Origin of the sequence: Pedobacter sp. (assembly GCF_046462515.1) — a bacterium.
Classification (GTDB): Bacteria; Bacteroidota; Bacteroidia; order Sphingobacteriales; family Sphingobacteriaceae; genus Pedobacter.
The window spans coordinates 1-109,503 of the sequence record NZ_JBKGVD010000010.1 but is presented as its reverse complement, the minus strand read 5'-3'; the positions used below and the strand labels follow the sequence as shown (position 1 = coordinate 109,503).

The 109,503-nt window shown below is 36.9% G+C and carries 98 protein-coding genes, 2 tRNA genes and 1 pseudogene; 56 read left to right on the top strand and 45 right to left on the bottom strand.

Features of this window, described 5'->3' with window-relative positions:
* A pseudogene (locus ACLHG9_RS15375) lies at positions 1–250 on the top strand (RHS repeat-associated core domain-containing protein); the annotation flags it as partial.
* 675 nt (positions 251–925) lie between these two features.
* Here the strand turns inward: ACLHG9_RS15375 and ACLHG9_RS15370 are convergent.
* Complete coding sequence (locus ACLHG9_RS15370) at positions 926–1,675, bottom strand: hypothetical protein (protein ID WP_410222387.1); 750 nt, start codon at positions 1,673–1,675, stop codon at positions 926–928.
* Positions 1,676–1,935: 260 nt separating this feature from the next.
* Between ACLHG9_RS15370 and ACLHG9_RS15365 the strand changes: the two genes are divergently transcribed.
* Positions 1,936–3,219 (top strand): S41 family peptidase, encoded by a 1,284-nt coding sequence (locus ACLHG9_RS15365; RefSeq protein ID WP_410222386.1) that lies wholly within the window; start codon positions 1,936–1,938, stop codon positions 3,217–3,219.
* A 167-nt stretch (positions 3,220–3,386) separates the two neighbouring features.
* Here the strand turns inward: ACLHG9_RS15365 and ACLHG9_RS15360 are convergent, their stop codons facing one another.
* From ACLHG9_RS15360 to ACLHG9_RS15345, 4 genes are all read right to left on the bottom strand, one after another.
* Positions 3,387–4,607: a hypothetical protein gene (locus ACLHG9_RS15360; RefSeq protein WP_410222385.1), complete on the bottom strand. Its 1,221-nt coding sequence runs from the start codon at positions 4,605–4,607 to the stop codon at positions 3,387–3,389.
* A 326-nt stretch (positions 4,608–4,933) separates the two neighbouring features.
* Positions 4,934–5,018, bottom strand: a tRNA-Leu gene (locus tag ACLHG9_RS15355).
* Between the two features lie 52 nt (positions 5,019–5,070).
* Positions 5,071–5,143 (bottom strand) — tRNA-Gly (locus ACLHG9_RS15350).
* Positions 5,144–5,267: 124 nt separating this feature from the next.
* Complete coding sequence (locus ACLHG9_RS15345) at positions 5,268–5,756, bottom strand: regulatory protein RecX (protein WP_410222384.1); 489 nt, start codon at positions 5,754–5,756, stop codon at positions 5,268–5,270.
* Between the two features lie 49 nt (positions 5,757–5,805).
* On the opposite strand from ACLHG9_RS15345, the gene ACLHG9_RS15340 reads away from it, so the two are divergent.
* Both ACLHG9_RS15340 and ACLHG9_RS15335 read left to right on the top strand, forming a co-directional pair.
* Positions 5,806–8,268 carry a bifunctional UDP-N-acetylmuramoyl-tripeptide:D-alanyl-D-alanine ligase/alanine racemase gene (locus tag ACLHG9_RS15340; RefSeq protein WP_410222383.1) on the top strand — a complete coding sequence of 821 codons (2,463 nt, stop codon included), beginning with the start codon at positions 5,806–5,808 and terminating at the stop codon, positions 8,266–8,268.
* Between the two features lie 57 nt (positions 8,269–8,325).
* A complete protein-coding gene (locus ACLHG9_RS15335) occupies positions 8,326–8,916 on the top strand; it encodes a DUF502 domain-containing protein (RefSeq protein ID WP_410222382.1) in 591 nt (196 codons plus the stop codon).
* Here ACLHG9_RS15335 and ACLHG9_RS15330 read toward each other — a convergent pair.
* The 3 genes from ACLHG9_RS15330 to ACLHG9_RS15320 form a co-directional block, all read right to left on the bottom strand.
* The gene (locus tag ACLHG9_RS15330) at positions 8,913–9,404 is read right to left on the bottom strand and encodes a hypothetical protein (RefSeq protein ID WP_410222381.1); all 492 of its coding nucleotides are present in this window, start codon (positions 9,402–9,404) and stop codon (positions 8,913–8,915) included. The two genes, ACLHG9_RS15335 and ACLHG9_RS15330, sit on opposite strands and share 4 nt — an antisense overlap.
* A 61-nt stretch (positions 9,405–9,465) precedes the next feature.
* Positions 9,466–10,173, bottom strand: a complete 708-nt coding sequence (locus tag ACLHG9_RS15325) for a TIGR00730 family Rossman fold protein (RefSeq protein WP_410222380.1) — start codon at positions 10,171–10,173, stop codon at positions 9,466–9,468.
* Between the two features lie 9 nt (positions 10,174–10,182).
* A complete protein-coding gene (locus ACLHG9_RS15320; protein WP_410222379.1) occupies positions 10,183–11,688 on the bottom strand; it encodes a sodium:solute symporter in 1,506 nt (501 codons plus the stop codon).
* An 86-nt stretch (positions 11,689–11,774) separates the two neighbouring features.
* Between ACLHG9_RS15320 and recR the strand changes: the two genes are divergently transcribed.
* From recR to trpA, 7 genes are all read left to right on the top strand, one after another.
* Positions 11,775–12,395, top strand: a complete 621-nt coding sequence (gene recR, locus ACLHG9_RS15315; RefSeq protein WP_410222378.1) for a recombination mediator RecR — start codon at positions 11,775–11,777, stop codon at positions 12,393–12,395.
* 28 nt (positions 12,396–12,423) lie between these two features.
* A complete protein-coding gene (locus tag ACLHG9_RS15310) occupies positions 12,424–13,239 on the top strand; it encodes an SDR family oxidoreductase (RefSeq protein ID WP_410222377.1) in 816 nt (271 codons plus the stop codon).
* Positions 13,240–13,270: 31 nt separating this feature from the next.
* On the top strand, positions 13,271–15,250 hold the full coding sequence (locus ACLHG9_RS15305; RefSeq protein WP_410222376.1) for a tetratricopeptide repeat protein: 1,980 nt from the start codon (positions 13,271–13,273) through the stop codon (positions 15,248–15,250).
* Between the two features lie 215 nt (positions 15,251–15,465).
* Positions 15,466–16,452 carry an anthranilate phosphoribosyltransferase gene (trpD, locus tag ACLHG9_RS15300; protein ID WP_410222375.1) on the top strand — a complete coding sequence of 329 codons (987 nt, stop codon included), beginning with the start codon at positions 15,466–15,468 and terminating at the stop codon, positions 16,450–16,452.
* 8 nt (positions 16,453–16,460) lie between these two features.
* Complete coding sequence (locus ACLHG9_RS15295; RefSeq protein ID WP_410222374.1) at positions 16,461–17,105, top strand: phosphoribosylanthranilate isomerase; 645 nt, start codon at positions 16,461–16,463, stop codon at positions 17,103–17,105.
* 37 nt (positions 17,106–17,142) lie between these two features.
* Positions 17,143–18,330, top strand: coding sequence for a tryptophan synthase subunit beta (gene trpB, locus ACLHG9_RS15290; protein WP_410222373.1), 1,188 nt, complete (start codon positions 17,143–17,145; stop codon positions 18,328–18,330).
* A gap of 30 nt (positions 18,331–18,360) precedes the next feature.
* Positions 18,361–19,128 (top strand): tryptophan synthase subunit alpha, encoded by a 768-nt coding sequence (gene trpA, locus ACLHG9_RS15285; RefSeq protein WP_410222372.1) that lies wholly within the window; start codon positions 18,361–18,363, stop codon positions 19,126–19,128.
* Here trpA and ACLHG9_RS15280 read toward each other — a convergent pair.
* The 3 genes from ACLHG9_RS15280 to ACLHG9_RS15270 form a co-directional block, all read right to left on the bottom strand.
* A complete protein-coding gene (locus ACLHG9_RS15280) occupies positions 19,121–19,834 on the bottom strand; it encodes a DUF1003 domain-containing protein (protein ID WP_410222371.1) in 714 nt (237 codons plus the stop codon). The genes trpA and ACLHG9_RS15280 overlap by 8 nt on opposite strands.
* A gap of 16 nt (positions 19,835–19,850) precedes the next feature.
* Positions 19,851–20,267: a VOC family protein gene (locus ACLHG9_RS15275; protein ID WP_410222370.1), complete on the bottom strand. Its 417-nt coding sequence runs from the start codon at positions 20,265–20,267 to the stop codon at positions 19,851–19,853.
* A gap of 235 nt (positions 20,268–20,502) precedes the next feature.
* Positions 20,503–21,078 carry a thymidine kinase gene (locus ACLHG9_RS15270; protein ID WP_410222369.1) on the bottom strand — a complete coding sequence of 192 codons (576 nt, stop codon included), beginning with the start codon at positions 21,076–21,078 and terminating at the stop codon, positions 20,503–20,505.
* Positions 21,079–21,172: 94 nt separating this feature from the next.
* On the opposite strand from ACLHG9_RS15270, the gene ACLHG9_RS15265 reads away from it, so the two are divergent.
* Together ACLHG9_RS15265 and ACLHG9_RS15260 are read left to right on the top strand one after the other, a co-directional pair.
* Complete coding sequence (locus ACLHG9_RS15265; RefSeq protein ID WP_410222368.1) at positions 21,173–22,195, top strand: hypothetical protein; 1,023 nt, start codon at positions 21,173–21,175, stop codon at positions 22,193–22,195.
* Between the two features lie 20 nt (positions 22,196–22,215).
* Entirely contained in the window at positions 22,216–22,689 is a 474-nt protein-coding gene (locus ACLHG9_RS15260) for a DUF1572 domain-containing protein (RefSeq protein ID WP_410222367.1), read from the top strand.
* Here the strand turns inward: ACLHG9_RS15260 and rodA are convergent.
* From rodA to purN, 7 genes are all read right to left on the bottom strand, one after another.
* Positions 22,682–23,947 carry a rod shape-determining protein RodA gene (gene rodA / locus ACLHG9_RS15255; RefSeq protein ID WP_410222366.1) on the bottom strand — a complete coding sequence of 422 codons (1,266 nt, stop codon included), beginning with the start codon at positions 23,945–23,947 and terminating at the stop codon, positions 22,682–22,684. The genes ACLHG9_RS15260 and rodA overlap by 8 nt on opposite strands.
* A complete protein-coding gene (mrdA, locus tag ACLHG9_RS15250; RefSeq protein ID WP_410222365.1) occupies positions 23,928–25,913 on the bottom strand; it encodes a penicillin-binding protein 2 in 1,986 nt (661 codons plus the stop codon). The genes rodA and mrdA overlap by 20 nt, the downstream gene beginning before the upstream one ends.
* Positions 25,913–26,428 carry a rod shape-determining protein MreD gene (gene mreD / locus ACLHG9_RS15245; protein WP_410222364.1) on the bottom strand — a complete coding sequence of 172 codons (516 nt, stop codon included), beginning with the start codon at positions 26,426–26,428 and terminating at the stop codon, positions 25,913–25,915. Before mreD ends, mrdA begins: the two co-directional genes overlap by 1 nt.
* Positions 26,418–27,257 carry a rod shape-determining protein MreC gene (gene mreC, locus ACLHG9_RS15240; protein ID WP_410222363.1) on the bottom strand — a complete coding sequence of 280 codons (840 nt, stop codon included), beginning with the start codon at positions 27,255–27,257 and terminating at the stop codon, positions 26,418–26,420. Before mreC ends, mreD begins: the two co-directional genes overlap by 11 nt.
* Before the next feature lie 294 nt (positions 27,258–27,551).
* A complete protein-coding gene (locus ACLHG9_RS15235) occupies positions 27,552–28,574 on the bottom strand; it encodes a rod shape-determining protein (protein WP_410222362.1) in 1,023 nt (340 codons plus the stop codon).
* A gap of 147 nt (positions 28,575–28,721) precedes the next feature.
* Positions 28,722–30,248 (bottom strand): bifunctional phosphoribosylaminoimidazolecarboxamide formyltransferase/IMP cyclohydrolase, encoded by a 1,527-nt coding sequence (gene purH / locus ACLHG9_RS15230; RefSeq protein ID WP_410222361.1) that lies wholly within the window; start codon positions 30,246–30,248, stop codon positions 28,722–28,724.
* Positions 30,249–30,344: 96 nt separating this feature from the next.
* Positions 30,345–30,923 carry a phosphoribosylglycinamide formyltransferase gene (purN, locus tag ACLHG9_RS15225; RefSeq protein ID WP_410222360.1) on the bottom strand — a complete coding sequence of 193 codons (579 nt, stop codon included), beginning with the start codon at positions 30,921–30,923 and terminating at the stop codon, positions 30,345–30,347.
* A gap of 254 nt (positions 30,924–31,177) precedes the next feature.
* Here purN and rpsT point away from each other — a divergent pair, with 254 nt between their 5' ends.
* The 10 genes from rpsT (at position 31,178) to ACLHG9_RS15175 (ending at position 43,048) form a co-directional block, all read left to right on the top strand.
* The gene (gene rpsT, locus ACLHG9_RS15220; RefSeq protein ID WP_243361486.1) at positions 31,178–31,432 is read left to right on the top strand and encodes a 30S ribosomal protein S20; all 255 of its coding nucleotides are present in this window, start codon (positions 31,178–31,180) and stop codon (positions 31,430–31,432) included.
* Positions 31,433–31,489: 57 nt separating this feature from the next.
* Complete coding sequence (gene radC, locus ACLHG9_RS15215) at positions 31,490–32,188, top strand: RadC family protein (RefSeq protein ID WP_410222359.1); 699 nt, start codon at positions 31,490–31,492, stop codon at positions 32,186–32,188.
* 41 nt (positions 32,189–32,229) lie between these two features.
* Positions 32,230–33,066: an endonuclease/exonuclease/phosphatase family protein gene (locus ACLHG9_RS15210; protein ID WP_410222358.1), complete on the top strand. Its 837-nt coding sequence runs from the start codon at positions 32,230–32,232 to the stop codon at positions 33,064–33,066.
* A gap of 110 nt (positions 33,067–33,176) precedes the next feature.
* A complete protein-coding gene (gene pheT / locus ACLHG9_RS15205) occupies positions 33,177–35,573 on the top strand; it encodes a phenylalanine--tRNA ligase subunit beta (RefSeq protein ID WP_410222357.1) in 2,397 nt (798 codons plus the stop codon).
* 37 nt (positions 35,574–35,610) lie between these two features.
* Positions 35,611–35,901, top strand: a complete 291-nt coding sequence (locus ACLHG9_RS15200) for a hypothetical protein (RefSeq protein WP_410222356.1) — start codon at positions 35,611–35,613, stop codon at positions 35,899–35,901.
* A 31-nt stretch (positions 35,902–35,932) separates the two neighbouring features.
* Positions 35,933–36,223: a cell division protein ZapA gene (locus ACLHG9_RS15195; protein ID WP_243361496.1), complete on the top strand. Its 291-nt coding sequence runs from the start codon at positions 35,933–35,935 to the stop codon at positions 36,221–36,223.
* A gap of 169 nt (positions 36,224–36,392) precedes the next feature.
* Positions 36,393–37,955 carry a ribonuclease Y gene (rny, locus tag ACLHG9_RS15190; RefSeq protein ID WP_410222355.1) on the top strand — a complete coding sequence of 521 codons (1,563 nt, stop codon included), beginning with the start codon at positions 36,393–36,395 and terminating at the stop codon, positions 37,953–37,955.
* A gap of 91 nt (positions 37,956–38,046) precedes the next feature.
* On the top strand, positions 38,047–38,559 hold the full coding sequence (locus ACLHG9_RS15185; protein WP_410222354.1) for a DUF962 domain-containing protein: 513 nt from the start codon (positions 38,047–38,049) through the stop codon (positions 38,557–38,559).
* Positions 38,560–38,672: 113 nt separating this feature from the next.
* Positions 38,673–41,477, top strand: a complete 2,805-nt coding sequence (locus ACLHG9_RS15180; protein WP_410222353.1) for a TonB-dependent receptor domain-containing protein — start codon at positions 38,673–38,675, stop codon at positions 41,475–41,477.
* A 146-nt stretch (positions 41,478–41,623) separates the two neighbouring features.
* On the top strand, positions 41,624–43,048 hold the full coding sequence (locus ACLHG9_RS15175) for a hypothetical protein (RefSeq protein WP_410222352.1): 1,425 nt from the start codon (positions 41,624–41,626) through the stop codon (positions 43,046–43,048).
* Positions 43,049–43,117: 69 nt separating this feature from the next.
* On the opposite strand, the gene ACLHG9_RS15170 is transcribed toward ACLHG9_RS15175, so the two are convergent.
* Positions 43,118–44,323, bottom strand: coding sequence for a hypothetical protein (locus ACLHG9_RS15170; RefSeq protein WP_410222351.1), 1,206 nt, complete (start codon positions 44,321–44,323; stop codon positions 43,118–43,120).
* A gap of 355 nt (positions 44,324–44,678) precedes the next feature.
* Complete coding sequence (locus ACLHG9_RS15165; RefSeq protein ID WP_410222350.1) at positions 44,679–46,430, bottom strand: lysophospholipid acyltransferase family protein; 1,752 nt, start codon at positions 46,428–46,430, stop codon at positions 44,679–44,681.
* Positions 46,431–46,503: 73 nt separating this feature from the next.
* Between ACLHG9_RS15165 and ACLHG9_RS15160 the strand changes: the two genes are divergently transcribed.
* From ACLHG9_RS15160 to ACLHG9_RS15150, 3 genes are all read left to right on the top strand, one after another.
* Positions 46,504–47,397, top strand: coding sequence for a ComEA family DNA-binding protein (locus ACLHG9_RS15160; RefSeq protein WP_410222349.1), 894 nt, complete (start codon positions 46,504–46,506; stop codon positions 47,395–47,397).
* A 1-nt stretch (position 47,398) separates the two neighbouring features.
* Positions 47,399–47,929, top strand: a complete 531-nt coding sequence (locus ACLHG9_RS15155) for an adenine phosphoribosyltransferase (protein WP_410222348.1) — start codon at positions 47,399–47,401, stop codon at positions 47,927–47,929.
* 126 nt (positions 47,930–48,055) lie between these two features.
* Entirely contained in the window at positions 48,056–49,966 is a 1,911-nt protein-coding gene (locus tag ACLHG9_RS15150) for a redoxin domain-containing protein (RefSeq protein WP_410222347.1), read from the top strand.
* Positions 49,967–50,027: 61 nt separating this feature from the next.
* Here ACLHG9_RS15150 and ACLHG9_RS15145 read toward each other — a convergent pair whose 3' ends face one another.
* On the bottom strand, positions 50,028–50,627 hold the full coding sequence (locus ACLHG9_RS15145; protein WP_410222346.1) for an OmpH family outer membrane protein: 600 nt from the start codon (positions 50,625–50,627) through the stop codon (positions 50,028–50,030).
* Between the two features lie 164 nt (positions 50,628–50,791).
* Between ACLHG9_RS15145 and gyrB the strand changes: the two genes are divergently transcribed.
* Positions 50,792–52,750, top strand: coding sequence for a DNA topoisomerase (ATP-hydrolyzing) subunit B (gene gyrB, locus ACLHG9_RS15140; RefSeq protein ID WP_410222345.1), 1,959 nt, complete (start codon positions 50,792–50,794; stop codon positions 52,748–52,750).
* Positions 52,751–52,813: 63 nt separating this feature from the next.
* Here the strand turns inward: gyrB and ACLHG9_RS15135 are convergent, their stop codons facing one another.
* Genes ACLHG9_RS15135 through ACLHG9_RS15120 form a run of 4 tightly spaced genes read right to left on the bottom strand, consistent with a single transcriptional unit; the run spans position 52,814 to position 54,802 of the window.
* Positions 52,814–53,173, bottom strand: coding sequence for a DUF4180 domain-containing protein (locus ACLHG9_RS15135; RefSeq protein ID WP_410222344.1), 360 nt, complete (start codon positions 53,171–53,173; stop codon positions 52,814–52,816).
* A 4-nt stretch (positions 53,174–53,177) separates the two neighbouring features.
* The gene (locus ACLHG9_RS15130) at positions 53,178–53,906 is read right to left on the bottom strand and encodes an SDR family NAD(P)-dependent oxidoreductase (RefSeq protein ID WP_410222343.1); all 729 of its coding nucleotides are present in this window, start codon (positions 53,904–53,906) and stop codon (positions 53,178–53,180) included.
* A 23-nt stretch (positions 53,907–53,929) separates the two neighbouring features.
* Positions 53,930–54,394 carry a GyrI-like domain-containing protein gene (locus ACLHG9_RS15125; protein ID WP_410222342.1) on the bottom strand — a complete coding sequence of 155 codons (465 nt, stop codon included), beginning with the start codon at positions 54,392–54,394 and terminating at the stop codon, positions 53,930–53,932.
* A 51-nt stretch (positions 54,395–54,445) separates the two neighbouring features.
* Positions 54,446–54,802, bottom strand: a complete 357-nt coding sequence (locus ACLHG9_RS15120; RefSeq protein WP_410222341.1) for a hypothetical protein — start codon at positions 54,800–54,802, stop codon at positions 54,446–54,448.
* A 186-nt stretch (positions 54,803–54,988) separates the two neighbouring features.
* Here ACLHG9_RS15120 and ACLHG9_RS15115 point away from each other — a divergent pair, with 186 nt between their 5' ends.
* Entirely contained in the window at positions 54,989–55,321 is a 333-nt protein-coding gene (locus ACLHG9_RS15115) for a single-stranded DNA-binding protein (protein WP_410222340.1), read from the top strand.
* A gap of 54 nt (positions 55,322–55,375) precedes the next feature.
* On the opposite strand, the gene ACLHG9_RS15110 is transcribed toward ACLHG9_RS15115, so the two are convergent.
* The 3 genes from ACLHG9_RS15110 to ACLHG9_RS15100 are packed head-to-tail and all read right to left on the bottom strand — an operon-like array spanning position 55,376 to position 57,751.
* Positions 55,376–56,260 carry a class I SAM-dependent methyltransferase gene (locus ACLHG9_RS15110; RefSeq protein ID WP_410222339.1) on the bottom strand — a complete coding sequence of 295 codons (885 nt, stop codon included), beginning with the start codon at positions 56,258–56,260 and terminating at the stop codon, positions 55,376–55,378.
* Positions 56,261–56,267: 7 nt separating this feature from the next.
* Positions 56,268–57,020: an ABC transporter ATP-binding protein gene (locus tag ACLHG9_RS15105; protein WP_410222338.1), complete on the bottom strand. Its 753-nt coding sequence runs from the start codon at positions 57,018–57,020 to the stop codon at positions 56,268–56,270.
* Positions 57,017–57,751 carry an MlaE family ABC transporter permease gene (locus ACLHG9_RS15100; RefSeq protein ID WP_410222337.1) on the bottom strand — a complete coding sequence of 245 codons (735 nt, stop codon included), beginning with the start codon at positions 57,749–57,751 and terminating at the stop codon, positions 57,017–57,019. Before ACLHG9_RS15100 ends, ACLHG9_RS15105 begins: the two co-directional genes overlap by 4 nt.
* A gap of 135 nt (positions 57,752–57,886) precedes the next feature.
* Between ACLHG9_RS15100 and ACLHG9_RS15095 the strand changes: the two genes are divergently transcribed.
* From ACLHG9_RS15095 to ispG, 5 genes are all read left to right on the top strand, one after another.
* Positions 57,887–58,576, top strand: a complete 690-nt coding sequence (locus tag ACLHG9_RS15095; RefSeq protein WP_410222336.1) for an SDR family oxidoreductase — start codon at positions 57,887–57,889, stop codon at positions 58,574–58,576.
* 11 nt (positions 58,577–58,587) lie between these two features.
* The gene (locus ACLHG9_RS15090) at positions 58,588–59,262 is read left to right on the top strand and encodes a PspC domain-containing protein (RefSeq protein ID WP_410222335.1); all 675 of its coding nucleotides are present in this window, start codon (positions 58,588–58,590) and stop codon (positions 59,260–59,262) included.
* Between the two features lie 39 nt (positions 59,263–59,301).
* Positions 59,302–60,270, top strand: coding sequence for a LiaF transmembrane domain-containing protein (locus ACLHG9_RS15085; RefSeq protein ID WP_410222334.1), 969 nt, complete (start codon positions 59,302–59,304; stop codon positions 60,268–60,270).
* 35 nt (positions 60,271–60,305) lie between these two features.
* Entirely contained in the window at positions 60,306–60,905 is a 600-nt protein-coding gene (locus ACLHG9_RS15080; RefSeq protein ID WP_410222333.1) for an RDD family protein, read from the top strand.
* A 142-nt stretch (positions 60,906–61,047) separates the two neighbouring features.
* A complete protein-coding gene (ispG, locus tag ACLHG9_RS15075; RefSeq protein ID WP_410222332.1) occupies positions 61,048–63,015 on the top strand; it encodes a (E)-4-hydroxy-3-methylbut-2-enyl-diphosphate synthase in 1,968 nt (655 codons plus the stop codon).
* A gap of 99 nt (positions 63,016–63,114) precedes the next feature.
* On the opposite strand, the gene ACLHG9_RS15070 is transcribed toward ispG, so the two are convergent.
* On the bottom strand, positions 63,115–63,420 hold the full coding sequence (locus ACLHG9_RS15070) for a hypothetical protein (protein WP_410222331.1): 306 nt from the start codon (positions 63,418–63,420) through the stop codon (positions 63,115–63,117).
* A 371-nt stretch (positions 63,421–63,791) separates the two neighbouring features.
* On the opposite strand from ACLHG9_RS15070, the gene ACLHG9_RS15065 reads away from it, so the two are divergent.
* Together ACLHG9_RS15065 and ACLHG9_RS15060 are read left to right on the top strand one after the other, a co-directional pair.
* Entirely contained in the window at positions 63,792–64,760 is a 969-nt protein-coding gene (locus tag ACLHG9_RS15065) for a sensor histidine kinase (protein WP_410222330.1), read from the top strand.
* An 8-nt stretch (positions 64,761–64,768) separates the two neighbouring features.
* Entirely contained in the window at positions 64,769–65,488 is a 720-nt protein-coding gene (locus tag ACLHG9_RS15060) for a LytR/AlgR family response regulator transcription factor (RefSeq protein ID WP_410222329.1), read from the top strand.
* Here the strand turns inward: ACLHG9_RS15060 and ACLHG9_RS15055 are convergent, their stop codons facing one another.
* Entirely contained in the window at positions 65,489–65,911 is a 423-nt protein-coding gene (locus ACLHG9_RS15055) for a secondary thiamine-phosphate synthase enzyme YjbQ (protein WP_410222328.1), read from the bottom strand. It abuts the gene before it with no gap.
* Positions 65,912–66,090: 179 nt separating this feature from the next.
* Entirely contained in the window at positions 66,091–66,924 is an 834-nt protein-coding gene (locus tag ACLHG9_RS15050) for an alpha/beta hydrolase family protein (protein WP_410222327.1), read from the bottom strand.
* A gap of 160 nt (positions 66,925–67,084) precedes the next feature.
* Between ACLHG9_RS15050 and hemA the strand changes: the two genes are divergently transcribed.
* The 13 genes from hemA (at position 67,085) to ACLHG9_RS14985 (ending at position 79,836) form a co-directional block, all read left to right on the top strand.
* Complete coding sequence (hemA, locus tag ACLHG9_RS15045; RefSeq protein ID WP_410222326.1) at positions 67,085–68,311, top strand: glutamyl-tRNA reductase; 1,227 nt, start codon at positions 67,085–67,087, stop codon at positions 68,309–68,311.
* Positions 68,312–68,394: 83 nt separating this feature from the next.
* Positions 68,395–69,975 (top strand): hydroxymethylbilane synthase, encoded by a 1,581-nt coding sequence (hemC, locus tag ACLHG9_RS15040; RefSeq protein WP_410222325.1) that lies wholly within the window; start codon positions 68,395–68,397, stop codon positions 69,973–69,975.
* Between the two features lie 147 nt (positions 69,976–70,122).
* On the top strand, positions 70,123–71,091 hold the full coding sequence (gene hemB / locus ACLHG9_RS15035) for a porphobilinogen synthase (RefSeq protein WP_410222324.1): 969 nt from the start codon (positions 70,123–70,125) through the stop codon (positions 71,089–71,091).
* Positions 71,092–71,129: 38 nt separating this feature from the next.
* Positions 71,130–72,500 (top strand): glutamate-1-semialdehyde 2,1-aminomutase, encoded by a 1,371-nt coding sequence (gene hemL, locus ACLHG9_RS15030; protein WP_410222323.1) that lies wholly within the window; start codon positions 71,130–71,132, stop codon positions 72,498–72,500.
* A 24-nt stretch (positions 72,501–72,524) separates the two neighbouring features.
* Positions 72,525–73,391 carry a sensor histidine kinase gene (locus ACLHG9_RS15025; RefSeq protein WP_410222322.1) on the top strand — a complete coding sequence of 289 codons (867 nt, stop codon included), beginning with the start codon at positions 72,525–72,527 and terminating at the stop codon, positions 73,389–73,391.
* 3 nt (positions 73,392–73,394) lie between these two features.
* Positions 73,395–74,099 carry a response regulator transcription factor gene (locus tag ACLHG9_RS15020; protein WP_243361564.1) on the top strand — a complete coding sequence of 235 codons (705 nt, stop codon included), beginning with the start codon at positions 73,395–73,397 and terminating at the stop codon, positions 74,097–74,099.
* Positions 74,099–74,620, top strand: a complete 522-nt coding sequence (locus ACLHG9_RS15015) for a tetratricopeptide repeat protein (RefSeq protein WP_410222321.1) — start codon at positions 74,099–74,101, stop codon at positions 74,618–74,620. Before ACLHG9_RS15020 ends, ACLHG9_RS15015 begins: the two co-directional genes overlap by 1 nt.
* Before the next feature lie 3 nt (positions 74,621–74,623).
* Positions 74,624–75,649, top strand: a complete 1,026-nt coding sequence (hemE, locus tag ACLHG9_RS15010; protein WP_410222320.1) for a uroporphyrinogen decarboxylase — start codon at positions 74,624–74,626, stop codon at positions 75,647–75,649.
* Positions 75,650–75,782: 133 nt separating this feature from the next.
* A complete protein-coding gene (gene hemJ, locus ACLHG9_RS15005; RefSeq protein WP_410222319.1) occupies positions 75,783–76,331 on the top strand; it encodes a protoporphyrinogen oxidase HemJ in 549 nt (182 codons plus the stop codon).
* A gap of 50 nt (positions 76,332–76,381) precedes the next feature.
* On the top strand, positions 76,382–77,521 hold the full coding sequence (locus tag ACLHG9_RS15000; RefSeq protein ID WP_410222318.1) for a hypothetical protein: 1,140 nt from the start codon (positions 76,382–76,384) through the stop codon (positions 77,519–77,521).
* A gap of 169 nt (positions 77,522–77,690) precedes the next feature.
* On the top strand, positions 77,691–78,260 hold the full coding sequence (locus tag ACLHG9_RS14995) for an RNA polymerase sigma factor (RefSeq protein ID WP_410222317.1): 570 nt from the start codon (positions 77,691–77,693) through the stop codon (positions 78,258–78,260).
* The gene (locus ACLHG9_RS14990; RefSeq protein ID WP_410222316.1) at positions 78,250–79,014 is read left to right on the top strand and encodes a hypothetical protein; all 765 of its coding nucleotides are present in this window, start codon (positions 78,250–78,252) and stop codon (positions 79,012–79,014) included. The genes ACLHG9_RS14995 and ACLHG9_RS14990 overlap by 11 nt, the downstream gene beginning before the upstream one ends.
* Before the next feature lie 21 nt (positions 79,015–79,035).
* On the top strand, positions 79,036–79,836 hold the full coding sequence (locus ACLHG9_RS14985; RefSeq protein WP_410222315.1) for an outer membrane beta-barrel protein: 801 nt from the start codon (positions 79,036–79,038) through the stop codon (positions 79,834–79,836).
* A 350-nt stretch (positions 79,837–80,186) separates the two neighbouring features.
* On the opposite strand, the gene ACLHG9_RS14980 is transcribed toward ACLHG9_RS14985, so the two are convergent.
* Complete coding sequence (locus ACLHG9_RS14980; protein WP_410222314.1) at positions 80,187–80,912, bottom strand: DUF3667 domain-containing protein; 726 nt, start codon at positions 80,910–80,912, stop codon at positions 80,187–80,189.
* Positions 80,909–81,160 (bottom strand): hypothetical protein, encoded by a 252-nt coding sequence (locus ACLHG9_RS14975; RefSeq protein WP_410222313.1) that lies wholly within the window; start codon positions 81,158–81,160, stop codon positions 80,909–80,911. Before ACLHG9_RS14975 ends, ACLHG9_RS14980 begins: the two co-directional genes overlap by 4 nt.
* 217 nt (positions 81,161–81,377) lie before the next feature.
* Here ACLHG9_RS14975 and ACLHG9_RS14970 point away from each other — a divergent pair, with 217 nt between their 5' ends.
* The 3 genes from ACLHG9_RS14970 (at position 81,378) to ACLHG9_RS14960 (ending at position 84,465) form a co-directional block, all read left to right on the top strand.
* A complete protein-coding gene (locus ACLHG9_RS14970; protein WP_410222312.1) occupies positions 81,378–82,631 on the top strand; it encodes a putative DNA modification/repair radical SAM protein in 1,254 nt (417 codons plus the stop codon).
* A gap of 2 nt (positions 82,632–82,633) precedes the next feature.
* Positions 82,634–83,407, top strand: a complete 774-nt coding sequence (locus ACLHG9_RS14965; RefSeq protein WP_410222311.1) for a TIGR03915 family putative DNA repair protein — start codon at positions 82,634–82,636, stop codon at positions 83,405–83,407.
* A 62-nt stretch (positions 83,408–83,469) separates the two neighbouring features.
* Positions 83,470–84,465: an ABC transporter ATP-binding protein gene (locus tag ACLHG9_RS14960; protein ID WP_410222310.1), complete on the top strand. Its 996-nt coding sequence runs from the start codon at positions 83,470–83,472 to the stop codon at positions 84,463–84,465.
* A gap of 6 nt (positions 84,466–84,471) precedes the next feature.
* On the opposite strand, the gene ACLHG9_RS14955 is transcribed toward ACLHG9_RS14960, so the two are convergent.
* The 12 genes from ACLHG9_RS14955 to ACLHG9_RS14900 form a co-directional block, all read right to left on the bottom strand.
* Positions 84,472–84,876: a hypothetical protein gene (locus ACLHG9_RS14955; RefSeq protein ID WP_410222309.1), complete on the bottom strand. Its 405-nt coding sequence runs from the start codon at positions 84,874–84,876 to the stop codon at positions 84,472–84,474.
* A 405-nt stretch (positions 84,877–85,281) separates the two neighbouring features.
* A complete protein-coding gene (gene ilvA, locus ACLHG9_RS14950; RefSeq protein ID WP_410222308.1) occupies positions 85,282–86,526 on the bottom strand; it encodes a threonine ammonia-lyase IlvA in 1,245 nt (414 codons plus the stop codon).
* A gap of 248 nt (positions 86,527–86,774) precedes the next feature.
* A complete protein-coding gene (locus tag ACLHG9_RS14945) occupies positions 86,775–87,941 on the bottom strand; it encodes a 2-isopropylmalate synthase (protein ID WP_410222307.1) in 1,167 nt (388 codons plus the stop codon).
* An 18-nt stretch (positions 87,942–87,959) separates the two neighbouring features.
* Positions 87,960–89,036 carry a 3-isopropylmalate dehydrogenase gene (leuB, locus tag ACLHG9_RS14940; protein WP_410222306.1) on the bottom strand — a complete coding sequence of 359 codons (1,077 nt, stop codon included), beginning with the start codon at positions 89,034–89,036 and terminating at the stop codon, positions 87,960–87,962.
* Positions 89,033–90,493: an ATP-binding cassette domain-containing protein gene (locus tag ACLHG9_RS14935; RefSeq protein ID WP_410222305.1), complete on the bottom strand. Its 1,461-nt coding sequence runs from the start codon at positions 90,491–90,493 to the stop codon at positions 89,033–89,035. The genes leuB and ACLHG9_RS14935 overlap by 4 nt, the downstream gene beginning before the upstream one ends.
* A gap of 3 nt (positions 90,494–90,496) precedes the next feature.
* Complete coding sequence (leuD, locus tag ACLHG9_RS14930; RefSeq protein WP_410222304.1) at positions 90,497–91,093, bottom strand: 3-isopropylmalate dehydratase small subunit; 597 nt, start codon at positions 91,091–91,093, stop codon at positions 90,497–90,499.
* Positions 91,094–91,106: 13 nt separating this feature from the next.
* Entirely contained in the window at positions 91,107–92,504 is a 1,398-nt protein-coding gene (gene leuC, locus ACLHG9_RS14925) for a 3-isopropylmalate dehydratase large subunit (protein WP_410222303.1), read from the bottom strand.
* Between the two features lie 31 nt (positions 92,505–92,535).
* Positions 92,536–94,017, bottom strand: coding sequence for a ketol-acid reductoisomerase (gene ilvC, locus ACLHG9_RS14920; RefSeq protein WP_410222302.1), 1,482 nt, complete (start codon positions 94,015–94,017; stop codon positions 92,536–92,538).
* A gap of 104 nt (positions 94,018–94,121) precedes the next feature.
* Positions 94,122–94,754: an acetolactate synthase small subunit gene (ilvN, locus tag ACLHG9_RS14915; RefSeq protein ID WP_410222301.1), complete on the bottom strand. Its 633-nt coding sequence runs from the start codon at positions 94,752–94,754 to the stop codon at positions 94,122–94,124.
* A 24-nt stretch (positions 94,755–94,778) separates the two neighbouring features.
* Entirely contained in the window at positions 94,779–96,527 is a 1,749-nt protein-coding gene (gene ilvB / locus ACLHG9_RS14910) for a biosynthetic-type acetolactate synthase large subunit (protein WP_410222300.1), read from the bottom strand.
* Between the two features lie 19 nt (positions 96,528–96,546).
* A complete protein-coding gene (gene ilvD / locus ACLHG9_RS14905; protein WP_410222299.1) occupies positions 96,547–98,229 on the bottom strand; it encodes a dihydroxy-acid dehydratase in 1,683 nt (560 codons plus the stop codon).
* 217 nt (positions 98,230–98,446) lie between these two features.
* The gene (locus ACLHG9_RS14900; protein WP_410222298.1) at positions 98,447–99,337 is read right to left on the bottom strand and encodes a branched-chain amino acid transaminase; all 891 of its coding nucleotides are present in this window, start codon (positions 99,335–99,337) and stop codon (positions 98,447–98,449) included.
* A 1,209-nt stretch (positions 99,338–100,546) separates the two neighbouring features.
* Between ACLHG9_RS14900 and ACLHG9_RS14895 the strand changes: the two genes are divergently transcribed.
* The 5 genes from ACLHG9_RS14895 to ACLHG9_RS14875 all read left to right on the top strand — a co-directional run.
* Positions 100,547–103,465 (top strand): FAD-binding and (Fe-S)-binding domain-containing protein, encoded by a 2,919-nt coding sequence (locus ACLHG9_RS14895; RefSeq protein ID WP_410222297.1) that lies wholly within the window; start codon positions 100,547–100,549, stop codon positions 103,463–103,465.
* Positions 103,466–103,695: 230 nt separating this feature from the next.
* Positions 103,696–104,574, top strand: a complete 879-nt coding sequence (locus ACLHG9_RS14890; RefSeq protein WP_410222296.1) for a hypothetical protein — start codon at positions 103,696–103,698, stop codon at positions 104,572–104,574.
* The gene (locus tag ACLHG9_RS14885) at positions 104,571–105,539 is read left to right on the top strand and encodes a hypothetical protein (RefSeq protein WP_410222295.1); all 969 of its coding nucleotides are present in this window, start codon (positions 104,571–104,573) and stop codon (positions 105,537–105,539) included. Before ACLHG9_RS14890 ends, ACLHG9_RS14885 begins: the two co-directional genes overlap by 4 nt.
* Positions 105,540–105,629: 90 nt before the next feature.
* Positions 105,630–109,226: a hypothetical protein gene (locus ACLHG9_RS14880; protein WP_410222294.1), complete on the top strand. Its 3,597-nt coding sequence runs from the start codon at positions 105,630–105,632 to the stop codon at positions 109,224–109,226.
* 37 nt (positions 109,227–109,263) lie between these two features.
* Positions 109,264–109,503: 3-coathanger stack domain-containing protein (locus ACLHG9_RS14875; protein WP_410222293.1), on the top strand; the 240-nt coding region annotated here is incomplete at its 3' end.

Below are 109,503 nucleotides of genomic sequence, written 5' to 3'. Positions count from 1 at the left end.
GATGCTGCAGCGGGATGACTACTATGCGTTTGGGTTGAGGAAGAGTGTGAACGGCGGGAACAACAAATATCTATACAATGGCAAAGAACTACAGGATGAACTGGGACAGTACGATTACGGAGCCAGGTTCTATGATCCGGTGATCGGTAGGTGGAATGTGGTGGATCCGTTGGCGGAGAGTTATCATTCTTTTTCCCTCTTTAATTATGTAGAGAATAATCCCATTTCGAATATAGATCCGGATGGTAGGTCAACTCAGGGTTTATATACAAGATATGTCGCTACGAGAGGTAGGCCTATACCGGCACGTCCGATTTTAGGTTTGGACTTGATTTCTCAAAGTTTAGTTATGTAATCATCATAAAATCTTTGGAGCTTAATTATACAAGTATAGGTGTAGATTTATTTGCGTTATGTTTGCTAATTTTCTATTTATATCAATATAATAGCTGAAATTAAGTAATAAACGAGCCTAGCAGGTCGAGATTTGTAATTCTCACTGGTCAGAATTTGTAATCTCGGCTTTGTTAGACAGTAAAAACGATACTGGAAAACATCAAATCAGTGGTTCGTAGCCCAGCAGTAGCCTAAAATGCAAATGGGCTACATAAAGCACAGAAAACCAGTAAGAAAGAAGCCGTAGCCCAAGAAAAGTAAAAAACGTACAGTAAGCGAAAAAGCTGAAAGCTAAAAGAGTAGATTGGCTCTCAATGAGATTGGCCTATGTAACGTTAATTGATAGTTCTTCTTTTTGTAAAGAATGAATAAAGATAATGATAGATTTCAATAAAAGTTCGAATAACTTTTCCGCAGGAAGATGAAATTCTATCCCATCTCAAGAAACTGGAAAAAATGATTTATTAAAGCTTTTTGTCAAGCTAAATACTTAACCCTAAAAGTAAATAGATATATATCTAATGATAAACTATAAAATCGTAAAGTAAAGTGCCTGACTGATCATATACATCATATCATCATAAAGAACCCAGGCCATATTACGGCTGTCGCCCCAGGTTTTGTAATTGTTTTTAACTAAAAACCTGCCAAAATATTTTGATTCAGGATCGTCATCATATCCTATAACGCAGATATCATGATACCCTGAGGCTTTTTTGCCACGATATAAAGAAGGTAAAGTTGTATTGCAATCGTCTTTAAGTTTATTTGAGAAATCTTTGGTAAGATTAACCACAATTAAAACAGGGACCTGATGAGCGAGCACAATTTTTATTTTTTCAATAGCCTGTACTGAGGTATCGTTTTGGGTTTGGATATATTCGTATTTATCCAATCGTGTTTGGCTGGCCAGTGCAAAAATATTATCGGGTATTGTAGCGGTACAATCCGGTGGGAAATCGATCAGTTTTGGACAGCCATCTTTACCAAAAATAGCCAGATCAATGTCGTAATTACCCTGACGACCGCACCAATAATTAAAATTTGTGTTCTGCCTGTGGCGACTTGCAATAAAACCCGGAGAAAAAGCATTTTCTTCTACCTCTTTTCTCTCGGTGATATTATGCTTTACACAATAGTTAATACTTAAAGCAGTATAAGCAAAAGCATAGGCGTAACAGGTTGAACGGTATTGACCTTTTGCATTTGGGCAATAGACAGATAAATCAATTTTAGAAGGTAACCGTTCTGCAGGTAGTTGCAGGTTTACTGTTTTCATTTGCCGGGCGTTTTATAAATTATGTTAGTGCTAAATTAGTGCAATGCAACAGAACTTAAAAAGGTATTTTCCCGATAAGGAATTGGGTATTTTTACGGTATAGGTTATGCAAATTATTTTAAATTCAATTATCAAACCTTCGGTTTTTTCTTTAGATAATCTACTAAAAATTGCCGTCTGTCGACGAAGTTGTTAATAAATTGTGATGTAATTAGTTTTGGATAAACACAAATGATTTTAGCACTAGAATGAAAATTAAAATGATTCTGATAGTTGCGCTTATTAGTTTATCGCAGCCAATTATCTACGCCCAATTCAATAGAGATAGTACAGGTCTTACTGTCAATCAGGTGTCTGAGAGCCTCATTCAGAGATATATAGATCCGGATGTTGGGCATCGCATGGCAGAAATTTTGAATGCCAATTTAAAGTTGGGTAAATATGACAGGATTGCATCTGGTCAGGAACTAGCCAATCAGTTAACCTTAGATGTAAGAAGTATTTTCGATGATCGGCACTTAGTTATTTATTATTCTGCAAAAGAACTTGAGAAACTGAATGGATTTGCGACCCAGTTAACAGAACAACAGCAATTGGAAAGATTTGAGACTATGAAAAAAGAACAGTTCGGACTTAAAAAGGTGGCCATTCTTGAGGGAAATATTGGATATCTCGATTTTAAGTATTTTGGTCCGCTAGATTATTCAGGCGAACTCATTGTTAAGGCAATGGATACGTTGTCAAGCACCAATGCATTGATCATTGATTTAAGATCTTGCACCGGAAGCATGTCAGAAGATTTCAATCTTTTATTTCCAGGTTACTTTTTATCAAGATCAGTCTTACTCAGCACCACAAGTTATCGTTTACCTAAACAGGCCAAACAAAACTGGAGTTATGGTTATGTTCCGGGCAAAAAGTATCTTAACAAACCTGTGTATATTTTAACAAGTGGTGGTACCTTTTCAGGAGCTGAAGCCTTAGCATACTGTCTCCAAGCTTTAAAAAGAATTACAATTGTTGGAGACGTTACTGGAGGGGCGGCCAATCCTGTTGGATCTATTACATTGAACAACCACTTTGGTATTAATATGCCAGAGGCCAGTGTAACTAATGCGATAACAAAAACCAATTGGGAAACTGTAGGAGTTATACCCGAGTTGAAAGTGCCAGCAAGGGATGCATTACGCATTGCACATCTTGTTGCATTAGACACCATAATGAAAACAAAACCAGAAAAATGGAAGCCAGAATATAGTTTGATCGTAGAAAAACTAAAAGCAGATAAGCCCTTGACCAAGCTCGTTCAGTTCTCACTTGAGGGTTACCAAGATGCCAAATCTGTTTCTGTTGCAGGAGATTTTAACTACTGGGGAAGACACACAAATCAGCTTGAGCGTAACAATAAAGGTGGATGGAGTATCAGAATTGAAGTGCCTAAGGGCAAAATACGTTACCGGTTTATGGTAGATAATCAGAAGGTTCTAGATCCGTTAAATCCGGAAAAGGAAGATAATGTTAACGTAAAAATCGTTAAAGAATAAGAGAACTGGCGTCAAAGATTAATTTAACAGGTAAGCCAAAACAATAAATTTCTGTCAGAATACGCATAAAATAATACTATGATAGCGCTTAAAAATGAAAATAAGTAAGGTGGAAAAAGAAAAGCGAATCTGTGTAGATTCCTTCTCTTTAATTGTATCTGTAATAATTATTTCTTTGCCTGAACTACGTCGCTATAGGTAAGCGAGCCATCTAAATTTACCTGTACAAGGCGCACATATACAGACTGCGCTGTTGTTAAGCCCTTATGTAATTGTGGAGATGTATCATCAACTTTGGCACAAGCGGCAATACTTGTTATTACTAGCAATAACATCGCAAGCTTTAAGAACTTATTTTTGGTGGCAGGTAAAAGTAAGAATGCCAATAAGCCAAAACCGGCCAAAGCCAACTGATCCAATGAATGGTTAAACGTGTAGCTTAACGCTGCTGATGAATTGCCGTTTACCGCTTTAGAATTTACTTTGCCTAAGTTGGTCCAGATACTACCATTAACCGATGCTTGTATTAAGAAATGACTATTGTTGTTTTCGCTAGCGGTTTTCCATTTTACATACAGCTCATTACCTTTTCTTTCTGCGCTAAACGATTGTAGCGTTATAGGCAATACGGCCGATGTTGTAAATGTTAGCGGACTAGCCGTCCAGTTTCCATATGCGTTGCCGTTGTAAGTGCGCATCCACACATAATAAGTAGTTGAAGGCTGTAAACCTGTTAAGTTAAGAGCTGTGCCTGTAGCCAGTCCACTTGCGGTTTCGTTGTTAGCTGGAGCCGTATTAACTGTAGAAAGATAATAAGGGTAAACATTTTCTAAGGGAGAATATTCGAGGTCATCTATGCATACAACTTCACCAGGGCCTCCAGTAGTTGGAAAAGAAATGTTAATTGCTTTAATGTTGCTCCAATTAAGTGTTAAATATTCAAAGCCTATACTAGAACTCACATTTACGGTCTTACTATATAATTCAGTATTGTTAATACTATAGCCCTTAATAGTATAAGAGGTTAAATATTGCGGATAAATCCATAACCCTTTTAAAGTAACAGGTACATTAAAAGTTAGCCTGTTATCGGTACGGGCAATAAACAAACTACCATTACCAGAATGGATTGTGCCATTATAGGTTCTGATATCGGTATTGTTCGAAACCCAATTGTAGCCTTCACTACTCCAAGAGGTAGTGCCAAACGCTTGTTCGAAACCTTCAATCTTTGTAGAGGTTGTAGGAGCTGTGGTAGAAGCCTGCCAGTTTACAGTAGTGGTCTTGTCTGAAATATTGGTAGCACTTAAGTTGGTTGGCGCATTTTGGGCATTTGCAGTACACACAAGTAGTATGACAACAAATATCAGAGAGAATAAGTGTTTCATGCATGTATTTAACTTGGTAAGTTATAAATATATAAAAATACCTTTAATTATGTGGGCTCCTGTTTTATTTGTTCAGATAAACTTAATGAAATATGTTAGGGACACCCCAATTGTGAACTAGGTGTGTCTGCAATTTTATCCCTGATTGCCGTTACATAACCGTTGTTGTGACAATATAGCCGCTTAACCATATCCTCGGTGACCTATGTAAAAACGTCCGCGTTTTTCAGATTGTAAGATATAAACGACAAACATAGATTTCTAGGAATTGCTTTAAAAGCAAAAAGCCTCTCATTTCTGAAAGGCTTTCGTTTCGATTTTATTTGTACTGAAGGCGGGAATCGAACCCGCACGCCTGTTGAGGGCACAGGATTTTAAGTCCTGCGTGTCTACCAGTTCCACCACTTCAGCAAGCAATAAATGCTTTTTAAAATTAAATGCCTCCTGGTAGGAAGGCATTTAGAGCGAAAGACGAGATTCGAACTCGCGACCCCAACCTTGGCAAGGTTGTGCTCTACCAACTGAGCTACTTTCGCTTAAATTACATCTCCGATGTAAGACCCAAATGTTTTGGTTTAATATACCGTTCTTCCGTTTGGGTTTGCAAATATACACAGATTTATATTGCTGCCAAGAAATATTTTACATTTTTTTTAATGTTTAATCTAACTCATTGTTTTTCAGTAAAAGAAAAATTAAATCTTTTTCATAACCCTTGCTTAAAAGATAATTTAAGAGCTTATAACTGCGTTTAACAGCATTTTTTTCGGTAATGCTACCTGCTTTCTTTTCAAAAAGTTGTGTTAAATTTTTCAAGTAAGTTTCTTCGTTCAGGCTGCTAAGGGCTTTTTGTATAATTTTATCTGGAACTCGCTTTAATTTTAAACCCTGTTTAATCTTAAGTTTACCCCATTTCTTGATATGATGCTTACCCGATGCATAACTTAAGGCAAACCGTTCTTCATTTAAAAAATTGTTGGCAATCAGTTCGGCAATAATTTCTTCTATTTCGGTAGTTTTAAGTTCCCATTCATAAAGCTTATTTCTCATTTCATGTTGCGATCTTTCTTGATAAGCACACCACTGCTCTGCTTTTAACAAAGCCGACTTCTGATCTAAAGCTATTTTGTTTTCTTTAACACTTTTCATAATTAAATGCTGAAATTCGTAAAAAAATAAGAGTAAAACACATTTTTCTATGATGGATAACGAAAATTACTCCATAGCACAGGTTGCGAAGATCATGGATGCCAAAGCTGTATTGGTTAATCCTGAGCTTAAAATCAAGAAACTGCTTACAGACAGCCGTACGGTTACTGCACCCGATGAGGGATTATTCTTCGCGGTAAAAGCACAACGCAACGGACACGACTTTATTGACGGTGCTTACCAAAATGGAGTAAGGAATTTTGTAGTATCAGAAAAAGGTTTTACAGAAAAGTATGCCGATGTAAACGTTCTGTTCGTACCCCATGTATTGGCAGCTTTACAGCATTTGGCACAATACCACCGCTCAAGATTTAACTTAAAAACCATTGGCATAACGGGCAGTACAGGAAAATCGATGGTAAAAGAATGGTTGTACCAGCTTTTGGCTACAGATTACAATATTGTTCGCAGTCCAAAGAGCTACAACTCGCAAATAGGCGTGCCCTTATCGGTATGGCAGATCACGGCAAACCATAATCTGGGAATTTTTGAAGCAGGGATTTCAACAGCCAACGAAATGCAGGCTCTGCATGATATGATTAAACCTGATATTGGCATATTAACAAATATAGGCTTGCAACATGATGAAGGCTTTGATAACTGTACTGAAAAAATTAAGGAAAAGCTCAAATTATTTGAAAGTGCAAAATTGCTGATCTACAATCCCGGATATGTAAAAGGGATAGATATGGAAAATTTATCCATTGAACAAAGCTTTACCTGGGGTACCGAAAGTACAGCAGATTTGCAGGTATTTGAACGTTTAAATAAAAACGAAACCACGCATTTAAAAGCTCATTATAAAGGCGAAGAAATTGAGATGACCATTCCTTTTACCGATCCCGCATCGGTAGAAAATGCTATAATTTGCTGGGCGGTGCTTTTAGCTTTAGGTTATGAAAATACGTTGATAAGTGAACGCTTTATGCGATTGAGCCCTGTGGTGCTGCAATTGCAATTACTTAACGGAATTAACCAATGCTCAATTATTCATGATCATTACAGTACCGATATTTCATCTTTAGCCATAGCGCTCGATTTTCTGAACCAGCAGAACCAACATAACCGTAAAACTTTAATCCTTTCAGATCTTAACCCCGAAGGCAAAGAAACAGCACAGGTTTACCAGGAAGTAGCAACATTGCTTAAACACAAGCATGCCGGCCGATTGATAGGCGTAGGCCCAGAAATTTCAGCTTTTGCAAACTTGTTTGATAAAAGCAGTTTATACTTTGAAACAATAGAAGAGCTCATTGCTAAACTACCCGAAATCAATTTTAACAACGAGACCATTCTTTTGAAAGGACAGGACCGGTTTGGATTTGCGGCCTTAGGTAAATTACTTATGCAAAAAGTACACGATACGGTTTTAGAGATTAACCTCAATGCATTGCTTAAAAACCTGCAATATTACCGGGCGCAATTAAAACCGGGAGTTAAGACAATGGCCATGGTAAAAGCTTTCTCTTACGGTAGCGGAAGTTTTGAAATTGCCAATCTGTTGCAATACCATAAGGTAGATTACCTGGCGGTTGCTTATGCCGATGAAGGAATTGCTTTGCGTAAAGCAGGTATTACGCTGCCTATAATGGTAATGAGCCCTGAGGTTTCTGCTTTTGAAGCCATGGTTAAATACAATTTAGAACCCGAAATTTACAGCACAGAGGTTTTAACTGATTTTATTAAAGCATTGCCGGTCAATGTTCAGCATTTTCCTATCCACATAAAGGTAGATACAGGTATGCACAGATTGGGTTTTGAGCAGCATGATCTCAAAGCTCTGCTACAGATTTTGGCCCATAACCGTAAAATAAAAGTGGTATCTGTTTTTACCCATTTAGCCGGAGCAGATGAAACCCTGCACGATGATTTTACGCAAATGCAGGTGCAAAAATACCTTGCTTTTTATCATGAATTGCTCACTGTTCTTCCAGATCAGCCTATACGGCATGTGTTAAATACATCTGGAATCAGCCGTCATGCAAATGCGCAATTTGATATGGTGCGTATTGGTATAGGTATGTACGGTTTTGATGCCGCGTTGCCAAAAAGCAAAGGACTGGAAACGGTGGCCTGTCTTAAAACAACCATTTCGCAGATCAAAGTATTAAAGGCCGGAGAAACCGTAGGCTACAGTCGCAGAGGCGTACTGCTACATGACGGCAAAATTGCTACAGTTAAAATTGGCTATGCCGATGGTTACAACCGCAATTTTGGCAATGGCAGGGGTAAGATGCTGGTAAACGGACGTTTGGCACCTACTGTGGGTTCAATTTGCATGGATATGTGTATGCTGGATATTAGTGGCATTGAAGCCAAAGTTGGAGATGAAGTAATTGTATTTAATCATGAGCATACCATTGCAGACTTGGCGAACGCAATTGAAACCATTCCCTATGAAATACTGACCAATGTTTCGCAAAGAGTTAAACGAGTATATTTATATGGCTAAAAAAGCAGTGTGAGATGTGTTAAAATTTAAGTAAAAACATTTTACTAATTTTGCGCCATGAATAAGCTGGGAAAAGCCATACTAAATTATTTAATCAGAGGATTGCTTGTAGTTGTACCTATTGCATTAAGTATTTTTATTGTGGTTTGGGCAGTTACCACTGTAGATAGCTGGTTAAACATCAATAACATTTTAGGCGTTGATCCTAAAACAGGTATGAGCAGAAATATTCCCGGCTTAGGGCTGGCTCTGGTTATTGCACTTATCTTAATTGCAGGGGTTTTTGTAACCAACTTTGTAACCGCGCCCATGTATAACTGGTTTCAAAGAATGTTGAACCGTTTACCCTTGATCAACTTCATTTATTCTTCTATAAAAGATTTAACAGAAGCATTTGTGGGCGATGAGAAAAAGTTTAATCATCCGGTTCTGGTAGAGGTAGAAGAGGGCTTAAAACGTATTGGTTTTTTAACCCAACAGGATCTCAATAAACTTGCATTGCCCGGCGATGTGATTGTTTACTTTCCTTTTTCTTATTCTTTCGCAGGAGTGGTTTACGTGGTGTCAAAAGAACGTGTAAAACCTTTAAATATGTCGGCTGCCGAGGCGATGAAATTAGTGGTTAGCGGCGGTGTAAGCGGGTTTTAGAATTTATATAAGCAAAACCATATAAAGATCAGCATAATGATAAAAAAGAACATTTTTGCAAATGTTTCTTTAATAAATAGGCCGGCCAGCAATACAAAACTTTGATCAATGTTTTGCTCGGTAATGAAACCTGAACCTGAAGCGCCATTACATTTAACCAGTTTATCCTGACTTGCGCCCAGTTGCCAGCTATTTAGAAACATGCTGTTGGCATGCCATAAATATTTCTCTCCGTTGGCTAATTCTACGGTTGCATTTAAAGCAAAGCCATGTACTTGTATTTTGCCTAAAGGTTGATGATTAATGTCGAAAATCTGCGTATCTAAACCTAAAAAGCCTGAAGATTTAAAAAAGAAGGTCTGGTTTTCAAATAATCCTGTAGCACTATGCTGCCACATATTGAAAACAAGATTACCTATAATCTGATTATCTGAAAAAAGCTGATAGTTACTATCAAACACATTTTTTGTCCAAGTTAAAACCCGCATATCCCTAATTTTACTTTTAGACAAAAAATATGTAAGACAGTTACAAAATATAAGTTTTTTATCAGAAGTTCGGTTTTAAAACATATTTGTCATAGAACCTAAAAATATGTTCTGCGGCTTCTTCAGCCGTATCAACCAGCCTGAAAAGGTTAAGATCTTCGGCATTGATGTTACGCTCTTTTTCAAGCATGGTGTTTTTAATCCAGTCAACCAGGCCTCCCCAATAATCTGTACCCACTAAAACAATAGGAAAACGGGCAATCTTACCGGTTTGTATAAGTGTTAGTGCTTCAAAAAGCTCATCCATGGTGCCCATTCCACCCGGTAACACGATAAAACCCTGAGAGTATTTCATGAACATTACTTTCCTTACAAAGAAATAATCGAATTGAAGTAAACGGCTTGGTTCAATGTATTTATTATGAAACTGTTCAAAAGGTAATTCAATATTTAAACCCACAGATTTACCGCCGTTCATGTGCGCGCCACGGTTACCGGCTTCCATGATACCCGGGCCACCTCCGGTTATTACACCATAACCACGTTCAGTTAATAAACGGCCGCACTCAACGGCAATCTGGTAATAAGGATTGGTTTCTGCAGTACGTGCCGAACCAAAAATACTTACGCAGGGACCTATTTTTGCCAGCTTCTCAAATCCATCTACAAATTCAGCCATGATCTTAAAGATCTGCCAGCTATCCGTAGTTTTAATTTCCTGCCAGTCTTTATTGGCAAAAGCACTTCTTATTTTTTCTTCACTGTTCATAATTAGATATTAAAATTTTGTCTGCTGGTCAGTTTTTTTACTGATCAGCATTAAACCTAAAAAGGTAATTAAGCCGTTAATTAAAATCAGCTCTACGCTAAATACATAACCTCCTAACCAGTCTTTGGCATGAGTGTTTAATAAATAGCAAACCGCTGGCGATATTAAACAGATAAAAGGTACCAGCTTATCGTGTAAACCTCTGTTCTTAACAAATAGCCCAAAACTGTAAAGACCTAACAATGGCCCGTAAGTATAAGAAGCTACCTGAAATATTTTAGATACCACAGATTGGTCGTTCAGAGCGTTAAAAATGATGATTACCAAAAACATCAGCAATGAAAACACTACGTGTACAGTATGACGTGTTTTGATATCTTTCTTAGGATCTGCGCTTTGTTTTTTGTCCATGCCTAAAAAATCCACACAAAAAGAAGTGGTTAATGCAGTTAAAGCAGAATCGGTAGTGGCAAAAGTTGCTGCCGTTAAACCTAACATAAATACAATGGCAGGTACAACACCTAAATAATTCAAGGCAATTTCAGGAAATAAAAAGTCAGTTCTTGAAGCGCCTGTAGCATCGGTAGGAATGGCAACACCATTTTTTGCAGCATAAATATAAAGCAGGGCACCCACGCTTAAAAAGAATAAGTTAATTACCAGGAAAACACTGGTAAAAGAGAACATGTTCTTTTGCGCTTCACCAATATTTTTACAGCTCAAATTCTTCTGCATCAGATCCTGGTCTAAACCCGTCATGGCAATAGTTACAAACATTCCGCCTAATACCTGTTTTATCCAGTGAAACTTACTGCCAATAAAATCTTCATAGAAGAATATTTTAGAATAATTACTTTCTTTAATGGTTTCAAAAGCATGTAAGATATTTAAATCTAAACTTTTGGTAATAAAGTAAATGGTTAAAAATACCGATAAGACAAGAAAGAACGTTTGCAGCGTATCTGTAATAATAATGGTTTTTAAACCACCTTTAAAAGTGTATGACCATATGAGCAAGAGCGATAAAAGAACAGTTGCCCAAAAAGGGATTCCATAATTATCAAATATAAAGTGTTGTAATACAATAACAACAAGGTATAACCTAAAAGCAGAACCAATGGTGCGGCTGATCAGGAAAATAGTTGCAGCGGTTTTATAGCTGTAAAACCCTAAGCGTTTCTCGATGTAGCTATATATAGATGTAAGCTGCATGCGGTAATACAGCGGTAAAAGTACGGTAGCTATAATAATAAAACCAATTACGTTACCCAGTACAAACTGAAAATATTGGAACTGGTTTCCGGCAGGAGCACCAACCTCTCCCGGTACAGATATAAAGGTTACACCTGATAAGGCTGTACCGATCATACCAAATGCAACCAGATACCATTTCGAGTTCCGGTTAGCAATAAAAAAAGTAGAATTATCAGATGTTTTTTTTGAGGTAGCGAATGAAATAATAATCAGCATAAGGAAGTAGCCGATTAAAAAGCAAAGTAAAATAGTAGGTGACATTCTTTGATCTTATGTTTAAAGAGATAAATGTAGTAAAAAGCCTATTTAAAAATCAAATATCAACTAAGAAATAATAAATTTGTATTATGAATTTTTCGTCCAGATTATTGGAAGAGGCAGTAAATGAGTTTAGTAAGCTTCCGGGGGTAGGTCAGAAAACGGCGTTGCGACTGGTACTCCATTTACTGAACAGAGATGAGGCTGAAATTGGCAGGTTTACAGGGGCAATGGTTACCTTAAAAAAAGATATTAAATATTGCACTGTTTGCCATAATATATCTGATGATGAAACCTGCTCTATTTGCACTTCTCCAAAAAGAGATCACGAAACCATCTGTGTGGTTGAAGATACAAGAGATGTAATGGCTATCGAAAATACAAATCAGTATTTTGGTTCATACCATGTTTTAGGCGGACTCATTTCGCCTATGGATGGGATAGGACCTTCAGATTTGCAGATAGAAAGCCTGGTAAAGCGTGCGGCAACACATCCGGTAAAAGAAATTATACTTGCCTTAAGTGCCAATATGGAGGGCGATACCACCTTATTCTACCTGCATAAAAAATTAAAAGATTTTAACATCCCTATTACCACAATTGCCAGAGGTATTGCCTTTGGCGGCGAGCTTGAATATGCCGATGAAGTTACATTAGGCAGATCTATCATTACCCGTGTACCCTATGAAAATACATTAATTAAAGGTTAGGCTGTAAAAAATACTGTAATAAAGTAAAATGAATTTAAAAGATAAAGTAGTTATTGTTACCGGAGCCTCATCTGGCATTGGTAAAGCGCTTGCTTTTGAACTGGCAAAAAGGGGGGCAAACCTGGTGCTTGGCGCAAGGCAATTTGTAAGCTTATGTGAGATTACCGCCACCCTCGAAAAAGATTTTGGTATAAGGGCACTGGCTGTACAAACCGATGTAAGTAAAGAAGAAGACTGCAAAATGCTTATAGAACAGGCAAAAACTACTTTTGACCGTATAGATATACTCATTAATAATGCAGGTTTATCTATGCGGGCTTTATTTAATGATTTAGATCTTTCGGTAATCAAAAATCTGATGGATGTGAATTTTTGGGGTACCGTATATTGCACCAAATATGCTTTGCCTGAGATTTTAAAAAATCAGGGAAGTGTGGTAGGCGTATCATCCATTGCTGGTTACAGAGGTTTGCCGGGTCGTACAGGTTATTCTTCTTCAAAATTTGCCATGAATGGTTTTATGGAGGCCCTCCGTACAGAACTGCTTAAAACAGGCGTGCATGTAATGGTAGCCTGCCCAGGTTTCACAGCCTCAAACATTAGGGTTACCGCGCTGGCAAAAGATGGTTTGGCACATGGCGAAACCAGCATGGAAGAAGAGAAAATGATGAGCGCCGAAGAAGTTGCGCAAAGGATTTGCAACGGAATTGAAAAAAGAAAACGCACGCTTGTTATGACCAGACAGGGTAAATTAGCCGTATGGGTAAATAAACTTTTTCCGACATTTGCCGATAAAAAAGTGTTTGAGCTTTTTGCCAAAGAAAAAAATCCTTTGATAAGCTAATAAACAGATGTAGGCAAATGCGCTTCGGCAGATGAAAATTATAGCGAGAACACTTACCTTATTGGGGTTAATGCTTTGCATGGGTTTACAAAATCTGTATGCAAGTGATATACCCGTAAACCCTAAAAAACTTAAAACAGGTGAAGATTACCTGAAAATAGTAAAATACTACAGGTATCTTAAACCAGATTCTGCGCTGTATTTTGTTAAAGAAGGAATAGCATTTGCAAAAAAGCATAATGATAAAAAAACGCTTGCTGCTCTGTTTAACCAGAACGGCATGATCGATGATAACGCCACGCGTTTTAAGGAAGCCAAAGAACAATACGAAAAAGCTGAAACCCTGTATCGTGAACTGGGAGACGAAAAAGGAGAAGCTGCCATTTTGGTAAGATTAGGGGTTGTAGAAAAAAGAAAAGGGAATTACGATAAGTCGTTAGCCTATTTTTATGACGCGCTAAGATTAAGCGAAAAAAATAATGACAAATTAGGTTTGCTTGAAGCCCGTGTTGTATTATCAGAAGCTTATTACAGCGTAGGCGATTATAGCAGCGCTTTAAAGAATTTAGATATTGCCCAAAAGATAGATAGTGAAATCCCACTCTCTAATTTCACCTTCAACATGTATATCAGCTATGGTTACACCTATGTAAAGCTGAAAGAATATGATAGTGCCATACATTATTTAGAAATGGGATTAAAAAAGTGCAATAAAACCGAATACAATGGATTGCGCATTAGTTTGTTAAAGGTGCTGGCAATTGCTTATTTCCAAAAAGGCAATCAGGCGAAAGCAGAAAAGTATTTTTTGGAAGCCTTATCATTTGCCCGTCAGATTAAAAATGTATTAAGAGAACAATCTACTTTAACAGAGTTTGCAGAAGTTTATATGGGGGTTGATGCTGATAAGGCATTGTATTATTTTAAACAGGCCTTGCGTATTGTTGAAGAAAATAAATTGTACATACAGCAGATAACTATTTTAAACAAAATGTCTGAATTGTATGAAAAGAAAAAAGATTTGAAAAAAGCACTTGAATGTAAAGCCAAAAGCTACAGTCTGGCTGAGCAGTTTTATTATAGAGATATGATGAAGCAGGTAACCAGTCTTGAAACTGCTTATAATCTCGAAAAATCAAATGCACAGGTAAAAGAGCTTAAATTAAAAAGCAGTAAGGCCACTATGGTAAGAAATGTAACCATTTCTATAGCACTGGCAGCCCTTATAATTTTAGCGATCATTTTAGCCAATTATTATAAAACCAGACATTTAAATAAACTCTTACAGCAAGCCAATTCCAGATTAGAAGAAAACAACAGACAGAAAGATAAATTCTTTTCAATTGTAGCACATGACATCAGATCACCTCTGGTTTCTACGATCGGTTTTTTGAATCTCATCAATGATGGAGACATAGATGCGGCTACCCGCGAAGAGATTATTAGTAAGCTGAGCGAACATTGTGAAAACAGCCTTGAAATATTGGATAAACTGCTCAAATGGGGACAAATGCAAATTAAGGGTATACGTTTAAATGTAACCACTTTTAACGCGATAGAAAATATCCAGAAAAATGTAGCATTGATCAAAGAAGCCGCAATGCAAAAAAATATCAGCATTCATTTAGATGTATCTCATAGCATTATGCTACAAACAGATTCAAACCATTTTGATTTTGTTATCAGAAACCTTTTATCCAATGCAGTTAAATTTACGCAGGCCGGAGGCACGGTAAGGCTTAAAGCCGAAACAATAGCCGATAATAAAATACAATTTAAAGTGATTGATACCGGAGTAGGCATAGCGGCCAATCGTATCAATAATATATTTAACTTATCTTCTATAAGTACAAAAGGAACTTCACAGGAAGAAGGTACCAGCTTAGGGCTCATCATCTGCAAAGAATTTATTCAGGCCAATAAAGGTGAGCTGAGCGTAGAGAGTGAAGTAGGTAAAGGAACTGTTTTCACTTTTATACTGGAAGGGTTTGACCAAAATAAAAAAGTATAAATTTTTCAAAAATCTTGCAATTGATAAAAAACTGTTTCATATTTGCCTAAGCGATGAGAAAATTAATGTTAAATACAAACTGGTGGTGGCATAACAATTTTTGTTAGGCCATTCTATGTTGTATTTAATTTAAAAATATTGATAAACAAAAAGGATTGCCTGAAACGCAATCCTTTTTTTATTGCCTTCAGGTTGTCCCGATAAAATAAAAAAGAATGAAAAAAATTCTTAACCATTTATTCGAGAACAAAACATTTAATCGTGCAGAAGCACAAAAAATACTTACCTCTATAGCTTTAGGAGAGTTCAACGCAGCGCAGATGGCCGCATTTCTTACAGCTTATGCTATGCGAAACATTACTGTAGAAGAACTTCAGGGATTTAGAGATGCTATGCTTGAATTATGCATAAAATTAAACTTGAATGATTTTGAACTGGTAGATCTGTGCGGAACAGGTGGAGACGGAAAAGATACTTTCAATATTTCTACGCTGGCATCTTTTGTGGTAGCAGGAGCGGGCTATAAAGTAGCTAAACATGGTAATTATGGCGTATCATCAGGCTGTGGTTCCAGCAACGTAATTGAATATTTAGGTTATAACTTTACCAATAATGAGGACGTACTGAAACAGAGCTTAGATAAAGCAGGAATTTGTTTTATCCATGCACCACTTTTTAATCCTGCCATGAAAACCATTGCACCCATACGTAAAGAATTAGGTGTAAAAACTTTTTTCAATATGTTGGGGCCAATGGTAAACCCCGCGCAACCCCAAAACCAGATTATAGGTGTATTTAGTTTAGAACTAGCCCGGATTTACGCTTATTTATATCAGGAAACCGATAAGAATTACACTATTTTGCATGCAGTAAATGGTTTTGATGAAGTATCATTAACCTGCGATTTTAAGACCTTTACCAGACAGGGCGAAGTGCTGCATACCATAGAAAGCTTAGGTTTTGAAACCCTTGACGAAAAAGAGATCAAAGGAGGTAGTACGGTACAATCTTCGGCTAAAATATTTATAAATGTACTGGAAGGAAAAGGTACAGATAGCCAGACCAATGTAGTGCTCTGCAACGCGGCATTGGCTATACAAACTATTGAAAAAGAGCTTTCTTTTGCTGACTGCTATTACAAAGCAGAAGAATCATTAATGAGCGGGAGAGCCTATCACAGTTTTAAAAATCTTATGGCTTAATAAAAAAGATGTTATCAGAAACAATAAAAATTAAGGTTTGCGGCATGAGCAGGGCTGCTAATATTGCAGAACTGGCAAGTCTTCAACCGCATTACATGGGGTTTATATTTTATCCTCAATCGCCAAGAATGATTACAGAGGTATCTGCCGAGCTGATCCGTTACATTCCAGAGTCCATCAGAACAACGGGCGTGTTTGTTAATGAGGATACGCATAAAGTAGAAACAATAGTTAGGCAGCATGGGCTAAAAGCCATACAATTGCACGGTAATGAAAGTCCGGGGTATTGCAAAAACCTGCAAGCATTAAATATAGAAGTTATTAAAGCTTTTGGTATAGATGAAAATTTTGACTTCGCGGTTTTAGAAGCCTATATAGATGCAGTTGATTTCTTTCTTTTTGATACCCAGACCAAAAATTACGGCGGCTCCGGAAAAACGTTTAACTGGAAGTTGCTGGCTCAATATACTTTGCAGAAACCTTATTTCTTAAGCGGAGGAATTGATCTGCAACATGCAGACGAGATCAAGAAAATCAATGATAAACGTTTGTATGCCATAGACCTGAACAGCAGATTTGAGATAGAACCAGGGTTGAAAGACATCAATAAACTGCAAAGATTTTTAAAAGAATTAACTGAAGAACAGCATTAAGAAAATAGAGGTTCGCCTCTTGTAAATAAAAAAGAACATGAATTATTTTGTTGATGAACGGGGATATTACGGAGACTTTGGCGGAGCTTATATCCCCGAAATGTTATATCCCAATGTAGAAGAATTACGTAGAAATTATCTTCATATAATCAATGAAACCGGTTTTCAGAATGAGTTTAAACAACTGTTAAAAGATTATGTTGGTAGACCTTCGCCGTTGTATTTGGCTAAGCGCTTATCTAAAAAATATGGTGCAAATATCTTTCTGAAAAGAGAAGATCTGAACCATACCGGAGCGCATAAAATTAATAATACCATTGGGCAGATCTTACTGGCAGAAAAACTGGGCAAAAAACGCATTATTGCCGAAACCGGAGCCGGACAACATGGCGTAGCAACAGCAACAGTTTGCGCTTTAAGAGGTCTGGAATGTGTAGTATATATGGGCGAAGTAGATATCAAACGTCAGGCGCCAAATGTAGCCCGGATGAAAATGTTAGGCGCTAAAGTGGTAGCAGCTACTTCAGGCAGTAAAACATTAAAAGACGCTACAAACGAAGCTATGAGAGATTGGATCAATAATCCGGTAGATACGCATTACATTATCGGTTCGGTAGTTGGGCCGCATCCATATCCTGATATGGTGGCGCAATTTCAGTCTGTGATCTCTTTTGAAACAAAAAAACAGTTAAAAGCGCATACAGGAAACGAATTGCCCGATTATGTGCTGGCCTGTGTAGGAGGTGGCAGTAATGCCATGGGTATGTTCTATCATTTTATTGATAATGAAAGCGTAAAGTTAATTGCCGTAGAAGCTGCGGGTAAAGGCGTAGACAGTGGTTTTTCGGCGGCAACCACAACATTGGGTAAGGAAGGTGTTTTGCATGGCAGCAAAAGTATTTTAATGCAAACTGCCGACGGACAGGTTGTAGAACCCCATTCTATTTCGGCAGGATTGGATTACCCAGGAATAGGCCCTCAACATGCGCATTTATTTAAAAGTGGTCGTGGACAATATGCTGCGATTACAGATGATGAAGCAATGAACGCAGGTTTACTGCTTACACAATACGAAGGTATTATACCAGCTATAGAAAGCGCACACGCACTGGCTTATCTTGAAAAAATGCAGCTTAATCCCTCAGATACCGTAGTAGTGTGCTTGTCAGGAAGAGGAGATAAAGACATGGATACGTATATGAATTATTTTGATTTACAGCATTAAAAGAACACCATTAAAATTACGATTTGCAAAATGAACAGACTTCAGCAATTATTCCAGCATAAAAAGAAAGATCTGCTTTCTATATATTTTACAGCAGGTTACCCAAATTTAAACGATACCTTAAAAATAGCGCAGGCTTTAGAACAAAATGGAGCAGATTTTTTGGAGATAGGATTTCCGTATTCAGATCCTGTAGCCGATGGACCTGTTATACAACAAAGCAGCAAAACCGCTTTAGATAATGGAATGACCTTAACCCTTTTATTTGAGCAGTTAGCAGAATTAAGAAAACGGGTATCTGTTCCGGTTTTATTAATGGGGTACGTAAATGTAGTGCTTCAATATGGTGTAGAAAACTTCTGTAAAAAATGCCTTGAAGTTGGGGTTGATGGTTGTATTATACCAGATTTGCCGATATATGAGTATGAAGAATTGTATCAACCTGTATTTAAGCAGTACGGCATTAGCAATATTTTTTTAGTTACACCGCAAACTACAGAAGAACGTATCAGAAGAATAGATGAGTTGAGTGATGCCTTTATCTATCTGGTTTCATCATCTTCAACTACAGGAAATAGCTTAGATCTTTCAAGCCGGACTACCCGTTACTTTCAATATATTTCGGCTTTAAAGTTAAAAAATCCGCTGATCATCGGTTTTGGCATCTCAGATAAAAAAACTTACAGTACCGCTAATATCTATGCCAGCGGAGCCATTATAGGTAGTGCATTTGTAAAAAATATTGACGCTGAACACATTGAAGAAAGTGTGAAAAGCTTTATGAAAAAGATCAAGTAGTTTTTTTAAGCTGTTTTAAAATATCAGTCATCATTTCTATCTGTACTTTTTGGATCTCAAGAAGTTCCTGTTGCTGGTTCATGATCAGATGATCTACTTTTTCATGTAAAGTTCTGATCTCGAGCTCAGATTTAAGGTTGATAATGTAATCGCTCTTGGCTCTTTCACGATCTTTTTCTTCCTGTCGGTTTTGGCTCATCATAATTACCGGAGCTTGTATGGCAGCTAAGCAAGATAAGATCAGATTCAGCAGGATAAAGGGATAAGGATCAAAACCTTTATTGGCGAGAAAATATACATTTGCACCAATCCAAAGAAATAAAAACAGGGCAAAAGAAATAATGAAAGTCCAGCTTCCGCCAAAAGAGGCCACTTTATCAGCAATGATTTGCCCACGTGTTAATCCCTGCTTTTCATTGGCATCATTTAACTTGTCGGTAACTGTATCCGCATCAACCAAAGCATTAATAACTTGTTTTTCCAGCTCACCTACCTCGCCAATTTCTTTAACCAGATATTCTGAAATATATTTCTGGCGGTAATAATTGAGCTCGCTAATAGATAAGGCGCTTGTTCTGTCAAACTCAGGACAATCTTTTTGGATGAAATTAAAAATGGAACTTCTTATAGAACTTCCTAAAACTTTTTCGGCTACAGGAAACTCTTTATTTGAAACAGCGCTGTTAAACGATTGTACTTGGGTCATAGATAAATTAAAGTGATTACTTTTGAGGCATTTTACTAAAGTCCATATATAAGATATTCCATTTGTGCCCGTCGAGGTCGGTAAAACCGCCGCCATACATCCATCCTTGCTGTTCGGCACCTTTTGCAAATACTTTTCCTCCCGCTTCTTCGGCTTTTTGTAAAAGTTCGTTTACTTCTTCGGCACTTTCGGCATCAATAGAAATCAGCATTTCGAGACTGTTACTTACATCGGCAATAGCATAGGGGGTAAAGCTTTGAAATATATCTTTTCTGAAAAGGTTTATAATAAAATTCTTACTGCCAATCTTAAAAGAAACCATTACTTCGCTATTTGGCGCATGGTTGTTAATTTCAAAACCAATTGCTTCAAAAAAAGCAGTAGATTTCGGTATATCGCTTACAGGTAGGTTAAGCCAGATTTCTTTGGTCATAATATATAAAGGCTGATACGTGAAGTTACAAAACTAATCGGGTATAAAATAGCTTAAATAGAAAGTAAATATAAATACATCCTAAATTTAAAAAAGAAGTCAATGAGTAAACTTATATTGCCTGGTAGAAAATAATGTGCTATTTTATAGCAGGGCTTTTTCAAAAATATATTAGCAATATATTAGCGAGTTTTATACAAGAAGAAAATCTTACTTTCTGAGTGTAGCAGGAATTTTAAGAGAGGTTATGGTAGCAGGCTCTGCAACGAGGCTCATAACTATCTTTTTCGCCCAATAATACCTTCGCTTCACTGGCAACCGTTCTGTATGAATAAACCGCCGGACTGCCACATTGCATACATACCGCGTTTACTTTGGTAACGTGCTCCGCTATAGCCATTAAATCAGGCATTGGGCCAAAGGGTTTGCCCTGAAAATCCATATCTAACCCGGCAACAATAACTCTTATACCTTTTAAAGCAAGTTTATTGCAAACCTCGGGTAATTCATCGTCAAAGAACTGCGCTTCATCAATGCCTACCACCTGGGTATTGGTACCTAATAATAATATAGCTGCTGAACTTTCTACCGGTGTAGATTGTATTGAATTTAAATCGTGAGATACTACAGCTGTTTCATCATAACGGGTATCTGTTTTAGGCTTAAAAATTTCTACATTTAATTTGGCAATCTGAGCTCTTTTTAATCTTCTGATCAGTTCTTCGGTTTTACCTGAGAACATAGACCCACAAATAACCTCTATACTTCCACTAAACTCGCCTCTTCTGAAATTTCTCTCGCTAAATAACATTTGTAACCGTATTTTAGCCAAATATAAGGGAATTTTATAGTATTTTTGGTTAACATTTACCAACATAAAGCGTCAATTTTTTCGTTACTTAGTTATGATGAAACAGGAATCTCTTTTCAAAAAATTAGGGACCATAGTTACCGAGTTAAATGAACATTACCAGTACCTAGCCCAAAATCCACAGCAGATTAATGAATTAGAGCTTGAGTTATTACAAGCTAATGCTAATTTTCTGGTTGATCATATCCAGATCGTTAAAAAAATGATCGTTAAGGAAAATCCAGTTAACGCAGAACATAGAGATAAAGAAGAGCAAAAGGAAGAAGTACTACCTGTTCAGCCTGCCTTAACGGAAAATGAAGCCGTAGAAAAAGCAGATACAGTAAAATATACGAGTGCAGAAGAACAAGACGATATTCATATTGTAGATGAAGAAGCCGTATTTGAAAAAGAGATTTTCAGTTTAGAAACCGAACCGGTAAAAACATTTGAGTTCGTATTAAATACAGAGTACAGTGCAGACGATAAATTTGATTTTGAAGAAAAAAATGCAGATGAATTGTTTGACAGGGCCCTGAGTGAAGAGGAACAAAAAATATTAGAGCAGAAGAAAAAGGTTAAAGAAAACTTGATCAGGAATACAGAAGAGTTGGAAGAAGATGAAATTGGGCCAGAACCATTCCTTATTAAAGAAGAAGAACCGATTGTTATGCCTGTGGAAGAGGAACAGCAGCAACCGCTAATGGAATTGGATGTACAGGAAGAAAAAACAGAAGTAGAAATCTTGGTACAGCAGGAAGATTACAGGCCTACTTTAAATGACATCCTGGCCAGTAAAGGCAGTGCAAGCCTTAACAATAGTCAACAAAATTTAAATGTAATTGCAGATCTCAAACAAGGCATAAGCTTAAATGATAAGTTGTTATTTATTAAAGACTTGTTTAACGGTTACAATCTGGCCTATGCCGAAGCCATTGAATTGGCTAACAAACTACCTAATTTTGAAGCTGCAGACCAGTTTTTTAAAGTAAATTACGCCGCAAAGAATAACTGGGCAGACAAGCAGGCCACAGTAGACAAATTTTATCATGTGCTAAACCAGAGGTTTAAGCAATAAATTAATTCAGATTTTTACAAATGTTGGTTAAACAGATAGCAAAACATTTTAATGATGTTCATTTTGGGGGTAACTGGACTACTGTTAACCTCAAAGATCTGCTGGCCGATGTAACCTGGCAAGAAGCAACCACGCAGCTTTATCAGCTCAATACGATAGCTGTATTGGTTTTTCACATAAATTATTATGTAAGTGCCGTGTTAAAGGTTTTACAAGGAAAGACTTTAAATGCAAGTGATAAATATAGTTTCGATTTAGAACCCATAGTTAATGAAGAACAGTGGCAGGCTTTGGTAAATAAAGCTTTAAAAGAAGCAGCTTTATTTAGTTATGAATTAGAGAAATTAGCTGAAGAGCAATTACTGACAGATTTTACGGATGCAAAATATGGTAATTATTACCGTAACATTTCTGGCATCATTGAACACACCCATTACCACTTAGGACAAATTGCACTGATCAAGAAAATAATTCGCGAACAGCAAATTAAATAAAGCCCATTCTGTTCGAGTCTAGTTTAAGGAAGATAAACAACAGGACGGTGAAACTCCATAAAGACGACCCCCCATAACTGATAAAAGGGAGAGGAATACCAATTACCGGCATGATTCCTGTGGCCATACCTATGTTTATGAAGACGTGGAAAAAAATAATGCATGCCAAAGAATAACCATAAACCCTAGAGAATGTAGAACGCTGTCTTTCGGCCATGTTTATAATACGCAGGAGCAAGAAAGCATACAAAACAATAACAGTTGTACAGCCTACAAAGCCCCATTCTTCACCTATTGTAGAAAAAATAAAGTCGGTACTTTGCTCAGGCACATAACCATATTTGGTTTGTGTGCCTTGTAAATAACCACGACCGGTTACCTGTCCGGCCCCGATGGCAATTTTAGATTGTCTTACATTATATCCGGCCCCTTTGTTATCCGTTTTTAACCCTAGATTAACTTCTATACGTGTACGTTGATGGGGCTTTAATACGTTTTCAAATGCGAATTTAGCCACAAAGAGATAGCCTATAGAAGCCACAGTGATGATTGCTATAAGAATGACCTTCTGTATTTTCTTACGGTATAAGAAAATAAAGGTTATGCCAATAACCAATATGCTGATGATCAACGTAAGTTGGCTCATGTATAAGTTAAGGATAAAGAGCAATACCATTACCCAAAAAATGACCAATAGATATCCCGGTAAGCCTTCTCTGTACAAAGGAAACATAAAAGATAAAAATACCAAAGTAGAACCTGCATCGGGCTGGAGCATAATGAGTGCCATAGGTAAGGCTATTATAGCAAAACAGGCTAATATAGATTTGAAAGAAGTTAACTTAGGATTAAAAGTATTGATATACCTTGCTAATAATAGGGCCGTACCAAATTTTGCAAATTCAGAAGGTTGTAATCTGAAAGAGCCTATGGGTATCCAAGCCTGATTACCACCTACATTGCGGCCTACAATAAGTACAGCGATTAAAAGCAGAATGGTAACACCATAAACTATGGGGGCAAATATGCTGAAAAACTTAGATTCGAGCAGTAAAATAACAAAGCCTAAAATAAGACCAGAAATGATGAAGATGAGTTGTTTACCATCAACGGCAGTAAAACTAAAAGTAAAGGCTTTATCCGGGTTATAAACGGCAGAGTGAATATTGGTCCAGCCTATAGTGCACAAAGCCATATATATCAATATGGTAATCCAATCTACTTTAAAGAAGAATCTGTTACTTTGCTGCTGTTGCATTTGCTTTAGGTTCTACTGCTGTTTTATTAAAGGTATGCTGATTTAATTTTGTTTTAATAGGTGATTCACGTTTTGTGGTATCGGTAACCTGATTTAAGCTATCAGTTTTTAATTTAGGCTTAACAATTTTCTCTTTTAACTGAGGTAAGAGGTTTGCAGCCTTATATTGTTCTATTGTAGCTCCATTAATGCGACGACCGGTTAAAGTATCTGTTAAGTACTTTTCGGTAATAAAACTGGCAATAGGGGCAGCATAAGCACCTCCGTAGCCACCATTCTCTATAATTACAGCAATTGCAATCTTAGGGTTTTCGCGTGGAGCAAAACCAATAAATACCGAGTGATTTTTACCTTGGTTATTTTGTACTGTTCCGGTCTTGCCACACATTAATATATTGGGTATTTGAGATTCTTTAGCTGTACCTATAGAACTATTAACAGCATCCTGCATCCCGTCTATTACAGGTTCAAAATGACGGGCATCTATACCTGCGTAATGTTTTTCCTTGTATTTCTGATCTATGTGTTTATCGTTACCAATCCCTTTTACCACATGTGGTTTAATATAATAACCTCTGTTGGCAATAATGGCCATAATGTTGGCCATTTGTAAAGGTGTTGTACTGATTTCGCCCTGTCCAATGGCTACCGAAAGAATAGTGGTATAACCCCAGTACTTTCCATGACGTTTGGTATTATCTTCTGCGGTAAAAAGTTTATAAGAGCTTTCACCTGGGAAATCAATGCCTAAAGTATCACCAATGCCAAACTTCCTTACTTTATTTTGCCATTCATCATAAGTAGCATGTTGTTTCTTTAAACCATTTTTAGTCATCATTTTAGCAAAAATGGAATAGAAATAAGTATTACATGAACGGGCTATGCCTCTTCTTAGAGATATATTGCCATCAACGTGCTCACATTTAAATTTGCGGTTACCTGCCCAATAATATCCTGGGCAATTAAAAGTAGTATTAGGGTCTATAGCACCTTCTTGTAAGGCAATAAGCGCATCTAAAGGTTTAAATGCAGAACCTGGCGAATAGCGTCCACGCAAAGGCCGATTAAAGAAAGGTTTATAGGGGTTGGCAAACAGATTTTTATAACTGTTGTTGGTTTCTTTACCTACCATCTTATTAGGGTCGTACCCGGGACTACTTACAAAAGCAAGGACTTCGCCGGTAGAAGGTTCAATAGCTACCACACTTCCAACCTTATTGGCTAAAAGCTCTTCGCCTAATTTTTGAATTCTGCTGTCTATCGTGGTAATAATCTGACTTCCGGCAACGGCAAGCGAATCAAATTTGCCATCGGCATAACTTCCTTGCGGAACATTATGTACGTTATAAAGCATGTTAATAATCCCTTTCTTACCTCTCAGATCCGCTTCATATTGCTTTTCAAGTCCGGTTTTACCAATATAGTCGCCTAATTTATAGTAACCTTGATATTTTTCAATTTCGTTGTTGTTTACCTCTCTAATATAGCCTAAAAACTGTCCTGCGATACTGTCTGGATAGTATCTTATGGTTCTTTTTTGAACATAAAAGCCCTTATAGTTAAACATTTTTTCCTGCAGTGTGGCATAAGTTTCTACAGATAATAATTTCTGAAAAATAAATGCTTGGTTGCGAGAGTGGACCTCAGCTTTATGGAATTTTTCTCTGAACTCCTCCATAGTAATACCGATGATGTTGCAAAGAGAAAGGGTATCAAAAGGCTTTACCTGATTAGGGGTAACCATCAGATCATATGTAGGTTGATTTTGTGCTAAAACTTTGTTATTCCTGTCGTAAATAACGCCACGGGCTGGGTAAATGGATATTTTTCTCAAGGCATTGCTGTTTGCGCTCAGAAAATATTTATCGCTAAGAACCTGCATATAAAAAAGCTTGCCTATTAAAATAAGCGAAAGCAGGATAAACAGGCCCTGAATAATATATTTCCGATTAAACAGTTGATCCATTATGCTGATTTTCTATTATGGAAAATGAACTCGGTTAACAATACGGTAAACAAAGTAAAAACCATGCTTAATAAGGCCCTTGTTAAGGTATATATAAACTCATTTAACTTAAAGGCTTCTAAAAAGAACAAAACTATATGGTGGGCAAATATGCATAGGGTTGCATATAAAGTAAACCATTTGAAACCCATATTACCTAAAGAGGGTTCGGGTTCATCTATAGAGTCACGGTTTAAACTAATATTTATAAATGCTATACGTACATACATTAATGCCACACATGCGCTACTATGCACGCCCAAAGTATCATAAAATGCATCAAGTGTTAAACCTGTGCCAAATGCAATGAGGTAAAGTAAAAAATTTGGAATACCAAAAGGCAATACCAATAAAAACAGTACATAAAGAAACGGAGTAGACAAATTGTAAAATATCATGTTGCGCAGTAAGAAAATCTGCACAAATAAGAGCAAAAACCACCGGATGATATTGTAGAATATAAGTTTACTGTTCATTTTTTGAAGTTTCCTGGAGGTTTTTTATTTCGTTACTGTATCGGTCTTTAATGATATATACATATTGCAATGTACTGAAATCATTAAACAACTGTACTTCAAGGGTCATAAAACTATCGCCGGTACTGATCTGAGTCTTACTGATACGACCAACTTCTATTCCTTTAGGAAAACCACCTGCACCCGAAGTAACTATGGTATCACCTACATTTACTTTAAAATGATTAGGTATTTCTTTAACATACGCTTTTCTAAAATCGAAATTCTTATCGCCCCATACCAAACTGCCATAAGCATTGTTCTTTTTTAACACTACGCTAATGTAAGTATCTTTATTTAACAGGGTTCTTATCGTAGCAAAATGAGGAGACACTTCTAATACAAAGCCAATTATGCCTTTTTGTGGCGAAATTACCGCCATATCTTTTGCAATGCCATCATTGGTGCCTTTGTTAACAGTAATGATGTTATTTGCAAGGTTTATGGAGTTCTTGATTACCATAGCGCTTAATATGGTGTACTGCTGATGGTTAACGGTATCTTTAATAACAGAAGTCTTAGTGCTATCTACACTGTTAAGCGCTAAAATTCTGGTTTTGAGCTGAGCATTTTCAAGCGCTAAACTGTCATTAACCTGTCTTAGGTTCAGATATCTTTTAATTACATTAAGCTTGGCATAAGCATTGCCAACAACCGAGTTGGTCGAATTAATAATAACGTTACGTTGATAGGCATTGTTTTTAAGTGTAAGTACAATACCAATGGTAAAGAATATGATGAAAAGAAAAAATGCGCTATATCTATTTATGAAAATCCAAAGGTTACGCATTTTTTATTTACGATTTTAGAATTACAGATTTACGATTTTGTTCATTCTTGCGAATAGTAACAGTAGATGCAACAACCATAGGTAGAAGCTTATTCGCTTCGCTACAATTTGCTCTATAATCCATACCCACAGAGTTTGAGCATCTAACCAACTGATTCGAATAATTTTTATTTAATACATAATGGGAAAAGTCGATTATTAATTTGCCAATCGATATTGAATATGCTTTTGTTCTTGCTTTTAAGATATTGCTATTCATCAATCGTAAAATTAAATCTACATTCGCAAATCCAATTATTGCATTAAAAATTTAAAGTTTCCAATATTCTTAAGCGCTATACCCGTTCCTCTTACTACTGCACGAAGGGGATCTTCGGCTACGTGAACAGGTAATTTTGTTTTTGCGGCAATACGTTTATCCAATCCTCTTAATAATGCACCGCCACCAGTTAAATAAATACCTGTCTGATAAATATCAGCAGAAAGCTCTGGTGGAGTAATTTCAAGCGCTTTTAAAATAGCCTCCTCAATTTTAGAAATAGATTTATCTAAGCAATGGGCAATTTCTGTATATGAAACAGTAATCTGTTTTGGAACCCCTGTCATTAAATCTCTTCCCTGTACGGCAAAGTCTGCAGGCGGATCGCTTAACTCAGGTAAAGCAGCACCAACTTCAATTTTAATTTTCTCTGCGGTACGGTCACCAATCATAATGTTATGCTGACGGCGGATATAATTTACGATGTCGGAGTCAAAATTATCTCCGGCAACACGTATAGATTGATCGCATACGATACCAGACAATGCAATAACCGCAATTTCTGTTGTACCACCACCTATATCAATAATCATATTACCCATTGGTTCTTCCACATCTATTCCAATACCAACAGCAGCTGCCATAGGTTCATGTATCAGGTAAACTTCTTTAGCACCAGCAATTTCGGCACTATCTCTAACCGCACGTTTCTCTACCTCAGTAATACCTGAAGGAATACAGATTACCATTCGTAAAGAAGGGAACATCCAGCCTTTACCGCCGTTAAGCATTCTGATCATTCCTTTGATCATGGCTTCAGCAGCATTAAAATCAGCAATCACTCCGTCTTTTAAAGGTCTTACAGTCCTGATATTATCGTGGGTTTTACCCTCCATTTGCATGGCCTGTCTGCCAATAGCGATAATCTTGTTAGTTTGTCTGTCAAAAGCAACAATAGATGGTTCGTCAACCACTACTTTGTCGTTATGTATGATAAGGGTATTCGCAGTTCCTAAATCAATGGCAACTTCCTGCGTAAACCAGTTAAATAATCCCATGTAAGGTTTTGTTATTGTATTTTTAATTAAACAAATTTCATTATACCTAAAATGTAAAATTAGGTATTTTATTGTATTATCGGTATTATTTTTCAGGTAAAAATTGGTTGGTAAACCCAGCTTTCCTAAATAATACTTTGATTTATCTTAATGCTTAAAGTGTCTTACTCCGGTTGTTACCATTGCAATCCCTTTTTCATTTGCTTTGTCAACAGAGTCTGCATCTTTAATAGAGCCACCCGGTTGTAAAACAGCAGTTACACCTGCATCAGCCGCTATTTCTACACAATCAGGGAAAGGGAAAAATGCGTCTGAAGCCATTACTGCACCTTTAACGCTAAATCCAAAGGCGCCTGCTTTTTCAATGGCCTGCCTCAAAGCGTCGACTCTTGAAGTTTGTCCAACTCCACTGGCAATTAAAACATCATCTTTTACCAGAACAATAGTATTGGATTTGGTATGTTTTACAATCTTATTGGCAAAGTGTAAGTCTTTTAATTCTGCTGCGGTAGGCGCTTTTTGGGTAACTGTGTTCATTTGTTCAGGACCTTCAATAATCAGGTCTTTGTCCTGTTCAATTACACCATTTAATAAGGTTTTAAATTGCTTGCTGCTTAGTTTAACTTCATTACGTTTTAAAATAACTCTGTTTTTCTTTGTTTTAAATAGTTCAACAGCAGATTCTTCGTAGTCAGGTGCAATTAAAACCTCAAAAAATAATTTGTTGATTTCTTCTGCGGTAGCCAAGTCTATTTTTCTGTTGGCAATCAGCACACCACCAAAAGCAGATACCGGATCGCAGGCTAAAGCATCTGTCCAGGCTTGTTTTATGCTGCTTCTGGAAGCTACACCACAAGCATTGGTGTGTTTTAAAATTGCAAAAGTAGGTTCTGTAAATTCATCAATTAGACTTACAGCAGCATCTATATCTACAAGGTTGTTATAGCTTAATTCTTTACCGTTCAGTTTAGAGAACATTTCATCCAGATTGCCATAAAATGAGCCTTTCTGATGGGGGTTTTCTCCATAACGCAGGGTTTGTGCCTGAGCAATACTTTGCTTAAATACATTTAAGGGTTCTTCCTGATTAAAGTAATTGAAGATTGCTGTGTCGTAATGAGAAGAAGTATGGAAAGCTTTTTGAGCGTATGTTTTACGCTGAGCAAGAGTAGTAGTTCCGCCTTGTTCCTGTAATTGATTTAACAAAGTTGTATAATCATTTTTAGAGGCAATAATTACAACGTCATTAAAGTTTTTTGCCGCGGCTCTAATCAATGATATGCCACCAATATCTATTTTTTCAATAATTTCTTGCTCAGTTCCACCATTTTTTACGGTTTCTTCAAATGGGTAAAGATCTACAATTACCAGATCAATTTCAGGGATTTCATATTGCGTTATCTGCTGCTGATCGTCACTCAGGCTTCTGCGATTTAAGATGCCGCCAAAAATTTTTGGATGCAAAGTTTTAACACGGCCACCTAAAATAGAAGGGTACCCGGTTAAGTCTTCAACCGCTGTTACGGGGCAACCTAAATCTTTGATGAATTGTTCGGTTCCGCCTGTACTGAAAAGGGTTACGCCCTGCTTGGCTAAATACTCCACTAATGGGGCTAAACCATCTTTATAATAAACTGAAATTAAAGCGTTTTTGATCTTTACTGATTGGCTCATGAAAGGGTATTTTTATAAGCCGCAAAGGTAAGAAAAATAGGTATTTAATTTGTGTGTTTTGTTTAAATAAAATATTAAAATCAATACCCGCTTATCTTATTTTTTAATCTTTTTAATAAGACTTTCTATAATACGTGGATAATGCAGATGTTCTAACTGCTGACCTTTGAATTTGATCATCTCTAGGTTGTCGTTTTCTTCTATACGGTATTTAGCCTGATAGATGAATTCTCCTTCGTCATAATTTTCATTTACATAGTGAATGGTGATGCCGCCTTCAGGGTCTTTTGCAGCAATTACAGCCTGGTGTACATAATCGCCATACATGCCTTTGCCCCCGTATTTAGGAAGCAGGGCAGGATGTATATTAATAATACGACCGGGATAAGCCTTAAGTAAATTTTTTGGGATAAGCCATAAAAAACCTGCCAGTACAATCAGATCGATGTCTAAATTTTTAAGTAATTCTAAAATTGTATCGGTATGATAAAATTCGTTCCTGTCAAAAACATGAGAAGGAATTTCAAAACTGTCGGCACGTTGCAGCACGTAAGCATCGGGGTTGTTGGTTAGGATTAATGCAACTTCGGTATCGGCGCTGCGTTTAAAATGCTCCATTATTTTCTGGGCATTAGAACCCGAGCCTGAAGCAAATATGGCAATACGTTTCTTCACTTGTTAAAAAAAAAGTTTTTGTCAAAAATAGTGTTTTCAAGCGGGGTTTAATGAATTTTAACCCTAAATTTGCCGAAAGATAAGAGATAAGTACTTAGCTTCCAAATCAAAAATAGGTTTGTAATCAGTAAATCTGTTTTTTATCTGTAAATAATTATTTGATTTTTTTTAAATACCATTTTGCAAATTAAAAATAATACTTCTATATTTGCAGTCCGAAAATATTAAACAAAGGAAATAAAGGCTAAATAATAATGGCAAATCATAAATCAGCAATTAAAAGAATTAGAGCAAACGCAACAAAACGTTTACGCAACAGATATCAAGCAAAAACTACACGTACCTTTATTAAAAGATTACGTGCTGCTGAAGATAAAAAAGCTGGATTAGAATTATTACCAAAAGTAATTTCTATGCTTGATCGTTTAGCTAAAAAGAATGTGATCCACAAAAATAAAGCATCTAACAACAAATCTAAGTTAACAAAGTTTGTTAACGGTTTGAAATAGTAGCTTTTAATTACGATATTAGAAACGGTATCATCTAAAAGATGATGCCGTTTTTTTATGTCTAACTACCAAAACAAACTAGGAATTAAAGCTTGGGCAGAGGCAGATAAACCTCGCGAAAAATTACTTTTGCAAGGGCGCAGGCAACTTACCGATGCCGAACTGGTTGCAATTTTAATCGGATCGGGCAATAAAAATGAGACAGCCGTTGATTTAAGTAAAAGGATACTGAATTCATATGACAATAATCTCGACTCGCTCGCACGTCTAAGTATAAAAGAGCTCTCAAAATTTAAAGGGATAGGTGCGGCTAAAGCCATAGCGATTGTTGCTGCATTAGAATTAGGTCGCCGTAGAAAGGAGCTGGAAACCGCAAAGTCCAATAAGGTTATCACCTCTATTGATGCTTATCATATCTTAAAACCCTTACTTAGCGATCTGCCTCATGAAGAATTCTGGATATTACTACTGAATAGGGCTAATGTAGTGATGGGTAAACACTTTCTGAGTAAAGGAGGTGTGTCAGGAACGGTGGTTGATCCAAAAATTGTTTTTAAAACTGCATTAGAATATAATGCTGCCTCTGTAATCTTGGCACATAACCATCCTTCGGGGAGTTTAAAACCCAGTACCGCAGATATGCAGATTACCAAAAAACTTATTGAGGCAGGGCAATTACTTGAAATATCGGTCATAGATCATCTTATTTTAGGGAATAAAGAATATCTCAGCTTCAGAGATGAAAGACTAATGTAATCTTATCAATGAATTTATAATTTTGAGACTAAAATTATAATATGAGGAAGATCTGTTATTTATTAATCACACTTTGTTTTTTATCTGTTTGTACACTTGCCCAAAAACAGCCGATCAATATTTTAACCTATAATATCAGGCTAAATACACCTAACGATGGTGAAAATGCATGGCCAAACCGGCAGGAAAATGTTAAAGCCCTGATCAAGTTTCATAATATTGATATTTTAGGTGTGCAAGAAGCATTGCCTGAGCAATTTGATTTTTTATCGGCTATGCCAAACTTTGAAGCATTTGGTGTAGGCAGAGATGATGGAAAAAGACAGGGAGAATTTTCAGCTTTGTTTTTTAATAGGCAAAGATTTGTAAAACGTGATGGAGGTACGTTTTGGCTTTCGGAAACACCGGAGACACCAAGTAAAGGCTGGGATGCGGCTTTAAATCGTATTTGTACCTGGTTGCGTTTATACGATAAGCAGAATAAAAAAGAGTTTTTGGTATTCAACACCCATTATGATCACAAAGGTGTACAGGCCAGAATTCAATCTGCTCTGCTAATCAAGCAAAAAATCCAACAAATAGCACCTAAATTACCGGTTATCTTTATGGGGGATTTGAATGTTACGCCTGAAACCGAAGCCATTACAACCATTAAATCTTTTTTACAGGATAGCAAAGACATTACGGAGGAACCACCTTACGGGCCTAATGGTACATTTAATGATTTTAATTATAATAGCCCGTTGAAAAAGCGGATAGATTATATTTTTGTAAATCATACTTTTAAAGTTATTAAATATGCCGTTCTAACCGATAGCAAAGACCAGCGTTTCTTTTCAGATCATTTGCCGGTTTTTGTAAAAATCAGTTTTAAATAAAAATGTGCTAAAACTTACTTTATTAAATAATATCTTTGCATTTTATTTATTTTTCTGAGTTAAAAGCCACAGAAATTTGATTTTTAACTTAAGGCACAACCATAAATTTCATGAAAATATCATATAGCTGGTTAAAACAATTTATTCAAACCGATAAGACCCCACAAGAACTCTCTTTGATCTTAACGGATATAGGTTTAGAGGTAGAAAGTTTAGAGAAAGTGCAAGCCGTTGCAGGAGGTTTAGAAGGATTGGTGATTGGTTATGTTACAGATTGTGTGCAACACCCCAATGCCGACCGTTTACGTGTTACTAAGGTAGATGTTGGCGGTACAGAACTTTTGCAGATCGTATGTGGGGCTCCCAATGTTGCCACAGGTCAGAAAGTTGTGGTAGCTACAGTGGGTACAATTGTATATCCTGTAGAGGGAGAACCTTTTAAAATCAATAAATCGAAGATCAGGGGTGAAGTTTCTGAAGGTATGATCTGTGCCGAGGATGAAATTGGCTTAGGTGTTTCGCATGCAGGTATTATGGTTTTGCCTGAAGATGTTGAGATAGGTTTACTAGCAAAAAAATATTTCAATCTTGAAGATGATTATATGTTTGAGATTGGGTTAACGCCTAATCGTGCAGATGCGGCTTCTCATTTAGGGGTTGCCCGTGATATTGCAGCATATCTGCGTGCAGGTTATCAAATGCCTGATGTTTCAGCGTTTAAAACCGAAAATGAAAATCTGACCATTGATGTTGCCGTTGAAGATCAGGAAGCCTGCCCTCGTTACAGTAGTGTAACTATTAGCGGTGTTACCGTAAAGCCTTCGCCAGACTGGTTAAAAAACAAGCTGGCTGTAATTGGTATAAGACCTATAAATAATATTGTTGATGTTACCAATTATGTATTGCATGAATTAGGACAACCTTTGCATGCTTTTGATGCAGATCAGATTGCCGGTAAAAAAGTTCTTGTAAAAAAATATCCTGAAAATACACCTTTTGTTACTTTAGATGAGGTAGAGCGTAAACTGGGTTCAGAAGATCTGATGATTGCCGATGCTGAAAAACCTTTGTGTATAGCAGGTGTATTTGGTGGTAAGCAATCGGGTGTGAGTGAGAGTACGATCAATATCTTTTTAGAGAGCGCTTATTTTAACGCCGTTTCGGTTAGAAAAACTTCAAAGCGGCATGCGTTAAAGACCGATGCTTCTTTCAGATTTGAAAGAGGTACAGATCCTGATATGACTGTTCTGGCTTTAAAACGCGCCGCTTTATTAATTAAAGAAGTTGCGGGTGGGCAAATCTCATCTCAAGTATCTGATATTTATCCCGTTAAGGTAATGCCTTTTCATGTTGAGGTTACTTATGCTAATATTATCAAGTTAATTGGTCAGGATATTCCTAAAGAGGAGATCAGATCTATTATTAAAGCATTAGGTATTGAGGTTGCTCAGGAAAGCGTTGAGGGATTAAGCTTACAAGTACCACCTTATAAAGTAGATGTTACCCGTGAGTGTGATATTACAGAAGAAGTTTTAAGGATTTATGGCTATAACAATATCCATATCCCTACAAAAGTTAATGCTTCTTTGGCTTATACACAGAAACCTAATAAAGAGAATCTGCAAAACTTAGTGGCCGATATGTTAACGGCTAATAATTATATAGAGATATGGTGTAACTCGTTAACCAAACTGGCTTACTCTAAAAACCCTGATGAAGCGGTACAGATTTTAAACCCGCTGAGCTCAGATTTAAATGCAATGCGCCAAAGCTTATTACAACCAGCTTTAGAAAGTGTAGCTTATAATCAGAACCGTAAAAATGCCGATATTAAGTTCTATGAGTTTGGAAAGACTTATCATTTAATTGATGGAGAATATGTAGAACGTCCACGTTTATTGTTAATTAACAGTGGTGCTCAACAAGCTGAGCAATGGAACCAAAGTGCAAAACCAACTAATTTTTATCATATCAAAGCAGCTGTCGATGCAATTTTAAGTCGTTTAGGCATTGCGAATTTTCAGTTTGAAGAAATAGCCAACCAGGATTTTACCTACGGATTGAAATATTTTAGAGGAGAGAAAGTACTGGTAACTTTTGGTTCTGCTACCAAAAACGACAGAAAACAGGCCGGAGTTGATAAAGAAGTTTTTTATGCAGATTTTGACTGGGCTTTACTGATTGATACTGTACGTAAAAATAAGATTGTAAATAAAGAAGTACCTAAATTCCCGGCGGTGCGTAGAGACTTGTCGCTTTTGGTTGATCAAAATATCACATTTGACCAATTGAAAGGCATTGCTTTAAAAGCAGAAAAAAAACTGGTAAAAGCAGTACAGATATTTGATGTTTATCAGGGAGATAAATTACCTGAAGGTAAAAAATCTTATGCGCTTAACTTCACTTTGCAGGATGAAGAACAGACTTTAACCGATAAACAGATAGATGCAATTATGCAAAAGATAATTACTAACTTAGCTCAGGCGGTACAGGCAGAAATAAGGTAAATAGAAAATAAAGTAATCACGGAAATAAAAAATTAAGATGTCTTCAGTTTCAGAACAACTCGATGGTGTTTTCCTTAAAACGGCTCAACTTATTGAGCTTTGCAAAGCATTGCAGGAGGAAAATAGTTTGTTAAGGCGTGAAAATCAGGAGACTAAAACAGCTTTAGCCGATTTAAGAGTACAGCAAACTGATCTTGATGAAAAGCTCAGAGTTCTTAAGCTGGCGAAAAGTATTGAGGGTACAAATGAAAAGACTCTTGATATAAAGCAAAAAATTAACGAATTTGTGCGAGAAATTGATAAGTGTGTAGCCTTGCTGAAGAAATAGTGAAGGCAAAAAATTGAAACAAAGCTAAAAAATGGGAGAAATCTCGATTAAAATAACTATTTCTGATCGCATTTATCCGCTAAAGGTAAATGTTGAAGAAGAAGAAATTGTAAGACGTGCAGCTAAGATTATTAATGAGCGTATAAAAGAATATCAAGAAAATTATGCGGTCAGAGATAAACAAGATTTATTATCGATGGCTGTATTGCACTATGCCACGGCAGTTTTAAGAGCCGAGCAAAAAGTGCAACAGCAGGATACGTCTGTAGCTGATAAAGTTGAAGAATTAGATAGTTTGCTTAACGGGTTTTTAATAAAATAAATCGTTCTTTATGTTTTTGGAAGTGAATAAGGCTTCTTTAAACTTAGTATAGCTAAAATATAATTTGACCGTAGTTAGATTATAATGTTTCAATTTTGGGTTTATTGCCCCGCAATTACCAGCGCACGAAGCATTTTAATTTAGTTACGGTTTTTTTATATAAAAACACATGGGTATCATTGAAATTTTAGGATATGTTTTAGCCGGCCTTGTAGTTGGCATAGCAATAGGAAGGTTCTTATTGCGTAATCTGTTAAAGCAACAGGAGGTAGCGGCACAGAGTAAGATTAAAAAAATGTTAAAAGATGCTGAGAGCAGTGCAGAAATGCTTAAAAAAGATAAAATGCTCGAAGCCAAAGAAAAATTCTTGCAGTTGAAAGCTGAGCATGAGCAACAGGTTCAGTCACGTAACAATGAAATCAGTCAACGTGAGAATACCATCAAACAAAAAGAACAATCTTTAAATCAACGTTTAGAAAATGCCAGTCGTAAAGAACAGGAATTAGATAAACAACGTGAAAATTTAGAGCGTCAAACCAATCTGGCTATAAAAAAGCAGGAAGAAGTAGATGTTTTAAAGCAACAACATGTTAAACAACTTGAAACCATTGCCGGTTTAACTGCTGACGAGGCTAAAAATCAATTGGTGGAAAATATGAAAGGTGAAGCCCGTTCGCAGGCTTTGATGCAAATCAAAGATATTGTTGACGAAGCTAAACTTACAGCCAGCAAAGAAGCTAAAAAGGTAGTGATACAAACTATACAACGTACCGCTTCTGAAGCAGCTATTGAAAACTCGGTTTCAATTTTTCATCTTGAAAATGATGAAATTAAAGGCCGTGTAATTGGTCGTGAAGGTAGAAATATTAGAGCACTTGAAGCGGCAACAGGTATCGAAATTATAGTGGATGACACACCCGAAGCAATCATTTTATCAGGATTTGATCCGGTAAGAAGAGAAATCGCCCGCTTAGCTTTACATCGCTTGGTAACAGATGGTCGTATTCACCCAGCACGTATTGAAGAGATTGTAGCAAAAACCAAAAAGCAGATTGAAGAAGAAATCATCGAGATTGGTGAGCGTACAGTAATTGATCTTGGAATTCATGGTATGCATCCTGAACTGATCAGAATGGTAGGGCGTATGCGTTACCGTTCATCTTATGGGCAAAATCTTTTGCATCACTCACGTGAGGTTGCCAATTTCTGTGCCACCATGGCCGCAGAGCTAGGTTTAAATGCAAAACTGGCTAAACGCGCAGGCTTGTTACATGATATTGGAAAAGTGCCTGATGATAATCCTGAATTACCACACGCTATCTTGGGCATGCAGCTCGCAGAAAAATATAAGGAACACCCTGAGGTATGTAATGCAATTGGCGCACACCACGACGAGATAGAAATGACTTCGTTGATATCGCCAATTGTACAGGCTTGTGACTCAATTTCGGGTGCAAGACCAGGTGCCAGAAGAGAGGTAGTTGAGAGCTATATTAAACGTTTAAAAGAATTGGAAGAACTGGCATTGTCATATCCTGGTGTAGAAAAAACTTTCGCTATACAAGCTGGTAGAGAACTGCGCGTGGTGGTAGAGAGCGAAAGAGTAAGTGATCAGCAAGCAGAATTATTAGCCGCCGATATTTCAAACCGTATTCAAACAGAAATGACTTATCCTGGACAAATTAAAGTAACAGTAATCAGAGAAACCCGTTCGGTTGCATTTGCTAAATAATACAGAAAGTAAATTCTAAAACATAATTTTAAAAGCGATGGAAATCTCCGTCGCTTTTTCTATTTTTATGGGACGATTAAAATTGTAGATTATGAGTAAGACCGCTGCCACAAATCCTAAAAGACCTGTTGATATTCTGTTTGATAAATATGCTGAAAGTCACCAGAATAAAACAAATAAGCTAATTCACTGGATTTGTGTGCCCTTAATCGTATTCAGTCTGTTAGGTTTAATCTGGCTTATCCCTTTTCCTCAATTGAGCTTTTTGGGCCAATACCAAACTTTTTTTAACTGGGCATCTTTTTTAATCGCCTTTGCCATGTACTATTATTTCAGGCTTTCGCCTGTATTGTTTTTTTTGATGGTATGGGTGATTTTTGCCATGAGCTTTGGTATTGTGCAGTTGGAGATGTGGGAAAAAGAAGGAGGACCGCAAGCTTGGATCATTTTTGCTGTTATTTTTGTTTTGGCTTGGATAGGTCAATTTATAGGGCATAAAATAGAAGGGAAAAAGCCTTCATTCCTAGATGATGTTAAATTTCTGTTAATAGGGCCAATCTGGTTGCTACATTTTATATGTAAAAAAATAGGGCTAAAATATTAACTGTTAGGTCATTTAACATTGTCTTAATTTTACGGTAATTAAATCGTAATATCTTGTTAATGGAGAGCTAACATTGTGATAATAGTTTTGCTGAAACACAAAAAACAGTAAAATTGAAATCACAATTAACTCTAAAAAAAGCATTTCTGATTACCATTATGGTACTGAGCAGTGCGTTTGTTTTCGCCCAGGGAACAGGAAAAATCTCAGGAACTGTATCGGATAAAAAAACAGGAGAGACCCTGATAGGTGTTTCTGTTAAAATTGCCGGAACAACAAGAGGTGTAGCTACGGATATAGATGGTAAATACACTTTATCAGGATTAACTCCCGGAAAATATGCGATAGAAATATCTTATGTAAGTTATGCTACCAAAAAAATTACAGATGTTGAAGTAAAAGAGGGGACTGTTACCAATTTAAATGTGGTAATGGAAGAAGCTAACTCTCAAACGCTGAAACAAGTAGTTATTACCGGAAGTTATAAGCAGGAAAGCGTAAATGCCTTATACGCCCAACAGAAAAACAGTGCATCAATAAGTGACGGCATATCTTCAGAATCTATTAAAAGATCCCCGGATAGAAATACATCAGATGTATTAAAACGGGTTAGCGGTGCTAATATTCAGGATAATAAATTTGTGGTAATACGCGGGCTTGGAGATCGCTATAATACTGCGTTATTAGATCATGCTGAGCTTCCAAGTACTGAACCTAACAGAAAAGCATTTTCTTTTGATATTGTTCCTTCTTCTTTAGTGGATAATCTGATTATTAATAAAACAGCCACTCCAGATCTTCCGGGTAACTTTACAGGCGGAGCGATACAGGTAATTACAAAAGACGTACCTGATAATGATTTTGTTTCAATAGGAATTGGAGCAGGATATAATACAGCTTCTACTTTTAAAGACTTTATCAGTGGTCCACGTGCTGGTATCAATTATTTAGGCTTTGATGGGGGGAACAGAGAGTTAGCCGCTAATTTTCCAGGTACCAATGCCATTTCAGCGGGCTTAGATCCAGCTAAAAATATAGCGGCCATTAAAACATTGCCTAACGATTGGAATAAATATTCTATGAGTGCCTTACCTACTCAAAACTACCAGTTGAGCTTGGGCAAAACGAAAAGCTTTGAGAACAACAAAAAACTGGGAGCTATTTTTGCATTGACTTACAGGAATTCGCAAAGTATTACCCCTGATTTAACTAGAAGCTTTCACGTTTACAACCTTGTTGATAATCAGTATAAATTTTCTACTAGTTTAGGCGCTTTAGCCAATTTTGCCTATAGCTACGGCAATAGCAAAATCACCTTTAAAAATATTTATAATAAAGTATTTGATGATACTTACCTGTACAGAGAAGGTAATGATGTATCCAGAGGTGATATTAGATTTTATGCTTTTGACCTGTTGCAAAAAACTTTGTTTAAATCTACTATAGAAGGTAATCATAAAGTAAGTAACAAGAACGATAAGATTAACTGGTCATTATCTTTTGATGATGTTTTAAATGATCAGCCAGATCAGCGTAAGGTTGAGTATTTTAGAAATGTTGCAGATAGGGATGATCCAAATGGTTTTAGAGCTAGTATAACTGGTTTAGGTAAAGCTAACACCCGTTTATTCTCTAAAATGCACGAAAATGGTTATGCAGGAACAGTAAATTATTCGCTGCCGTTAACCATGTTTTCTAAAAATGCAACATTTAAAGCAGGTTTAAACTCTCAATACAGAGACCGCGATTTTGATGTTCGTTTTATAGGTTTGGTACTTAATACAAATGACCCTACCGAGGCCAATGATATTAGAATACGTCCATTGAACACCTTGTTTGGAAATGATCTAATAAATGCAGGGAAATATCGTTTAGATGAAATTGCCAACGCAGGTGATAAATATACTGCAAATACATTTAATAATGCAGCTTATTTAATGCTTGATAATAAGATTGGTGAGAAAATGAGAGTAGTTTGGGGGGTAAGAGCTGAACAGTTTAGGGTTAATCTGAATACCTTCAGCACTTTAATAGATCCTATAGAACAAAATTATTTTGATATTCTGCCATCGGCAAACTTTACTTACAGTATTACCCCTAAAGCTAATTTCAGAGTATCATACGCACGTACTTTGGCCAGACCAGAACTTAGAGAATTAGCTCCGTTTCAGTATTATGATTATGAACTGTTAGCTATCCAGGCTGGAAATACGCATTTAAAACGTGCATTGATTGATAATATAGATTTACGCTATGAATTTTATCCTTCGGCCGGACAAATTTTATCAGTATCGGCATTCTATAAAAACTTTAACAATGCTATAGAATCATATATAGATGATGTGAATTCAACTCCTATTGTTTCTTATTTCAACTCTAAAAAAGCAAGTACTTATGGGATTGAATTTGAAGGAAGAAAAACACTTGACTTTATGGGCACTGCAGATTTCTTAAAAAATACAACGCTTTATGCAAATGTTGCGATCATTAAGTCAAAAGTAGAAAATCCAAACAATCCGCAATTGTTGGAAAAAGAAAGACCAATGGTTGGGCAGGCTCCTTATGTAATTAATGCAGGTATACAGCATAACTTGCTGCAAAATAAGATGGGGGTTAATGTGCTGTATAACAGGGTAGGTCGTAAAATTTATAAAGCAGGAGGGCAGCAGTTCCCTAGTGTGTGGGAAAATCCACGCGATGTTATAGACTTTCAGTTAAGCTATAAGGTTTCTAAAAAGGCAGAATTTAAATTCAATGCAGGAGATATATTAAACCAGAGAAATGTATTGTATTTTGATAAAGACAATTCAAAAACATATAATCCTGTTGCCAATGCAACATCAAGTACAAATGATCAGACTATAAGCAGTTACAAAGCGGGCAGTAATTACTCTTTGTCATTCTCTTATGTGTTTTAATTTAACATTGGCCAGTTAATCTTAACATGAATTTAAATTAACATTAACAGGCAGGTTAAACATCATATAGATATTTGTATAACCAAAATAAAAATAGGAAACGGGCATTAAATCCGGTAAAAAGAATTTAAAACAAATAAAATCTGATGAAAAAACAATTATTATTTGCAGCTTTTGCATTACTATTAATCGTAACAAGTTGTTCAAAAAAAGTAGTAGATGATCCTATTGACCAAGGTAATGGTATGGTAGAGGTAAAAGGAGATATTTCTACAAATGTTAAATGGACTGCTGATAAGATCTACTTCTTAAAAGGTACGGTTTATGTAACTTCTGGTGCTACTTTAACTATTGAGCCAGGTACTATTATTAAAGGTGATAAAGTTACAAAAGGCGCTTTAGTAATTTCTCGTGGCGGAAAAATTATGGCAGAAGGTACAGTTGACAAACCAATTGTATTTACTTCGGCTCAACCAGCTGGCGCGAGGAGAGAAGGTGACTGGGGTGGTTTGATTTTATTAGGTAAAGCACCTGTTAACCAAGGAACAGACGTATCTATTGAAGGTATAGCAGATGACGGTTCTGGTAAAGGTAAATACGGAGGTAACGACCCGCATGATAACTCAGGTGTATTAAAATATGTACGTGTAGAGTTTGCTGGTATTCCTCTAAGTCCAGATAATGAAATCAACGGTGTTACTTTTGGTGGTGTTGGTGATGGTACTACAGTTGATTATGTACAGGTTTACCGTTCAGGAGATGATTCTTTTGAGTGGTTTGGTGGAACTGTAAATGCTAAACACTTAGTTGCTATTGATGGATGGGATGATGATTTTGATACTGACTTTGGTTACTCTGGTAAAATTCAGTTTGCAGTAGGCCAGCGTTTAATAGTTACAGCCGACCAGTCAGGTTCAAATGGTTTTGAATCAGATAATGATGGATCGGGTTCTAACTTAACTCCAAAAACAAGCGCTATTTTCTCTAATATTACTATTATCGGCCCAATTTCAGCGGCTGGTGATAAAGGTAAACAGAACGCTAACTTCCAGCATGCGGCACAAATTCGCCGTAACTCTGCATTAAGCACATTTAACAGTGTTTTTGCAGGTTTCCCTGAAGGAATATATATAGATGATAGCAAAGTTGCTACTGCAGGTGCTACTTCTACAAATTATACTTCTGGGGCTTTAAAATTCATGAACAATATTGTTGTTTCTTGTAACTCTAAAGGAAATGAAGTAAAAGGCGAAAACAAAGCATTATTTGAAACCAGCTTAAGAGCTAATAACGTTTTTAACGATGCATTATATGCAGCAGATTTATTCAATGCTCCAAACTTGTTCTCTAAAGATTTAAGTACTAAAGTTGGTCGCCCAGATTTTACTTTAAAAGCAGGTTCTATTGCAGCAACGGGAGCTTTGTTTACCGATGCTAAGTTTACAGGTGATACTTTCTTTGATAAAACTGTAGCTTATAAAGGCGCTTTCGGAGCAACTGACTGGACAGCAGGATGGGCACACTTTGATCCGCAATCATTGGCTTATACTACTCCAGGAGCAGTAAAATAATACGTGTAACTTAAATATAAAGGCATCAAAACATTATGTTTTGATGCCTTTTTTTATGAGAGAATATACTTATAAAGAAGGCTCATAAGCATATACAATTTCATATTTCTGTTTTTTTAAATGGTCAGCAACTTCACCTATTTTAAGATTTCTTTTTTGGGGAGTAGGCTCGCAAACAGAATAAAGCTTGCCATTGTAACTTATACTTTGGCCAACAGGCTTATCAAATGCTACAGCCATGGTAATATGGGTAGGATAGAGTAGAGCAATCATCGGTAAGTTATAGATTTCTTTAACCAGCAAAAAAAACAGCCCTACACGATCGTCGCAATCACTGTAAGCAGAAAGAAGAGTTTGTTCAGGAGATAGACGCTTTTCTTTACCAAAATTTTCCTGGTCGTTTTCATATAAGAACGCATATCTTGTAAACTGCATTAGATAATCGACCCCTTTTTTAACAGGCATTCCTCTTACATTTTCTTTTATTAATGGAATAAAGGACTGATAAGTTGCTCTGCTTAGAGGAATATTAAAATAAGTTTCAAAATCAACACCCGGATAATTGGCAAAAATCTGGGCAATCTCAGTATTTACCTTCACATTAAAATGATATGTTTTATGTTTGTAATTGAAGGTAATCTGTTTTTCACTATAATCTTCGGGCTTAAACTCAGGCATTCTAGTTACTTTATAACTAAAAGCTTTTTCTGCTCCTTTAACCTCTATGTCAACAGGAATATAAGTGTCAGCCTGTTTAAACATTTTTTGATAATCGTGATAATTAAGGCACATGTATTTCTTGTCATTGATTATAAAAAAAGGAATGTCAGAAATATCCTCATCACAACGGATATAAAAGATAATCTGGTTGTTACCTATCGCAACCCGGGCATCATAACCAGATTTTATCATGAGAAACCACTTGTATAAAGTATAACTGGAATAATTTTTTGCCTTAGGGCTTAGTTGTTCCGCTGTTTTTCTAATGAGCTGATAATACAGCCAATCATTGAGCTGGTATTTCTCTTTATAGTTCTTTAAAGAAGAGATTAGGTCTTTAGTATTGGCATTATTGAGCTGATGATAAAACTGGCGAACATTGTTTGAATTAAGATTTGCAGAAAAATTTTTTTGGAATGTGCTGTCTATACTGAAATTAAAAGTTCCGTCATAAAATTCAAAGCTGTATTGTTGTCCTTTTACAGGCGTAAAAGCAGATAACATTATCGTCAGCGCTAATAACCAGAACAGCTTATATTTTATAACAGAATTCATTTGTTAATATTGAGTTAACAATGAATTTAAATAAAATTAACATAATAAACCTAAGGAATCTGGTAGAAAAACAATGGTTTTAACTGAAAATGATTTTTGGAGTTAAGTTAATGTAAAGTATATAACGTTTTGAACTAAGTTAACATAGAAAAATGAGTCTTCAATAAAAAAACAGCACTGATCTTGTTCAAAATGTTGAGTTGTTAAGACTATTATAAAATAACCTGTTCTTTACAGAAGCTTAATACTACGATCTTACCTTTGAGGCGTAAAATATTTGGTAGTATTTTATTCATACAGTTTAGGTTAGTTGATGGTAAAAAGCCCTGATGGATGTCAGGGCTTTTACTATTTATTACATGTTTTTTCCAATTTTTTCCAGCATTTCAGCAGGTATTTTCTGGGTGTCGACTACTAAAAATCCATCCAGACAATCTGAAAACTTAGGGTCTATATTGAAGCAGATGATCTTGGCATTTAAATTCATGTACTGTCGCAGGAGAACAGGGATTTTAATATGATTGCTTTCAATATCGGCAATTAAACCATCAAGGTCTTTAAGCGATTCGCTGTTCTCTATCAAGAGGTCTTTGTCAATAGAAGTAAGGTCTGCTTTGAATTTATTACGTGGCTTAACATAATGGGCCATTTCGTAATCAAAGTGATTTTTAGTGATAAAATCCACAATGAGTGCTTTACTGAACTTAGAGAAGCTGTTGCTGATACTTACCGGACCAAACATATATCTGTACTGTGGGTTTAGCAGTAAGTACTTTAAGATACCTTTCCATAATAAGAAAAGAGGCAGAGGTTTTTGCTGATATTCTTTTCTGATCCAGGAACGTCCTAATTCAATTCCCTGACGTAAAACCGGATAAAAAGGCTCTTTAATCTTGAAAAGCTCAGAAATATAGAAACCTCTTTTGCCCATTGTGTTCAGGATTTCGTCGCCTTTGCCAATACGATAAGCTCCTACAATCATTTGTGCCTCTTTATCCCAGATAAATAGGTGATTGTAATAGATGTCGTAATTGTCAAGATCTATTTTTTTGTTAGTGCCTTCGCCCACTTGCCTGAAAGTAATTTCTCTTAAGCGGCCTATTTCTCTTAGTATATAAGGTATGGAGGTAGTAGGTACGATATACACCTCGTAATTTTTTTCTTCCCAGACTTTATAATCTTCAAGCTGAGAAACTTCATTTACAATCAGGTCCTTATCTGTTTCTTCAACAATTTCTGCAGGTTTTTTCTTGATCTTGAACAGACTGATAGGATTGAATAATTTCTTTTCCTCTTCAATACTTGTACCTAAAGCATAAGTGCGTGCACGTAAGAAATCCAGTAATTTATTGGTGTCCCTGTTATATGAAATGTCTTCTATTTTGATAGGTTTACCAATTCTTACCTTTATTTTGAGCCCCTGTTTATTTAAAAATTCTGAAGGCAGTTTGGCCGTACGCAGTGTAGGGTGGATGAAGCTTAAGATATTAAACAAAACACCATTATTTCCATGAAAATAAATAGGTACAACAGGTACTTTGGCTCTTGCTACCAGTTTACCTACTACTGGATGCCATAAACGGTCTGTTACTTCCTGTTGTTCTACATTAAAGGTAGAAACCTCTCCCGCAGGAAAAATACCAATTGGCGTACCACTTTGTAACAAGTCAAAGGTAGTTTTTAAACCACTTATACTTGATGAATGCTGTATATTCTCAAACGGATTTACCGCTACGAAGAACTGACTTAAATTAGGTATCTTTTTTAAGATGAAGTTAACCATTACTTTAGCCTCAGGGCGTACAGCACAAAGTAATTTTACTAGGGCCAAACCTTCAACCCCTCCATAAGGATGGTTGGCAATGGCTATAAAACCTCCTGTTTTCGGAATGTTTTTAAGATCCTCTTCATCAAAATCTATGGAAACTCCAATAGTCTCTAATATCTTGTCAACAAATTCTAAGCCTTCAAAATGTTGGTTCTGAGAAAAGACTTTATTAATATCGTTGAGTTTCATTACTTCCATTAATAAAGCAGCAAGACCGGGAACACCTAACTTATCTATTTTTGTTGCCTGAGCAAATTCTTTAGTAGTAATAATTTTCATGTATGAGGCAGGCTTATTTTTTAATAAGCAGTTTCAAAAATAAGATTTATATTTATACTAAACGTTTTGCGCAATGAAAAATTGGTTGAATAAGTACATTGTGTTTACAAAAGCAGAATTTAATGGTTTAATATTATTATTGAGCTTAATATTGCTGTCCTGTTTATTCCCACTCATCTATCGGTATTATTATCATAAAGAGAATGTATTGAGTAATAGTGATATAGCCGCAATACAGAAATTGGAGATAGAGAATAATAATGCCCTTAGTCCTCACAATTATATCTCAAAAGATTACCCGCAAAGAGAGATTAAATCCGAGATAGCTTACTTTTATTTTGACCCTAATATTATAGACGCCAACAAATGGCAACTATTAGGCTTATCTTTAAAACAAGCCCAATCTATTGTAAATTATGTAGCAAAAGGCGGTAGGTTCTATAAACCTGAAGATCTGAAAAAAATGTACACAATTTCTCCCCAGAAGTATGAGGAATTATTGCCTTATGTACAGATAACAGCTCAAAAACAGGAAAATAATTTTAAAAGTTCGTTCATAAAGAAAGAACCCGTTATGGTTGAAATCAATAACGCAGATACCACCGAACTTACTTTGATCAGGGGTATAGGTCCGGCATTTGCCCGGCGTATTGTAAAATACCGTGAAAGATTAGGTGGTTTTTATAAAAAAGAGCAATTGATGGAAGTATTTGGCATAGATAGCACAAAGTATAACCAGATTAAAGATGAAATAACCGTCAACAAAGAAAATTTAAAGAAACTTAATATCAATACCGTTCAATATGAAGAACTTAAAAACCATCCTTATTTGACGGGAAAACAGGCAAACGCAATTATACAGTACAGAAAGCAGCATGGTAATTATAAAAGTTCGGAAGATTTAAATAAAGTACTTATCTTGAGCCCCGAAATCGTCCAAAGGATTTCGCTTTACCTTGAATTTTAAAATGCTGGAGAAAAAAGTTAAAGACACCATTCGCGATGTTGCTGATTTTCCTAAACCGGGAATAATTTTTAAAGATATAACCCCCATTTTAAAAGACCCTGTTTTATGCAAAGAGATTACACAGGCTTTGGCAGATCAGGTTGCTTCCTTGGATATAGATGTAATAGCAGGTATTGAAAGCCGGGGTTTTTTATTTGGAATGTCTTTGGCTCAGGCTTTAAATGTACCCTTTGTACCCATCAGAAAGGCAGGTAAATTACCTTACCGTACAATTCAGCAGTCTTATGCTTTAGAATATGGAACAGCTACTTTAGAAGTGCATGAAGATGCTTTTATAAACGGCCAGAAAGTATTGATACATGATGACCTATTGGCTACAGGAGGTACAGTGGTTGCAGCTTCGCAATTGATTGAGAAATTGGGAGCAAATGTAGCTGGGTATTCTTTTATCATTAACCTTGATTTTTTGAACGGAAAACAGCGGTTGCAAACTTTTAACCCTAACGTATTTTCGTTGGTGTCTTACCTATAATTACCGTAATTCATAATTTGTGTTTTTTTAAGTACATATCATGTTGATTGATACTTAAATAGATTGGATGATATATTGTTTTATCCAAAATAAAACTATATATTTAGTTAACCTAAAAACCTTATTATGAAAAAAATTATATTAATAATTTGTGCACTCATTTCAGGTATAACAGCCTTTGCACAAAACGTAAAGTTTCTGCCCGATAAACCTGAGGCTGGAAAAACATTAAATTTTGAGTACAATTCTAAAGGAACCAAGCTGGAAGGTTTGGCCAATGTAAGTTGTATTGCCCAAACATTTATCAACACCCGTTATAAAAAGGTTGATATAAAACTGGAAAAGGAAGGTAATATCTATAAGGGAAGTTTTGTTCCGGCAGATAGCACTGCCATTGCGGTATTGGTGTTTTCGGCAGACGGTACCAAAGATGAAAATCCGGCAGGTTATTATACTTTGTTTTATCAAAATGGTAAGCCAACGGCAATGTCTTATTACTGGCAGGCGCAGTTCTACAGTGGACTGGGTAAATCGCTTTCAGGAGCAGAGACCGATAAGGAAAAAGCAATAAAGGCTTATGAAAGTGCTTTTGCAGAAGATACCAAACTTAAAGAAACCTATTATACTAACTATTTTCAACTAGTTTATGGAGGTGATAAAACTAAGGGTTCGTCAATAGGTTATGCCTATATCAAAGAGCTCAACCAAAAACAGAATAAGGATGAAAGTGACCTCGTTAAAATAGCATTAATATATAACGTATTGAGATTAAAGCCCTCAGCAGATTCGGTATATAATATTATTAAAACCAAATATCCGAATGGTAACTATATGTTTGGGCAAGCCGCAAATGCTATATATCGTGAACCATCAGCTATAAAAAAAGAAGAAAAACTCAATGAACTGGTTAAAAACTTTAAACTGAATGCCAATAATGAAGCCGATTACAAAAAGTTAGAGGGGTTATATATGGAGCTTGCAAGTGCTTTTGGTCAAGAAAAGAATAACCAGAAATTTGAAGACTATGCCAATAAAATAAAGAATAAAACAAGTTTAGCCAGTATTTGTAACAGTTTTGCATGGGCCTGCGCAGAAAAGAACGAAAACGTTGTTTTTGCTACACAGATTTCAAAAAAATCACTGGATTTGTTAGACGCCGCTAAGCAAGATCCCGTTCCTGCTTTTTATAGCTCAAAAGAAGATTATCTGAAGAACATAGAAAGTAACTGGGCTTCATATGCAGATACTTATGCGTTATTGCTAAATCATTCCGGTAATAAAGCAGAAGCCTTAAAATACCAGGAGCAAGCTGTTAAAATGAATAATTTTAGCAGTGCCGATATGAACAGCCGTTTTGTTGTTTTTTTGGCAGACAATAACCGATTTAAAGATGCCAGAGAATATGGAGAAAGGTTTATTAAGGAAGGAAAAGGAGGTGCTGAAATTAAAGGGGCATTGAAGAAAGCTTATCAGGGTAATGAGGGTTTTGATGTTTACTATGCCAAACTGGAGCGTGAGGCTTTGGAGAAAGAGCGTGAAAAATTCGTAAAAGAAATGATCAACAGGCCGGCTCCCAAATTTACTTTGGTTAATCTGAAAGGAGAAACCGTAAGCCTTGAAAAGCTAAAAGGTAAGGTGGTAATTGTAGATTACTGGGCTACTTGGTGTGGTCCGTGTATCGCTTCTTTCCCAGGTATGCAAATGGCTGTTGAGAAATATAAAAACGACCCTAAGGTTGAATTTCTGTTTGTAAATACATGGCAAACTGAAGAAAACAGAGAAAAGGTGGTAAAAGATTTTATGGCTGCGAATTCAAAATACACCTTTAACGTACTGCTGGATACAAAGAATAAGCAGGATCCAAGCAAGTTTGATGTGATTGATAGTTACAATTTAAATGGAGATGGTATTCCTCAAAAGTATATTATTGATCCAAAAGGAAATATCAGGTTTAAAAAAGTAGGTTTTGGTGGATCGGCTGATGCTACAGTTAGAGAGCTTGATATAATGATTGATTTGGCGAAAGAGACAAAATAAAAGGAAATGTATCATAAAAAAGGCGCCCGAAAAGGCGCCTTTTTATTGAACTTATAAGTACTTATTTCTTATCTTTTGTGTAAGCATCGTTTAAGCCTTTTAAAACTTCTGCGGTTACATCTAAACCCGGTTCAGCATATAAAATAGCACTGTTACCTTTAGCATAGGTTAACACCATTTTATAACCTTTATCTTTGGCGTAGCTTTTTAAGAATTCAGTTACTTTATTGTATAAAGCTTCCTGCTCTTTTGCGTGCTCATTTTGCAAAGCAGCACCGGCATTCTGCTGATAAGCCTGTAGCTCCTGTTGCTTGCGTGCCAGTCTTTGTTCGGTAGCAGCTCTTTGATCAGCAGGTAAAGAGTTGGCCTGCGATTGATATTGTTGTACCTCACGTTGGAAAGCCTGGCCTTTTGCAGCTAAATCATTATCGGCCGCTTTACCTTTGGTTTCCATTTTTTTCTGTATATCTTTCGAATATTCATATTTAGCTAAAAGCGTATCTGAATTAACATATACAATACTTTCTTTTTGAACATCGGTTGAGGTTGTTTTTGCAGCACCACTTTCAGTTTTAGGGGCGTTGTTGCTACAAGCGGTAATTACAGAAGCCAATGCTACAGCTGTTGCAATCCCACCTAATTTTAATGCGTTTATTTTCATTCTCCTAATTAAATTTTAACAAATATAAAAATCAAAACGGAAATCCTGAAAGCAAGTTTTTTTTCATGAATTTATTACAATTTTTATAGGTAAATAGTTATCCACACCTGCCGTTTTTACAGTAAAAATCGCTATTTTTGAATCTTTAAGTATTAATTAAATTTATGAGCGAAGAAACAGTTCAAAACTCAAATTATTCTGCAGATAATATTCAGGTACTGGAAGGCTTGGAAGCTGTACGTAAGCGTCCATCGATGTACATTGGAGATACCGGAGTTAAAGGTTTACACCATTTGGTTTATGAGGTTGTAGATAACTCCATAGATGAAGCTTTAGCAGGATATTGTACCGATATTTTTGTTACTATACATAAAGGAAATTCCATCACTGTAGAAGATAATGGTCGTGGTATTCCTACAGGCATCAATAAGAAAGAAGGTAAATCGGCCTTAGAAATTGTAATGACTGTATTGCATGCCGGTGGTAAATTTGATAAAGATACCTACAAAGTATCAGGAGGTTTACACGGCGTTGGGGTAAGTTGCGTTAATGCCTTATCTATACACATGAAAACGGTTGTTCACCGTGAGGGTAAAATCTTTACACAGGAATATGAAAGAGGTAAACCGCTTTTTGACGTAAAAGAAATTGGTGTATCAGATAAAACAGGAACTATACAGACATTCCAGCCTGATGCTGAGATTTTTACACAGACTGTTGAATATCGTTATGATACATTGGCGTCACGTTTACGTGAGTTATCCTTTTTAAATAAAGGCATAAGTTTAACTTTAACCGATGAGCGTGAAGTAAATGAGGATGGTTCATTCCTCTCGGAAACTTTTAAATCAGAAGGCGGGTTAAAAGAATTTGTACAATTCTTAGACGGCACCCGCCCATCTTTAATTCCTGAGCCTATTTACGTAGAAGGTATAAAAAGTGGTATTCCGGTTGAGTTAGCTATGCAGTACAATGATAGCTACTCTGAAAACGTGCATTCATATGTGAACAATATTAACACCCATGAGGGAGGAACGCACATCGCGGGTTTCAGACGTGGATTAACCCGTACCTTAAAAGCTTACGCTGAGAAATCGGGTTTGCTTAAAAACGTTAAGTTCGAGATTACAGGGGATGACTTTAGAGAGGGTTTAACAGCTGTAGTTTCGGTTAAAGTGGCCGAACCTCAGTTTGAAGGACAGACCAAGACCAAATTAGGTAACTCTGAGGTGATGGGAGCGGTTGATGTTGCAGTAGGTGAAGCTTTAGGAATATATTTAGAAGAAAACCCTAAGGAAGCTAAAATGATTGTTAATAAGGTTATTTTGGCAGCTACCGCAAGAGCAGCGGCACGTAAAGCACGTGAAATGGTGCAGCGTAAGAGTGTAATGGGAGGTTCAGGTTTACCTGGTAAACTGGCAGACTGTTCTGATAGTGATCCTGAAAAATGTGAATTGTTCCTGGTAGAGGGTGACTCTGCGGGTGGAACTGCTAAACAGGGCCGCGATCGTAATTATCAGGCTATTTTACCTTTAAAAGGTAAAATCCTGAACGTAGAAAAAGCTATGGAGCATAAAATCTACGAAAACGATGAGATCAAGAATATGTTTACCGCATTAGGGGTGAGTATAGGAACTGAAGATGATGACAAAGCTTTGAATCTAACCAAGCTTCGTTACCATAAAATCATTATTATGACCGATGCTGATATTGATGGTTCGCACATTACTACACTGATTTTAACTTTCTTTTTCCGTTACATGAAAGCTTTGATAGAGGCTGGTTATGTTTACATTGCAGCACCACCGCTATATCAAGTTAGAAAAGGTAAAGATTTTGAATATTGCTGGAACGATGTACAGCGTGACGCCGCTATACAACGTTTAAAAGGTGCAGGTAAAGAGGACAGTGTACACGTACAGCGTTACAAAGGTTTGGGAGAGATGAACGCTGAGCAGCTTTGGGAAACTACACTTAATCCAGCTACCCGTACTTTAATGAAGGCTACGATTGAAAATGCAGCAGAATGCGATTATACTTTCTCTATGCTAATGGGCGATGAAGTAGCACCACGCAGAGAATTTATTGAGCGTAATGCCAAGTATGCAAAAATTGATGCATAGATAAAAAGCAGAATAAAATATAAAAAGGCGTTTGAGAAATATTTTCAAACGCCTTTTTTAATATTAACATTTAAATTTTTCAATAGCCTGATCTGTATGCGATAAGAAATTAACAGCTTTTCCTTTATTGCTTTCGTAAATAAAGTCATTGAGACTTTTGCTGTTGTATTTTGCAAAATTTCCAACAATGATCAACCTTATTTTATAATTTACAAATTTCTGCAAAATTTCTCCCGCCATTTTAGTTTTTAGGTCAAAGAATTGAGGGTGTATGTTTTCTTCGTGAAGGATAACTTTATCATAGCCCTGATAGTATAGGTTACCTAACAAATCTGTTCCATCATCAATATTTTTAACAATCAATTGTTTGGCTATAACTTCTGCAATAGAGCCCTTAGCTACATTATGGGAGATGATTTGCATATTGTTATTGTACTCTTAATATACTGCCTGAGGTAAGCTGGTCATCTTTATCCATTTGCAAAATAGAATGGCCAACATAACTTGGTTCTAATAATTGATTATTTTCTTTAAGCTGTATAAACCTATCTATAGTTTTGAAGTTGTCTTTGCTGCTGCTTCTGATTTGTGCCTGCATACCGGTATCAACTACGCCCGGAGCTATACTTAATGCTCTTACAGGGTGTTTTTCTTCTTCCTGTTCAATTGCAATGTTTTTGCTAAGCATATCAATGGCAGATTTGGTGGCACAGTACACAGACCAGCCAAAATAAGGTTTTTGAGCAGCTCCTGATGAAATATTGATGATACTTTTCTTGCATGCCCATGATTGACAGCTTTTAATAAATACAGCACAGCTTACTAGTACAGAAGTGAGATTAAGTGCAACTGTTTGCTGGATATCTAAGGGTTTTAATCTGGTAAGGGGAGCTATTTCTCCTAATGTGCCAGCATTGTTAATGAGTGTTATCTGCCCTGTTTCTTTTGGATCGATTTCTTTGAAAATATCTTCAAATAACTTTTCTATATTTTCAGTTAAGGTTAAATCAACAGTATATTGCTTTATTGCAACTGATACATCTTTATTAAATGTACGTGCAATAGAATATATTTGAAAACCATCAGTCAGGTATGCATTTACAATTCCTGCTCCAATGCCTTTGCTGCCCCCTGTTATGATTAATACTTTTTTCATGGTTGTAAATAGGATGAAGTGCGTTAACCGTTAACAGATAAAAAGACATCTACTTCTGCATTTTGCCAATCGGTGCTCTTTTCTCCATATACTTCAAAATCATACAGATAAGCTCTGTCGGTATCACTTTGCCAGATTTCTTGCCAGGTGTTGGCCACACAATCGGGCATTTTACCTTTTGCTGCTATTTTTGTATAAATAGCTTCAGGTATGCTTAATACTTCCAGCTCTGCAGGTGTGATTGTATCAGGTTCAACTCTGCAGCCTATAAAGTAAGCATAAGGCATAAGATGATCCCCTTCGTAATCAAAATAAACCGCATAGATTTCATTGCTTAGTTTGCCTGGTATACGTTCAATATAATTTCCGGTTTCAAATTTTTGCCAGAAATTGCCACAATCTATACCAGATTGTCCATTCAGGTTAGTGGTTTTATAAGGAAGTTTAATGCCAATAAGTTTAAAGCCTTGTAGTGTTATGGTTTTCATTGAAGATTGGGTTATAAATGATAAGAGGTAACATACGTACTGTTCAACCTTTTAAATTTCTTCCTTTTTTACAATAAGAAGCTGGTCTTCATTGAGGTGTAAGAAGCCAAACTCATAACAGAAAGTATAAAGATTTCCAGTTTGTGTTTTGTAAATATGGGTATAATAATTAAAATTAAATCCCTTTTTCAGCAACTTATCTTTATTGATTTTGGCTTTACCTTCAGGATTTTCATCTTTTAATATCTTTCTGTTTTTAATTAATATCTGATTGATTTTTTTGACAAAATCATTGTCAGACGCCCTAATTTTATTGTTGTAATTGCTACGGCATTGATCGTCGCAAAACTTTTTATCAGAGCGTCCTTTAATTTCGGTATTACAATCTAAACAAAGTCGTTGCTCCATAAATTAAAATACTTCTTAAAGATAGCATTTATCCTCAGAATATTAACAGGGGTTATCCGTTTATAATCGGTTATATACGGATATAAATGTATAAACTCCGGATAAAGTTTGAACATGAAAACAACTTTGTATCGTCGGTAAGCAAAAAGCTACTGGTCGTTAATCACTAATTTAAAATGTATTTTTATGAAAAATGTAATCAACAAAGTAACTCTTACAGGTAATGCAGGAACAGAAGTTCAGATCAAAAATTTTACTGAAAAACAAAAGTTAGCCCGTGTTAGTCTGGCCGTGAACGAGTACTATAAAAACATCAAAGGAGAGCCTGTAAAAAGAACACACTGGTTTCAACTGGTTTTCTGGAACGAACATGCAGATAGAGCCTTAGATACCATTAAGAAAGGAACTCGTTTAACCATTGAAGGACGTTTACAGTCTTTAAACTATGAGACCAAAAAAGGTTTGAAAAGACAGGTTACGGAAATCGTAGTACAAACGATGCAGGCAATCAATAACTAATAAAATGAAAAAGGTTGCTACTAATAGATAGCAACCTTTTTACTTGATTATATCTTATTTAAAAGTATTGAACTTGCCAAAAACTCCTAAAGGTAATTTTACACCCGAAGTTGCCTGTAAAAATAATTCTCCGGTTTCCAGATTTCGTACCTGTGGGAAAGAAGTTCTAATTAAGTTTTCTACAATCACTGATGAAAATCCGAGAGAATAAGTATTCAGAATTAAAAAATGTTCTTCAGGATCTAATAGCTGAACTACATCCTGCATCATTTCTTGTATATGATCTTCCAATTTCCATTTTTCGCCATTAGGACCATGACCAAATGCGGGAGGATCAAGAATAATACCGTTATATTTCTTTCCCCGTTTTAATTCTCTTTTTACAAATTTTAAAGCATCTTCAACTACCCATCTGATGTCATTCAGCCCTGATAATTCCCGGTTCTCGTTAGCCCAGGTTACCACCTGCTTTATAGAATCTACGTGGGTGGTATCGGATCCTGCTGCACGGGCAACCAAAGAAGCAGCTCCTGTGTAAGCAAACAGATTTAAAACTTTAGGCTGCTCACATTTAAATTTTTTAACGCAAGAAGAAATGTAATCCCAGTTAACCGCCTGCTCAGGAAAAACGCCCACATGTTTGAAAGAAGTTAACCCTAAACGAAGATTAATGCTAATGTCATCATTTTTATAATTGATGTTCCAGCGATCAGGTGCATTTTTAGAAAATTTTATCCAATCTCCTGTAGTTGCAGAGCGACCCTTAAAATGTATATGTGCTCTTTTTTTCCATTCCTGTTCGGTTAGAACCTTTTTCCATACAGCTTGTGGTTCGGGTCTTGATAATATTAAGTTGCCAAAGCGTTCCAGTTTTTCAAAATCTCCGCAATCTATCAGCTCGTAATCTTTCCAATGCGTTGGCGTAAGTAGTTGTATCATTTTAAAATTATAATTTATCTTTTGCAGCTTTCATAAAACGGCTGGCAAACACAAAATCATTCAGTTCGGGCACATCTGTTTTGGCAATTTCTTTGTTTGAACCTTCCCAGAACTTTTTGCCTTCATGTAAGAACAGGATATGATCTCCAATACCCATTACCGAGTTCATATCGTGCGTTACCACAATGGTTGTGGTATTGTATTCTTCGGTAATTTCTTTGATCAGTTCGTCAATTACGATAGAGGTCTTAGGATCAAGACCTGAGTTGGGCTCATCGCAGAACAAATACTTAGGGTTCATGGCAATGGCACGTGCAATACCTACACGTTTTTTCATCCCACCTGATAGTTCGGCAGGAAATAATTTATTTCTGCCTTCAAGATTTACCCTTTCCAAACAAAAGTTTACACGGTCCAATTTCTCATTCCTGGTCTGGTCTGTAAACATGTTTAAGGGAAACATGATATTTTCTTCAACAGTCATTGAATCAAAAAGAGCAGAACCCTGAAAAAGCATTCCTATTTCTTTCCTGATTTCTATTCGTTCTTCGGTATTGAGTTGAGTAAATTCGCGTCCGTCGTACATTACACTTCCCTGTTCAGGATGATGTAGCCCGATCATACATTTTAAAAGTGTGGTTTTTCCAGAACCTGAGCCCCCAATAATCAGGTTGGTTACACCAGGTTCAAATTTGCCTGAAATACCTTTTAAAACCTCATTATCGCCAAATGATTTATGGATATCTTTGATCTCGATCATAATAATAATTGGGTTACAATGTAATCGCAGGCTAAAATACTTATACAACTAATTACAACTGCTCTTGTGCTGGCCTGAGCCACTTCAAGCGCTCCGCCTTTAACGTAAAATCCTTCATAAGCAGGTACAGATGTAATGATAAAACCAAATACAAAAGCTTTAACCAATGCTACGGTAATGGTATAAGGATTAAAATCAGTAGTAATACCCTGTATATATTCGGCTGCGGTTACAGCACCTGATAAAGTACCGCCAATATAACCGCCGGTAATGCTTAATACCATTGAAAAAATAACGAGAACCGGAACCATGGTTATTCCGGCAAGTATTTTAGGTAAAATAAGATATCCCGGGGCATTAATACCCATGATCTCTAAAGCATCAATCTGTTCGGTAACCCGCATTGTTCCAATTTCAGAAGAAATTGCAGAACCAATCTTACCTGCCAGCACAATAGCGCTTATGGTAGGGCTTAATTCAAGAATTGTTGAATCGCGGTTAACTGAACCAATAATGGATTTGGGAATAAAATCACTTACCAGCTGGAAAGCAATCTGTAATGTCATTACGGCCCCGATAAATGTAGAGATAATACTGATTAAACCTAATGAGCCCAAACCTATAAAATTCATCTGTTGAAAAATAGCTCTCAAATAAATACTCCATTTTTCAGGCTTTCTAAAGGCTGCCTTTAGCAATAAAATGTAACGTCCAAAATTGGTAAAATTCATTTAGGGGAATTTGCTTAGTTTAAACTATTAATATACAAAGTAACAACAAAAATGTTCTGGCAGGTTGTTTTTATTTAAAAAATATTACGATTTAGTTTATAATTGTTTGTATTTTATTAGTATAAGCAATAAAAAATGAATGCAGTTATTACTGGAGCAACCAAGGGTATAGGTAAAGCGGTTGCTGAAGCGCTGGCTAAACAGGGCTACAATCTGGCTATATGCTCACGTAACCAAAATGAACTCGATTTATTTAAACGAGAACTGGAAACCTATCCTATAAATGTATTGGCTGTTCAGGCCGATTGCACCCAAAAAGCAGATGTAATCAATTTTACCAAAAAGATAGAGAACGCTTTTAATCAGATCGATGTGCTGGTAAATAATGCAGGGATTTTTCTGCCTCAGAACCTTATGGATGAGAAGGATGAAAACTTTGAAATACAGCAGCAGATTAATGTAAACGCGGCCTATTACCTGGCAAAACGATTAGGTAAAATGATGCTTAAAAGGCAAAAGGGGCATATTTTTAACATCTGTTCTGTAGCCAGTAAGGAGCCGGTTAAAGGAGCCGGAAGTTATAGTGTAACAAAAGCAGCTTTGCTCAGTCTTAATAATGTGTTAAGAGATGAGTTAGCTCAGCACAACATCAAAGTTACAGCCATTTTACCGGGCTCAACATTAACAGCATCGTGGGAGGGAACAACCATAAGTCCGGAAAAATTTGTACAGCCACAGGATATTGCACAATTAATTACCTGCGTGTTAAATTTAAGTAAAGGTGTAAATGTTGATGAGATTATGGTAACTCCGTTGAATTTTTAAGTTTCGAAAAAATGGAAAAGAGATTATATAGAAACGAACATAATAAATATGTTGCAGGTGTGGCCTCGGGCTTAGCAGATTATATGGGGGTGGATATCGCCATTATAAGATTACTGTTTATTTTAACTACCATATTTGCCGCCGGTTTAGGCATTATAGCCTATATTGTTTTATGGATTGTACTTCCGGTAAATAATGATCCTGCATTAAAATATAAGCAGTTTAACGATTATTTTAAGGATAAACAGCCTAACTCGATGTTCAATTCATCAGAAGCATTCAGCAACCCATACCAGGCCGAAGAGCAGACCAAATGGAATACACCTAATTTTGAACAACAGCCAAATTTAAACCAGTTCAAAAAAAGCAATGATACCAGCAGAACGGTGGTAGGTTTAGTATTATTGGTACTTGGAGTATATTTTTTATTGAGAGAACTGGGCATGGTTCCTTATTGGTTTAGCATATTTAAAATTTACAAGTTATGGCCGCTTGCTATAGTGGCTTTGGGTGTCAGTCTTATTTTTAGAAGTAAGGGGAAAGCCGATTGGGAGAATTTTAAACGTCAGACAGAAACTGCTCAGCAAGGGAAAGAACAGGCTAACAAGGCTAATGATTCTACTGTAGAAGATGCACAAATAATTGAAGAGCAGAAAAAAGACGAACAGTCTGATAGCGCTCAATAACGAAATTATTAATAAGGTTTAACTTTAAATAGCATACACATGAAATTTGAACGCGTAGTTTGGGGAGTAATATTACTTTTTATAGGAGGTATATTACTATTAGATAATCTAAATATTATACATTTTTACTGGCGTAACGTATGGCATTTCTGGCCAATATTTTTAATTGTTGGCGGTTTAAATATGTTGTTTAACCGTAATAACTCGCAGGTAGGTAGTATATTATCGTTGGTTGTGGTGGTTATCACCTTATCATTCCTTTTCTTTAAAGGGCAAGAAAACCCAAGAAACAGGTATTTCTGGGGAGGTAACAGGAACGGCGACAATGATTTTAATCTTGATATCGACAATGAGAGAAGTGAAGGTGAGGCTTTAACTTTTTTTGAACCTCTTGCTGCAGCAGATACAGCTAAAAAAACGATTTTAAATCTTTCTGGCGGAGGTACATTTTTTGAGCTGAAAGGTAATTCAGATAGCTTGTTCTATGCAAAAGTAATGCGCAGGTCGGGCAGGTTTTTCTTGAATAAGAACGTAACAGATACTACCAATGTATTGACTTTTAAAATGCAGGATAAAGGCAGCAGAAATAAATCATGGTCTTTTGGTTCGGGAAGAAATAATAACGTTGAACTGAACCTAAGCACTGTTCCTGTATGGTATTTGAACTTATCAATGGGCGCAGGTAAATTAGACTTTGATTTAAGTGATTATAAAGTGCGCACATTGAATTTTGATGGAGGTGCTGCAGATGTTGTTCTGAAAGTAGGAAGATTAATGCCTATTAGCGATATAAATGTTAAAACAGGTGTGGCTAATGTAGAGATTAGTGTGCCAGAAACATCAGGATGCCGCATAAAAACAGAAACAGGTTTGTCTAACAGAGATTTTGAAGGATTTACTAAAATTAGCGATGGCGTTTATGAAACTCCGGGCTATAGGGAAACAAAACAAAAAGTTTTTATAAATTTAAATGGCGGATTAAGCAACTTTAATGTAAGCAGGTATTAGTTGCACGCAGTTTTTATAAAAATTAATTATTTGCTTTGTACACAGTAGTAATAGAGGGCAAGCCACAAGGGCCCTATACATTAGATGAATTAAAAAAGCTGAACATTAAACCTGGAACTTTTATCAGGAAGCCCGGGATGGATGATTATAAAGAAGCCCATGAGCTGCCCGAATTGAGGGAGCTCATGGGTTTTCGTTTTGAGCAAACTGCGCCTCAATATTTTGCTTCTTTTGACCAAAGGCTGCTTGCTTCGGCAATAGATTATTTCTTTATCATATTAATTTATGTGTTTTTAATGGTGGCTGTTTATTTAATTGTAAATAATCAAAAAGAAATGTTGATCATCTTGCTATCGACCTTAATTATAATACCCATAGCAAAATTTTTATATGGTTCTTTTGCGGAGGCTTCTGTAAAGCAGGCTACCATTGGCAAACGCATTTTGAGCATAAAAGTAGGAGACATGTTTGGAAACAGGCTCAGCCTGGGAGTTTCTTTCATGAGGAATTTTTTGAAAATCTTTTCTGTTCTAACTCTTTTCTTTGGCTATTTATACAGTTTTCTTAATAAGAAACAGCAATGCCTGCATGATGTAATGGCCAATACATTGGTGGTTAAAGACAGGCTGATATAGAAAACCTATCTTAAAAGAAGTTCAAAGCGATATTGGAAATGTGATTTAAAGCATTTGTAAATTAAATCTGTATTGTTAGATGCCAATAAAATAACAATCAATCAATCTAACAATCTAACATTTAGCGTATCTTTGCCAAACCATGCAGGATATAGAAAAAATGGCCGGTTTACCCGGTGGTTATTGTAATAATTTAACCCAATATTCAAGGTTTTTAACAAGAGAAGTGAACATAGGAAATGTCCCTATGGGCGGGCATAATCCTATCCGTATTCAGTCTATGACCACTACTGATACTATGGATACCATGGCCACAGTAGAGCAGACTATAAGAATGGTTCACTCAGGTTGTGAATACGTGCGGATCACAGCTCCAAGTGTTAAAGAAGCCGAAAATCTGGCCAATATAAAAAAGGAACTTCGTATGCGTGGTTACGATGTACCTTTAGTGGCAGATATTCACTTTACACCCAATGCGGCAGAAGCTGCAGCACGTATTGTAGAAAAAGTACGTGTAAATCCAGGAAATTATGCTGATAAAAAGAAGTTTGAAAATTTAGTTTATACCGAAAGTACCTATCAGGCAGAGCTCGAGAGAATTTATAAAAAGTTCTCACCTCTGGTAAAGATCTGTAAAGAATATGGTACGGCCATGCGTATTGGTACTAATCATGGTTCGTTATCAGATCGTATCATGAGCCATTATGGAGATACTCCGGAAGGAATGGTAGAATCTGCTATGGAATTTATCCGTATTTGCGAAGACCTTAAATTTTATAATCTGGTCATTTCCATGAAAGCCAGCAATACGCAGGTAATGGTGCAGGCGTACCGCTTGTTGGTCAAGACCATGGTTAAAGAAGGTATGAATTATCCTTTGCATTTAGGAGTTACCGAAGCGGGAGATGGGGAAGACGGACGTATAAAATCTGCTGTAGGTATAGGCACACTTTTAGCAGATGGTTTAGGCGATACGGTAAGAGTTTCGTTAACAGAAGATCCCGAATTTGAGGCACCAGTGGCAAAGGCTCTGATTAGCAGATTTGAAGCCGGTCTTCCGCAAGCTCAGACTGATAGCACCCTATCTTCAGACTTCAGATTTCAGACTTCCAACTATAATCCTTATCATTATCAAAGAAGAAAAACAGAAGAAGTTTTAAATTTTGGTGGGCATCAGGTACCAAGAGTAGTGCTTGATCTGACTGGTCAGAATTTAAAAGATCCGGCTATTTTAAATGGCGTGGGTTTCAGCTACTCTGCTTTACTTGATAAGTATAATCTTTCTGATCAAGCCTGCGATATGGTTTATTTAGGAGACCAATTGCCGTCTTTCTCTTTTCCGGGAGGTTTGAAACAACTTTATGATTACCCAACATGGCTAAGTTTAACCCATAAAGAGAATGCCCATCCTTTATTTACTTTAAAAGAATTTAAGAGCGCTGCGCAGAAAGACGGTAAACTCAATTTTGTTCAGGTGTTGGCCGAAGAGCTGCTTGTTGAAGAAATAAAATCGCTCATCCATACTGTTCTGATTTTACATACAGAACAACAAAATGCATTGCAAATACTTAGAAAGGCCTTTATAGATTTGTGTAATGCAGATATCCAAATCCCTGTGATCATTAGACGTGATTTTGAGTATATGGGCGATGAAAATTTACAGTTATACAGTGCTACAGATATAGGTGGATTGCAGATAGATGGTTTTGGAGATGGGATTTGGCTTAATTCAAAGGATACGCCGCTTTCAGTAATCAACTCTGTTTCATTTGGTATATTACAGGCTTCGCGTACACGTATTTCAAAAACCGAATATATTTCTTGTCCAAGCTGCGGGCGTACTTTGTTTGATCTTCAGGAAACCACACAAGCTATACGATCACGTACTTCGCATTTAAAAGGTGTTAAAATTGGTATTATGGGCTGTATTGTAAATGGCCCTGGTGAAATGGCTGATGCTGATTACGGTTATGTAGGAGCAGGCCCGGATAGAATCACACTTTACCGGGGACAGGAGGTAGTAAAGAAGAACGTTAAAACAGCAGAGGCCATTAACGAGCTGATCGAAATTATAAGAATAGACGGAAACTGGATAGAAAAAGAGGATTAACAGTAAGAAAAAAGGATGCCAAAATCTTATATTTCTGTTTTAAAGAGCATGAAAAACATTAAATGTAAGTTGTAACTTCTGGCAATCCTTGCTTATGTTTTAATTCTTTTTCAACCTTGCCATAACCAGATTTTCTTTTTGTATAGCTTTATCTTTTTGTAATACCTCATCAAGTATGGCATTTAATGCTGTTCTTACCTTTTCCCTGTTGATATTTACTTTAAACCCCTTTACTTCTTCTTCGTAAATTAGTTCCTGTTGCGCATTGTAAAATTTAATAACTTGGATTTTTGGAGTTTTAACATTGCTCTCAATTACCCAATTTGCAAAATCAGCTTTATATTGTGCTTTTGTCCAAGCGGCCATTAAAAAAACGGTAATCGCTGTAAGAATTAACTTTTTCATTTGTTCAGGTTTTAATGTATGCCTTATTGTTTATTAACTCAAACTTATAGAGGCTTAGGTTATATAAAAAGAATGATCGCCCATTACAAACCTTTTGGATACAAGCTTTTGTGAAAAGCTTATGAGTGGCTTTGTATTAAAATAAGAGAAGTTAACTCGGATATAGATGCTGTTTGTTTGCCAAAAACTGTTGTTTGTCTATTAAAATCTTCTATATAAGCAGTTGCTAATTATATTTGAGTATGCATGCATGGTATAATTACCTTAATACTCCAGAACAAAAAAAACGTATAATTCAGCATATCATTTTCTGGTTATCGGTCTGGATATTCACCTCAATTTTATTCGGTTACCAAAAGCAGACTGTTTCTATGGCATTAAAACATAACCTTATTTTATTGCCGGTTCATATGCTATATTTTTATACAATAGCTTATTTTATTATTCCCCGTTATTTATTTACTAAAAAGTACCTGCAGTTTTTTTTAATTCTGCTTTTATTTGTGGCGGCAATGCCATTGGTTAGTAGATTGTTAGATATTTTTATTGTAGAGCCCAGTTTGAATAAATATTTAATCGAAAATAAAATTTACAACTGGGAAAAAGTACGCGGAACAAAATTAGAGCGGTTTACTAATATTCTGTATTATATCAATGCGTTTAAGTCTGTTAACCTTATTGTGTGGTTTGCCATTGCCTTAAAATTCTTTAACTTATGGTATAAACGTCAACAGGCTGCTTTACAGGCCGAGTTAAATTTACTGAAAGCACAGATTCATCCACATTTCTTATTCAATACCTTAAATAACCTTTATGCCCATACGCTCAATAATTCGCCAAAATCTCCAGAAATAGTATTGGGTCTATCTGATATTTTAAGATATATGCTTTATGAGTGTAATGCTGAACATGTAACGCTGAAAAAGGATATTGAAATACTGGACAGCTATATCCTCATTGAAAAAATGAGATATGAAGATCGGCTCGAGTTTAATTTTACCAAAGAAGGAGATCTGAACCATTACGAAATTGCTCCTTTATTAATGCTGCCTTTGGTTGAAAATGCATTTAAATATGGAGCAAATGAAAAAGTAGGGCAGGCCTGGATCAATATGGAGCTGTCTGTAAATGATAATTTGCTTAAATTTAAAATCATGAATGGAAAAGTTACGAGTGTAGACAGAAAAGAAAATTCAGGTGTGGGACATATAGGCTTGCAAAATGTTCATAAAAGACTTCAGCTTATTTATCCTAATGCGCATCAACTTAAAATTATAGATGAAGAAGAATTGTTTGCCGTAATTCTGACCATTGATCTTGACAAAGGAGTTTCTGTTTAACTGCACCAATGAAAATACGAACCATAATTGTTGATGACGAGCCTCATGCCATTGAGGTGATAGAAAAATATCTTGAAAATTTTCAGGAGATAAGCCTTGTTGCCAAATGCAGAGATGGCATCAACGCTTTTCATGTTTTACAGCAGCATACCATAGATCTGATGTTTTTAGATGTAAAAATGCCAGGTATTACAGGAGTTGAACTTTTAAAAAGCCTTAAAAACCCGCCAAAAGTAATTTTTACTACCGCCTACAGCGATTATGCTATAGAAGGTTTTGAGCTCGATGCCGTAGATTATCTTTTAAAACCTATTGCCCTTAACCGTTTTTTAAAAGCTATGGATAAGGTTCTGGCCAGCATGGGAGCCAGACAACAGATTATGCTGGCTAAAGAAACTGCAGTAATATCCGATGTAAATAAATTCCTGTTTCTCAGGGTGGATCGTAAAACCGTAAAAGTTAATGTAAAAGATATTTACTGGATAGAAAGTGTTAAAGACTACGTTAAGGTAATTTTAGAAGATAAAGTGTTATTGAGTAAGCAAAAAATTAGTGTTTTAGAAGATCTGCTTCCAGAAGAACAATTTTGCAGAATACATAAATCCTTTATTATTTCTATAGATAAAGTAGATGCCTATTACTCATATGCAGTAGAGATTATGGGTAAACAATTGCCAATTGGCCGTAACTATAAGCTACAGGCTATGAAATGTTTGCAGGAGAATTGATTAAATACCCCAGGCTGTTATGATTACTCTTCTGCTGCCACCATGGTTGCGGTGTTCGCATAAATAAATACCCTGCCAGGTACCTAAGTTAAGTTGTCCGTTGGTAACCGGAATAAGAACAGAAGCCCCTGTAAGTGATGATTTAAGATGTGCAGGCATATCATCATCACCCTCGTAATTGTGTATATAATCCGGATCACCTTCAGGTACAGTTTTATTAAACCAAGTTTCAAAATCTATTCTTACAGTAGGATCTGCATTTTCATTAATGGTTAAAGAGGCAGAGGTATGCTGTATAAAAACCTGTAACATACCAACATTTAATTCAGTAATTTCGGGTATGGCATGTACGATTTCATCGGTAATAAGATGAAAACCACGTGAACGTTCTTTTAAGGTAAGGCGTTTCTGTAAAAAATGCATAAGTAATTTACTAATGTTTATATGGTTTAACACCATATTAGACCTCTTGGATTTTAAAAAGAAAATAATTTTAATTGGATAAATTGAAAATAAAGTAATTGTTAAAGAGTTGCTATATAAACCATACGATAATGCTAGTCTATGTTGTTGCTTATACTACAGATCTAATATTTGGGAGATTATTTTTCAATGCTATTTAAAAAGGTTAAACTCTTTTCACAAACTTCTAACAAATGAGTAGGCAAGTTATCACCTACATATGGGTGAAATGCACCAAATACATGATTAGCATCTTTAATTTTAAGCAATCTGCTGGCGGGATTAGCATTGGCTAACTTCTCAGCAGTTTCAAGAGGTACATTTATATCTTTATCGCCCTGAATAATTAACCAGGGAATGTTTAGCTGTTTTGCAGCAGCTAAAATATTCAGTTGATTTTTGTTTTCTTCAAAATCTTCTAAAAGAGTTACATTAAGCGGCATTTTTTCTTTTGTACGGGCATTTATCACTTCAATTTTTCCTGTCATGCGCCATTTCTTTTCCTGTTCTTTTTTCCATAAACTGCTAAAATCAGCTATAGAACTCCAGGTAATCAGGCCACCAACATAAGGGTTATTAGCAGCCTGTAATATGCTCAGCCCACCACCTCTACTATGACCAATTAAAAATACTTTATTAACTCCTAAGTAATTTACGGCATGTTTAATAATAATATCCACATCGGTCATCTCTTTACTGAAGGTATTTGCAGCAAAAGCCTCAAGATCACTCACATCGTTCGGATTTTCCTGGTTAACTCCGCTGTGCGATAAATTAAATTTTAAATACCGGTAGCCGTTTTGTACAAAATATTTGGCTACTAAATTATGTGCCCCCCAATCTTTAAAGCCTTTGAAACCGTGCACAAAAATAACCAAAGGCATGTTTGAGTTCTTAGGGTTATAGGTTAAATCGCCGTAAATTGGCTTTTCTGAAGCGCCAATGATAGAAAATTGTTCCTGATGTAAACTCATGTTTAAAGCGGTTTTTAAGAGTATAACAAACTTTAAAGGTAAGTGAGGTTAAGTTAATATTAATTTAAAACCTTTCTAAATTAGCCTAAATTACAGCATAATGACAGATAAGCGTATTTCCCTTGTTACTTTTGTTCGCTGAAATAATAGGGTAACCATTTTGGAATATTTAAAGATCATTGCTTTTACTCATCAACAGATAGACCTGAAATCGTTAGGCAAATTGGTTATCTGTGAAGAAACATTAGATGATAGGTTAAGAAATATCCAGTCAGAGCTTCAGGTTAAAGAGATCTTTTATGTAGGAACCTGTAACCGTGTAGAGTTTATTTTTACTTCTGCGCAAACCATAGACGATAATTTTACCAGACGTTTTTTACAGGTACTTAATATGGGCCTACCAGAAGAGTATCTCGAAAAGTTTGTTGAAAATGTTTCTGTTTATGAAAAAGAAGAGGCATTTAACCACTTGTTAAGGATGTCATGCTCTTTGGAAAGCCTTGTAGTAGGTGAGAAAGAGATTTTGGCACAAGTACGTAAAGCTTATCAAGCATGTAAAGACAGTGGATTTACCGGCGATTATATGCGTATGATCATGGATAGGGTGGTAAAAACAGCCAAAGAAGTATATACCCATACCAATATTTCGCGTAATCCGGTTTCGGTGGTGTCTTTAGCATACAGAAAGTTGAAAGAACTGAATGTTTGTGGTAACTCACGTTTACTTATTATTGGTGCCGGAGAAACCAACAACAACATTGCGCAATACCTTAAAAAGCATACTTATTCAAACTTCGTGGTATTTAACCGTACCATAGAAAAAGCACAAGCTTTAGCCAAAGAACTCAATGGCGAAGCTCATGCACTTTCAGCAATTGCTCAGTATGATAAAGGTTTTGATGTAATCATTACTTGCACAGGATCTACCGAGCCTGTAATTACAGAAGAAATCTATCGCAAGCTTTTAAATGGTGATACAGGTAAAAAAGTAATAGTAGATTTAGCCGTACCTAATGATACAGATTTAGCCGTAAGAGAGCAATTTCCAATTCATTATATCGAAGTGGAATCATTAAAAGAAATTGCCCGTAAAAATATACAGGAACGTTACGATGAACTGGTGCATGCCGAGCGCATCATTGAAACGAATATCAAAGAATTTGAATCTGTTTTACGCCAACGCCGCATAGAAATCGCCATGAGCGAAGTACCTAAAAAAATCAAAGAGATCAAACAAACAGCTTTACAAGGTGTTTTCGCAAACGAGATCAACACCTTAGATGAAAGCTCAAAGGCGGTACTTGAACGCGTTATAGACTATATGGAAAAAAAATATATCAGCGTCCCAATGGTAATGGCCAAAGAGATCCTGGCTAAGAACAGTTAGGTACAGGCTGTAAAATACTGGATTTTCTCATACAAACCGCAGGCTAATTTTTACTAAATTTGCCTGAAACCTTATACATAGAAGTGAAAAAAGTAATCATCGGTACGCGAGGTAGTGATTTAGCCCTTTGGCAAGCAAACTACACTAAAGACAGATTAGCGGAGATTGGCATAGAGGCAGAGTTAAAAATTATTAAAACGCAGGGCGATAAGATCCTGAATTTAAGATTAGATAAATTAGAAGGTAAAGGTTTTTTTACCAAAGAACTTGAAGAAGAGCTGCTAAATGGAAGTATAGATTTGGCCGTGCATTCACATAAAGATTTGCCTACTGTAAATCCTACGGGTTTGATCATAGCAGCTGTTCCTGAGCGTGAAGATCCTTCAGAATTATTGCTCATCCTAAAAGATTGTGTAGATATTAAACAAAAGCTTTCTTTAAAAAAGGGCGCTATGGTGGGTACCTCATCAAATCGTCGTAAAGCCCAGTTATTATCGCTCAGGCCCGACCTAAATATAGATGATCTGAGAGGCAATGTACCTACACGTATACAAAAATTACGTGATGAGAATTATGATGCTATTGTGTTAGCAAAAGCAGGTGTAAACCGTTTGAATTTAGACTTGAGCGAGTTTCATGTAGAGGTAATCGACACTACAGAGGTAGTTCCGGCTCCTGCACAAGGAGCACTGGCTATCCAGATCAGAGAAAATGATACAGAACTCTTTAATGAGCTGCAAAAAATACATAATAAAGCCACAGCTCAAGAAATTGAGGTAGAGCGCAAAGTGCTCAATCTTTTTGAAGGCGGTTGCCATATGCCTTTAGGTTGTTATTGCAAACAAGAAGATGGGCAGTTTGAGGTGTGGACATCAAAAGCAAATGACGATGAAGACTTTCCGGATCGTTTATTCTTGCGTGAAGCAAGTACCGAAGGACTTGCAGAAAAGATTGTAGCTAAATTTGCCTCTGAGCGTAAAAAGCCGAATAAAGTTTTTATATCAAGAGAAGTAGGAGAGAACAGTTATTTCAGAAGAGCTTTAGCTAAACATCATATTGAAATAGACGATCGTTCGTTGATACGCACAACACCTATTGTACATGTGCTAGATGATTTCTTTTTGAAAAATGCCGACTGGATTGTGTTTAGCAGTCGTAACAGTGTGGAGTATTTCTTTCAGTTAAATCCGGTACTGCCTAAAAAAGTAAAATATGCTGTTGTTGGTCGTGGCTCTGAAGATTCGCTACGCAAAGTGGGCCATCTGGCAGATTTTGTAGGCGAGGGTGGCGACATTTTAGAAGTAGCAGAAGAACTGGCAAAGGTAGTAGACGGACAGACCGTTGTATTTCCAAGAGCACAAGATTCGTTATTAACCATGCAAACCTATCTTACTGAAAGCACAAAAATAATAGATCTGCCTATTTACGAAACAGTTCTTCTAGATGAAGTAGAAGAAACCGAAGCCGAAATATTAGTGTTTACAAGCCCAAGTAATGTAAATGCTTATTTTGCAGAAAACCTGTTGATTCCAGGACAAAAAGTAATTGCCATTGGTAATTCTACAGGCAAAAAATTCGACGAAATGGGAGTAAGTTATGAACTGCCCTATTCGCCTGATGAAATTGGCTTGGCAGAGGCTGTTTTTGGTATTGAAATTAAATAATACGATTGTTAACCTAAAGTAAACTCTTTATAAATGACAGAGGCATAAAAAAACAATGCTGCTGTCTTTGCATTTTTGCTTGCGGTTAAAATGTAACTCTTTACAAAGCACTGCATTTTAATTTTGATTTTTAACTTTTATTAAGACATGTTACACAGGCCACGCAGGTTAAGAAAAAACAATATAGTGAGAGAGATGGTAGCAGAAACCAAGCTATCAAAAGATATGTTTATTTACCCCTACTTTGTGGTACCGGGTAAAGGTGTGGTGCATCAAATTGATGCCATGCCGGGTATCAGCCATTTTTCTACAGATACTTTGATCAAAGATGTGGAGAAAGGGTTAAAATTAGGCGTAAACAAGATCATGTTGTTTGGGGTAGGCGATGAAAAGAGCGAAGATGCGCATTCTGCTTACGATCCGCACTCACTGGTTCCGGTAACGGTAAGAGAATTAAAGAAAAATTTTGGAGATGACCTGTATGTTGTAACGGATGTTTGTGTTTGTTCTTATACCAATCACGGGCATTGCGGGATCTTAAAGGATGATTATGTTCAGAATGATGTTACGATTGATTTGATTGCCAAAATGGCTTTGAATCATGCCCAAGCAGGAGCAGACATGTTAGCACCTTCAGATATGATGGACGGGCGTATCCTGGCAATAAGAGAGAAATTAGATCATAATCATTTTGAAAATGTGGCGATCATGAGCCATGCTACCAAATTTGCATCGGCTTATTACGGTCCGTTTAGAGAAGCAGCAGATTGCGCCCCGAATAAAGGCGATAGGAAAGCTTACCAGATGGATTTTAGAAACCCTGTAGAAGCTGTAAGAGAAGCTTTATTAGATGAAAGCGAAGGCGCGGATGTGCTAATGGTAAAACCAGCTTTGGCTTATTTGGATATTATAGCTAAATTAAAACAAAACTCAGATCTTCCTATTGCTTGTTATAACGTATCAGGAGAATATTCCATGATCAAAGCAGCAGCACAAAAAGGCTGGATAGATGAGCAAAAAGTAGTGATGGAAACCATGTATGCTTTTGCCAGAGCAGGAGCAGGTGTAATCACTACTTACCATATCAGAGATATGGTAGAGAAGAACTGGATATAAAAGTAGCGAAGCAGAAATTTATTATTAACACACAAGAGATGTTAGAGCAGTTAAAAAAGATATTTACAGGTAACGAAGACGAAATTCCGGTAAGCACACATACCAAACCTGATATTAGCAGAGAAAAATCTGCCGCCCTTTATGAAAAATCCAAAAAATATTTCCCGGGAGGTGTAAATTCTCCGGTAAGAGCTTTCAAATCGGTATATGGTACACCTTTGTTTATCCAAAAAGGTGATGGCTGTTTTATCTGGGATGCCGATGATAACCAGTTTATAGATTTCTGCGCAAGCTGGGGGCCACTTATTTTAGGACATAATCATGCAAAGATTCGTGAAAAGGTTGCAGAAGTTATGCAGAACGGAATGAGTTTTGGGGCACCTACTGCATTAGAAAATGAACTGGCAGAGCTGATCATTAAAAATAACCGTTTTGTAGAAAAAATCCGTTTTACAAGTTCAGGAACCGAGGCTGTAATGTCGGCCATCCGTTTAGCAAGAGGTTATACCGGAAGAGATAAAATTGTAAAGTTTGAAGGATGTTATCATGGTCACAGTGATTCACTTTTGGTAAAAGCGGGTTCTGGCCTGGTTACTTTTGGCGAAACTTCATCAGCAGGGGTGCCTAAAGCATTTGCGGAAGAAACCATTGTAATTGGCTTAAACGATAAAACTGCGCTTACTCAGGTTTTTGAGCAATTTAAAGACCAGATTGCTGCGGTAATCATAGAGGGTATTCCGGCAAACAACGGCTTATTGATCCAAGATAAAGAATACATTGAGTTTTTGAGAGAGATTTGTTCTGCAAACGGATCATTGCTCATTTTTGATGAAGTGATTACTGGTTTTAGGGTAGGTTTTGAAGGAGCGGCTGCGTATTATGATATTACACCGGATATCGTAACTTATGGTAAAATCATTGGCGGAGGTTTGCCGGTAGGAATGTACGGTGCTTCTGCAGATATTATGGGCCATATTTCACCAGATGGCGGTGTATACCAGGCAGGTACTTTATCGGGTAACCCGGTAGCTATGGCTGCAGGTATTGCTACTTTAACAGAGCTGTCTAAATCTGGGTTTTATAAAGACCTGAATGCAAAAGCACAGGAATTTGTGGAAAGCATACAGCGTTTTGCTTCGGCAAGAAACTATAAATTTAAAGTATTTACGGTGGGTTCTGTTTTCTGGTTTGCTTTTACAGACAAAGACAAAATTCAAACTGCTGAAGATATCGATCCTGCAAGCATGGAAAAATTTAAAGTATTGCACCGAGAGCTGTTAAACAGAGGGGTTTATTTAGGGCCTTCTGGTTACGAAGTAGGATTTGTATCGGCTGCACACAGCAAAATAGAACTTGAAAAAGCAAAGAGAGCTATTTTTGAAGCTTTGGATATAGTGTTTGCAAAATAATATAAAACCCTAAAGGTTAAAAGGATGAAGAAATCCATTATCATATTCTATGTTTTATTGTTTTATGCATTAGGCCAACTTATTAGCTGGGGTATGCTGGTGGTAAAAATAGATGCCAGTAGGCTACCTATGATTATGGGTGAGGGGGCGGTTTTCCTTTTTTTATTGGGTATCGGAGCCTATTTTATTCATGCCTCTATTACGAGAGAAGAAAAACTACACGAGAACCAGCAAAATTTCCTGCTTTCGGTTACGCATGAACTAAAATCGCCTTTGGCGGCTATTAAGCTTTCACTGCAAACCATTGCCAAAAGAGAGCTTGATCGCGAAATGCAGATTTCCCTCATCAGAAATTCTCTAAAAGATGTAGAGCGTTTAGACGATTTAGTTGAGAATATGCTTCTGGCTACCAAGATAGAAAGCCGTACCTATTCTTTTCCCAAAGAAGAATTTGATTTTTCTGATTTGGTTACCAAAATTATTGATCGTTTACAGGTACATGCCTGTGGAAGCGAGCAATTGATCAAGACTAAAATAGAAAATGATATAAAAGTTATGGGCGATAAATTCGCACTTTCTTCTGTAGTAACCAATCTGGTAGAAAATGCCATTAAATACTCTGGGCCTTGTGCCGAAATTACAGTAGAATTATGTCAAAATGACGGTAAACCGTTTTTAAGTGTTGCGGATAAAGGAATGGGCGTTCCTGATAGTGAGAAGTTGCATATTTTTGATAAATTTTACCGTGTGGGTGATGAAAATGTAAGGAAATCTAAAGGAACAGGTCTTGGCTTGTTTATTGTTAAAGAAGTATTACAAAACCACGACGCTGACATAAGCGTTAAAGATAATGTGCCTCACGGGGCGATTTTTGAAGTAACATTTAATTAAAACATGTCACAAAAGCTAAGAATATTGCTGGTAGAAGACGAAGATCATTTGTTGGATGCCATTAAATTAAACCTCGAACTTGAAGGTTATAAAGTACATGCTGTTAAAGACGGTAAAACTGCACTGAAAATATTTAAAGAAGAACGCTTTAATCTGGTAATATTAGACGTAATGCTGCCTGAAATGGACGGTTTCCAGGTATGTGAAACCATACGTCTTGAAAACACGGAAGTACCGATCTTATTTTTAACGGCAAAAAACACCAGTGAAGACCGTGTAATGGGGCTTAAAAAAGGTGCTGATGATTATCTGGTAAAACCGTTTAACCTCGAAGAGCTTATTCTTCGTGTAGGTATTTTGGTTAAACGCAGTTTAAAATCAGATGATCTTAAAGAGCTGAACTCTTATAAGATTGGCGATAAAACCATTTATTTTAACTCATTTGAGCTGAAACAAGATGATGGTACGGTAGTTCCTTTAACCAAGAAAGAAACCATGTTATTAAAACTGCTTATTGAGCGTAAAAATGAAGCGGTTTCGCGTGAACAGATCCTGGAAACAGTTTGGAATTATGATGTTTATCCATCAACCAGAACAATAGATAACTTTATACTTACTTTCCGTAAGTATTTTGAACCGGATCAAAAAAATCCGATCTATTTCCATTCAATAAGAGGTGTTGGATATAAATTTACAGAAGCTAACTAATGTACAATAAAATTGGGCGCTATTGTTTTATGGCGCTTTTTGCAATTGTCTGCGTGTTTTTCGTGTATAGGCAACAATACCAATTGGCATCTATAGTGGGTGTGTTTTTGGGTTTCATTATTTGGAGCCATTTTAAGCATAGCTCAGTACTGATTGCTTCTAAATATTTTAAGAATTCTGATTACGAAAAAGCAGAAAAATATTTAGATGAGGTTGACAACCCAGACAGGCTTACCAAAACCCGCAGAGGGTTTTATGAATTTATGAAAGCTAATATTGCACTGAAGAAGGATGATTTTGAAACTGCAGAAAGACATTTTCAGATTGCCAGTCGTTTTCCCTTAGGCGGTAAGAATGATAAAGCATATGTGCTGATACATTTGGCTAATCTGGCTTTGCGTAAAAAAGATGGAACCAGAGCGATGGCCTATATTGAAAAAGCGAAAGAACTGGCAACCACCAGCCGGGCAACAGATATTATAAACGTAATAGAGAAAGAAGCCGCTAAACTGGCAAATTAAAACATGGAGAATAATTTATTTTTAGACGCAGCATTTTCTAAAGCTACAGAACGACCACCCGTGTGGATGATGAGACAAGCAGGCCGTTTTATGCCTGAGTATTGGGAAATTAAAAACAAATACTCTTTTTTAGAGATGTGCAAAATTCCCGAAGTTGCAGCAGATGTTACCATGCTGCCAGTAGATTTATTGGGAATTGATGCCGCGATCTTATTCTCTGATATTTTAGTGACTGGAGAGGCCATGGGCGGAGACCTTAGTTTTACACAAGGCGTAGGACCTAAATTTGCCAATCCTGTGCGTACGCAGAAAGATATAGATGCTTTAGCTACCGATGTTTTGGATAAACTGCAATACGTGGCCGATGCTATTAAAGTAATACAACAATGTTTAAACGGCCGTATTCCTTTGATTGGTTTTGCCGGGGCTCCATTTACCGTTATGAGCTATTTGGTAGAGGGAGGCTCTTCTAAAGATTTTAAACTAACCAAATTATTGATCCATAATCATCCAGAGCTGGCACACCAGTTATTGAGTAAAATAGCTAAGGTAACGGTTGATTACCTGAATATGCAGATTGATGCAGGTGTAAATGCGCTGCAGTTATTTGATAGCTGGGCTTTAGCTTTATCATGGAATGATTATCAAGAGTTCTCGCATCAATACAATGCGCAGATCATAGCAGGCTTAAATAGAAAAAATATTCCTGTAATTTCTTTTTGTAAAGGAAGTTCTGTTTTTGCTCCAATTATGGCCCAAGCCAAACCAGATGTGGTTTCTGTTGATTGGAATGCAGATCTGTTGAATATTAAAAAAGCTTTACCAGAAGGTATTGCCGTACAAGGTAATCTAGATCCACATATTTTATATGCGGATAAACCTGTAATTAAAGCACAGATCCATAAGTTATTTGAGCGTATGAGAGGCGAAAAAGGATTTATCTTTAACTTAGGGCATGGCATTATGCCTGATATTCCTTTTGATCATGTAAAATATGCCATCGAAGTGGTAAAAGAATTTAAATATTAATAATGTATAAGGAGGTCTAAAATCTTTCTTGCTTCATACTGGATTTGTTTCAGTATCTTGAGATAAAAGATGAATTTTAGACCTCTTTTATATTTTGCAAATGCTAAACTTGTTTTGGTCTAAGTAAAATTAAATGGAAGCCTACTACAGATACATATTAGCTGTGCACATTATTTTTGTGGTAAGCTGGATGGCAGGTCTTTTTTATGGCGTACGCTTGTTCATTTACCATACAGAAGCCAATCAGAAAGATGAGCCCGAACGTAGTATTCTCTTAAAAGAATACACCAAAATTACCGCAAGGTTATGGAGCATTATAGCTACACCTGCCATGATTTTGGCTGTAGCAGCAGGTTTAACCATGATTTACATCGTTCCGGGTTGGTTATACCAACCGTGGATGCATGTAAAATTAGGTTTTGTAGCGCTCTTGTTAATTTATCATTTTACCTGTCAGCGTATCATGAAACAATTGCGCAAAGGTATTTTCAAGAGAAGCTCTACGCAATTACGTTTGTGGAATGAGGTAGCTACCGTTTTACTTGTAGCTATTGTATTTACTGTAATTTTAAAAAGCGCTATAGACTGGCTGTACGGTTTAATTGGCTTAATTATTTTTTCAGCTGTAATTATGTTAGCTGTTAAACTTTATAAGAACTACCGGGAGAAAAATAACTTATAGTGAACATGTTTTTTTATTTTTAACAAAAATATCCAAACATTATCACCTATATGATCAATAAATATTTTCTGCTGTTATTGGTAACGTTGTTAGCAGGCTTTAGGGTAAACGCACAGTTTGATAACAACTACCTGTACAACAGAACCCGTCCTTCAGATAGTTTATCTAAAGAACTTCACTTTAACTTCTACAATTTTAACTATGTCAGGAATTATGAATATAGTAATAACTTTCATGACGGTTATACCCTATTTGGTACACAGTTACAACCACAGCTAACTTATTATGCAAATCCTAATTTAGCGGTAACCGCAGGAGCCTATTTGCGTAAAGATTTCGGTAACGAAAAAGGACTTGAAGATGCCAAGCCTTTATTTAATGTTACCTACCATAAAAAAGATCTGAGCTTTATTTTTGGGAGCCTGGAAGGAAATATTGCACACGACTATATAGAGCCCATTTACGATTTTGAACGTAAAATTACTACACCTATTGAGTATGGTACCCAGCTACTGGTAGAAAAACCAAAATTTAAGCTTGATACTTGGGTGTCGTGGCAAAAAATGATCTATAAAGGAGATGCTGCAAAGGAAGAGATTGCGGGAGGTTTAATTACACAAACTACTCTCCTCGAAGATGAAGGCTGGAAGCTTAGTATTCCTGTACAATTTTTAGCTTACCACCAGGGCGGACAGATAGACGTATTAAAAGAAATTCCAATCAGTACACTGTTTAACGGAGCTGCCGGGTTTAAAATTGAAAAAAGCTTAGGATATAATGTTAAGGAAATCTTTATGCATAATTATTTGGCAATATATAAGGATTTCTCGCCCGAAAAACTCAGAGCTTACCAAGGAGGTTTCGGTTTATGGCTCAATTTAGGTGCAAATACCCGTTGGGGTACCCTTATGGCAACTTACTGGAAAGGCAATAACTTTATTAGTATTAAAGGGATGCCATTATACCAATCGGTTTCAGAAAATCTTTATGAATATGGTTATACACGCAGCCAGCGTAACATTATAGCCATACGTTATGCTTATCAGCATGAACTTTTGCCGCATCTTTATTTAGATATCAGAGTTGAGCCTCATTTTGATCTGGATGAGAAAGCCAATAACCTACAATTTAATCATTCTTTATTTTTAACCTATAAACAAGATTTTAAAGTATTTAAAACGAAAAACTAATTTTAAATACTTTATGGGTTAAGTTCTTGAAAGTGAAAATGATTGCCATCTTTTAAGAGCGAAAAAGGCTAAAACCGATAAAAAAATGGTGTAAATAATTTTTTGAAAAAAAATACAGCGCAATGCAACCTTTCACTTTAAAATGCCATCTACCCTATAACACAAACAAATGAAAGTGGCGAAAACCTATACTTTAGAAGAATTACTGGAAGGCTGTAAGACAGGCAGCAGGCAAATGCAGGAGCAGCTGTATCGGCAGACCGCTTCTAAAATGCTGGCCATCTGCATGCGTTATGCCAAAGACAGAATGGAGGCAGAGGATGTTCTGCAAATGGGATATGTTAAAATATTTCAGAAAATAAAAGAATATAGAGGAGAAGGATCTTTTGAGGGGTGGATACGAAGAATTATGGTGAATACGGCAATAGAAAGTTACCGTAAAAATGTACGTTCATTAAATGTAGTGGCAATTGATGAGGCTTATGAACAACCCTCTTCAGGGTTTGATTTTAGCCGTTTGGGTATGCAGGATCTGTTAAAAGTAATACAAAAACTAGCAGATGGTTATCGAATGGTGTTCAACATGTATGCTATAGAAGGCTATTCTCACAAAGAAATAGCGGAAACTTTGGGTATTACAGAAGGAGCCAGCAAATCACAACTATCAAGAGCAAGAGCAATATTACAACAAGAAATTTTAAAATTGGAGGGCTTTGGTTATGCAACACATGCAGGATAAAGACTTTGATGATTTGTTTAAAGACAAATTTATGGATGCAGAAATAGAACCTTCTGCACATTTATGGAACAACATTAAGCAGGAGTTAGAACCTAAGCGTAAACGGGTATTCCCAATTTACTGGATGGCAGCAGCTTGCTTACTGGTTGCTGTTACAGGTCTCATTCTTACACAAGAAAAGAGAACCCTACGCTTACATGGTAAAACAGAGACTTTAGCTAAAACAGTAGATGTAAATACAACTGTTGCGGAAGAATTACAAACCTCAGGAAATACAGCCGTTAAAGCAGATTATAAAGAACCTGTAGCTAAAACAAATTTTCATTTAGTATCAAATAAGAAACAGTCTGATGAAATGATAAAAAATATTCAAACAGACTTGCAACCAAAAGAAAACATAGAGCGTCTTCCTATTAAATCTTTAGATGTGATGCCTTATGATGTTACTAAAAGTGAAACAACTGTAGCCACAGCGAATACAGGAAATACCAGTCCTGTTAATGAGCAAATGATGGCGCAGGTAGACCATGCTAAAACGCCGGATACAGAATTAACAGAAGAAGCTGAAAGCACACAAAATAAAAAAGGATTTAGAAACGTGGGAGATGTGGTCAACTATGTAATAGACAAAGTAGATAAGAGAGAAAAGAAGCTGATCAGATTTAACACAGACGATGATGATAACTCATCTATAATCGGGATAAACATTGGTTTTGTGAAATTAAACTCAAAAAAGAACAAACAAAATAATTAAGAATATAAACACACACATATTATGAAACCTGGATTTTTAACTTCAATTTTAGTAGGCGGACTTACTTTATTGAGCTCACTTCATGTTAATGCGCAAACAGACAGCGTAAAACGTAAAGCTGGAGAAATTGATTACGGTGTAGGTATAACCATAAACATTAAAAAGAACAGAGACAGTGCAAATCAAAAGGGTAGTGATGCACGTTTTGTAGGAGGAATAACCTTTACGCGTTTAGACATTGGTTTTTCAAGATTAATAGACAACGGCAGCTTTTCTTTATCACCAGCCAACAGCTTTTTAAGCTATAGAGGGGGCAAAACAAGTACGGTTTCTTTTGATGTACTGCAATTAGGTTACAGGTTTAACAAATACTTTAAAATTTATCTTGCCGGTGGTTTTGACTGGACACACATCCGCTTAAATAAAGACATTACCATGCAAAAAGATAAACCGGCTTTAACTTACATCGAAGAACCTGTAGAATTTAGTAAAAACCGTTTCTCGAGCAGCTACTTACACGTTCCTTTAAATTTTGAGCTTAGAACACAGGAAAACCGTTATGGTAAGCGCTTTAGATTGGTAGTGGGTCCAGAAATAGGTTTCCTGCTCAATGGTAAGGTAAAACAAATCAGTGAAGAACGTGGTAAAGTAAAACAAAAAGACAACTATAACTTTGCGCCGTTCAGATACGGAGGGGCAATCAGATTAGGTTACGGAGGTTTAGGTATATTTGCTAAATATTATGCAAACGATATGTTTGACAGCACTCCGCAAAAAGGCTTGAAAAATATGTCGTTCGGTATAACTTTTGGTCTTAACTAATTGATCCTTTAACGCTCTATGCTTTAATTTAAGAAAATGGAGATGCAGTGGCAGAATGGATGAATGAAGCCACGTCTAAATCAACTGAATGGCAATTTGTAGATGCCTATGTGCAAAAACACGGTTGTAAATTCATGGAAAGACATTTTCGTTAAATCGCCAAGAGAGATTTATGAAAACAGTGGATTTATCAGCTGATATGAGGTTAAAGAAATAACATAACACACAAATCAAAAAACCGCCTGTATTTGGGCGGTTTTTATTTTTAAAATATTTTAAAGAAAATTTGCTTCTGTTTTAGGATCAATTGATTAATCTGGTGTTAACCGTACATTAACACAATTTCTTCATTACTTTTTTGTAATTACATCAAATACAATAGCACCAATAAGTAACAAAACATTTAAAGAAACCATACCTAAAATGTATGCAAAAAATGCTTTCAAATAATTGGAGAATTTGCGTTCAAAAAAACTTCCAATAGCAAAGCTCATATAAACAAAAGAGAATGAATATATGAGAGTACTGATTGTAAGATCGTTAAAGTATCTTGATATTATAGGATCGATGCTCAAAATCAACATTCCTTGACCTATTACAAAGCAAAGCATAACAATGATTTCGTAAAAATTATACGGGTATTTTTTAAAAAATATCCTAATCCAAAAAGCAATGAAAACAAGTACTAAGAGATTAGAATAACCAAAATTATTCTGAACCCAACTAAATACAGATACAATGCTCGAATCTCCATAATATTGTTTGTACAGTTCTTCTACTTTTAAATCTACTTGAAAATAATGCGCAATTAAAGTATAGATTACTGAAGATAAGATTAAAAAAGTAACAGGTTTTGTTAGCCTAACTCTGTTTTTATACAGATAATAAGAGATAGTTTGGGCAGGTCTCAAACATAATTCCTTTACCGTAAATACAAAACCCTTTTCATATCCCAATAAGCTTAGAATTTCATTTTTAGCGTAATTCCTGTCAATTCTCTTTAGTTCGAGATTTTGGCCACAGTTTCCACAAAAGTTTCCGGTTGCTGCTGTATTACAATTTTGGCAGTTTATCATTGATTTAGATTTCTTTCTTTTAACAATGCTTCAAGTTCTTTATTTATAGCTTTGTTCTTAGCAGCTACAGGTATATAAACTACCGGAAGAAAAGTTAATAAACCAAAGCCATTTTTTATAGTACTGTAAAAGGAAACACCTATCAATAAGCCAATGATTGCAGCATCAAAAATCTTAGATGATTTAATTTTTTTTGCTCTCTGGATCAATTCTTCATCAGTTAAGCCCGCTAATTTATTTTGTATCATTTGGTTAAAATTACTTTGTGTAATCTATCTGTGCAGCAAAGATATTTAAAAATGTTAAATACAATTTTAAAAAGCTCGTATCCTGAAATAAAAGCGTTTTTAAGTAGCTTGTTTTTAGTTGTAAATCTCTGGATATTTATTTTAAAGCAATCTTTTTCTTGATTTTTTACTAAATAAATTAGTAATTTAGCTTTTGTTTTGCTAAATTAAATAGTTTATGAACGGGCGTGCTTTAGAAAAACTCGCTATTCTGGCCGATGCAGCTAAATATGATGTAAGCTGTAGTTCGAGCGGAAGCGACAGAAAGAATAAAAATAAGGGTTTAGGTAATACCGGAGCAGGGATATGTCATACTTATACAGAAGATGGGCGTTGTGTTTCGTTGTTAAAAATACTACTGACCAATTATTGCATTTATGATTGTGCCTATTGTGTTTCGAGGCGTTCTAATGATATTAAACGTGCTGCATTTACGGTGCAGGAAGTGGTTGATCTGACTATTAATTTTTACAGGAGAAACTATATTGAAGGGTTATTTCTGAGCTCTGGGATTTTTAAGGACCCTGATTATACCATGGAGCGCTTGGTACGAATTGCTAAAAAACTAAGAAATGAGCATAATTTTAATGGTTATATCCATTTAAAAACTATACCCGGTGCTTCGCAAGAACTCATTTATGAGGCCGGACTATATGCCGATCGTTTGAGTATCAATCTTGAAATACCAACAACATCGGGTTTAAAACTATTGGCTCCCGAAAAAGACCATCAGCAAATGGCGAAACCGATGGATTATATTAAAAACACTATTATACAGGTTAAAGAAGAAAAAAAGATCATTAAAAACACGCCAAAATTTGTACCCGCTGGGCAAAGCACGCAGATGATTATTGGTGCGGCAAAAGAGAGCGACTGGCAGATTATACATGCTGCGCAACATTTTTATAAGACTTATCAGTTAAAACGTGTATATTACTCGGGTTACGTGCCTATTTCAAATGATACGCGTTTGCCAGCGTTAGGAACGGCTGTACCTATGGTAAGAGAAAACAGGCTTTACCAGACCGATTGGCTGTTACGTTTTTACAAATTTGAAGCAAGTGAAATCCTAAATCCTACAAATCCTTTATTGGATTTAGATATTGATCCCAAACTAAGCTGGGCATTGAGAAATATGCATCAGTTTCCGGTAGATATTAATCAAGCAAGCTATGAAATGATTTTGCGGGTTCCTGGTATTGGGGTTACTTCTGCCAAGAAAATTGTTGCGGCCCGTAAATTTTCAAAGCTGCGGATTATACATTTAGAAAAAATAGGCATCTCTTTAAGCAAGGCCAAATATTTTATTACCTGTCAGGGTTACCAGCAGCAGATTGTGCATCTACAGGCCGATAAGATCAAACACTATATTTTGTCGCAGTCTGCCAGTAAATACATAAAAGGAAACTCTCAGCAAATGCAATTATTTTAACCATGCAACATAGGGTTCTGGAGTATGACGGTTCATGGTACGGGCTTTTAACGCTCATTTTTGAAGTGTATGAGCACAAATATGAAGTAAGTACTATTCTTAATCAGCAAAGAACAGGAATGCAAACTGATTTTTTTGCCCAAAATGCAATTGTAACCACCAATAGGCAGAAAGCAGAAAGGGTAGCAAAAGGGTTGAAAGCAAAAGTAGGCACCGAAGGCTTAGAGGAACTATATGAGGCTTATCTTTCTGAATTGAAGGGCGTAGAAATGTTGATATTAAAAGTCGTTCAATATTATTTCTCCGTGCAAAAGGCAAGTCATAAAAATTATGCTCATCCTCAACTTATTGAAATCAAGAAAATCGTGAAATCTGTTTCGAGAGAGAGGCACCGTATGAAAGCATTTGTAAGATTTCAGCTTTTGTCAGATGGTATTTACTTTGCGCTTGTAGAACCCGATTTTAATGTGCTACCTTTAATTGTGAAGCATTTTAAAGAACGTTATGCAGATCAGCGATGGGTTATTTATGATGGCAAAAGAAATTACGGGATCAGTTATGATCTGCATGAAGTAAATGAGGTTCTATTTGGAGAAGAAGAGATTACGGTTAACCAGAAAAGTATTGCCGTTGGTTGGCACGAAGAAGAAGCTTTTTATGGTAAGTTGTGGAATTTATATTTTAAGTCTGTCAATATAAAAGAGCGAAAAAATACCAAACTACATGTGCAGCATGTGCCCAAAAGATACTGGAAATATTTAAACGAGAAATTGTAGTATATGTAAAGAAAAAGGTCATTTGAAATATAATTCAGAAAACCTTTGTTAACTTTACACACGTGAATAACAAGCAAATTCTTAACGTTAAGAACTTAACCAAACAGCATCAACCGGGATTACATTCAGGTATCAAAGACATCAGTTTTGACGTGTTTGAGGGCGAAATAGTTGCCATTATAGGCGAAAGCGGAAGTGGGAAATCGACCTTATTAAAATCTATTTATGGTTTATTGAAATTAGATGAAGGAGAAGTAATCTTTAACGGAAAAAGAGTAAAAGGTCCTGATGAACAGCTAATTCCCGGTCATGCCGAAATGAAAATGGTAACGCAGGATTTTTCGCTGAATATTTATGCCAAAGTGTATGATAACATTGCTTCAATGTTACCCAATACCAATGTGGCTTTAAAAGAGCAGAAAACATTGGAAATGTTAGATAACTTGCATATAACCCATTTAAAAAACAAAAGGATTGTAGAGCTGAGTGGTGGAGAACAGCAGCGTGTGGCCATAGCCAGGGCTTTGGTAAGTGATACAAAAGTTTTGTTACTGGATGAACCTTTTAGCCAAGTAGATTCTATTCTGAAAAGCCAGTTAAGGGCTGATATTAAAAGATTGGCAGAAAAAACAGGGCTGACTATTATTTTGGTTTCGCATGATGCCGGTGATGGGTTGTCTATGGCAGACAGGCTTATTATCTTGAAAGATGGCATGTTATTGCAGAATGATCAGCCTAAAACTGTTTATGAGCACCCTAACCATTATTATACCGCTAAGATTTTAGGCAATGCGGTGGTTCTAAACACAGAACAGGCCAATAAACTGAGCATTGGGTCTAAAGCACCGTATATTGCCTTTTACCCTGAATGGGTAAAGATCAGCAAAGAAAAAGAAGGCATTTTATTTACGGTAAAAGATGTACAGTTCAAAGGTTTTTATGAAGAGCTTATCTTAGAAAAAAATGGTATTCATATACGTTCAGTACAGTTTGAAACGGGCATCTACAAAAAAAACGACCATGTTTATGTAAACATTGGCCGTTTTCTTGAATTTTAAGCTATCTTATTGATACGATTCTATCAGTACAATTTTTACCCTTGTTCTGCTACTAGGTTTAATAGGTTGAGTATCCTGATTATCAGAGCTTTGAACATCAATGGTTAATGAACCTGCTTTTACTGAATAACTGAAAGCATCTACATTATATACAAAAGGTAATTGCTCATAAATATTGGTGTCGCCCCTTGAAATGTAAACCAAGATACCATCATCTTCAAACGTTCTTGGATCTATTCTGCTATCGTTAATGGTAGCAGAGTACGTTAAACCATCTGAACTTAAAGCCCATTGATTGGTTTCAATGTATTTAACTATCGTTAAATTGTTTGGTCGTACATAAGTTTCTTTTTTGCATGATGCTAAACCCAGTGTAGCAATGCAAAGGAGTAGTAAGGTTAATTTTCTCATACGATTAGTTTCATTTGTGTGTTTGACGTGTTAATGCAAAACCATTGCCAAAAAAAGACATTCCAAAGCTTTCTATCATTTCCTATCTGATGAAAAGTCTTTTAAAACCTAACATTTCGCTTCATTTTATATTCTGAAATAAGTTTATAATATCAATAAACTTATTTTTTGAATATTTCCTGCCTGCGCACCAAATGTATTTTTCGATTTAAATGTTGCCAAAATTTAGTACAGTTACTTGTTAAGCTGTACCAAATTATACGCATTTGTTAAACAAAGTAATGCAAGTTTTGTTTGGCTTATTCATACCTTAAAGCTTTAGGATTTAAAACACTAAAACGAGTTCAGCATGACGTGTTAGCCTAATGCGCATTTAATTAAAGAAAGAAATCTTATAATTAACTACTATACAAGATATTCAAAAAGTGTAGCATCCTGGTTCAGTTCTATGATATCAAATTTTGATTTCATACGGTTGAGTAAGCCTGTATAATCTTCTTTATGTTTCAGTTCTATACCTACAAGCGCAGGGCCATTCTCGCGATTGGTTTTTTTGATAAACTCAAAACGGGTAATATCATCATGTGGCCCTAAAACCTCGGTTACAAAAAGTTTTAAAGCCCCCGGACGCTGCGGAAAACGTACGAGGAAATAATGCTTTAATCCTTCAAACAATAAGGATTTTTCTTTAATCTCCTGCATGCGTTCTATGTCATTATTCCCGCCGCTGATTACACAAACTACATTTTTACCTTTGATCTGTGTTTTAAACTGGCTAAGTGCCGCCACAGCTAATGCGCCTGCGGGTTCAACTACAATGGCATCTTCATTATATAATTTTAAGATGGTGGTACAGATTTTGCCTTCAGGCACTAAATGTGTCTCGTCCAATAAATCCCTGCAATACTCAAAGGTTAAATTGCCTATGCGTTTTACGGCAGCACCATCCACAAAACGATCAATATGCTCTACGGTAAAGGGTTGGTTATGTTCTAAAGCCCTGGTTAAAGAAGGTGCACCTTCAGGCTCCACACCAAATATCTTGATGCTCGGTTTTACTGCTTTAAGATAGGCGCTTAAGCCCGAAGCAAGGCCGCCGCCGCCTACAGGAACAATGGCGACATCTATTTCGGGTAGATCCTCAAAAATTTCCATACCTACGGTTCCTTGCCCCTCAATTATTTTTTCATCATCAAAAGGCGGAATGAACGTTGCTGATTTTTGCTCGGTATAGACCAGCGCTTCTTTTAAACAATCGTCAAAAGTATCGCCTACCAGTACAATTTCAATATTATTGCCACCGAACATATTTACCTGCGTAATTTTTTGCTTGGGTGTAATTTCGGGCATAAAAATAACACCTTTGATGTTGAGCTTGTTACATGAATAAGCTACGCCTTGGGCATGATTGCCCGCGCTTGCGCAAACTACGCCGTTTACCAAGTCTGTTTGCGGCAGGCTGCTAATTTTATTATAGGCACCACGCAGTTTATAAGACCTTACAATCTGTAAATCTTCTCTTTTAAGGTAAATATTGGCCTCAAATAGCTTTGAGAGGCCGGCATTGTATTCTAATGCGGTGCGCCTTACTACATTTTTAAGGCGTTGAGCTGCACTGCTGAAATCTAAAGTATATTGCGTGGTATCCATTTTATGGTTTTGTTATTTGAAGTGAGATATAGGTGTTTTATCTGCTCATTTGCTAGAACCCTTTTTTAATCTCTTTCACATCCTTTCCTGCCCTCATGCCGGGCAATGGCAGGTACTTTTTTCCGCAAAAAGTACCCAAAAACTCTCGGCTGCGCTATTTGCTTTAAAACAAGTGATAAGGCAATTGCATCATTAATGGTTTGTGCCGAGGCTTGACATAGTGTAGAAAACCTACTCACGTTACTTATTTACGCTTTAACCAGATGGGTAGTGACCAGTAGATTTAAGTCACTGTCATCTATACCTGTTTTACGATCTGCTAAAAGCAAAAACTGTTCATATACGAGTGCTAAATTATCTTTGTCTAAACTATGCCCTAAGCGTTCTAAGTGATGTTTGAGCGCGTGTCTGCCGCTTCTCGCGGTTAGTACAATAGTAGCATCAGGAAAACCTACATCTTCAGGTTTGATAATTTCATAATTCTCTCTGTTTTTTAAGAAACCATCCTGGTGTATACCCGAGCTGTGCGCAAAGGCATTGGCCCCCACAATTGCCTTGTTAGGCTGTACAGGCATATTCATCTGGTTGCGTACCTGATGGCTGATTTCATAAAAGCCCATGGTATTGATATGGGTATGTAATCCTAAGTTTTTGTGGGTCTTTAATATCATAACCACTTCTTCCATAGAGGTGTTACCCGCTCTTTCGCCAATGCCATTTACGGTACATTCTACCTGACGGGCACCATTTTGCAAACCTGCAATTGAATTTGCCGTAGCCAAGCCCAAATCATTGTGGCAATGGCAAGAGATGATCGCATGATCTATATTTTTTACATTTTCTTTAAGGAAACGGATCTTTGAACCGTATTGATCTGGTAAGCAATAACCGTTTGTATCGGGGATATTAACCACAGTTGCTCCGGCGGCAATTACCGATTCGATCATTTTTGCCAAATACTCAATATCTGCGCGTCCGGCATCTTCTGCATAAAACTCTACATCTTCTACGTATTGCTTGGCATATTTTACGGCAGCTATTGCACGTTCTAAAATCTCCTCACGTGTGCTGTTAAATTTATGCTTGATGTGCATATCTGAGGCGCCAATTCCAGTATGTATGCGTGGTCTTTTGGCGAATTTTAATGCTTGTGCGGCTACATCAATATCGTTTTTATTGGCTCGTGTAAGTGCGCAGATTACAGGGTTGGTCACTGCTTTTGACAGCTCCACCACACTGTTAAAATCGCCGGGGCTCGATACCGGAAATCCTGCTTCTATCACGTCGACACCTAAGGTTTCTAATGATTTTGCAATATCGATCTTTTGCGCGGTGCTTAACTGACAACCTGGTACCTGTTCGCCATCGCGAAGGGTGGTGTCAAAAATGTAAACTTTGTTCGGGTCGTGTAACATAATCTTCAGGTTTAGGTTTTATTTAGCTAAATATTTTAAAACAAGCTCGCCCATTTCGCGGGTGCCCAATACTTTATCGCCGGCTGTTTGCTTATCGGCAATATCTTTGGTTCTATAACCTTCTTTTAATACTTTATCTACTGCTTTTACTACGGTTTGGGCTTCTTCTTTAAGCCCGAAACTGATTTCGAGCATTAATGCGCCTGAAAGGACAGAGGCCAGAGGATTTGCCAGATTTTTTCCGGCAATATCATGTGCAGAACCATGTATAGGTTCAAAAAAACCTGTACCATCGCCCACAGAAGCAGAAGCCAGCATACCCATAGACCCGGCAATTTGCGAAGCTTCATCAGTTAGAATATCGCCAAATAGGTTTGCGGTAAGTACCACATCAAACTGTTTAGGATCTTTGATCAACTGCATGGCCGCATTATCTATAAACATATGTGTGGTTTCCACATCAGGGTATTGTTTTGCGATTTCCTGAACAGTTTCTCTCCATAATCTTGAGCTTTCCAATACATTGGCTTTATCTACAGAACATACTTTTTTATTACGTTGTTGTGCGGCTTTATAAGCTTTATGCGCAATGCGTTCTACCTCATATTTATGGTATATCATTAGGTCTGAAGCCGTATTTCTATCTTCAGAGCGTTGTTTTTCTCCGAAATATACATCGCCGGTAAGTTCTCTGAAAAACAATATATCTGTACCCCTTAAAATTTCGGGTTTTATGCTCGATGCCTGTAGCAATTCATCAAATAAAAGAATAGGACGCAGGTTGGCATATAAACCCAGTTCTTTCCTTATTTTGAGCAGGCCTTGTTCAGGTCTTACTTTTAAAGAAGGGTCATTGTCGTACATAGCGTGACCTACAGCGCCAAATAAAATAGCATCACTTTTTCTGCCTTTTTCTAATGTTTCATCAGGTAGGGGATTTCCGGTCTGCTCAATAGCCACGTGACCCATTAAGGCTTCATCAAAAGTAAAATCATGCCCATAATCTTTGGCGATTTGTTTTAAAGCTGCTTTGCCCCATGTAGTTACTTCAGGACCAATGCCATCGCCGGGTATAACTAATATATTTTTCTTCATGCTAATTCTTTTTCTAAGTTGTATGTGCTGTTTTCTATTACTTCGCCCTGATTCAATATTAAGCGATGTGTAAGTTTTTGCGGCAATTGTTGTGGGTTGTGCGATACATAAATGAGTGTTCTTTCTGTACTACAAATTCCGTCTATCAATTGGTTAAAATGTGTAGTTTGCTGTTCATCAAGTCCATGGCAAGGTTCATCTAAAACCAATAGTTCGGGGTTTTTAATTAGTGTACGAGCTAATAAAGCCAGGCGTTGTTTACCCAATGATAGATGTACCAACAGCTCGTTTTGATCTTCTGTTAACCCGAAATAATCAAGCAATTCGTTAACCTGCTGGGTTTTTTGATAGCCTAAATCGTTAAATAAGCCCACGCTGTCAAAAAAACCGGAAGCTATACTTTGCCATACGCTTGCCTCTTTATCAAAATACCAATGCAATTCTGGTGAGATCAGGCCAATGTGCGATTTGATATCCCAGATACTTTCACCCGATCCGCGTTTGTTGCCAAATAAATAAAGTTCGTTGGCATAAGATTGCGGATGATCGCCATTAACTAAGCTTAATAAGGTAGATTTGCCTGATCCATTATGCCCTTGCAACAACCATTTTTCTCCTGCTTTTATCTCCCAGTTTACGTTTTTGATTACCTGTTTATCGCCATAGCTGATACTGATGTTCACCATTTTTACCATTACTTCTGCATTTGGCTTGGGAGCTTGTTGAAGAAATGAAGGAACCTTTGTTATTAATGGAATAGATTTAATTAGAGGTAAAACCCCGTTAAGTTCTTTTATCTGGCTATCCTTTATACAAGCATACTTATTGATACATACAGGCAGTTCATGTTCACTGCACACCATAACAAGCTGTACGCCCTGTGAAGCAATGCGATCCAGTAAAATATTCAGGTTTGTACGTGAATTGTGATCTAAACCTGTGTAAGGCTGATCCAATAACAACAGCTGAGGTTTTAGCCATATTGCTTTGATCAGTTGAAGTTTTTTATGTTCGCCGCTCGATAATTCGATAAGCTGGGCATCTTTAAAAGAGCCAAAATTAAGGGAAGTTAAAATCTCATCCAGCTCTGCTGGATCAAGCTGATTTTCTTTGCCATAAAGTGCCAATTCTTCGCCTACGGTAAAGGTATCTTTAGCTTGTTGTTTATTATAGCGCTGTTGGTAGTAAAAGTTGGCAACTCCTTCCAAGTTTTTAAATTGATACCATTGCGATATATACAAACAGACGGATTTATATTGTTTGACATTGAATCGTATTTCGCCATGCTTTTTATCATTACCTGCTATTGCAGCCAATAAAACACTTTTTCCGCTCCCACTTTCTCCAGTCAAATACCAGTTTTCTCCCTGATTTATTACCCAATCCAAATCCCTTAATACGGTTTTATTACCGTATTTTATAGATAAGCCTGATATATGAACCAGTGGTTGATGCATTTTTTAATATTTGAACGGACGATTTTCTTCGTAGGTTTCTATATGTTCTTTTTGGCTCAGTATAAAATCAATATCATCGTAACCATTAAGCAAACACGATTTTTTATAGGGATTGATTTCAAAGCTTTCTGATTTTCCGGTAGCTTCTATGGTAACCTGCTGCGTTTCTAAATCAACGGTTAACCGGGTCTTACTATCTTTGGCAACTTCATTAAATATATCCGTTAAGAAAGCATCGCTAACCTGAACAGGTAGTAAGCCATTGTTTAAAGCATTGCCTTTAAAAATATCGGCAAAGAAACTGCTGATTACCACATCAAAACCATAATCCTGTATGGCCCATGCAGCGTGTTCACGGCTACTGCCGCAACCAAAGTTTTTCCCTGCTACCAGGATTTTACCTTTGTAGGCAGCATTGTTAAGCACAAATTCTGGTTTTGGTTCATTATTGCTATCAAAGCGCCAATCGCGAAATAGGTTGTCTCCAAAACCTTCGCGGGTGGTAGCTTTTAAAAATCTTGCCGGTATGATCTGGTCTGTATCAATGTTCTCGATACTCAAGGGCACAACGGTTGAAGTTAATTTCTCAAATTTTTTCATTTACTGGTATTGGTTAAATTAATTCCCTTACATCAGTTATTTTGCCTGTAACAGCAGCGGCTGCGGCAGTTAAAGGACTGGCTAATAACGTTCTTGCATTTGGCCCCTGACGGCCTTCAAAATTTCTGTTAGAAGTAGAAACACAGTATTTTCCGGCAGGAATTTTATCTTCATTCATGCCTAAACATGCCGAGCAGCCTGGTTCGCGTAGCTGGAAGCCTGCTGCTTCAAAAATTTTATCTATGCCTTCTGCTTTAGCTTGTGCTTCAACTTGCTTAGAACCTGGAACAATCCATACTTCTACATTATCGGCTTTGTGCTTATCTTTCACAAAAGCAGCTACGGCTCTTAAGTCTTCGATACGTGAATTGGTACAACTGCCAATAAAAACATAATCAACAGGCTTACCTAGCAGGTTTTCTTGATCATTAAAGCCCATATAATCCAATGCTTTTTTATAAGACACCTGCTCTTTTTGGGGTTGCGCCAATGTAGCAGGAATGTTTTCAGTAATACCGATACCCATACCCGGATTTGTTCCGTAAGTAATCATTGGTTCAATATCTGCTGCATTGTAGGTAAGTACTGCATCAAACAAGGCATCATTATCGCTGTATAATGTTTTCCAATAAGCTACAGCTTTATCCCATTCTGTATCTTTAGGGGCAAATTCTCTGCCTTTAATGTATTCAAAAGTAGTTTCATCAGGTGCAATTAACCCTCCCCGGGCACCCATTTCTATGCTCATGTTGCAAACGGTCATACGGGCTTCCATGCTTAATGAGCGTATGGCCGATCCGGCAAATTCTACAAAATATCCGGTTCCACCTGCGGCAGAGATCTTAGAGATGATATAAAGGATAATATCTTTGGCTCCAACACCTTTTTTCAGCTCACCGTTTACCTCAATTTTCATGGTTTTTGGTTTTGATTGCAACAGACATTGTGTAGCAAAAACCTGTTCTACCTGCGAAGTACCTATACCAAAGGCTATGGCACCAAAGGCTCCGTGCGTAGAGGTATGACTATCGCCACAAACCATGGTTTTACCTGGCAGAGTAATGCCTAGTTCGGGTCCTATAACGTGTACAATACCTTGATAGGGGTGACCTAAGCCATAAAGTTCTATACCAAATTCTTTACAATTTTTGGTAAGCATATCTACCTGATATCTTGATAATTCTTCTTTAATAGGAAGGTGTTGGTCTAAAGTGGGTACGTTATGATCGGCGGTTGCCACGGTTTGTTTTGGCCTGAAAACCGGAATTCCACGTTTGCGCAAACCATCAAAAGCCTGCGGTGATGTAACCTCGTGAATAAGATGGGTATCGATGTATAAAATATCAGGGAAACCTTCCTGACGTTTTACTACATGGGCATCCCAAATTTTTTCTACTAATGTTTTTGACATCGTTCTAAATATTTAGTTAAGTTGTTATTCGTTAAGCTGTCTTGATAGACTTCATGGCCGTCATGGCTTTACGCAATTTTCTACCTACAATTTCAACAGGGTGTTCACGTAAAATTTCATTGATGCGTACCAATTCTCTATTGTCCACACTACCGTTTTTGCCTTCGTTAAAGTTTTTGCCCACAAGGTCGGTATCAACGGTTTTCATGAAATCGGCCAATAGAGGCTTGCAAGCCTGATCAAACAGGTAGCATCCATATTCTGCTGTATCAGAAATTACACGGTTCATTTCAAATAATTTTTTACGGGCAATGGTGTTGGCGATCAAAGGCGTTTCGTGTAACGATTCATAGTAAGCACTTTCGGCTTTAATACCTGCTTCTACCATAGTTTCAAAAGCCAGTTCAACACCTGCTCTTACAAAAGCCACCATAAGGGTGTAGTTATCAAAGTATTCCTGTTCACTGATCTTCACATCGCCGGCAGGTGTTTTTTCAAAAGCAGTTTCGCCGGTTTCTGCTCTCCATTTTAATAGGTTGGCATCGTTGTTTGCCCAGTCTTCCATCATAGTTCGGCTAAATTCTCCGCTCATGATATCATCTTGATGTTTTTGGAACAAGGGGCGCATGATTTTTTTTAATTCTTCTGATACATGAAAGGCTTTAACTTTTGCAGGGTTGCTCAAACGATCCATCATACCGCTTACCCCGCCATGTTTTAAGGCTTCTGTAATAACTTCTACTCCGTATTGAACTAATTTTGAAGCATATCCCGGGTCTATACCCTTTTCAACCATTTTATCAAAAGAAAGGATCGATCCTGTTTGCAACAGGCCGCAAAGAATAGTTTGTTCGCCCATTAAATCTGATTTAACCTCAGCCACAAAAGAAGATCTCAATACACCTGCTTTATGACCACCAGTACCTACGCAATAAGCTTTTGCCTGTGCTAAGCCTTTGCCTTGCGGATCATTTTCGGGGTGTACGGCAATTAGTGTAGGTACCCCAAAGCCTCTTAAATACTCGGCCCTTACTTCGGATCCGGGACATTTAGGAGCCACCATAATTACCGTTAGATCTTTGCGTACCTGCATACCTTCTTCAACAATGTTAAATCCGTGTGAGTAAGATAAGGTAGCCCCTTCTTTCATTAGGGGCATGATAGCACTAACTACAGCGGTATGTTGTTTATCGGGTGTTAAGTTGGCTACCAGATCCGCATCCGGAATTAATTCTTCATAAGTGCCTACCTTAAAATTATTGTCGATGGCATTTTTCCATGAGTCGCGTTTAGCCTCAATGGCTTCTTTGCGTAAGGCATAGCTTACATCAAGTCCGCTGTCTCTTAAGTTTAATCCTTGATTCAAACCCTGGGCACCACAGCCTACAATTACAATTTTCTTGCCTTTCAGGGCATTTACGCCATCTAAAAATTCATTGTTGTCCATGAATTCGCATACACCTAATTGGTCAAGTTTTTCTCTGAGAGGTAGGGTGTTAAAATAATTTGCCATTGTTTTTATTGGTTAATTTTTATGTTTTTGTTGATCGTTTTTTGTTGGTTGTTTTACGTTGATTGTCTTTTGTTATTAGTCTAATATCTCCTCTCACCCGTCACTCACATTGTGAATACTTTATCACCTTCGTCTAAAAACTCGTTTTTAACCAGTTCTTCTCCGGGCTCTACTGCTTCAAATTCTTTCAGTTTTTCGTGGAAACCAGCGCTTTCTTTAATGATTGCTACGCGGGCACTGCGTACAAACTCTATCAGGCTGTAAGGTTCTAAAGCTTTTACCAATGCATCGGTTTCTTCTTTGTGGCCGGTAACTGCAAAAACAGTATAATCCTGTCTGATCACTACTGCACTGGCCCCATATTGACGTAATAAGCGTTCAACCGTTACTTTTTCGGTTATCTCTGTTGTAGGTACTTTATAGAGCGCAAGTTCTTGCCAAATGATCTGATCATTGGTATTAAAATATACCTTGAGTACTTCTACCTGCTTTTCTATTTGGCGCGCTAATTTTCTTACTACCTCGTAACTCTCGTTAATGAGAATGTTAAAGCGATGAATGCCTTCAATTTCTGTTGAAGAAGTGTTGAGGCTTTCGATATTGATTTTTCTTTTCGAAAAAATGATGGAAATCCTGTTTAAGATACCTATCCTGTTTTCGGTATAAACGGTTATGGTAAATTCCTGCTTACCCTGATAAGTTGGATCGGCAGCTATATGTTGTATGGTATTGTTCATTGTGTTCTTGTTTCGCTTTTCAACTTATTTCAATCTTATTTCGCTTACGCTGCATCCCTGAGGCACCATTGGAAATACATTGTTTTCTTTACCAACCACTACTTCTAAAAGATAAGCACCTTTGTGGTTGATCATGTTTTCTAAAGCAGTTTTCAGGTTTGCTCTTTCGCTTACTTTATTGGCCTCTATGTAATATGATTTGGCTAAAGCCACAAAATCGGGGCTGGTAATGTTAACGAAAGAGTAGCGTTTATCATGAAACAGTTGTTGCCATTGACGTACCATACCCAAAAAGCTATTATTTAGAATTAAGATTTTAACCTCTGCACCAAACTGCATAATGGTTCCTAATTCTTGCGGGGTCATCTGGAAACCGCCATCGCCAATAATAGCCACTACGGTTTTATGAGGGGCTCCGTATTTTGCACCTATTGCTGCAGGTAAACCAAAACCCATTGTACCTAATCCGCCAGAAGTGATATTGCTGCGGGTATGGTTAAATTTAGCATAGCGGCATGCTACCATTTGGTGCTGACCTACATCTGTTACCACAATGGCATTGCCACCAGTTATTTCATTTAATACACGTAAAACCTCGCCCATGGTCATTTCATCTCCTTGAGGATAAAGCTCTGGCGTAATTACCTGGTCTATTTCCTGTTGGTTGTAATCTCTAAATTTGGCTAGCCATTCGGTATGTTCGGTTTTATGAACCAGATTGGTCAATACCGGCAGTGTTTCCTTGCAATCGCCCCATACGCCTACATCGGCTTTAACATTTTTATCAATTTCGGCAGGATCAATATCCAGATGTATAATTTTAGCCTGCTTGGCGTATTTATCTAAGCGGCCGGTTACACGATCGTCAAAACGCATTCCTATGGCAATGATTACATCGGCTTCATTGGTTAATACATTAGGTCCGTAGTTACCATGCATACCTAACATACCCACATTTAAAGGGTGCGAGGTAGGAATGGCGCCATCGCCCATAATTGTAAACGCGCTGGGTAAACCTGCTTTTTCTATAAATGCCTTGAATTCATTTTCGGCCTTGCCCAATATTACCCCTTGTCCAAATAACACAAAAGGTTTTTTGGCTTGGTTAATAAGCTTTGCGGCTTCTTCAATAAATTCAAAACGTAATTGTGGTTTTGGTCTGTAGCTGCGAATATGATTGCATTTTAGATAAGGTCCAAAATCTTCTATCTGTAGTTGCGCATTTTTGGTAATATCAATTAAAACCGGTCCTGGGCGACCACTTTTGGCAATATAAAAGGCTTTTGCCAATACTTCGGGTATTTCTTTTGCATCGGTTACCTGATAATTCCATTTAGTTACCGGGGTTGTGATATTGATTACATCTGTTTCTTGAAAAGCATCTGTACCCAAAAGGTGTGCAAATACTTGTCCGGTAATACACACTATGGGCGTGCTATCTATCTGTGCATCTGCTAAACCGGTAACCAGATTGGTTGCACCCGGGCCACTAGTGGCAAACACTACACCTACATCACCGCTTGAACGGGCATAGCCCTGAGCAGCATGGATGCCGCCTTGTTCGTGGCGTACCAAGATATGTTTGAGTTTATCGTTGTAATCATAAAGCGCATCATAAATAGGCATGATTGCACCGCCCGGATAACCAAAAATAGTAGTTACGCCTTCTTCAATAAGTCCGTTCAATAAAATTTGAGAGCCACTGGCTTTTACTGTTTTCACAGTAGGGGTTGCAGTTTTTGTAGTGGGTTCAAAGGTTGTTTCTTGTGCCATTGTTTTAGGTTTTTGGGGTTTATCCTTCGTCGGTTACGCAGCCTTCAGAAGCATCTGAAACACTTTTTGCATATTTATAGAGGACGCCTTTTTTTACTTTTAATTCAGGTTGTTGCCATTGTGCTTTTCGGGCTGCCATTTCCTGTTCGCTTATTTTAAGCTGTATAGTATTTTTGGTGGCATCAATTTCGATCAGATCGTTATCGTTAATAAGGGCGATATTGCCGCCATCATAGGCTTCGGGGGTAATATGGCCTACTACAAAGCCATGCGTTCCACCAGAAAAACGGCCATCGGTAATTAAGGCCACGCTGCTACCTAAGCCTGCACCAAATATGGCAGAAGTAGGTTTCAGCATTTCGGGCATTCCCGGGGCTCCTTTAGGTCCTACGTTACGTATAACCACCACATCTCCGGCTTTTACCCTGCCGGATAAGATGCCGTTTATCAGTTCAAATTCGCCGTCAAACACCCGTGCAGGCCCTTCAAAACGTTCGCCTTCTTTTCCTGATATTTTAGCTACAGAACCTTTTTCCGCAATATTGCCGTACAGAATCTGGAGATGTCCCGTAGCTTTGATCGGATTTTCTTTAGGCATGATGACTTTTTGGTTCTCAAATTCAAGTTCGGGTACTTCTGCAAGGTTCTCAGCAATGGTTTTTCCGGTTACGGTTAAACAAGAACCATCTATCCAGCCCAATTTTAGCAGGTATTTCATTACCGCAGGTACACCGCCTATTTTGTGGAGGTCTTCCATCATGTAAGTACCGCTTGGTTTCATATCTGCCAATACCGGAATACGGTTACTGATCGTCTGGAAATCGTCTTGTGTAAGTTTTACGTTTACACTTTTTGCAATGGCAATAAGGTGTAAAACTGCGTTGGTAGAACCACCTAAAACCATGAGCGTAACAATGGCATTTTCAAATGCCGCCCGTGTCATGATATCAGAGGGTTTAATATCTTTTTCAAGTAAGTTGAGAATGGCTTTTCCGGCAGCTAAACATTCCTGTTTTTTGTCTTCGCTCAGTGCAGGGTTTGACGAAGAATAGGGAAGGCTCATGCCCAAAGCTTCAATAGCCGATGCCATGGTATTTGCAGTATAAATACCTCCACACGCACCTGCACCGGGGCAGGCATTTTTGATTACGCCATCAAAATCTTCATCAGAAATGGTACCTGCAATTTTTTGCCCCAAAGCCTCAAAAGCAGAAACTATATTTAAATGATGGTCATCTTTATAATGACCAGCTTTAATGGTACCGCCATATACCATGATAGAAGGGCGATTTAAGCGACCCATTGCCATTAATGATCCCGGCATATTCTTATCACAGCCCGGTATGGTGATCAGACCATCGTAATACTGTCCTCCACATATGGTTTCAATACTATCGGCAATTACATCGCGACTTACCAACGAGTAACGCATACCTTCTGTTCCGTTGCTCATGCCATCACTCACCCCAATGGTGTTGAAGGTGAGGCCAACCATTCCGTTGTCCCAAATTCCTTTTTTAACCACTTTGGCTAAATCGTTAAGGTGCATATTGCAGGTATTGCCATCGTAACCCATACTGGCGATGCCTACCTGCGCTTTATTCATATCGGCATCGGTTAAACCTATTCCGTAAAGCATGGCTTTGGCTGCAGGTTGTGTTTTGTCTTGTGTAAAAATGCGACTGTACTTGTTTAATTCCATTGATTTATTTTGATAATAGGGCAAAAAAAAACCGCCTCTTTGCAGGAGGCGGTTCGCTGAATATTTTTCTGTCAATATTATATAAACAACGGTTTCCACCTCTCTTTCTGAGAAATGACAATAATAATGTTGTTAATAATATTGGTGTTTAAAATCACTTTTGCTTTGTTTTTGTAAACCCAAAACTAACAACAAAAAATTTAAAACAAAGAACTTTTTAAATAATTACTTCGTAGTTTACTTTTTCGAGTACCAGATTTTTATAGGCTCTTTGCAGGGTAGCGCCAATGCTGTCACGCCAGCGTGGACGGTAAACCACATCATCTATGGTATGTATGCCTACCACTTCAACAGCCGTTCCACAGAAAAAAGCGCTATCTGCGTTGTGCAGAAAATCTATACTGATCTGTTTCTCGATAACTTCTATATCTAAAACTTTGCAAAGTTCAATAATGGTTGCACGTGTAATGCCCGGTAAAATATTACCTAAAGCGGGCGTATAAAGCTTTCCGTTCTTTTCAATAAAGATGTTTGCACTTGGTGCTTCGGCAATAAAACCCTTTACATCTAAAAGCAGTGCTTCATCAAAACCTTTGTTTTTAGCATCGCCGCTGGCTAAAATTGCGTTTACGTAATGACCGCTCATTTTAGCTTCGATGTGGATAGATTTAGGGTTTGGACGCTCGTAGGGAGAGATACATACCTTTAATTGCTTATCACCAAAATAAGATCCCCATTCCCAGGCGCAGATCATAATGTTGCTTGCTTTAGGAGTGGTTAAGCTCATATTGGGCTCACAAAAGACCAAAGGGCGTATATAAGCATCTTTTAGATTATTCAATTCGAGCAGGCGGTAGGTTTTTACGATCAGGTCGTTAATATCCCAGTTAAAAGGAATACCAGTAAGGTCGCATGAACGTTTTAGGCGTTCAAAATGTTCTCTGGCTTTAAAAATACGCGTAGCATTATGCGTTTTGTAGGCTCTTATGCCTTCAAAAGCAGCATAGCCATAATGCAGCGATTGTCCGTACAAATCTGTTTTGGCCTCCCGTGCCTTCACAAATTCGCCGTCCAAATAAATTACCGTGTTCGAATTGTAATAATTCATAAATTTTCTTTTTAAAAGAAGTTTTTCAGAGGCCGTTCAAATCTTGATCTTTTTTAATTCGCTGCGCTGATAAGCTCGTGTTTACTTTCCTAACTTTCGGAAAGATGCTGAACCACGTTCGGCATGGCGGATATTTTTTTAGTTCAAAGGTCTAAACAGTTTCTTTTATTTATTAAGTTGTGTATGGGGTAGAACACAAATTTTGTTGCTGAAAAAAACACCCTTTTTTCTGGTCTTTTTAAGTCGGTGTTTCTGTTACTTTACAATTGCTGTGTTTTACAAAAACCAATTTAGTTTTTGGTTCATTTAAAAGCAATAGAATATTTTAATTAAAATTAAAAAATATTATTAACTGTTTTTGTTTTGTTTTTTAAAATTATATTTTGAATAAATTATTTTTTTTGAAATATAAAAATATAATATTTGAACCAAATATAAAATTGGTATTTGGTTCAAATATTATGCTTGCATTGTATTGGTATCGCTTTTCTGCTTAAAACCAGAAAATATGCTTTTAAGTTTGTTAAAATTTGCCTCTAAGAAAGTTGGAATTTAGCTGATGGTAGGCGGTTGATTTTGGATAGTTAGGACGACTTAGATTGGAGGTGTTAGATTTTAAAAGAGCTTGCTCTGGAATGAAACCAAAAACGATGTTGATCAATTAAAAATGTTGTATTTAAACAAGCCGATTGTCATGCCAAACTTGTTTCTACAGCTTTCAGTTTTTGGTTTAATCAAGAGAGGTGAGACCCTGAAACGAGTTCAGGGTGACGCTAAATAATAGTGATCCGTCATGCTGAATTTAGTTCAGCATCTAATTAAGGAAGAAAATATATACCCTGAAATGAGTTCAGGATGACGCACGGGTAAGTTCATTGTATCTAACTTTTTGAATGGATTTAAGGTAAGCTGTTTCGGTATATTTTACAGACTTTGCTTTAGCGGAGAGATATGAATTTGTTATTGTACCCTCACAAAATAAGTTCAGAGCCTGGGTTGATTTACTGGAGATAACGTGAGGGGTATCATTCTACCTGAATTATAAAGCGCTATCAGCAGAAAAACAAAATTTTGGGCAGATGATGGATATTAAGTTCTGTAATGAGTTTATAGCTAATTTAGAACTGTTTTTTATTGTCAAAAACGGTGTTTTTATCCGTAACTATTTTCTAATTTTACCTTTTGTAATCCATTATTGCTGAAATTGAGATGTTCGAAAACTTAAAGACCACGTTCGAAGGCGAGTTATTCTACGATAATTCTACGGTACATGAAGCATTGAAAAAGGTGTATTCTACTGACGCTTCGGTATATCAGGAAAAACCTTTGGCAGTGGCCATTCCCAAAACTAAAGAAGATATCAAAAGACTGATCCGTTTTGCCAATGAGCACAGGGTGTCGCTTATTCCGCGTGCGGCAGGAACTTCTTTAGCCGGACAAGTAGTGGGCAATGGCATCGTGGTAGATATTTCGAAATATTTTACGCAAATTTTAGAGATCAACCAAGAAGAACAATGGGTAAGGGTGCAGCCTGGTGTAATCAGAGATGATCTGAACTCGGCATTGAAACCTTATGGGTTGATGTTTGGCCCGGAAACCTCTACTGCCAGCAGAGCCATGATAGGGGGGATGATCGGTAATAACTCCTGCGGACTGCATTCTATTGTATGGGGCGATACCCGGGGTAACCTGCTCGAAGCGAAAGTAATGTTGAGCAATGGCGATGAAACGGAGCTTAAGGCTTTAAACAAACAGCAGGTAGCAGAAAAAGCTGAACAGAACAATCTTGAAGGTGTAATCTACAAAGGCATACATGAGCTGATTAACAAGCCTGAAAATATAGAAGCCATTAAAAAAGGCTACCCAAAAAAGACACTTACCCGCAGAAATACAGGCTATGCACTTGATTTCCTCATTCCTGAAGAAGGAAAAGAAACTTTTAACTTATGCAAGCTTTTGGCAGGATCAGAAGGGACTTTGGCATTTGTAACCGAAGCTAAACTTAAACTTTTGCCCTTGCCGCCAAAAGAAGAGGCACTGGTGTGCGTGCACTTTAATTCGCTGGCCGAATCGCTTTTGGCCAATATTATTATTCTTAAGCATAAGCCGATGGCTTCTGAGCTGGTAGATAAATACATCATGGACTTTACCAAAGGCCATCCGGTTTATCAGCACAACCGTTTTTTTATAGAAGGTGAACCAGAAGCTTTGTTAATGGTAGAGTTTTTTGCCGATACCGAACAGCAACTGGATGTTAAGACCTCAGCTTTGATCGCTGATCTGAAAGCCGCAGGATTGGGTTATGCTTATCCAATTGTAAAAGGTAACAAACAGACTAAACTGGCCTGGGATGTGAGAAAAGCAGGTTTAGGATTGATCAGGAACTTACCGGGCGATACGCAACCCGTAAACCTGATTGAAGATTGTGCCGTATCGCCTGAAGATTTGCCTGCTTATGTAGAAGATTTGCAGGAGGTACTTGACCGCTACCAGTTACACGCGTCTTACTATGCACATGCCGGAGCAGGAGAATTGCATATAGAACCTATGATCAACCTCAAAACCAGCGGAGGGAAAGAGGTATTTAGGCAAGTGCTTAAGGAAACAGCGCAATTGGTTAAAAAATACAATGGATCTTTAAGTGGCGAGCATGGCGACGGACGTTTACGCGGCGAATTTATTAAGGATGTACTGGGCAAAGAGGTTTATGCATTATTGAAGGATGTTAAAAACCTGTTTGATCCTGTAGGCATCTTCAACGCAAATAAAATTGTAGATACGCCACCAATGAACGAGTTTTTACGTTATGAGGCCGATAAAAAGACCAAGCCCGTAAAAACCATTTTTGATTTCAGCAAGAGCGAAAACATATTAAGATTAACAGAAAAATGCTCAGGCTCGGGCGATTGCCGTAAAACCCATGTAACAGGAGGTACCATGTGCCCATCGTACATGGCTACCCGACAGGAAAAAGATACCACCAGGGCCAGAGCCAATATATTGAGACAGTTTTTAACCAATTCAACAGAAGAAAATCCGTTTAACCATAAAGAAATCAAAGAGGTGATGGATCTGTGCCTGAGCTGTAAAGGTTGTAAATCAGAATGTCCATCAAGTGTAGATGTTGCCAAGTTAAAGGCGGAGTTCTTACAGCATTATTACGATGCCAATGGCGTTCCATTTAGGGCAAAAATGATCGCTAACTTTACCAAGACACAGCAATTGGCCATGCTTTTCCCGAGCCTGTACAATGCTATGATCACAAATAATTTTACCTCAAAGCTGATCAAAAAAACCGTTGGTTTTGCTACAGGTAGATCACTGCCGAAAGTAGGCATGACCACTTTGCGCAATTGGAAGAAAAAGCATGATAAACAAAGCCCGGTGCAAGCCAGAACCCGAAAGATTTACCTCTTCTGTGATGAGTTTACCAATTACAACGATGTGGAAATAGGGATAACTACCGTAAAGCTTTTAGAAAAATTAGGCTATGAAGTTATTATTCCTCAGCACAAAGAAAGTGGAAGAACCTATCTCTCTAAAGGCTTATTGAGAGATGCCAAGAAACTGGCCAACCAAAATGTTGACCTTTTAGCAGATTTAATTACAGAAGCAACACCTTTATTGGGCATAGAACCTTCGGCTTTGTTAACTTTTAGAGATGAATATCCCGAACTGGTGGATGATCATCTTGTAGAAAAAGCTAATCATTTAGCTAAAAATGCTTTTTTAGTAGAAGAATTTTTATTGAAAGAGGTTGAAGCCGGACAGATAAAAGCTTCAGCTTTTACCCAAAAAGCACAATTGGTTAAACTGCATGGGCATTGTTACCAAAAATCGCTGAATGCTTTAACCCCAACCGAAAAAATACTGGCCTTGCCACAAAACTATACCGTAGAGCTTATTCCTTCTGGTTGCTGCGGTATGGCGGGTTCATTTGGTTATGAGGCCGATCATTATGATGTTTCCATGAAAGTAGGCGAACTGGTGCTTTTACCAGAGGTAAGAAAACAAGCTGCCGATACCCTTATCGCCGCCGCCGGAACAAGCTGTCGCCACCAGATCAAAGATGGTACGCAACGCATAGCTCAACACCCTGTAGAGATTTTGTGGGAAGCTTTGGTTTAGCTCAAGTAGTTTAACTCCTAAAAAGAATATTGAAATATTCTTTTTAGGAGTTGCTATTTTATACTTATTTTGGGTCGAAATTATAAGCCAACTCTCTGAGATGATTCTGATTAACGCCTCGCTCACTCCCGTATGAGTTAGATTATCTAACTTTCTTATCCCTGTAAAAACCTTGAAGACATGAAGTCCTCAATGGCTATAGTAAAGCAACCAAACAATAAACAAACCTTATGATGAAACTCAAAATCAGCTTTTTCCTGTCGATCATTGCAATAACATATGCTAAAGGACAACAAACAGTTATGCAGACCATCACTATGAATTCGAATGGAGTAAACTCTACAGAAATTATAATGAAGAAGCAGGATAATATCAATCACTATTCCCTGTATGCTAATTATTCAGGTTTTGGCCTTTATAATTCGACTACCCAGAAAGTCCCGTTTCATATCAACTCCAGTGATTTTGTTGGTATTGGGACAATAGATCCAGAAGTATTATTAAATGTTAATGTAGGTCCTGGTGGAGTAAATGGTTTACCTGGATTTAGAATAGGGTCAATAAATAATTACCCGAGCTTAGAGCTAGGTATAGAAAATGATTACGATGCACAAATTAAAACCTATGGCAACGATTTAAAGATATATGCTGGACATTGGAAAACTGTAGGTTCATTATCATCTGAAAACCACAAAATAGATTTTTATACGAATAAAATTGGTTCTGCTGATTGGAGTACAGCAAAAATGACCTTAAATCACGAAGGAAATTTAGGCATTGGTACCACTATGCCCCAAGAAAAACTCTCTGTAAATGGTAAGATCAGGGCCAAAGAGATCAAGGTAGAAACTGCCAACTGGCCAGATTACGTTTTTAAAGAAAACTACAGACTACCAGATCTGAAAGAAACAGCAGAATTCATCAAAGCGAACAAGCACCTTCCCGGTGTACCCTCGGCAGCAGAGGCAGAGAAAGAAGGCATAGAACTGGGCGAGATGAACAAGATACTATTGAAAAAGATAGAAGAACTGACTTTGCATTTGATAGAGAAGGATAAGAAAATGAATGATATGGAAAAAAGGCTAAAACAACTGGAAAATAAAAAATGAAATTAAAAATTACCCTTATCTTACTTGTAATGACGTATTTACAGGTAAATGCCCAGAACAATGAAGTAGTGATGGGACCATCTAACCGTTCTACCACCTCAATGGAAAAAAATATGTTGTTTAATGCCACGAGCCATTATACTGTAACACAAAGTGGAGGCAACACTTTTGACCTGAAACAACTGTTTGATGGTTATTTTGCCCCCCAATATTCTGGAGCTATGAATGAGACAAATCCATATGTGGTATTAATAGAAGGATTACCCAATATAAATGTACAAGCTGGCGCATGGATAGGTTGGACAACTAGGTTCTATGCACCAGTGAAATTTAAGGTAGAAATATGTAATACTTATGATTATGGCGGTTCTCCTGGCTATCCTTTAGTAAATGATTGGATAACCGTTGCAGATGTGGATAATTATTCAGCATATAATTACATTGTACCCGTTAGTGTAGCCGCCGTTGGTAAAATTAGGTTTACTTTCTACAAAGGAGACGGCCCTGCTAATTCAATAGGTCTTTCTGAGCTGTTTTTTATCCATCCCGAAGCCACAAGGGCTTATGATAACCTAATGGTCCAATATTCAACAGATGGAAACGTAGGTATTGGTACCACTACCCCCCAAGAAAAACTCTCTGTAAACGGTAAGATCCGTGCTAAAGAGATCAAGGTAGAGACCGCCAACTGGCCAGATTATGTATTCAACGACAGTTATAGACTGACAGACCTCAAGGAAACAGCAGAATTCATCAAAAAGAACAAGCACCTTCCCGGTGTGCCCTCGGCAGCAGAGGCAGAGAAAGAAGGCATAGAACTGGGCGAGATGAACAAGGTACTATTGAAAAAGATAGAGGAACTGACCTTGCATTTGATAGAGAAGGATAAACAACTTGAAAATCAATTGATTTTAAATAAAGAAATAGTAAAGAGACTTGAAAAACTGGAAAATAAAAAGGAATGACAGGCAAAAAGAAAAGTTACAACTTTATGCATATCATAACCCATATCTTGGCTAAATAAAATTACTTTATATATAAAAATACAAGCTTAAATGAAAAGAATTTTTTTGTTCCTCATTGGCTTTTTTACCAATGCTTTATTACATGCTCAATCAAAGACACCTTATGCAATAGCGAGTCCTAATGCTGCTGGTTTAGGTTTATATGGACAAATCCCAGTAAGTTATTTTAATGGTTTACCTAATATTGGCATCCCTCTTCATGTAATTACAGAAAAAGAATTAACATTACCTATTGACTTGTCTTATCATGCTTCAGGAGTTCGTCCAGATCATCACCCGGGATGGGTGGGGCTTGGGTGGAGCTTGAGCGCAGGAGGCACGATTACGAGAAAAGTTAATGGCGAACCTGATGAGATGAAGGATCCTGTTGGAAATACAGATAGAAAATCCTATCTCATTAATTACGGAGCATTAAATAGATCAGATTGGGATTTGGTAACAACCCTAAGAGATATTATGGATAAAAATACTGATGTAAATCCATTAGAGGGAGGTGTAAATCCGGCACCTGATGAATTTATGTTTAATTTTATGGGTTATTCTGGAAGTTTCTTTTTAGATCATACTGGGACATGGAGAGTTAGATCATCAAACGGAAAAGCTATAAAGGTGACTTTAACTACAAATTCATTTGAACTTAATACCAGCTCTACAGGTACCCCTATCATGCTTTCAAGGATTATAGATAAAATTGTACTTACAGCACCTGATGGGGTAGTTTATACATTTGGCGGAACCAATGAGTCTATAGAGTTTAGCAGAAATGCAGGGGAAAGAGATGAAACTTATAGGCAGGTGGTACCTACTTCATGGTATTTAACTAAGGTAAGTATGAATACAGGTGAAGAAATATTGTTAAATTATGAACGTGAGGGCTATGTAGTAATCAATACTGATTCATGGAGTGCTTCTTATATCAATGACGGAAATGGTTTTTCTAAGCTAAGTGGCGGAGCAGGTGGTTATATTGCAGAAAACCTAATTAATCCTGTATATTTGAAAGAGATTATTTCTAGTAGTCAGACCATTGTTTTCGATAGAGTTCAAACTAATGAGCTTCAGTTTCCAAGACCAGATGGAGACGCGTTTACCGATAGTAGCCACCCTTCAATCTACTACCAGGACGTGGGTACTGGAAAAGCTAAGTGGTATAAACTTACAACCTTACATATATATGATAATTTCAATAATAAAGAAATAAGCAGATTTAATTTTACTTATAAAGATGTACCTACAAGCAGGTTAATGCTTTTATCTGTGCAGGAAGAAAATCCAGAAACTGCTGTAAGTAAAAACCCTTACAATTTTCATTATTATGATAACCCTTATTTTGAATTGCCAGATTATATCTCAAGAAAACTAGATCATTGGGGTTTTTTTAACAATAAGAGTTATTTTGAGGGCAAACCAGGTAATTATAAATATACACCTGATGATGAGGCTGCCTATAAAACATCTAGAGAAAGCGATCCTTATTATATGCAGGAGGGTACCTTGTCTCATATTCAATATCCTACAGGAGGGCGAACGGAATTTATATATGAACCCAATACCTACTCCTATATTGCAAACTCTTACAATAGCGATCCTTATTTTAAGGTAGATAAGCTAGGTAATTCTGGAGAAAAAAAAATAGGTGGAGGCTTAAGAATTAAGAAAATCATCTCAAAAACAGGGACTTCCCCTGATGAAGTGAGAGAATTCTTTTATGATGAGGGCGATACCTATAATACATCATCTGGTATATTGGGGGGAGAACATGGCTATGTTGAGAAATACTATCATCCTTCTAGTAACTGCTCTAATTTTTTAAATTCCATTTCCATAGGGCAAAATATTATTTATTGGCTTTTTACTAATTATTCTGTTACTCCATTAAGTTTTACAGGCGGGAATCATATCACCTATAGCAGAGTAAAAGAGAAATTTACTGACGGAAGCTATAAGATTTACGAATATTCAAATCATAATAACCCCATATACCGTAATGTAGCTGCAAACAATGGTACTTATGTGGATATGGCTTCCAGAATAAATGTAGCTTTTACAGATATGGCCTATTCAAGAGGAAAGCTGTTGTCTGAAACAACTTACGATTCTTCAAATAAATTATTGCAACAAATTACAAGAGAATATAATAATAACCCTGCCAGATTTAATGAGGCCATAAGAGCTACAGACATTACACAAGCAATAGTAGATGGCCATTCATATGGAAAACAAATCATTGCATATAAACACTATTTATTTGAGCCCTATCTTACCAAAGTAACTACAAAAAATTATGATCAGAAAAGTGATAATTATGTTAGCCAGGCAATAGAATATACTTATGATGACTCTACATTATTGTTAAAAAAAGAGAGAATTTCGCAGAGCGATGGAAAACAGCTAATTACTTATTTTAAGTATCCTAAAGATAAAGACAGCCTTAGTAGTACTTACAGTACAACAAATTTGTCTATAGTAGATGAGATGGTTAATAAGCATATTATTATACCTATACTTGAAAAAGAATTTTATAGAGATACAACTTTTCTCAAGCGTGAGAGTACCGTATATGATAAATATGTTTTTGATTTAAATACATTTTATAAGCCCTCACTGATAAAATCTAGGTTTAATGGGCAGGTTAATGATGAATTGGAAATGCAATATCATTATTATGATAGTTTAGGAAATTTACTTTCTTATTCTGAAAAAAAATCGTTTAAAACATCATTGGCATGGGGATATAATAAGACATTGCCCATAGCTAAAGTAAATAATGCAGACAATAACGAATTCTTTTTTAACGATTTTGAACAAGATATTAGTCTTCCAAAAGGAAATGCACATACAGGAGTAAGATCTCGTAATAACGGGGCTTATGAAATCCCATTTGTAAGGCCTAATTCAAGAGCATATAAGGTATCGTATTTTAGATATGTATCAGATCAATGGCAACAGGTAGTTAAAGATTATGTAATTGATCATTTTACTATTAATGAAAGTGCTCCAATTGATGATGTTACTGTTTATCCTGCTGATGCCACAATACAAACCTATACTTATATGCCATTAATAGGCATGACTTCTGAAACAGCAATAAATCATAATGCAATATTTTATGAGTATGACTCCTTAAACAGATTGAGTTTGGTTAAAGATAATAATGGACGGGTGGTAAAAGCATATACTTATAATTATGCAAATACAGTAGCAAGCTGGGTAAATACAGGGAATATCAATTGCGAAACTACTAAAGATGCAGAGTTTGATAACCAGTTAGCTTATACCGGGAATATTAGTGTTGAACAACGGGATACCAATCCCAATAGTTTTACTTATAATCAGACCAGGAAAATAGCGGGCAATAATCAACCTGCTACCTGCCCTCCAAACTTATATTATAAAGAATATGTAGACCCTTATTTTTACAATATTACGATCAGGGCAAGGCGATCTTACGATGATTCAACAACTAAAATCATGAAATTTAGAATTAGATACGATACTTTTAATAATACTATAGAAGAGAAATTTGTTGAAATTACCGTAAGTGGTTCCCGTGACGATATTTTTGAAGAAGTAATGTATATCGGAGCGGCCAGCTACTATGAACTGGAACTGGTTGAAATAAGGTAATAATTTAAGTACACATTCATTCAAAAACAAGCAACTGATGAAGAAATACATATTGGCGTTCTTGGCCCAATTGACTATAGTCCTTGCCGCCCCTGCCCAGGACCACAAGAGCTATTCACAATATAACGGGGAGGCGGTGCTTTCGGCCCCTGGCAGCGTTACGCTGCTGCCGGGCTTCCATGCCCCCTCGGGCAGCAGCCTCAGGGTTTACATCGGTACGCCCGCGCCGCCCCTGGCCACCGCCCCCAGCAGCAACCAGAACTACATCCTCACCCGC

Bases quoted from the DNA above. Each gene is read 5' to 3' on its own strand.
- ACLHG9_RS15370 (WP_410222387.1), bottom strand. From the start codon at position 1,675: ATGAAAACAGTAAACCTGCAACTACCTGCAGAACGGTTACCTTCTAAA.
- ACLHG9_RS15365 (WP_410222386.1), top strand. From the start codon at position 1,936: ATGATTCTGATAGTTGCGCTTATTAGTTTATCGCAGCCAATTATCTAC.
- ACLHG9_RS15360 (WP_410222385.1), bottom strand. From the start codon at position 4,607: ATGAAACACTTATTCTCTCTGATATTTGTTGTCATACTACTTGTGTGT.
- ACLHG9_RS15345 (WP_410222384.1), bottom strand. From the start codon at position 5,756: ATGAAAAGTGTTAAAGAAAACAAAATAGCTTTAGATCAGAAGTCGGCT.
- ACLHG9_RS15340 (WP_410222383.1), top strand. From the start codon at position 5,806: ATGATGGATAACGAAAATTACTCCATAGCACAGGTTGCGAAGATCATG.
- ACLHG9_RS15335 (WP_410222382.1), top strand. From the start codon at position 8,326: ATGAATAAGCTGGGAAAAGCCATACTAAATTATTTAATCAGAGGATTG.
- ACLHG9_RS15330 (WP_410222381.1), bottom strand. From the start codon at position 9,404: ATGCGGGTTTTAACTTGGACAAAAAATGTGTTTGATAGTAACTATCAG.
- ACLHG9_RS15325 (WP_410222380.1), bottom strand. From the start codon at position 10,173: ATGAACAGTGAAGAAAAAATAAGAAGTGCTTTTGCCAATAAAGACTGG.
- ACLHG9_RS15320 (WP_410222379.1), bottom strand. From the start codon at position 11,688: ATGTCACCTACTATTTTACTTTGCTTTTTAATCGGCTACTTCCTTATG.
- recR (WP_410222378.1), top strand. From the start codon at position 11,775: ATGAATTTTTCGTCCAGATTATTGGAAGAGGCAGTAAATGAGTTTAGT.
- ACLHG9_RS15310 (WP_410222377.1), top strand. From the start codon at position 12,424: ATGAATTTAAAAGATAAAGTAGTTATTGTTACCGGAGCCTCATCTGGC.
- ACLHG9_RS15305 (WP_410222376.1), top strand. From the start codon at position 13,271: ATGAAAATTATAGCGAGAACACTTACCTTATTGGGGTTAATGCTTTGC.
- trpD (WP_410222375.1), top strand. From the start codon at position 15,466: ATGAAAAAAATTCTTAACCATTTATTCGAGAACAAAACATTTAATCGT.
- ACLHG9_RS15295 (WP_410222374.1), top strand. From the start codon at position 16,461: ATGTTATCAGAAACAATAAAAATTAAGGTTTGCGGCATGAGCAGGGCT.
- trpB (WP_410222373.1), top strand. From the start codon at position 17,143: ATGAATTATTTTGTTGATGAACGGGGATATTACGGAGACTTTGGCGGA.
- trpA (WP_410222372.1), top strand. From the start codon at position 18,361: ATGAACAGACTTCAGCAATTATTCCAGCATAAAAAGAAAGATCTGCTT.
- ACLHG9_RS15280 (WP_410222371.1), bottom strand. From the start codon at position 19,834: ATGACCCAAGTACAATCGTTTAACAGCGCTGTTTCAAATAAAGAGTTT.
- ACLHG9_RS15275 (WP_410222370.1), bottom strand. From the start codon at position 20,267: ATGACCAAAGAAATCTGGCTTAACCTACCTGTAAGCGATATACCGAAA.
- ACLHG9_RS15270 (WP_410222369.1), bottom strand. From the start codon at position 21,078: ATGTTATTTAGCGAGAGAAATTTCAGAAGAGGCGAGTTTAGTGGAAGT.
- ACLHG9_RS15265 (WP_410222368.1), top strand. From the start codon at position 21,173: ATGATGAAACAGGAATCTCTTTTCAAAAAATTAGGGACCATAGTTACC.
- ACLHG9_RS15260 (WP_410222367.1), top strand. From the start codon at position 22,216: ATGTTGGTTAAACAGATAGCAAAACATTTTAATGATGTTCATTTTGGG.
- rodA (WP_410222366.1), bottom strand. From the start codon at position 23,947: ATGCAACAGCAGCAAAGTAACAGATTCTTCTTTAAAGTAGATTGGATT.
- mrdA (WP_410222365.1), bottom strand. From the start codon at position 25,913: ATGGATCAACTGTTTAATCGGAAATATATTATTCAGGGCCTGTTTATC.
- mreD (WP_410222364.1), bottom strand. From the start codon at position 26,428: ATGAACAGTAAACTTATATTCTACAATATCATCCGGTGGTTTTTGCTC.
- mreC (WP_410222363.1), bottom strand. From the start codon at position 27,257: ATGCGTAACCTTTGGATTTTCATAAATAGATATAGCGCATTTTTTCTT.
- ACLHG9_RS15235 (WP_410222362.1), bottom strand. From the start codon at position 28,574: ATGGGATTATTTAACTGGTTTACGCAGGAAGTTGCCATTGATTTAGGA.
- purH (WP_410222361.1), bottom strand. From the start codon at position 30,248: ATGAGCCAATCAGTAAAGATCAAAAACGCTTTAATTTCAGTTTATTAT.
- rpsT (WP_243361486.1), top strand. From the start codon at position 31,178: ATGGCAAATCATAAATCAGCAATTAAAAGAATTAGAGCAAACGCAACA.
- radC (WP_410222359.1), top strand. From the start codon at position 31,490: ATGTCTAACTACCAAAACAAACTAGGAATTAAAGCTTGGGCAGAGGCA.
- ACLHG9_RS15210 (WP_410222358.1), top strand. From the start codon at position 32,230: ATGAGGAAGATCTGTTATTTATTAATCACACTTTGTTTTTTATCTGTT.
- pheT (WP_410222357.1), top strand. From the start codon at position 33,177: ATGAAAATATCATATAGCTGGTTAAAACAATTTATTCAAACCGATAAG.
- ACLHG9_RS15200 (WP_410222356.1), top strand. From the start codon at position 35,611: ATGTCTTCAGTTTCAGAACAACTCGATGGTGTTTTCCTTAAAACGGCT.
- ACLHG9_RS15195 (WP_243361496.1), top strand. From the start codon at position 35,933: ATGGGAGAAATCTCGATTAAAATAACTATTTCTGATCGCATTTATCCG.
- rny (WP_410222355.1), top strand. From the start codon at position 36,393: ATGGGTATCATTGAAATTTTAGGATATGTTTTAGCCGGCCTTGTAGTT.
- ACLHG9_RS15185 (WP_410222354.1), top strand. From the start codon at position 38,047: ATGAGTAAGACCGCTGCCACAAATCCTAAAAGACCTGTTGATATTCTG.
- ACLHG9_RS15175 (WP_410222352.1), top strand. From the start codon at position 41,624: ATGAAAAAACAATTATTATTTGCAGCTTTTGCATTACTATTAATCGTA.
- ACLHG9_RS15170 (WP_410222351.1), bottom strand. From the start codon at position 44,323: ATGAATTCTGTTATAAAATATAAGCTGTTCTGGTTATTAGCGCTGACG.
- ACLHG9_RS15165 (WP_410222350.1), bottom strand. From the start codon at position 46,430: ATGAAAATTATTACTACTAAAGAATTTGCTCAGGCAACAAAAATAGAT.
- ACLHG9_RS15160 (WP_410222349.1), top strand. From the start codon at position 46,504: ATGAAAAATTGGTTGAATAAGTACATTGTGTTTACAAAAGCAGAATTT.
- ACLHG9_RS15155 (WP_410222348.1), top strand. From the start codon at position 47,399: ATGCTGGAGAAAAAAGTTAAAGACACCATTCGCGATGTTGCTGATTTT.
- ACLHG9_RS15150 (WP_410222347.1), top strand. From the start codon at position 48,056: ATGAAAAAAATTATATTAATAATTTGTGCACTCATTTCAGGTATAACA.
- ACLHG9_RS15145 (WP_410222346.1), bottom strand. From the start codon at position 50,627: ATGAAAATAAACGCATTAAAATTAGGTGGGATTGCAACAGCTGTAGCA.
- gyrB (WP_410222345.1), top strand. From the start codon at position 50,792: ATGAGCGAAGAAACAGTTCAAAACTCAAATTATTCTGCAGATAATATT.
- ACLHG9_RS15135 (WP_410222344.1), bottom strand. From the start codon at position 53,173: ATGCAAATCATCTCCCATAATGTAGCTAAGGGCTCTATTGCAGAAGTT.
- ACLHG9_RS15130 (WP_410222343.1), bottom strand. From the start codon at position 53,906: ATGAAAAAAGTATTAATCATAACAGGGGGCAGCAAAGGCATTGGAGCA.
- ACLHG9_RS15125 (WP_410222342.1), bottom strand. From the start codon at position 54,394: ATGAAAACCATAACACTACAAGGCTTTAAACTTATTGGCATTAAACTT.
- ACLHG9_RS15120 (WP_410222341.1), bottom strand. From the start codon at position 54,802: ATGGAGCAACGACTTTGTTTAGATTGTAATACCGAAATTAAAGGACGC.
- ACLHG9_RS15115 (WP_410222340.1), top strand. From the start codon at position 54,989: ATGAAAAATGTAATCAACAAAGTAACTCTTACAGGTAATGCAGGAACA.
- ACLHG9_RS15110 (WP_410222339.1), bottom strand. From the start codon at position 56,260: ATGATACAACTACTTACGCCAACGCATTGGAAAGATTACGAGCTGATA.
- ACLHG9_RS15105 (WP_410222338.1), bottom strand. From the start codon at position 57,020: ATGATCGAGATCAAAGATATCCATAAATCATTTGGCGATAATGAGGTT.
- ACLHG9_RS15100 (WP_410222337.1), bottom strand. From the start codon at position 57,751: ATGAATTTTACCAATTTTGGACGTTACATTTTATTGCTAAAGGCAGCC.
- ACLHG9_RS15095 (WP_410222336.1), top strand. From the start codon at position 57,887: ATGAATGCAGTTATTACTGGAGCAACCAAGGGTATAGGTAAAGCGGTT.
- ACLHG9_RS15090 (WP_410222335.1), top strand. From the start codon at position 58,588: ATGGAAAAGAGATTATATAGAAACGAACATAATAAATATGTTGCAGGT.
- ACLHG9_RS15085 (WP_410222334.1), top strand. From the start codon at position 59,302: ATGAAATTTGAACGCGTAGTTTGGGGAGTAATATTACTTTTTATAGGA.
- ispG (WP_410222332.1), top strand. From the start codon at position 61,048: ATGCAGGATATAGAAAAAATGGCCGGTTTACCCGGTGGTTATTGTAAT.
- ACLHG9_RS15070 (WP_410222331.1), bottom strand. From the start codon at position 63,420: ATGAAAAAGTTAATTCTTACAGCGATTACCGTTTTTTTAATGGCCGCT.
- ACLHG9_RS15065 (WP_410222330.1), top strand. From the start codon at position 63,792: ATGGCATTAAAACATAACCTTATTTTATTGCCGGTTCATATGCTATAT.
- ACLHG9_RS15060 (WP_410222329.1), top strand. From the start codon at position 64,769: ATGAAAATACGAACCATAATTGTTGATGACGAGCCTCATGCCATTGAG.
- ACLHG9_RS15055 (WP_410222328.1), bottom strand. From the start codon at position 65,911: ATGCATTTTTTACAGAAACGCCTTACCTTAAAAGAACGTTCACGTGGT.
- ACLHG9_RS15050 (WP_410222327.1), bottom strand. From the start codon at position 66,924: ATGAGTTTACATCAGGAACAATTTTCTATCATTGGCGCTTCAGAAAAG.
- hemB (WP_410222324.1), top strand. From the start codon at position 70,123: ATGTTACACAGGCCACGCAGGTTAAGAAAAAACAATATAGTGAGAGAG.
- hemL (WP_410222323.1), top strand. From the start codon at position 71,130: ATGTTAGAGCAGTTAAAAAAGATATTTACAGGTAACGAAGACGAAATT.
- ACLHG9_RS15025 (WP_410222322.1), top strand. From the start codon at position 72,525: ATGAAGAAATCCATTATCATATTCTATGTTTTATTGTTTTATGCATTA.
- ACLHG9_RS15020 (WP_243361564.1), top strand. From the start codon at position 73,395: ATGTCACAAAAGCTAAGAATATTGCTGGTAGAAGACGAAGATCATTTG.
- ACLHG9_RS15015 (WP_410222321.1), top strand. From the start codon at position 74,099: ATGTACAATAAAATTGGGCGCTATTGTTTTATGGCGCTTTTTGCAATT.
- hemE (WP_410222320.1), top strand. From the start codon at position 74,624: ATGGAGAATAATTTATTTTTAGACGCAGCATTTTCTAAAGCTACAGAA.
- hemJ (WP_410222319.1), top strand. From the start codon at position 75,783: ATGGAAGCCTACTACAGATACATATTAGCTGTGCACATTATTTTTGTG.
- ACLHG9_RS15000 (WP_410222318.1), top strand. From the start codon at position 76,382: ATGATCAATAAATATTTTCTGCTGTTATTGGTAACGTTGTTAGCAGGC.
- ACLHG9_RS14995 (WP_410222317.1), top strand. From the start codon at position 77,691: ATGAAAGTGGCGAAAACCTATACTTTAGAAGAATTACTGGAAGGCTGT.
- ACLHG9_RS14990 (WP_410222316.1), top strand. From the start codon at position 78,250: ATGCAGGATAAAGACTTTGATGATTTGTTTAAAGACAAATTTATGGAT.
- ACLHG9_RS14985 (WP_410222315.1), top strand. From the start codon at position 79,036: ATGAAACCTGGATTTTTAACTTCAATTTTAGTAGGCGGACTTACTTTA.
- ACLHG9_RS14980 (WP_410222314.1), bottom strand. From the start codon at position 80,912: ATGATAAACTGCCAAAATTGTAATACAGCAGCAACCGGAAACTTTTGT.
- ACLHG9_RS14975 (WP_410222313.1), bottom strand. From the start codon at position 81,160: ATGATACAAAATAAATTAGCGGGCTTAACTGATGAAGAATTGATCCAG.
- ACLHG9_RS14970 (WP_410222312.1), top strand. From the start codon at position 81,378: ATGAACGGGCGTGCTTTAGAAAAACTCGCTATTCTGGCCGATGCAGCT.
- ACLHG9_RS14965 (WP_410222311.1), top strand. From the start codon at position 82,634: ATGCAACATAGGGTTCTGGAGTATGACGGTTCATGGTACGGGCTTTTA.
- ACLHG9_RS14955 (WP_410222309.1), bottom strand. From the start codon at position 84,876: ATGAGAAAATTAACCTTACTACTCCTTTGCATTGCTACACTGGGTTTA.
- ilvA (WP_410222308.1), bottom strand. From the start codon at position 86,526: ATGGATACCACGCAATATACTTTAGATTTCAGCAGTGCAGCTCAACGC.
- ACLHG9_RS14945 (WP_410222307.1), bottom strand. From the start codon at position 87,941: ATGTTACACGACCCGAACAAAGTTTACATTTTTGACACCACCCTTCGC.
- leuB (WP_410222306.1), bottom strand. From the start codon at position 89,036: ATGAAGAAAAATATATTAGTTATACCCGGCGATGGCATTGGTCCTGAA.
- ACLHG9_RS14935 (WP_410222305.1), bottom strand. From the start codon at position 90,493: ATGCATCAACCACTGGTTCATATATCAGGCTTATCTATAAAATACGGT.
- leuD (WP_410222304.1), bottom strand. From the start codon at position 91,093: ATGAAAAAATTTGAGAAATTAACTTCAACCGTTGTGCCCTTGAGTATC.
- leuC (WP_410222303.1), bottom strand. From the start codon at position 92,504: ATGTCAAAAACATTAGTAGAAAAAATTTGGGATGCCCATGTAGTAAAA.
- ilvC (WP_410222302.1), bottom strand. From the start codon at position 94,017: ATGGCAAATTATTTTAACACCCTACCTCTCAGAGAAAAACTTGACCAA.
- ilvN (WP_410222301.1), bottom strand. From the start codon at position 94,754: ATGAACAATACCATACAACATATAGCTGCCGATCCAACTTATCAGGGT.
- ilvB (WP_410222300.1), bottom strand. From the start codon at position 96,527: ATGGCACAAGAAACAACCTTTGAACCCACTACAAAAACTGCAACCCCT.
- ilvD (WP_410222299.1), bottom strand. From the start codon at position 98,229: ATGGAATTAAACAAGTACAGTCGCATTTTTACACAAGACAAAACACAA.
- ACLHG9_RS14900 (WP_410222298.1), bottom strand. From the start codon at position 99,337: ATGAATTATTACAATTCGAACACGGTAATTTATTTGGACGGCGAATTT.
- ACLHG9_RS14895 (WP_410222297.1), top strand. From the start codon at position 100,547: ATGTTCGAAAACTTAAAGACCACGTTCGAAGGCGAGTTATTCTACGAT.
- ACLHG9_RS14890 (WP_410222296.1), top strand. From the start codon at position 103,696: ATGATGAAACTCAAAATCAGCTTTTTCCTGTCGATCATTGCAATAACA.
- ACLHG9_RS14885 (WP_410222295.1), top strand. From the start codon at position 104,571: ATGAAATTAAAAATTACCCTTATCTTACTTGTAATGACGTATTTACAG.
- ACLHG9_RS14880 (WP_410222294.1), top strand. From the start codon at position 105,630: ATGAAAAGAATTTTTTTGTTCCTCATTGGCTTTTTTACCAATGCTTTA.